We start from the raw sequence: 115343 nt of genomic DNA, 5'->3' as shown, positions 1-115343 counted from the left end.
ACCAAAGGCAAAAGTAATGTTGCGACTATCGATCTGAACGGCAAATAATAATTTTAACGATAAAAAAATAATAATACTATGATCAAGAAATTTATCCTGATAGGATTCGTGTGCCTTTTTTCTGCCACAGCATATGCACAGAAAAAGCCTACGTTTAATCTTCCTTCAAAAGAAGAATCCGATGTGAGTCCTATGGTCAAGGAAAAAGTAGAAGAATATGCTACAGAGATTAATACAATTATTCAGGAGGAGAAAAAACTTATGGAAGCTGAGCTTTTAGATCTTCAGAGCAAAGGACTCGAAAAGAATGAGTTTAATAAGCAGAAAGCAGACATTGCAGATCGCTTTTCAGAAAAAATTGACCAAAGGATACGGGATTTGGGTTTTGACCTCGATATGGTGATTCAGAAACAGGTGAGGTATTCACTTCTCAATACTGATGTTACTTCCAAGGAAGAACTAAGGGCGAAGCTTTTGAAGAAGTTCAGGCCGACAAGAAGTTTGGATGGTTATTTCTCTTATGGAGTAATGACGCTTACAAATAATTTGTCCGATAATGACCTCGATAAGCATATGGGATATTCCAATAATCTGGAATTCGGCTTTAAATTTAACTATCAATTTAGCAGAACCAGTCCATGGGGTCTTATTTCCGGTGTTGGATTTTCCTGGAGAACACTGCGTTTGGATGATAATATGATTTTTGCAAAGGATGCCAATTCGAATGTCCATTTGCAGAAATATCAGGGAAGTATAGATAAAAGTAAGTTGAGAACGGGCTATATCATGATTCCTCTGGGTTTGCAGTATAATTTTTCAAAACTTAAAAGCGCAGGAATGGATATTCAGTACAGAGACTATAATAAGGGATTCAAGGTTGGAGCTAATGTGTATGGAGGGATAAAAATGTCGAGTAATAATATCTTCAAAGGAGACGGATTCGACTCAAGAGACCGTGCGAATTACCAGGTCAATCCTTTTGTATATGGTGGTCAGGTTACACTTTCCTATAACGATTTCAGTATTTTTGTAAAGAAGGATTTCAGCAATTTCTTTAAAGATGATACTTTTAAAAACGATAAAGCACTGATTTTTGGAGTAGCCCTTTGGTGGTAAGAAAACACATATATTCATATAAATCTATTGAACAAAGGCCGGAAAATCATTTTCCGGCCTTGTTTATGAAATTACATTGGCGGTTCTTCCGAACACATATCTGCCTCTACAAAGCACATTCCAGAAGTACATGGATTTCCTGAGGGTGCGGATAAGCAGCAGCCATGATATCCGTTGTAAATGATGTGACGGGTTCCACTCGGACAAGTATGTCCACCAACTATTTTCTTTAAATTTTCTCTGTTAAGCTTTGCAAGATTTTTCATAGTAATTAGTTTAAATATTTATTTATCACTAATTTATGAAAAAATGATCAAAAGATCAGTGCTTAAAATGATTAAAACAAAAGCCTTAGATTTCTCCAAGGCTTTTCTGTTTGTTACTTTAAGCTTCCGACCATGTCTTCCGGTTTTACCCACTCATCAAATTGTTCAGCGGTTAAAAGTCCTAGATTAACGGCTTCTTCTTTTAATGTTGTTCCGTTTTTATGGGCTGTTTTTGCAATTTTAGCTGCATTTTCATAACCAATATGGGTATTTAAAGCAGTTACCAACATTAAAGATTTATCAACAAGCTCTTTAATTCTCTCATAATTAGGTTCAATTCCAACGGCGCAGTGGTCGTTAAATGAAATGCATGCATCAGCAATTAACTGAGCTGACTGAAGAAAATTATACGCCATAACAGGCTTGAAAACATTCAGTTCGTAATTTCCCTGGGTCCCGGCGAAAGAGATGGTAGTGTCATTTCCTAAAACCTGCGCACAAACCATAGTTAAAGCTTCATTTTGGGTAGGGTTTACCTTTCCGGGCATGATAGATGATCCTGGTTCGTTTTCAGGAATATGAATTTCCCCAATCCCGGAACGCGGTCCCGAAGCTAATAATCTTACATCCTGGGCGATCTTAAATAAGGATACGGCCAATTGTTTTAGGGCTCCATGGGATTCCACGATGGCATCATGGGCAGCAAGTGCCTCGAATTTGTTTTCCGCAGTTATAAAAGGATGATTGGTAAACTTTGCAATATATCCCGCCACAGCTACATCATAACCTTTTGGTGTGTTAAGGCCTGTTCCTACTGCAGTTCCTCCTAAAGCTAATTCAGAAAGATGCGGAAGTGTATTTCGTAATGCTCTGAGACCGAATTCCAGTTGAGCGACATAGCCTGAGAATTCCTGTCCAAGAGTAAGAGGAGTAGCGTCCATTAAATGGGTTCTTCCGATTTTTACGACATCTTTAAAAGCTTTAGCTTTTTCGGCTAACGTATTTTTTAGTTTTTCAACCGCAGGAATGGTTACTTCAACTACTTTTTTATAGGCAGCAATATGCATTGCGGTAGGATAGGTATCATTGGAAGATTGAGACTTATTCACATCGTCATTCGGATGAATTTCAGATTTATCACCAAGTGTTCCGCCATTATTAACATGAGCCCTATTTGATACTACTTCATTGATATTCATATTCGATTGTGTTCCGGAGCCTGTTTGCCAGATAACCAATGGAAACTGATCATTGAGCTTTCCTTCCAGAATCTCATCACAAACCTTTGCGATCATATCTCTCTTTTCAGCAGGAAGAACTCCCAGATCGGTGTTGGCATAAGCGGCTGCCTTTTTCAGATAAGCAAAAGCTTCAATAATTTCATGAGGCATTGAACCTTCTGGTCCGATCTTGAAATTGTTTCTGGATCGCTCGGTTTGTGCTCCCCAGAATTTATCAGCAGGTACCTGCACTTCACCCATGGTGTCTTTTTCTATTCTGTAATTCATTGTGGTTGAAATTTTTATAAAGTTAAAGATAAACTATAAAATTCACAATTTATAATGGTTATAAATATGGAAGGTTATTGGTGATTTTACTCATGTTTTTTTAAGTATGTTTTATTTTTGCATAAAGAAAAAATTGAATGGAATTTAGATATCAGGATCCGTATCCGATTCAGAAAGATGATACGGTTTACAAGAAGCTTACATCAGACTATGTGAAAGTAGAACAACTTGGGGAAAGAGAGATTTTAACAGTGGATCCTAAAGGATTGGAGTTATTGGCTGAAGAGGCAATGGCTGATGTTTCTTTTATGCTTCGTTCTTCTCATCTTGAAAGCCTTAGAAGAATTATTGATGATCCTGAAGCTACTGATAACGATCGTTTTGTGGCCTACAACTTATTACAAAATGCTGCCGTTGCCGTAGAAGGAGCCCTTCCTTCCTGCCAGGATACCGGAACTGCTATTGTAATGGGGAAAAAAGGAGAAAATGTGTATACAGGAGTAGATGACGGGGAGTATTTAAGTAAAGGAATATATAATACATATCAGAAGAGAAATCTGAGATATTCACAAATCATTCCTTTGAATATGTTTGACGAGAAGAATTCGGGGTCAAATTTACCTGCTCAAATCGATTTATATACCAAAAAGGGAAACTCTTATGAGTTTTTATTTTTAACAAAAGGGGGTGGTTCAGCAAATAAGACCTTCTTATATCAAAAGACCAAATCCTTACTTAATGAAAAATCTCTTGAAGAGTTTATTAAGGAGAGAATTTCAGATCTTGGAACCGCTGCATGTCCACCATACCACCTTGCTTTGGTCATTGGAGGAACATCTGCGGAAGCTAACCTGGCAGCAGTGAAAAAAGCTTCAGCTAAATATTACGATAATCTTCCTACTTCCGGAAATGAAGGCGGACAGGCATTCAGAGATCTTGAATGGGAAGCTAAAGTTCAGAAGATTTGTCAGGAAAGTGCAATTGGGGCTCAGTTTGGAGGAAAATACCTAACACATGATGTAAGGGTGATCAGACTTCCTCGTCACGCAGCTTCTTGTCCTGTAGGAATGGGAGTTTCATGTTCAGCAGACAGAAACATTAAAGGTAAAATTACCAAAGAGGGTATCTTCCTTGAACAACTGGAAGAAAATCCTAAAAGATTTTTGCCTGAAACAGCGCCCCACCTGGAAGAGGCCGTTGAAATCGATCTGAATAAGCCAATGCCGGAAATTCTGGCTGAGCTTTCCAAATACCCGATCAAAACCAGATTAAAGCTAAACGGAACTTTAATTGTGGCAAGAGATATTGCCCATGCGAAAATTAAAGAATTGATCGACAGTGGAAAACCGATGCCTGAATATTTTAAAAATCATCCTATATATTATGCAGGACCGGCAAAGACCCCAGAAGGGATGCCTTCCGGAAGTTTTGGCCCAACAACAGCCGGAAGAATGGATGTATATGTAGATGAATTCCAAAAAAACGGAGGAAGCATGATTATGCTGGCCAAAGGAAACCGCAGCAAGGATGTAACAGATGCTTGTAAAAAGTACGGAGGTTTCTATCTCGGTTCTATCGGAGGTCCTGCGGCTATCCTTGCCAAAGACAATATTCTTTCGGTAGATGTAGTTGATTTCCCGGAATTAGGAATGGAAGCAGTAAGAAAAATAGAGATCAAAGACTTCCCGGCGTTTATCATTACAGATGATAAAGGGAATGATTTCTTTGCAGATCTTGCGCATTAATTAGTTTAAAATCAAAATAAATAATAAAAATAGAGCCTGTATCTTTTGTGTAAAAAGGAAAAAAGTTCTATTTTTGCCTAAAATCTATAAGAAAAATGATGTTATCAGCATTTTGGCCGTTTTATCAGTTCCTTTGGACCATCTATTTTGTAACAATGTTCCTGGTAGGATTCTGGTGTATCTTTATGTTTTTTGGATTAGTAATCCCAATGTGGTTAAGCGAAGGTTTGATGGAATACTTCGGTAAAGTAAAGCCTTTCGATCCGGAAGATATCAGAAGAAAAAAAGTATATGAGCAGGAAGGAGTAGAGGTAATCTTCAGCGAGCCTAAAGGTAACGGTCCTTTCTTACACGATAGTCACGGACATCATTAATTGATTGTCATTGCTTTTCCGCCTTAATTCCGGGAAAGTGATATCAAAGCAAAACAACATATACAAAACCACTTAATCTGATTAGGTGGTTTTTTTATTTACTGGTTTCTCAATTTCTCCGGAGAAAGTCCGAATTTCTTTTTGAAGGCCCTTGTAAAGTTTTGTACATATTCATATCCACATTCTATAGATATTTCCTTGATCATGATCTCCTTGTTGATGATCATTTTTTTTGCCTTAAGCATTCTGAGGCCTGAGATATAATCTGTTATGGTCATATTATACTGGGACTTGAAGGCTTTTCGAATGCTATTCTGATTAATTCCTATAATCTTGCCGATTTCTTCTACCCTGATATTTTTATGGAAGTTTTCATCCACAAATCTTTTAATGGCTGATGCGGTTTTAGGAGAGATTTCATTTGTTTTTTTTTTCAACAAACTGTTCAATCATTAAAATCAGGAGTTTGATTATTTTAGCTTCGATCAGTAATTTTTGCGTAATTCCTTTTTTGGGATTGCTTAATATTTCCTTGACGATCATATGCATTTCCACTGTCATAAGTGGTGGAGTTTCCTTATGAAGAAATATATAATTATTATTCACCATTTTTTTTAAGATATCTGCGCTTTCGTGGTCAGATTCAGGTTGAATCAGTTTTTCCATATACTGATAAGTAACCTGAATTTGGAGATATTTTAGTTTTTCGGGATTTTCTGTCCAGAGTAATGAGGTATTTTCCTGGGAGGAATAATGTAATATATATTGATTTTTTTTGAATAAAAACCTTGTTCTACAATCCTGGGCCTCCAGATAGATGCCTTGACTAAGTAAAAAGAGAAGATTGAAGGTATTTTGACCCTCAGTCATAATTGATTTCGAGGATTGTTCGGGGCAAACTTCTTCCTGTATTATTTTAAAGTCTGCGGATCTGAATAATAATCCTTTTTTAGATTGTTCCTTCATGTGGCAATCTCCTTACGATATGGTACGATTGATATTTAGTTAAACACCCGATAACAAAAAGTTTGAAAATGATAACTTCAGATTACCTGAGTAGAGTACTTTTGCGCAAAGTTAAATTTAAATTTAGAATAATTAAAAATAATATTCATTATGTTGAAAATTTTATATTTTACAATGCGAAAATTGGTGCTGGGACTGGGGTTGTTCATTGGTGGAAGTATCCTATATGCTCAGCAGTGGGAAAATGTAGGTTTGAGCACAATTGTTTCTACGGGAGGGAGTAGTAATAATAATCTGGCTATAGATCATTCAGGGAACTATTATTTATCATATTATGATGTGTCTGTTGGGAAAGGCTCGGTTCAGAAATTTGACGGAACCGGTTGGTCTTACGTAGGCGGAAGTGCAGGGATAACAAACGGATCAGCCCTTTACAATTCACTGACACTTGACAGTTCAGGAAATCCCTATTATACCAATCAGATCGGTTACCCGGGTTCCGGTCTGGAAGTACGTCAGTATACTGGTCTTGCATGGGCACAATTACCCAATGTTACATCGAATTCAGTAAATTATCATGCTTCGGCAGTATCATCCTCCAATGTTTTATTTACATATAGTAACGATGAATCCGGAACTGTTAAACGTTATGTAAACGGATCCTGGGAACAGGTTGGAAATAGTGGTTTTTCTAATGGAGCAGCATTTGCTGAAATGGTAATAGGATCAGATAATAAGGTATATACTTGTAGTGTAGCGAACGGAGTTAATGTATATCAAAATTCAACGGGGGCAACAGCTTCCGATAATTGGACATTGGTTGGTGGAAGTGTTGTTGATGCTTCTTCATCAGGAGAACAGTATTATTCAGATATTGCAATTGATAGCAATAATAATTTGTATGTTGCTTATGTTTCCAATGCTGCGAATGGAAGGAAAGTAAATGTTAAGAAGTTTAACGGAACTTCCTGGGTTCAGGTTGGAAATGCTTATTTTTCATCAGGAGCTGTTCAGTATACCGCAATTGCAGTAACACCTTCCGGTGAACCTTATGTAGCGGTTAGTCGATGGGAAAATGATAATCATTTAAGAAATACGGTTTACAAATTGGACAATGTAACTCAGTTATGGGGTGCTTTTGGAGGGGATTTTATTTCCGATGGAGGAGCTACATTTAATGATCTCGCGATCGATACATTGAACAAATATCTGGTTTTGGCTTATTCTCAGGATGGAACACGCGTAAAAAGAATTTCAATTGCCGGTTCATCTCAAACCTGTACCAATGCAGATCCGGGAAATAATCCCGGAGATACAGGATGTGTTTCTTTTACCTATAACGGAAGTCAGGTTTCTTATTCTACTGTTAGAGGTAAGGATGGGAAAATATGGCTTCAGCAGAATCTGGGAAGCATTCAGGTAGCTACCTCAATGACAGATGAAGATTCTTACGGAGACTTATTTCAGTGGGGGAGATGGGATGATGGACATCAGAAAAGAAATTCTCAAACAGTAGGCATTCCTACGCCGAATTCTCCAGATGGGTTAACCGGAATTACTTCTTTTGTAACCGGATCCTGGTGGAATGCCAATTCATTAACAGATCACTGGTCAGCAAACAATATGAATGCGGTAAACTCAGGAAACGGATATGATCCTTGTAAAGCAATAAGCCTGGATTGGAAAATGCCGAGCCAGGCAGATTGGGCTGCATTGCAAAGTGCTGAAGTAATCAATAATCCTGCAACCGCATACAGCAGTACTTTAAAATTGTCTGCGGGAGGATACAAAGGAGCTTCAACAGCTGACTTTACTTTTGTTGGGCAAAGAGGCTATTACTGGAGTTCCACCCCATCAGCCTTCGGAGCCAAATACTTTTATATCGGGAATACTATTGGAAATCCAAATGCAGGCGGACCAAGAGGCCAAGGACAATCGGTAAGATGTGTCAAGGATGTATCTGCGCTAAGTACTTCCGAAATCAGACTTAATACAATAAGTGTATATCCAAATCCAACGAATGGAATTGTTAACATTGATGTGGATTCAGCAATAGAAAATGTGCAGGTAATGAATGCAGTAGGGCAAATTGTCAAAATTCCGTTTTTCAATAACAAGATTAATATGCAAGGAATTGCTAAAGGAGTTTATATGGTTCAGGTAAAGTTAAAGAGCGGGCAAACTTTTTCAAAAAAAATCATTAAAAACTAATACTTTACTATTGATTATTTAGAAGGTAATCGGTAAAGACCTTTGTTTTCAAAACTTATTCATATTCAATATATGACATTTTAAAAGATAGTTCATTTTTTAGTTAAATAAACCCGCAGTGTATACTATATTGTACATTGCGGGTTTTGTTTTAGGTTAAATTTTTGATTGATTTAATTTGCCATAGAATCTGCTTCAATAATAGCTTCAGCAAAAGCTTTCGGAGCTTCCTGCGGAACATTATGGCCTATTCCATTGAGGATTTTATGTACATATTTACCGGTAAATTGTTTGGCATAAGCTTTTCCATCTGCAGCGGGACCATCAAAATCACTTGCTATAGTAATGGTGGATACATTAATAACGGGGCGTTTGTCCAAACGTTTTTCAAGATTGTCATATTTGGGCTCTCCTTTGGCCAGGGATAACCTCCAACGATAGTTATGAATAACAATTGCCGTATGATCGGGATTTTTAAAGGATTCGGCTGTCTGATCAAAGGTTGCCGTGTCAAAATTCCATTTTGGTGAAGCAGATTTCCAGATCAGTTTATTGAATTCATATGCATTTTTAGCATATCCTTTTTCACCTCTGTCGGTAGAAAAATAATATTGGTACCACCAGCCATATTCAGCTTCCGGAGTTAATGGATTTTTATTAGCTTCTAAATTTGTGACTAAATATCCGCTTACAGAAACAAGAGCTTTTACTCGTTCCGGCCATAACGCAGCCATAATGTCTGCTGTCCGGGCTCCCCAGTCGAACCCTCCAACTACTGCTTTGTTTATTTTAAGGGCATCCATCAAGGCAATGATATCCAGGGCAACAGCAGATTGCTGGGCATTTCTCATTGTATTTGGAGAGATAAAACGGGTCGTTCCAAATCCTCTCAGATAAGGAGTAATTACTCTGTATCCTTTTTGTGACAAAATCGGAACTACTTCATTGTAACTATGGATATCATAAGGCCATCCGTGAAGAAGAATAACAGGAGTTCCATTGACTGGTCCGGCTTCAGTATACCCGATATTGAGTACACCTGCATCAATCTGCTTTAAAACTCCGAGCGAACTTTCCTGATCCTGAGGATGAGCGGATGTTTGCTGTGCGTGGAGCGAGCCCGTTGTAATAAGAATGAGAAAAACGGCATTTAGAATCAGCTTTTCCATTACATTTTGAATTTTGAATCTTTGTAACATAGCTTTAGATTTTTGATTTTTTGGAGTGATTTTTATTTCTGATTCAAAAGTAGGACGATTCGTAAAGCCTTACCATTGTTACTTATTTCAACCGGGCATTATTAATCGTGAAGCGGTCATTTTAAATTGTGAATGATTAATTAGTAATTTTTGTGTATTATTTTGTTTAAAATAAATTGCTTTTAAGAAATTAAACTATTTTAGTATATAAATAGAAAAAAGACCCTTATGAAGAAATTTTACTTTTTTATATTGCTGTTGATCAATTTTTTTGTGTTCGGACAAATCAACTATACCATTACTCCCGGACAGTTTAACGAAACAGATCAGATCACACTGACAGTTCCTGGTGATCAGATTGATGAATCGGCCTGGAACGTTAGTAACCACGTGATTTATATTTGGTCATGGTCACTGGATACCAACTATATGAATAGTCAGAATTGTCCTACAAATGGGAGCTGGGACAATTCTGATGATCAGAATAAACTGAATTATAATGCAACAACAGATACGTATTCACTGACTTTTACACCAACAACTTTTTTTGGAAGAACAGGAATCGGAAGATTTGGTTTTCTATTAAAAGACAAGGCGGGAACCCATCAAACTTCTCCGGATATTTTTGTAAATGTAGGTGTATTAAATCTCACCCTGACAAATCCGCTGCCAAATAGCTTGACATCTGTACCTTCAGGAGGTTCTGTTTCTATATCAGCAACAACAAACGTCGCCGCTAATTTTCAATTAAAAGCTAATGGAGTTGTTGTAAATTCAACATCTACTCCTTCTGTTTCGTACTCTTACAACTATATGGTATCTGCAGATGCTGATATGGAACTCATTGCTACAGATAATTCCGGGACAAAAAATGCGAAATTCATAATACAGATTCCAAGAAATGTAATATCTCAGGCTATTCCTTCATGGATACGTCAAGGTATTAATTATCATCCTACCGACAATACAAAGGTTGGTTTAGCATTGTATGCTCCCCATAAAAACTTTGTGCATGTCATCGGAAGTTTTAATAGTTGGACAGTAAATGATAATTACCTGATGAAAAGGGATACTACAAACCCTGATTTATATTGGATTGAGTTAGATGGGATTACCCCGCAGCAGCTGTATACTTTTCAATACAGAACGAATGACCTGAAAAAAGTAGCAGATCCTTTTTCTCCGCAGATTTTGTCTTCTTACGACGACCAATGGATTCCGTCATCCACATATCCCAATTTGCCACCCTTTCCTGCGGGACAGAATTTTGAAGTTTCTATGTTTAAAACAGGGCAGCCAAATTATAATTGGCAGGTTACCAATTTCCAGAGACCAGATAAAGAAGATCTGATTGTATACGAGTTGCTATTAAGAGATTTTACACAGGAAAAAAACTGGCAATCTCTTATCAATAAGATTACCTATTTGAAGAATTTAAAAATTAATGCAATTGAGCTTCTTCCTATTATGGAATTTGAAGGAAATCTTTCATGGGGATATAATACCTCTTTTCATTATGCATTAGATAAAGCCTATGGGACACCGGAGAAATTTAAAGAATTTATAGATCTGTGCCATCAAAACGGGATTGCTGTGATTTTAGATGTGGCATTTAACCATGCTACGGGAAGGTCTCCACTCGTAAGATTATGGAATATTGATCCTGACGGGGATGGATATGGGGATGTAGCAGCTAATAATCCCTATTTTAATCAGGTTCCCAAACATTCTTACAATGTTTTCAATGACTTCAATCACACAAGTTCAGCTACGAGATATTATGTTGAACGGACCTTGCAGCAATGGTTGACAGAATATAAAATTGATGGTTTCCGTTGGGATCTCACCAAAGGATTTACCCAAAATTGTTCCGAAAATGATGAGACATGCACGAATGCTTATCAACAGGACAGGGTAGATATTTTAAAGTACTATGCGGATAAACAGTGGGCAATTGACCCTAATTCATATATGATTTTTGAACATTTAGGAACAGATGCAGAAGAACAGCAATGGGCCAACTACAGAGTTGCTGAAGGAAAAGGAGTGCTGCTTTGGAATAAGCAAACAGAGCCTTATAACCAGAATACAATGGGATATAAGGAAAACAGCAATTTTGACCGGATGAATCATCAGCTTCACGGATTCACCAAAATGAATGCTGTAGGATATGGAGAAAGCCATGATGAAGAAAGACTTATGTTTAAAAATTTAGAATATGGCGCGATAAACGGTGCTTATAGTGTAAAAAATCTTGATACGGCTCTTGAAAGGATGAAAGCTTTTGGAGCGACCTTCTTTACCATACCGGGACCGAAAATGATCTGGCAATTTGGAGAACTTGGTTATGAATTCAGTATTAACCGATGTGCCGACGGAACCATTAATAATGGTTGCAGAACCGACGAAAAGCCAATTGCCTTTACATTAGGTTACGATAACAACCCAAACAGAAAAGCGGTCTATGATACATGGGCGCAAATTATTACCATTCGAAATACATATCCCGTGTTTAAATCAAAAACCTATACAGTAGAATCCAATAACCTTTCTAATGATCCGGATGGATTGATAACCAGGATATTTGTTTATGACAATCTTCTTAATAACGGGATGAAAAATGTAGTAGTTCTGGCGAATTACAATACAACAACGAAGAATGTTATTCCTTATTTTCCATATACAGGTCAATGGCAGAACTTAATGGATCAAACTATTTCAAATATTACCTCGACTACCGCTCCTATTGTATTACAACCCGGAGAATTCAGGATTTTTGGGAATTATACAGGCAATTTATCTACTGTGGATGAAAATGCACCTAATAGACTATCTCTTCAGGTAATGGAGAATCCGGTGCATAATAAAGTAGTAAAACTAAAATATTACAAGGCTAAGAATGGAGTAATTGCATTGTATGATATGACAGGTAAAAAGCTGGAATCATTCGCGCTCAAAAATGAGAGTGGAACTTATGAGTTTAAAATGGATTATGCTGCAGGAACTTATCTTGTTCATCTGAATTCTGAGTCGGGAATTGCGATACAAAAGATCATCATTAAATAGTTTGAATGTTAAATGATTCTTTTGTACAATTGTATACTATTTAGTTTTTTTACTTTGTTGATCGTGCAAATTAGTACTTTAAAGAAGTTAATATGTATAAGGGGGCCAAAGACGGTATAAATCAGAAACTAAAGGAGTTTCAAATTGAATTAATAATTCATATCTTTGCAGCCACAAAATTTCTATAATGTCCAAGTCATTAATTCCAAAACTGGAAGCTATAAAACAACGATATAATGAGGTTGCCGACCTTATTATCCAGCCTGATGTTATTTCTGATCAGAAAAGATATTCTTCTCTGAACAAAGAATATAGCGATCTGGGAAAAATCGTTAAAGTGTACGACCAATATAAAGCGGCATTAGATACAATTGAAGAATCTGATGAAATTATTGCTGATGGTTCAGACAGAGACCTGGTAGATCTTGCTAAAGAAGAAAAATTAGAAGCTCAGGCAAAACTTCCTGCTTTTGAAGAGGAATTGAAAGTATTGCTGATTCCTAAGGATCCTGCAGATGATAAAAATATCATTGTGGAATTGCGTGCAGGAACAGGGGGTGATGAAGCAGCTATTTTTGTGGAAGATATTTACAGAATGTATACCATGTATTTCAAAACTAAAGGTTGGAGACATGAAGTAACAGACTCTAATGAAGCTGCAAAAGGCTATAAGGAATTGATCATGAAAGTGGAAGGTGAAGGAGTGTACGGAATCATGAAGTTTGAATCCGGAGTTCACCGTGTACAACGTGTACCTGAAACTGAATCCCAGGGAAGAGTACATACTTCGGCCATTACTATTGCCGTATTACCTGAAGCTGAAGAAGTAGATGTGGAGATCAATCCTGCAGATATTGAAATGCAGACTTCGCGTTCCGGAGGAGCTGGGGGTCAGAACGTAAACAAGGTTGAAACAAAAGTTCAGTTGACTCACAAACCTTCAGGTCTTGTGGTGGTATGTCAACAGGCACGTTCTCAGCTGGCTAACCGTGAATTAGCAATGGAAATGCTTCGTGCAAAATTATACGACATCAAACTGCAGGAAGTTCAGGGAGATATCGCTGCACAAAGAAAAACGATGGTATCTACAGGAGACCGTTCAGCAAAAATTAAAACCTATAATTATCCTCAGGGTAGGGTAACAGATCATAGAATCAATAAATCGATGTATAATCTGGATGCCTATATGAATGGGGATATCTCTGAAATGATTGATGCTGTAATCATGGCTGAGAATGCAGAAAAAATGAAGGGAGAAGAAGATAATTATTAAATTTTTTAAATTAAATAAATAAAATAGCCTCTGTTTTCAGAGGCTATTTTATTTTAAATGTCTCATTCGTAACACCAATCTATATTATGAAAGCTTACAGAGCTATTATTTTTATAAAACGGTATTTTCCAAACGATTAGATTGTATGGTTTGAAACAAATGGGAGATGTCTTAATTGACAAACAGCCCGGATCGGATTGTCCCTAACCTTACCGATTTTATTTTGAAAGTTTTAATGTAAAATATTAATCATATTGAGCCTGTATAACAGGTTTTTTTTTATTTGATGATATTATGTATTTTTGATAAAATCCTTTGAAATGAATTTTAAACCGATCTTATTAACAGCTGGAGTTTTATTTTCAGCATCTTTTTATTCACAAAAAATGACTTATCCTAAGGCCCTAAAAGGTAATCAGACTGATACCTATTTCGGAACTGCTGTGGCGGATCCTTTCAGAGATTTGGAAAATGACTCCCAGCCCACTAAAAAATGGGTGGATGAGGAAGTTGCTTTCAGCCAGAATTACCTTTCAAAAATACCCTTTAGAGAAAAAGTAAAAAATCAATTGAGGGATATCTGGAATTATGAAAAGATTTCTGCACCTTCAAATGAAGGAGATTTTACTTATTATAATAAAAATGACGGGCTGCAGGCACAATCCGTGATATACAGAACAAATAATAAAACGAAGACTACAGAAGTATTCCTTGACCCCAATAAGTTTTCTGAAAAAGGAACCACTTCTCTTTCTCAGCTTTCATTTAATAAAAAAGGGAATTTAGCGGCTTATTCTATTTCTGAAGGTGGAAGTGACTGGAATAAAATTATCATTATTGATGCTATCACAAAGAAGCAAATCGATGATACATTGACGGATGTTAAATTCAGTGGTATTTCCTGGCAAGGAGATGAAGGATTTTATTATTCCAGCTACGATAAACCTAAAGAGGGAACCGTTCTTTCAGGGATGACCGATAAGCATAAAGTATACTTTCACAAATTAGGAACAAAACAATCTTCTGATCAATTGATTTTCGGAGGGGATAAAACACCAAGGAGATATATCGGAGCAAATGTTTCTGAAGATCAGAGATATCTTATCATATCAGCTGCTAATACTACAAGCGGGAACGAATTATATATCAAGGATCTTAAAAATGGAGGTGATTTCATACAAATTAATAAAGGATTTGACATTAGTGCGGGTATTGTAGATACGGAGGGAGATAACCTGTTTATTTTCACGGATAAAGACGCTCCAAATATGCGTCTTGTAAAAACCAGCATTAAAAACCCTTCTCCTGAAAACTGGATCGATGTCATTCCTCAGACAGAAAATGTATTGGGAATTTCTACCGGTGGAGGATATTTCTTTGCAACATATATGGTAGATGCCATTGATCAGGTAAAGCAATATGATAAAACGGGTAAACTTGTAAGAGATATAGTTCTTCCGGGAAAAGGAAATATTTCAGGTTTCGGAGGAAAGGAAGATGAAAAAGAACTTTACTTTTCTTTTACCAACTATATTACACCGGGAACAACTTATAAGTTTAACGCTGATACTGGTAAATCAGAGGTTTACCAGAAACCAAAGGTAAAATTCAATCCTGAGGATTACATATCTGAGCAGGTATTTTATACATCAAAAGATGGAACGAAAATTCCTATGATGATCAACTACAAGAAAGGGGTAAAGCTGGACGGTAAAAATCCTACTATTCTTTATTCTTACGGAGGTTTTAATATCAGCTTACAGCCATCATTCTCTGTTGTCAATGCGATCTGGATGGAGAATGGAGGAATTTATGCAGTTCCGAATATCCGTGGAGGTGGGGAGTATGGTAAGAAATGGCATGATGCGGGAACAAAAATGCAAAAGAAAAATGTATTTGAGGATTTCATTGCTGCCGGAGAATACCTGCAAAATAAAAAATATACTTCGAAAGAGTATATGGCGCTTTCTGGAAGGTCAAACGGAGGATTGCTGGTTGGAGCTACGATGACCATGCGACCTGATCTCGCTAGAGTAGCATTTCCAGGAGTAGGTGTTCTGGACATGTTGAGGTATAATAAGTTTACGGCAGGTGCCGGATGGTCTTATGACTATGGAACAGCAGAAGATAACAAAGAGATGTTTGATTATCTAAAATCTTATTCACCGGTACATAATGTAAAGGCCGGAACTTGTTATCCGTCGACTATGATTATTACAAGTGATCATGATGACAGGGTTGTTCCAGCGCATTCATTCAAATTCGGTGCTGAACTTCAGGAGAAACAAGCCTGTAAAAATCCAATCCTGTTAAGAATTGAAAAAAATGCAGGACATGGAGCCGGAAGATCGACCGAACAGGTTATTGGTGAAAATGCGGATTTAATTTCTTTTGCTTTGTTTGAAATGGGAATTAAATTGTAATTGATTAATTTTTTTTAATAAAATATACAAATTGTTAAACCGAAAGATCAATCTTTCGGTTTTTTTTGCGCGAAAAAATGTGTAATTATTTAATTTTTTTTGCATTTATGGTTTATTTTTTTAATATCAAATGTATAAGGAGGGGTTAAATTGATGCTTTAGTTGATTATTAACTTTTTTGATGTGTTATTAGTATTTTTTGTTTTTATTTTTGTTGAAATGCTTAACGTTTTTATTAAAATAAATGTAATTTATGAAAAAGAAAGTTCTACTTATTTGTGCACTAGCTGCTGGACTTACCAGTAGTTATGCTCAAAGATGGGAATCCGTATCTCAAAAGACTTCCCAGTTACGAAAAGAAGTAGAGGTTAAATATGCTTATAAAGTAGATTTAACTTCGCTTAGAAATTTATTAAAAGATGCTGTTGAAACAGGAAACAATGCCAAACCTGTTGTTATTAATTTGCCTACCGTAGAGGGAAAAATTGAAAAGTTTGCTGTGTACAGTAATCCTGTTATGGAGAAATCTCTGGCAGATAGATATCAGTTAGGTTCATATGTTGGGGTAGGTATTGATGATCCTTCCAAATATGTAAGATTCAGTACCTCGCCGACTGAAATGCAATCTATGATTATTAAGGATGGCGTATTTCAATTTATAGAACCTATTTCTACAGATAAGCAGACATATGGAGTCTTTTACAAAACCAAGAGGACTGAAGGAGATCATGGGTTTGAATGTACAAGTGAGGAAAAGAGCTTTAAAGATATAAAGACGCTGGAGGGTAACGGAAAAAAAAAAGCTTTCTAGTGTAGGAATTACAAGTAGACCTTCCAGTACAAAGTATAGAACATATAAGCTTGCACTGTCTGTTACAAGTGAATATACCCAGCATTTTGGCGGAGTACCTGGTGCTGTTGCACAGATGAATACGACGATGACTCGTGTAAACGGAGTATTTGAAAAAGATTTTGGAGTTAAATTAATTGTTCAGGATTTGCCAACAATTGTTTATAGTAACCCTGCTACAGATCCATATTCTGATGCTGCTGCTGGATCGGCAGGAGCTTGGAACTTAGAATTACAAAATACTTTAACAGCCAATGTAGGAAATGCTAATTATGATATTGGACACTTATTCGGAGCTGATGGAGGAGGGGGAAATGCAGGATGTGTTGGGTGTATTTGTGTAGATCCGTCGACTGCAGAGCCAGAAGGTAAAGGTTCCGGATTTACTTCTCCTTCAAATGGAAATCCAAGTGGTGATACTTTTGATATCGACTATGTTGCCCATGAAATGGGGCATCAGTTAGGGGGAAACCATACTTTCTCAAAAAGCACTGAAGGTTCAGGAGTGAATGTAGAACCTGGGGGTGGAACAACGATTATGAGTTATGCAGGAATTACACAGGACAATGTACAAATGAATTCCGATGCTTATTTCCACTATGCTTCAATCAATCAAATACTAACAAATCTTGAAGGTAAGCCGGCTGCTTGTGGTATATCTCAAGATATTACAACGAATACTCCACCTGTAATTTCTCCTCTTACATCTTATAGCATTCCAAAAGGAACAGCATATTATTTAGATGCAGTAGCAACAGATGCTCAAAATGACCCATTGAAATATACATGGGAACAATATGACAGTGTTGATGACTTCGCTTCAATTTCAGGAGATAGTGGATGGGGATACAATACTCAGGGATCCTTAGCAAGATCTTTCTTTGGAACAGCAAGTGGAAGAAGATATTTTCCAAGTCTGCCTTTAGTAATGAATGGTACTCTTACCAATAAAGCAACATGGGAAACAGTTCCTTATGTGCCTAGAACTTTACACTATGCAGTGACAGTAAGAGATGAGAATACTGTAAGACCAATGTTATCTTCTTCTGAGACTAGTGTAACAGTTGGTAATGATGGACCATTTAAATTTAACGGATTAACTGCTTCCTCGGTATTATATAATAATGCTTCAAACACGATCCAATGGGAGGTGGCTAATACCAATGCAGCTCCTTATAATGTTACCAATGTGAAAATAGATTATACAACCGATAACGGAAATACATGGACTGATCTGGTAGCTACTACTCCCAATACAGGCAATTATTCCGCACAAATGCCAAGTAATTTAACAGGTGCTGTTAAGTTTAGAATATCAGCAATTGGAAATATATTTTATGCGGTGTCTCCTCAGGTTACTATTGGAACAGCACCTACATCAACGACTAATGCACCTACAGGAGTTTTCGTACTGCCTTCTGAAATTTTAAAGACCACGGCAAGAGTTTCTTGGAACAGTGTTCCCGGAGCTAATACTTATTCTATTAACTATAGAAAAGTTGGTGAAGTAAATTGGGCTAATGCGGTAAGTAATACTAATTCTGTTTCTTTAACAGGTCTTGAAGACGAAACCAGTTATGAAACCCAAGTTGCAGCTGTAGTAAACAATGTACCTGGAACATTCTCTACGAATTATACTTTCAAAACGAAAGGTTTAAGAACAGGAGTTGACTACTGTTTGATGACTACAGGAGGGAATAATCTTCTTGCACCCTACTACAGCGGGCTTATTCAATTAAATCTGGCTAATGTTAATTATTTCTCAGGTAACTTGAATACTGCAGCTAGAACCTATTTGGATTTTAGTGAAGATGCCAGTAAATTAATCAACTTAACAAAAGGTACTCAATATACTATTTCATTTAGAAATTTAGGTCATGGTCTTGGAACTTATAATGACTGGTTAGAAATATGGATTGATTATAATAGAAATGGTACTTTTGAAGCCTCAGAAAAGATAGGATCTAGTGGTGCCGTTCCTGTTTATAATGCTGCAAATGATCTTAATTTCCATGATGGGACGATTGTATTTACGGTACCTGCAACTGCCTACTCAGGTGACAAAACATTAAGAATGAGAGTGGCAAGTACTTTCTTTAATCCTGCCACTGGGCCATGTGGTACTTCCTCTATTCCGGTAGGTGGCGGTGGAGTAATTTCAACGGGTTCTTTTAGAGACTTTTCTGTAAAAATTACAGGAGCACTTGCTGTGGATGAAGTAAAAGGAACAAAATCTGAAATTGAGATTTATCCAAATCCTGCCGATACCTTTGTTGAAGTTAAAAATCTTAAAGGAAAAGCAGATTATAAGATCTACAGCGCTGAAGGAAGACTAGTACAAAGCGGTAAACTGGAAGGTCAAAGAATTAATGTAGCTTCACTTATTAAAGGAATGTATGTTATTACCATTACCGGTGAAACTAAAACATACAGTACAAAGCTGATTAAGAAATAATAAAGTTAAAAATTAGATCGGAGCCGGACAATTGTCCGGCTTTTTATTTAGCTATTGGTTTTAATAACAGGTGTTTAACTGTAGTTTCATGTTTCATTCAAAAAAATTAACTTTACGGGGATAAAATTATTGAAATGCGAAAGACAATTTCTGTAAGAAAACTGAATCTGGATATTTTGCCTAAAGAAGGTGAGATTTATAATTTCGAAAAGGATGGGTTAGAATTAAAATCATCCTACACCCATGAAGATGTTAAAGATAAAGCTCTTACAGAGACATCTCCCGGAATTTCACCTTATTTAAGAGGACCGTATTCAACGATGTATGTTCAAAAACCTTGGACAATACGTCAGTATGCCGGATTTTCTACCGCTGAAGAGTCTAACGCATTCTATAGAAGAAACCTGGCAGCAGGGCAAAAAGGATTGTCTGTAGCATTTGATCTTGCCACCCACAGAGGATATGATTCCAATCATGCAAGAGTTGTGGGAGATGTTGGGAAAGCCGGGGTTGCCATTGATTCCGTTGAGGATATGAAGATTTTATTCAATGAAATCCCTCTGGATCAGATTTCGGTTTCCATGACGATGAACGGTGCGGTCTTACCAATCTTATCGTTCTATATTGTTGCCGCAGAAGAACAAGGTGTTCAACAGGATCAGCTCTCAGGAACCATTCAGAATGATATTCTGAAAGAGTTCATGGTAAGAAATACGTATATTTATCCGCCTACCCCTTCCATGAAGATCATTGCGGATATCTTTGAATATACATCTAAATACATTCCCAAATTCAATTCTATTTCGATTTCTGGTTATCATATGCAGGAAGCGGGAGCAACCCCTGTTCTTGAAATGGCATATACATTGGCAGATGGTTTGGAATATGTAAGGACAGGAATTAAAGCGGGAATGAATGTGGATGATTTTGCCCCAAGACTTTCTTTTTTCTGGGCAATAGGCATGAACCATTTTATGGAAATAGCTAAAATGCGTGCTGCAAGATACATCTGGGCTAATCTTTTGAAACAGTTCAACCCTCAGAATCCAAAATCTTTAGCGCTGAGAACCCATTCTCAAACATCAGGATGGTCACTTACAGAGCAGGAACCTTTTAATAATATTACCCGGACTGCTATTGAAGCATTATCTTCAGCATTAGGAGGAACACAATCCTTACATACCAACGCATTGGATGAAGCGATTGCTTTACCTACAGATTATTCAGCAAAAATTGCCAGAAATACCCAAATTATTTTACAGCAGGAAAGTGGAATTTGTGATGTGGTGGATCCGATGGGGGGGAAGCAATCTGGTGGAAAGTCTTACCCAGCAGATGATTGAGGAGGCAATGAGGTATATCGATGAGGTGGAACAGGAAGGAGGAATGACGAAAGCAATTGAAGCAGGAATTCCTAAAATGAGAATTGAGGAAGCGGCAGCCAGAAAGCAGGCAAAAATAGATAGCGGTGAGGAATTTATCATTGGTGTCAATTCATTTAAATCGGCTCTGAAACAAGAGCCTATTGAGATCCTTGATATCGATAATACGGAAGTTCGCAGAAAACAGATAGAAAGACTGGATTCCATTAAGCAAACAAGAAATGGAGAAGCTGTTGAAGAGATCTTAAATGAGATCAGAGAGAGTGCAAAAACAGGTAAAGGAAACCTTTTAGCTTTATGTATTGAAGCGGCAAGAAGAAGAGTGACACTTGGTGAAATGAGTGATGCGATGGAAGAGAGCTTTGGAAGATACAAAGCCAATATCAGAACAATTTCAGGAGTATATGCAATGAATGCGAGTAAAAATGAATATTTCGAAAAAGCCCTTCATCTCACTCAAAAATTTGAGGAAGAAGAAGGACGTCGCCCAAGATTAATGGTTGCCAAAATGGGACAGGATGGACACGATCGTGGTGCTAAGGTAGTGGCAACAGCATTTGCCGATATGGGATTTGATGTGGATGTAGCTCCTTTATTTCAGACTCCGGAAGAAGTAGCAAAACAAGCTGTAGAGAATGATATTCATATTTTAGGAGTGTCTTCTCTCGCAGCGGGTCATAAAACTCTCGTTCCACAGGTCGTGGAAGAATTAAAAAAATTAGGGGCAGATGATGTAACGATTGTAGTAGGTGGGGTTATTCCTCAGCAGGATTATGAATTTCTTTACGCAAACGGTGCAGACTTTATTTTCGGCCCCGGAACCAATCTTCCTAAATGCGCTGTAGAGATCCTGGATAAGTTTCTAAACAAAAGTTAAATATTTTAATATTGGCCATTGTTGTATGGTTTTTGCACTTTTAAGTGAAAAATTTAGATATGGCTTATACAGTAATTTCAATATTCCCTGCTAATGCAGATGTAGAAGGAATAAAAAAAAGAACTACAGAATCAAGGATTTAAAGAAGCGGATATCATTGTTTCAAAATCAAAATTAGAAAACGGAACATCGGCAGATGATTACGAAGAAGATGAGAAGACAAAAAGTTTTTGGGACCATATTTTTGTAAATGAAATAGAGCTGCTTACAGCTTATAGAGAAGGAAGTATAGGTAAAATTAATATAATCGTCTATACGGAAAATATAGAGGATGCCAGAAAAGCAAAGGTCATTTTAAATGAAAGTGGTGCTATAGAAGTTAAAAAAGAAGCACAGAATACGAATCAATCAACAGATAAAGATACTGCAGGTTTACCGGAAGACGTTTATAAAGGGATCATTGCTAAAGCAAAACACAACGTTTATTTTCTGGACCCGGAAAGAGTATACCGTCCTAACAGTAGAGGCATGGATGCAAGAATGGATACTTTCGGCTCTAAAGATTAAAGTAATACATGCAGATAAAAAGCTTCAACAGGAAACCTGTTGAAGCTTTTTATTTTTCAAAAATTTATAATTAAATGATTACTTTTCAGAAAATTGTATATATTTGCACCTGAAAATAAAGTTTAACCATTTAAAAACAACGAAGCAAATGTTCAAATTTCAAAAGAATTCTACAGTTGGATTGCCCCTTATGGTGGTAAGGCTTCGTGGTTTGGTACACTCATAGAACAATAGTATATTGAAATATCAGAACCCGAAGTCGTATAGATTTCGGGTTTTTTATTGCGCAATATTTGAAACCTAAGTTTCCCCGAAATCTTTTAATCATTTTTTTGTCTTCCAAATAATTCAGGAGAAATGAAATTTCATTAATACATAGAAATTTTTATTCAATCCGTTTTACTGGAAAGGCTACAATAGGATCATTCAGACGGAAGAAAAATCTCTGTCTGGTTATGATGTTATTACAAATCAACTAAAATAATAGTTGAATGGTGTCTGTATGCTTAGAAGTCTATGACTCAGTATCTGGCATCTCATAACTAAATTTAAAACAATGGGAAATTTAAAACTTAAAGGAAAAGATATATTAAAATTAGGCTATCCAAATAATCAAAGTGTCAATATAGCTTTGGAAGTCATGAAAAGAAATTTTGCAACAAAGAATATCCATTATGTTAAAGCACTTTTAAAAGAAATTATGCTTCATCCGGAGAACTTTGAGAAAGATTTGACCTTCGGACAAATTGCAGAGGCCTTACTTTCTTCAAAAAAGACAGAAAAGAGAATGCTGAATACACAAAGAGCATCATTTCAGATATTTGGTAACCATATTTCTGAAGAAGCAAAGAATCAGTTATATACTGCTTTAAAATTACCAATAGCAACTCAGGGAGCCCTGATGCCTGATGCACATAGTGGTTACGGACTTCCCATAGGAGGAGTGCTTGCCGTTGAAAACGCAGTGATTCCTTATGGAGTGGGAATGGATATTGGCTGTAGAATGAGCCTTAGTATTTTGGATACACCTATTTCATATCTGGACGGCGCTAAAGATAAATATGAAAAAGCGTTGGCTGAACATACCAAATTCGGGATGTATGAAACCCATAAATCACATATTGAACATGAGATCTTTGATCGTGATACATTTGATTTAATTCCTATTTTAAGGAGATTAAAAGGAAAAGCAATCAAGCAAATGGGATCTTCTGGCGGGGGAAATCATTTTGTAGAATTTGGGGAGGTTGAAATTACAGAGGAAGAAGTACAGATAGGTCTGCCAAAAGGAAGATATCTGGGTATTCTTTCACACAGCGGTTCGCGTGGATTGGGAGCGGAGATAGCACAGTATTATTCAAGGGTTGCGATAGAGCAATGTCCTTTACCTAAAGAAGCTCAAAATTTTGCATGGCTGGATCTGAATACCCATATGGGACTTGAATACTGGACAGCAATGAACCTTGCAGGGGATTATGCTTCAGCATGCCATGATGATATTCATAGAAGGCTTGTAAAAGCCGTAGGAGGAAGAGTGAAAGCAAGAATTGAGAACCACCATAATTTTGCATGGAAGGAAATTCATAATGGAAAAGAGGTAATTGTCCACAGAAAAGGGGCTACTCCTGCCAATGAAAATGAGCTGGGGATGATTCCCGGATCTATGACAGCAAAGGGATTTATTGTTCGTGGAAAAGGAAACCCTGATGCGCTCAATTCTGCTTCTCATGGTGCAGGAAGAGCGTATTCCAGAGGAGAGTGCAGGAATATGTTCACCCAGAATGATATTAAAAAAGAGCTCAAGCTAAAGAATGTTGTGCTTATGGGTGGAAATGCAGAAGAAGCTCCTATGGCATATAAAGACATCAATGAGGTCATGAACGCACAAAGTGGATTGGTGGATATTCTGGGAACATTTCAACCACGGATCGTGAGAATGGATAAATAATCAAATGATAGTTTTTAGTTGTCAGTTAAGAAATTTAGCTGGCAACTATTAACCATCAATTTTTAATTAAAAAAAGAGAAATGGGAGCACCACATAATATAAAAAGATACGGCGAAGTCTGGCCGGAATTTAGAATTCAATACGGACTTGAAATTTTAGAAAAATTAAAAAATAAAATCATTTTATCGGGAGGCTGGGCCTGGCACTTTATGTCTGAAAAAGGACATACAGAGTATAAACACGCCCATGATCATAAGGATATTGATGTTTTTGTAAAGAAAGAAGATGTTGCGGATGTGGTAATGCTGCTTGTGAAAGAAGGCTTTCAGAAGGTATGGACGCGATATGACCATCTGCCAAGTGAGGAAAATTTTAGGAGATATGAAAAAACAATAGAATTGGAAAGCGGGAAGTTCCATAGAATTACCATCGATTTTTTTGAAAGGGATGACCTGGAAACCATATTAGCCAATGGATTTACGGTTGTAAAGCCTGAAGTGTTGCTTACTTTTTACAGAAATATTCATTCCAGTGACAAATGCTGGGCAGTGATAACCGCCAGGGATTTGTTGGAAAAAGGAATTGATCCAGTGGGGCACCCAAGATTAAGTGAAATACCAAAATAAAATGGACAAACTTATACAAATCACTTCGGGAAGAGGACCTTTAGAATGCCAATGGGTAGTTGCTAAAGTTTTGAAAGTATTCCTTGAAGAAATAAAACAGGAAAAAATACAATACGAAATCATCCACAGAGAAAACGGGGATGAAAATCTGACCCTAAAATCGGTTACCCTTCTTTTAAAAGGAAAGGATACATCCGGATTTTTAAAAAACTGGTTGGGAAGTATCTGTTGGAGCGGAAGAAGTACCTTTAGAAAACTGCATAAACGGAGCAACTGGTTTATTGGAATCTTTGAAATTGAAAACACTCACGAGGTGGGTTTTAGCGAAAAGGATATTCAGTTCCAAACGACAAGAAGCCAGGGAAGCGGAGGGCAAAATGTCAATAAGGTAAATACTGCGGTAAGGGCTACCCATATTCCGACAGGAATAAGTGTTTTTGCACAGGATTCAAGGTCGCAGTTGGAGAATAAAAAACTTTCTGTTATGAGATTAAAGGAAAAAGTAATGGAATTAAATATTCAACAAATGGCCAATAGGATGCAGGAAACCTGGACCCATTATCTGCAGGTACAAAGGGGAAATCCTATCCGTACTTTTTCAGGGACGGATTTTAAACATAATTATAAAGATAAATCCTTTAAAAAAAACAAGGAGCAGTCTTAAGAATGAACTTAAAAATTTAAAAAATGACCTTAACTAAAAATAAATATTATTTTGAAGCATTGGATAACTATCCATACAGTCTTCCTTCTTGTCTGGAAGCTCTAAACTATGCTTTATCCTACGATCCGGAAGACGCCGACAGCCTTTGCCTGATGGGGAGAATATACAGTGAAATGTTAACAGATTATGAAAAAGCAAAATTATATTTTGCAGAGGCAATGTTTCATAATGTTTCAAATCTTAATACTCCCCAATATTATATTAAATGTCTTTTAGATAATGAAGATCTTGATGAGGCAGAAAAATTGATTGAGTACGCTTTAAAGATCAAAGGGATTGATAAGTCCAGAATATTAATTCATAAATCTTTATTGTTTGAGATCAGATTGGAATATAGGAAAGCTTTGAAACCATTAAAAGAAGCCAGAAAATACAGCTATAATAAGGAAATGATTGATATTCTTGAAGAACGGGTTAAATTTATTAAATCAAAAATGCCGAAAAAATAAAGAATTTGAACATAAGAGTATTTTTTTGATTAAAAGCAGTAGTTTTCATTAAGGATATTCTGTAAAAATTGTATATTTATTGCTTAAAAATTATATTTATGAGTAAAAAATTATTTTTATTGCCTGTGTCTGTGGTGATGCTTTTTTGTTTTGATAAAATGAACGCTCAGAATTCTGAAAATATCATTCATGATTTTTACAAAAGAAATGGACAGCTAAATTTAAAGAGCGGTAATAATAGCCAGGTTGGGATTGAGATTTTAAATAATGATTCTTCCAAAAGTTTGAACGCTAATATTTTGGATGTTCAACAAACTTACAATGGACTTAGGGTTTATAATGCTTTAGGCAAAGTCATTATAAAAAATGATAAGATCATTTCCGAAAAAAATACCTTTAGTAGAAATATTGTTATTGCTAATCAGCCAAAAGTTTTGAAAAGCCTTTCAAAGGAGTTTCTCAAGCAGCAATTGGGATTACGCGAAATCGCAAACATAGATTATTTGACAGATGTATATTTTGAGAAAAATGGATTATATATTTTATCTAAAGAGTTATTTGTTTCAGATAAAAATACGTCAGATGTTTGGCATGTAATTGCCAATGCGAGTAGTGGAGAAATACTTAGTAAGGATAACCTGACACTTGATTGTAGTTTTGAACGGAATATCCATCCGCACGAAGCCTCTAACGGATTGGAGGCAACTGAAAAGATGAATAATGTACAAATGCTTCAAGGAGTGGCTAATAAAATCCCAAATACAAAGTTGGTTAATAGCTTGTTTCCTCCTTCCAATGCTTCCTATAATATTTTTCCTTTACCTCTGGAAGCTCCCACATTTGGTTCTCGTTCAACTATTAATAATCCATGGGATGTACAAGCATCTCCCGAGGGATGGCATTCGGATGGGACAAATAATTACACAAACACGAGAGGAAACAATGTTTATGCCTATTCAGATCAAAATAATGCCAATGTTCCAGGATATTCACCAGATGGAGGAAGCACGCTTAATTTCGATTTTCCTTTTGCAGATGGAAGGTATGATGATCCTTTTGCCTACAAAGACGCTGCTATCACCAATTTGTTTTATATGAACAATAAAATGCATGATATATTTTATAAATTCGGATTCACAGAAACGGCGAGAAACTTTCAGACGAATAACTTTAATAATGGTGGAATAGGGAATGATGCCGTGAGAGCAGAGGCTTTTGATGGAAGTGGACTTAACAATGCTAATTTTAGTTCAGGTTATGAAAGGGTTGTTGGAGGGCAGCCCCAGGTTTTAGCGCCAAGAATGCAGATGTATCTTTATGATAGAACACAGACTCCTGATGATCCTATCATAAGGTATCAATACAACACTCCTGCATCAATTACTAGCAGACCAAAAGTATTAACAGGTGGAGCAGGATTTGGACCGGTTTTTGGCCCGCCAGTGACAGGAGACCTCATTGTTTCATCACCTACAGATGCATGTACAGCGCCAGCGCCGGGTAGTCTTACAAACAAAATTGCAATTGTAACAAGTACAAGTTGTGAGTATGGTCTCAAAGTATTGAATGCTCAGAATGCAGGTGCTGTTGGTGTAATAGTCTATAGACCTTCTAATGATACTCCCACAAGCATGGGTGCTGGATCCTATGGATCTCAAGTCAATATTCCTTCTATAAACATTGGGAAAACAGAGGGGCTTTTTCTGGTTGGAGAGCTTAACAATGGCAATGCTATTAATGCCACATTGGACTTTGATTATGATGGATTTAAACATTCGAGTTTTGATAACGGAATTATTGCTCATGAATACGGTCATGGTATTTCAAATAGATTAACCGGTCAGGGATACAGTTGTCTATCGACAACTAATACCATTGAACAAATGGGGGAAGGATGGTCAGACTACTTTGCCTTGATGCTGACTACAAGACCAGGTGACACATCATCCTTAGCAAGAGGTGTAGGAACTTATCCGAAAGGGCAGCCAGTTACAGGAGTTGGGATCAGACCGGCTAAGTATTCTCCGGATTTTTCTGTAAACGGGTATACATATAATAGTACCAATACTGCTGTAGTTCCTCATGGTGTAGGATTTATTTGGGCTACCATGCTCTGGGATCTTACCTGGAAGTATGTTGAAAAGTATGGATATAATAGTGATGTATTGGCAAACCCAACATCCGGTAATGCAAAAGCATTACAGATTGTGGTTGATGGGCTTAAGCTGCAACCATGTAGTCCAACCTTTATTGATGGTAGAGATGCTATTCTTCAAGCTGATGCTATAGGAAATGGAGGAGAAGATAAATGTATGATTTGGAAAGCATTTGCCAAAAGAGGATTAGGAGTAAATGCTTCTGCGGGAAGTAAAACGGTGGGAACTGATCAAGTAGAAGATTTTACTATTCCATCGGACTGTGATAGTGTGCTTGCAACTAAGGAAAGTAACCTTGCCAATAATCAATTTATTATATTCCCTAATCCTACTTATGATGAGTTCTTTGTTGGAAATATAAGTAAATCAAAAGATGAAGTAGAAATAAGAGTATTTGATATGTCGGGAAAAGTGGTGATTACTGATTCAAGAATGCCAGAATCTAAAAAAGCCATTTCTACAAAAAGTTTTCCTAAAGGAGTATATATGGTTCATATTAAACAAGGACTTAAAAGTCAAATTGAAAAGTTAATTGTAAAGTAAAAAACAATTGTTAAGATTAGAATAAGGTTGTTTCAAGAACACTTTTACTTTCGAAATTCTGTCTGATGGCTTTGTCATTCTGGAGATTGGAGAGTATTGTTGATCTTTTGAGACAGCTTTTTTTGTAGCTTTAATGTATGGAACTGCGTTTTGAAATCAAATCCCTTCGATTAAAAGAAACTTTCTCAATAGCTTATGGTAATTATAACACCAGAGAAAGTTTGCTTATCGAATTATCTCACCATAATTGTAAAGGATATGGAGAGTGTGTTGCCATTGATTATTATAAGATTAATCTGACCATGTTGGTTTCAAAATTAAATGAAATCCGTTCCGGAATTGAAGCACGAAAAATTGAACACCCAAAAGAATTTTATCAATTTCTTTCTTTTTCAGATTTACACCCCTTTTTAAAATCTGCCTTAGATTGCGCCTATTGGGACCTTTTCGGAAAACTTGAAAATAAGAGTTTTATGGAGCTCAATGATCTTTCTTCAAAAAAATTAGTGGATAGTTCCATTACTATATCTGTAGGAACTATAGGTGAGCAAATCGAAAAAATCGAAAAAAGCATCTGGAATAAGTTTAAGGTGAAATGCAGTGGTTTACAAAAGGATGGTGTAACCAGACTTTTACAATTGGACAGGAATATCGCTCTGGATTCGAATGCCAGCTTTACGGATGATGATTGTTTATGGCTTCAGGGAAATTCCGATGTGCAAAAATTCACATACCTTGAGCAGCCGAGACCAGTCGGCCATTATCAGGTTTTAGAAAAAAAATGCTTATGCTAACTGGATGGCAGACGAGGACTGTCAGGAGATGGATTCTTTAGAAGCTTTAATACCTTATTATAGAAGTGTCAATATCAAATTAATGAAATGCGGAGGTTTGACCCCTGCTTTAGAAATGATAAGAAAAGCCAGAAGTTCATGTTACAAAGTAATGATAGGATGCATGACAGAATCTACAGTTGGGATTTCTGCAGGGTGTGTTTTAACCGGACTTGTCGATTACGTTGATCTCGACGGGGCAAATCTGATCTCCAATGATTATGCTACTGGGAACTTTGTAGAAAAGGGTATCATAATTTTATCGGAGAAACCTGGATTGGGAATAGAGTTAAAAAAATAAGCTTTCATTTGAAAGCTTATTTTTTATTTACAGAAATCAGATAATCATACACCATTTGATGCTGATCATCAGTCAGTTTAGCTTTTGGAGCCATTCTGCTTAACGTTTTGATCCATCCCTGGTCGTCGTGTTTTGCAGGATCCGGTAATTGATGGCATTTGTTGCAGGAATTTTCAAAAATGGTTTTTCCCTGAGTCAGTTGTTCAGAAGCTGTATATTTCGGTCCTGTTACTGCTACACTTTTCGGTCCGCACGAAACCATAAATGCAGATCCTAAAACAATACTTAAAACTAACTTTTTCATTGTAATATTTTTAGATATGATTATTTTTTTTACAGAAACAATATAATCATATACCCATTGATGCTGCTCGTCAGTGAGTTTTGCTTTTGGAGCCATAGAGTTCATAATTCCTACCCATTGAACCGGATTATGTGATGTGGGATCCGGTAGTTTATGACATCTCGTACAAGAGCTTTCAAAAATGGTCTTTCCCTGAGCGATTTGTTCAGCAGTAGATACTGCAGGGCCTATAGCTGAAGTTGCCGTTGATGATTTTGAGGTGCATGATGATACCAGAACAGCAGTAAAAAATGCTATAGCGATTATTTTTTTCATTGTTTCTTATATTTGATTGATAACAAATGTAGCAAATTCCTTATGCTATTGATAAAATCAGGTGTAGTTTTAATTTAGAAGAAATAAAATTAAAAGAGCTTTATGAGGTAGTTTGATGCTTATTTTTATATTTTTGACCTAATGAAATTTTCAACAGAAGACTTGGTGGAAGGAATACGATCAGGAAATAAACGTCTGATCGCAAAAGCTATTACTTTAGTTGAAAGCAAAAAAGCCGAACATCGCCTCCAGGCAGACGAATTACTAAAGGCAATTATGCCATTTACGGGAAATTCCATACGGATCGGAATTACTGGAGTTCCGGGGGCAGGAAAATCTACTTTCATTGAAAATTTTGGACGACTGGCTATTGCTCATGATAAAAAAGTGGCAGTTCTTGCAATTGACCCGAGTTCGGCAATCAACAAAGGAAGCATTCTTGGAGATAAAACAAGGATGGAAGAGCTGGCAAAAGAAGAAAACGCTTTTATCAGGCCTTCCCCGAGTTCCGGGTTTTTAGGAGGTGTTGCCAATACAACCTTTGAAACCATGATGATCTGTGAAGCTGCAGGATATGATTATATCCTTATTGAAACTGTAGGGGTAGGACAATCTGAAGTTCTGGTTGCCGATATTACAGACGTATTCCTGTTTCTTAAGATTATTGGTGGAGGAGATGAGCTTCAGGGAATTAAAAGAGGGATCATGGAGATGGTAGATATTATTTTTATTAACAAAGTTGAAGAAAGTAATTTACAAAAAGCCAAAACCACCAAACTTGAATTAAAAAGGGCGCTCGATTTTATTCCCCCAAAAGAAAAAGGCTGGAAAGTTCCTATTTTATTAGGTTCTGCACTTCATAATGAAGGACTGGGTGAAATCTACGATACATTAGCTGAATTTATTGATCTTAAAAAGAAGGCCGGAACATTTGATGAAATCAGAGTTCAACAGGCTGAAAAACGTTTTGAATATTGGGTTCAGGAATATATTTTAGCCATGATGAAGAAGAGTGATTCCGTAGAAGAAGCTTATTTGCATCATAAAAAAAAATGCTTCAGCAATGGTTTCCAACCCAAGTACTGAAGCTAAATTGTTTGTAGAAAGATTTTTATCTAACGGGACCCGTGAAGATTAAGGAGCGGGTTCAGGCTCGTTCTTAGAAACAAATCCATCATATGATATAGGCTGTCTGTCATTACTTCGTACAGAAGTAAATGCTTTTCCGTTTTTATAAACCTCAATAATGATCTCGTCTACATTGTTTACATCATTAGGCTTAACTCTTACAATCCAGTTTCCTTTTTTATTCTGGGATTTATTCACCGTATAATCTTTCGAAGTGAACCTGTAGCTGTTGCTGCTGGTATTACCATAAGTGGGGTTAAATAGTCTTCCGAAATAAGGAAGGGTAACTTCTAACTTGTTTTTTCTCAGCTCTACCGTGTAGTTGCCGTTAAGCTGAAGAATTCTTGTCGATGTTGAGTTGGGCATGGAATTCATAATGTTGATAACATCATAGTTGGTAGGGTTTGCCCGTTCTGCGTGGAACGTAAATTCCTGCGAATTAATCAGCGAATCTGTAGTTTTAGAATCGCCGGTATTTTGAGAAGCACAACTTTGAAAAAAGAAGATAAATCCCAAAATATATATAAGTGAAATATATTTTTTCATGACCTTAATAATTATTAAATTTAAATAGCAAAATGTATGCAAATATATGGGTTGTAAAACTTTTTGGAATAATAATTGTTAAAGTTGAATTATTAACACTTAAACTATGAAATTAACTTATCTATTAGGAATAGGAGCAATTGCTTTATCAGTTGTAGCTTGTACCACGAACCCTATTACGGGTAGATCTTCGTTGCAGTTGGCAAATAATTCTGAAATATTAACGATGTCATCTCAGGAGTATAGAACAACATTGTCCAAATCAAAGATTATATCAGGGACGGCAGATGCTAAAAGAGTGGTAAACGTAGGAACAAGAATAAAAGGAGCTGCTGAAAGATACTATCAGAGTATCGGAAGATCTGCAGATCTGGCAAACTATAGCTGGGAGTTTAACCTTCTTCAGAGTAATGAATTAAACGCCTGGTGTATGCCTGGTGGAAAGGTAGCTGTATATACAGGAATATTACCGGTAACTAAAAATGATAACGGACTGGCAGTAGTTTTAGGCCATGAGGTTTCTCATGCTTTGGCAGGACATGGAAATGAAAGAATTTCCCAGGCAATGGTAGCGCAATACGGCGGGACTATATTAGGCGGAACTATTTCTAATTCCCAATGGGCTAATATTTTCCAGAAAGTATATCCGATTGGTTCGCAGGTTGCTTTGTTAAAATATGGAAGAAATCAGGAGTCGGAAGCTGATCAGATGGGATTGTATCTGATGTCTATGGCCGGATATGATCCAAGGGAGGCAATTCCTTTCTGGAACAGAATGGAAGCTGCATCTTCTGGAAGCAGACAGCCGGAGTTTCTTTCTACTCACCCAAGTCCGGGAACGAGAATATCAGATATTCAAAAAGATTTACCAAAAGCATTGGAATATTACAAAAATGCAGGTGGGAAAATTTAATCAAATTCAGCTTTGCTAAAATTTCACTACATTAGTAAAGACTAAATCACCAAAAACACAACATTATGAAAAGTATATCAATTACAGGCCTTATACTTTTAGCAGTATCAGCTTTACTTTTTTATTTAACAACAGACTTTGCTGTTGAACAGATCAAGCTTTCTCATATTATGGGAATTATGGGGGGGAATTGGGATCGGGCTTATCATAGGTGGAATGGTAGGCTATCTGAGTAAAGGATCTGCTATTAAAGAAGAGCAAAGAAGAAGGGAATTTAAGCAGCTACAGAAAGAGAAAGAAGAGTTGGAAAAACAAGCTGTGGAAATTGCAAAACGACAAACAGAATTAGAAAACCAAAATAAAAATCCTCAGGTATAATACCTGAGGATTTTTTAATAGTTGTTATTTTCTTTCGGTTAAAATTTATAACCCAAACCTACCATAAAGAGATTAGGGCGATTATCATATCTGATTTCTTCACCAGATACTCTGTTTACAAAATTTCTTTGATCTTTACTAAATGCACCTTCATATCTTGCGTTGATAAGAAGTTTTTTAATTTCAAGCTGAGCTCCGAACTGGTATCCTACAGTAAAATTATCTCTTGCATTTTCTTTAAAATCATTAAATGTATCCTCCTTAGCCAGGTTATAGCTGGCAACAGGTCCAATGAATACACCCAGCATATCCCCTAATACTTTATGACCTACAAGTACCGGTAAATCGATACGGTTGTTTTTAACATCGAATGTAGTATTGGAAACAGGATCCGTGAATTCATTTTTAAAGGTGGTGTAATACAATTCCGGCATCAGGAAAAATGCCATCGGAAGGTTAGCTTTTAATGAAAGTCCAATATTAAATCCTACATTATTCTTTCCCTTATTGTCTATTGCCGCACTTGCCGTATTGGAGATATTTTTCCACGATGGAGATCCTGTTGGAAAAATTAAGTTTGCCTTACCTGCAAGAGAAATCTGTGCAGAAGCAAACATCGAAAGGCTTAATAGCGCTATACTAAATATTTGTTTCATTTTCGTCTAGTTTTGTGATCGTATTATCAATAGTTTTATTATTTTCAAGTAAATACACTCTCAATTCTTTAAATAGCTCTGAAGAATAAACGAAGTCAATAAGATTTTTATTGCCTGCTGTAATCAGAATGTCTTTATTTCCTTCCCACTCTTTGATTCCTAATCTCAGATAGACAATCTTTTCACCTATCGTCATTACGGAGTTCATATCGTGTGTATTAATGATCGTTGTTGTGTTATATTCTTTTGTTATTTCGAGAAGTAGATCATCTATTACATTGGATGTATAGGGATCCAGTCCTGAATTTGGCTCATCACAAAACAAGTATTTAGGATTGTTCACAATGGCTCTTGCAATGGCCACCCGTTTTTGCATTCCTCCGGAAATTTCGGATGGAAATTTTTTGTTGGCTTTATCGAGATGTACTCTTCCAATAACTTCAAAAACTCTTTTTTTCTTTTCCCTGAAACTTAAATTGGTAAACATATCAAGAGGAAACATAATGTTTTCCTCCACTGTCAGAGAGTCAAACAAAGCGCTTCCCTGGAATACCGTTCCGATTTCCGATCGCAGGTGCTGCTTTTCTTCACGGGTCATTGTATTGATGTCTTTACCATCAAAAAGAATTTCACCTGAGGAAGGCTGATATACATTTAGTAAACTCTTAAGAAATACTGTTTTTCCCGATCCACTTTGCCCGATAATCAGATTTACTTTCCCTTTATCAAAAGAAGTTGAAATTCCTTTAAGTACTTCAACATCATCAAAACTTTTTTTTAAGATTTTTTACCTCAATCATTAGCTTAATATTAATTGGGTTAATATTAATTCGGAAATGATAATAAATACCATTGTCCAAACCACGGCTTGTGTACTCGCTCTACCTACTTCCAGTGAACCACCTTTTACAAAGTAACCGAAGTATGAAGGAACTGTTGCAATAACAAAAGCGAAAACGATCGTTTTTATAAATGCATAGTAAACGAATAAATTAGGCATATACATCTGTATCCCCGTAATATAGTCGGATTCCGTCCAGTTTCCTGTTAAAATTCCGGCAATATAACCACCGCCTATACCAAATACAATACTGATTGCAATGAGAAGCGGGTTAAAAATGATACACGCAATTATTTTAGGGAGTATCAGAAAATTGGGTGAGTTAACTCCCATGATATCCAATGCATCAATTTGTTCTGAAACCCTCATTGTACCTATACTGGATGCAATATATGAGCCTACTTTTCCCGCCAGAATCAAACTGATAATGGTGGGTGAAAATTCCAGTACAAGCACTGCTTTTGTAGCGTATCCCACGAACGAAGTAGGAATGGGAAATGAAGAAGCATCAAAGTTATTGAACATTTGGATGGCAACTACAGCTCCCACAAATATGGATGTAAAGATAACCAACCCGAATGAGTTGACCCCTAAATCATTGATTTCTCTCATGAACAGCTTCCAGAAAACCCTCATTTTCTGAGGTTTTTGCATAGATTTACCAAGAAGAATAATATATTCCCCTACGGCTGTGAAAAACTTTTTTAACATTCTGCTAAATTAGACTTTTTTTATTAAGCATTCTTTATTTTGCGTTTTTATCTCCACCTAAAACCAGTAAAATAGTTTTCAAAATGATAATAAGATCCAGGATGAAGCTCCAGTTTCTTACATAGAAGGCATCAGCCAGTATCCGCTTTTTCATTTCAACCTCCACATCCCCGGAATCGCCCCTGAGCCCGTTTACCTGTGCAAGACCTGTAATCCCTGGATTTACAGTACTTCTAAGACTATATCTTCCTATTTTGGGTTTATAATAATTATCTACTGCCAGCATATGAGGACGTGGTCCTACAATTGACATCTCTCCCCTTAATACATTAATAAACTGTGGCATCTCATCCAGGCTTGTTTTTCTGAGAAGCTTACCAATCCCTGTGATCCTTGCGTCATTTTCCGATGTTGTTCTCGTTGTTGACTCATCATTCACCACCATTGTTCTGAATTTTATACAGCTAAATACTTCTTCATGAAAACCATATCTTTTCTGTATGAAAAAAACAGGCCCTTTTGACGTCAGCTTGATAAAAATTGCAATTATCGGAAATAACCACAAGCAGATACCTATCATAACCACAAGTGAAAAAACGATATCAAACAATCTTTTTAAAAGGTAATTGGAATAATAATCCAAAGGATACTTTGCCTGATTGAGAACCGGCTGAGTCTCTACATATCCCAGGTCGTAAGTAAAAAGATCAGTCTGAGATATATTAGGGATCAGCGAAATATGCACCTTGCTTGCTTCAGCTAATCTGAAAATCTCATCCTCCATCTGAGAGGTAAATGTATTTTCCAGTGGTAGAAATAATGTATGTATTCCGTTGCTCTTCCAGAAGGACTGAAGTTCTTGGGTCTGAATTATTTCAGTAGGGTATTCAAAAATTCTGTATCCGAAGTCTTTCCTTTCATTCAATATGTTTTTCAAAACATTCGTAGAGCTGTTCTCACTTAGAAACATCACATTCCTGTTGTTAATTCCTATAGATCTCAGATATTTTATTCCAAAATAAATAATGGATTTTGTAATCAATATAAAAGAAAACAGGTACAGCGACAACCAAGAAAGCTCTGAACTGAAAAATTTATTATTACTTACCTTTCTTATTAATACAAGACCAATTACAAACAATATAAAATGAGTAACAATACGTTCTATAAAAGTAGTGTAGGTAAGGTTTCTTCTTATATTGTAAATTTTGGTTCTTCCACTCAGCAGAATCCAAAAAGAGATCAACAAAAGCAATGGGAACGAATTTTCGTACCAAATATCCTTGTCGTGTATAAGATCCCGGTTTCTGCTTAAAAAAAAAGAAAATAAAAACAGATGCAATAACCAAAAGGTCAAGCAAAAGGATAATCGATTTTAAATATCTAGAGTATCGAATTCTCTGCATCTATCGCTATATAAGGGATGTCAGGAGCTAAGATATGTAATTTTTACGGGATATTAAGATATTTATGCGTCTGAACTGAGGCCTGCCATTCCGGATTTGCTAAAATGAAATCAGTAATTTTCGGATACATTTCATCACGTTTACTCCATTCACTTTGAAGATACAGCTTACAATCTTTTGAAACCTTAGCAGCTTGCTCCTGTGCAAATGCAAAATCGTGATTATTGAAAATAATTACCTTCAGTTCACTGGCTTTCTCATATACATCTTCTTTTGGAAGACCTGTTTTCTTTGGAGAAAGGGTGATCCAGTCCAGTTGTCCGCTTACAGGATAAGCCCCCGAAGTTTCAATGTGTATGGTACATCCCAAGCCCTTTAGCTTGGAGGTTAAAATATCCAGATTCCACATCAAAGGTTCACCACCGGTTAAAACTATGGTTTTACAATGTTTTGCTGCTGTTTCTGCAATTTCTTCCGCATTCATCAATGGGTGAAGATCAGGATTCCAGCTTTCCTTTACATCACACCAATGGCAACCTACATCGCAGCCACCCAATCGTATAAAATAAGCGGCTTTTCCTGTGTGTGCTCCTTCACCTTGTAAAGTGTAAAAATGCTCCATCACAGGGAGCATTTTACCTTCATTTAATAAAATATCTTCTTCTTTATTCATTTTTAAATTAGTCGTTATAGACTGAAGTTTTATAAGCAATGATGGTGTTTTTCATCAACATAGCTCTTGTCATGGGACCAACTCCTCCGGGAACAGGTGTAATCCAGCTCGCTTTTGCAGCACAGCTATCAAAATCTACATCACCTGCCAGATAATATCCTTTTGGAGAGTCATCATCCACTCTGGTAATTCCTACATCTACAATTACAGCACCGTCTTTAATCATTTCTCCCTTTAAGAAATGAGGATCTCCCAAAGCCGTAATGACAATGTCCGCTTTTTTAGTATATTCTTCAATGTCCTTAGTATAAGAGTGTGTAAGGGTAACAGTAGAATTTCCAGGGAAGTCTTTTCTTCCCATCAAAATACTCATGGGTCTCCCTACGATTTTACTTCTTCCGATAATTACACAGTCTTTACCTTTAGTTTCAATATTATATCTTTCTAATAATGTTAAAATTCCAAAAGGGGTAGCAGGTAAGAAGGTATCCATTTCCAATGCCATTTTCCCGAAATTTTCAGGATGGAATCCATCAACATCTTTTCTTGGATCAATAGCATTAATGATTTTCTCCTGATCAATCTGATCCGGTAAAGGTAACTGAACGATGAATCCATCCACAGCTTTAGATTTATTCAGCTCATCGATTTTTTCCAGTAATTCAGATTCGGAAACCGTACTCGGGAATTTAATAAGGCTGGATTGAAAACCTACTTCCTCGCAATCCTTTACTTTAGCATTTACATAAGCCTTGCTTGCTCCGTTGTTTCCAACAAGGATGGCCACCAAATGAGGTGCTCTTCTTTTGCTTTCAAGAATCTTTTCAACTTCTGTCTTGATTTCTGCTTTTATTTCTTTGGATACTTTTAGTCCGTCAAGAATTTCTGCCATTTTACTTTTTTATTAGATATTACTTTCTTTATTTATTGTCCTTATAATAATTGATCAGCCCGTTAGTCGAACTATCGTGTGACCCAATAGTTGCATCATTCTCCAGTTCAGGTAGAATTTTGTTGGCTAATACCTTTCCAAGCTCTACTCCGAATTGATCAAAACTGAAGATATTCCAGATCACTCCCTGAACAAAGATTTTATGCTCATACATTGCTATTAACTGGCCTAATGAAAAAGGAGTTAATTCTTTGAATAATATGGAGTTAGTTGGTGTGTTTCCGTGGAAGACCTTGAAGTTTAACAGCCTTTCTATTTCCTCATCCGATTTTCCTGAATTTCTTAATTCTTCCTCTACTTCTTCTTCATTTTTTCCAAAAGCAAGCGCTTCCGTCTGAGCGAAAAAGTTAGCCAGTAGTTTGTCCTGGTGATCAGAAACCTTATTACTACTTTTTGCATAGGCTATAAAATCAGCAGGAATTAATTCCGTACCCTGGTGGATCAGCTGATAGAATGCATGCTGTCCATTTGTTCCTGGCTCTCCCCAGATAATAGGACCTGTTTCATATTCCACAAATTCACCATTTCTGTCTACGCATTTTCCGTTGCTTTCCATATCTCCCTGTTGTAAGTACGCAGCAAATCTGTCAAGATACTGGGAATAAGGCAAAATAGCATAAGTAGTTGCAGCATAAAAATTACGGTACCAGATGCCAATGAGACCCATTAAAACCGGAATGTTTTCTGAAAAGTCTGTGTTCTGGAAATGTTGATCAGTATCAAAAGCTCCTTTTAACAATTCTTCGAAGTTTTCATAACCTACTGCTAGAACAATACTTAGTCCGATAGCACTCCAAAGAGAATATCTTCCGCCAACCCAGTCCCAGAATTCAAAGATATTATCTTCTGCGATTCCGAAGCTTTTAACTGCTTCAATATTAGTGGATAAAGCTACGAAATGTTTGGCAACGTCATCCTGCTTTCCAGCTTGTAAAAACCAATCTTTTGCAGAGTTGGCATTAGTCATTGTTTCCTGGGTTGTAAAAGTTTTGGAAGCAACGATAAACAGAGTTGTTTCAGGATTTAAATTTTTAACGACTTCTGCAATATGGTTTCCGTCCACATTAGATACGAAATGAACGTCCAGCCTTGTTTTGAAGTGTTTTAGCGCAGAGCATACCATCACAGGACCAAGGTCAGAGCCTCCGATTCCGATATTAACTACATCCGTGATTTCTTTTCCGCTAAATCCTTTATGCTCTCCGGAAATTATTTTCTCGGAAAAAGATTTCATATGGTCAAGGACTCTTCTGATGTGAGGCTTTACATTTTCTCCATCTACCAAAATTTCCTTATCCGAAAAATCCCTTAAAGCTGTATGAAGAACTGCTCTCCCTTCTGTTTCATTGATTTTGTCACCACTAAACATTTTAGAAATGGCGTCTTTTAGCTGGCATTCTTCAGCTAAATTCAACAACAATTCTTTAGTCCTTGAATCCATCAGGTTTTTAGAGTAATCAAAAAGAAAATTTTCTTTTTTTTATTGAGAACTCTTCAAAACGATTTTCATTGTATGCGAAAAGGGTTCTTAAGTCGAAATCATTTCCTGCAAAGTGTTCATCAAGGGCTTTCCAGCTGTTGGTGTGTATGGGATTTATTTTTGATAGCATATGTTCAAAGTTAAAATTCTAGGTTGAGAATCAATAATTTTAATGGAATCTTGAGATTAAAATGCAAATTTAAGGAAAAATAAAACCTCCGGGAAAAATTGGCCATGGTAAAATGTAAAATTATGGTGATCATCCTGATGTTGTATCCTTTTCATGATTGTTGAGCCAGGAAGTGAGATTAATATTTGTTAATTTTCAATATATTATAAATTGATAATTAGTTTTTTACGGGAACCTTTGTATATTTATACGCCGTTACGTAATTCTGAATAATGCATCTCTCGCATTACCACAAAGCCTTTTAAAAGAGGTGAAACCGTGAATACATATCACTTAAATATATCGTTAAATGAAAAAAATTATTAAAATCACAGTATTATTACTGGTGTATAACCTGGGATTCGGCCAGACCAATTATTATGTAGATAAAACAAACGGAAACGATAACAATAACGGAAGCAGCACCGCTCCATGGAAAACAATACAAAAAGCAGCCACTAAGGCTACCCCAAACAGTATTGTGAATATTAAGGCAGGTACTTATTACGAAAATGTTGTTATCAACGTAAGTGGAACCAGTGGAAACTATATTACTTTTAAAAATTATGCCAATGATAATGTAATCATTGACGGAACAAATACCCCGGGAAGTACTCTGTTGACGGTGACGAATAAAAGTTTTTTGAAATTTGAAAACCTGACCATCCAAAACAAAACAGTAAATGATGCGCAGGGAGTGCTTGTTCAAACAACGGGAATCGGTTCATCTACAGACCTCACGTTCAAAAACATAACGGTTACAAAAATTAATTGGAATGCAAATAAAGATGTACCGGTTAATTCTAATAATAATGCGCAGGGCTTTATTGTGTATGGTCGTAATGGCGGAATTACCAATCTTACGATAGACGAATGCAAGGTGTTTAATAATATTTTGGGTTATAGTGAAGCATTGGCTGTAAATGGAAATATAGATGGATTTATAGTCAAAAATTGCAAGGTATATGATAATACAAATATAGGAATTGATATCCTAGGACATGAGGGTACAGCATCAAATACATCATTAGATGAAGCCAGAAATGGAGTAGTGATTAATAATGAGTGTTATAATAATGTTGCAAAGTATGCAACTTCCGCTGGGATTTATGTTGATGGCGCGAGGAATATTACTATAGAAAGAAATAAAATTTATCAAAATGGATATGGAATTGAGGTCGGAGCTGAAAGAGATGGGATTGTTCAGCAAATTACTGTAAAAAACAATTTAATATATAAAAATAAAGAAGCAGGGCTTTCGATAGGAGGGTTTGATGATAATACCACAGGTCAGGTTATTAATAGTGTTATCCGAAACAATACATTTTTACAAAACGACACTGCGAATAAAGGATCTGGAGAAATTTCGATGAGCAAAGCTTCTAATTGTACTTTTGAGAACAATATTTTTTACACTGGCCCGGAAAATTTATTGATGTTTATAGATAACAAGAGTCCACAATCGAACAATACTTTTAATTATAATTGTTGGTATACTCCAAATAATGATCAAAATGATATCGCAGTAGATTGGAGAGGAACAACCTATGATACATTTGCAGCGTATAGATCTGCAACTGGCCAGGACGCCAATTCTCTTTATGCTAATCCAAGTTTGGTATCCATTTCAAGTACAACACCTATTGTAAAATTAAATGCAGCAAGTGTTTGTATAAATAAGGGAAAACCAACTACTGCTATTACTTCAGGTGAATTGGATTTTTATGGAGCTGGGAGAATTTCAAATACAATTATCGATATAGGGGCAAGTGAGTACAGTGCTACATTAGGTACTACAACCAATGAAATTTTAAATTTTGGAACGATTTCCCCTAACCCATCAAGTGGTATTTTTAATTTTGAATTAGATGCAGATAAAAAGCCGTATTTTATAACTGTATATAATATGGGTGGACAAGAATTAAAAAAATATAACTTTTTAACGAACCGGTTTTCCATAGACTTATCGGGGCTTACGGAGGGGACTTACTTTGTTAAAATGCAAAATAAGTTTGGAGTGTCTTCTAAAAAAATTATAATAAAAAAATAACAAGATCATATAAATAGAAGAAAACCTCCGAATAAAATCGGAGGTTTTTAAAATCTAAAATTATGGTGATAACCCAAAGGTTAGGATAGCATTGTGTTATTATGAAATGGGTGGGTTCGTCTTTTGAATAGGTTTTCGTCTTCTGATACAATAGATGATCACTGCTGCGATTAATAAAACCGGCCAAATGGTGATCAGTCCTACTACAATTTTTTGAATAAGATAAAACCCTTCTACAAAGGCATTCTTAGCATCATAGATAAAATTGAATTTGTATTTATTATCAATATTTTTAGTATTCGTTATGGCAATTTCCGCAATCCGGTACTTAGGTTCTTTAATGTAAATGTCAATTGTACTATATTTCAGATTGTCAGTAACGTCAAGATTAGCGAGTTGCTGAAGATTGCCTTCCGACATATTGTCGTCATCCAGTTTTACCTTTTCCTTGTTGTTCTTCAGCTGAGTGATATTTTCACCCGTTTTTTTGATCCTTCTTCCTTCTAGTTCTGCGTATTTTATGCTGGATGTTACATCTTCAGCATTGATTGATCGAAAGTTTAGGAAGAGCTTTTTGTTATTAATCAAGGTTAAGAATTCTCCTAATTTTGGTGTAGGCACACGTACCTGCATAGCATTTTCAGTCTGGTATTTTTTTACAAGTATGGCGTCTTCATTGGAAGTATTATAAGTGTCCTCTGAAATTATATTGCTTCGTAAGTTACTATGTGTAACAAATCCTCCCAGATCCTGCACTGATTTTTCAATTGAAACGGTTGCATCATAAACATCTTTTACCTCCATATTGACATCTGCAGTTTTAATAAACTGTTTGTCTTTTATCTTCATTGTTGCAGCAGAAGATACACTATCGGATACCCTGAACGAAGCAGAATCTGTAGCATTTGCCGTTTCGTAATCTGCTGCTACCGCTTCTCCTTTTTTACACGAGTAAATACCTAATAAAAGAACAGCAGCCAGAGATAATTTAATGTAAGTAGTTTTCATAATATTTATTTTTGTTGATACCAAAGTTCAGATGGAATGGTTTGTAAAGTTTGAAAATCACAAGTAAAAACTTTGTAAATAGAAAATGATATTTAATTCATTGTAAGTCATGTATTTGTAAAATGAAGATGGTTGTAAGATTTAAATTTCGGAGTGATTTTTGTATATCTTTTACAAATTAAATCACAACTGTAACTATGTCGAATACTTTTTCCAAAATCAGAAATGCTATAGAATTATTCAGATCAATAGATTTTGATCAGTTAAGCGCAATATCCAGAAAAGTAGATCTTCCGAAGCTGATGCATAATTTCTCAAAATTAGATGACAAACAATTAGGAGGTTTAATGAAAATGCTGGATTCCGATAAAAAGAAGAAAGAGCTACCTCCCATTGACGGTGACTTTTACGATATTTATCATACGCTTACGCCTGAACAAAGAGAAATACAGCTAAAGGTCAGGGCATTTATGGAAAAGGAAGTTAAGCCTTTGGTTAATCATTATTGGTTAAGAGATGAATTTCCTTTTGAACTGATACCTAAATTCCAGAAACTGAATATTTGCGGGGTCACCTATGAAGGATATGGTTGCCCCGGAATGCCTTTCCTAATGGAGGGGGTTATTGCAATGGAGATGGCGAGAATTGATGCTTCAATAGCTACTTTTTTTGGGGTGCAGTCAGGATTGGCAATGGGATCCATTTATATATGTGGTTCTGAAGAGCAAAAGCAAAAATGGCTTCCTCAGATGCAAAAGTTTGAAAAAATAGGAGCTTTCGGATTAACGGAACCTGAAGTAGGATCCGGCGCAGCAGGAGGATTAACTGCTACATGCAAGAAAACGCCTGAAGGATGGATTCTTAACGGAGAGAAAAAATGGATTGGAAATGCTACGTTCGCTGACTTGGTGATTATCTGGGCAAGAGATGTCGATAGCGGAGAGGTGAAAGGATTTATTGTAGAAAAAGATAATCCGGGGTTCTCTGTTGAAAAAATTAAGGGAAAAATGGCTCTTCGTATCGTACAAAACGGATTAATCACTTTAAAAGATTGTCTTGTAACTGAAGAAAACAGACTTCAAAATGCTAATTCTTTTAAAGATACAGGTAAAGTATTGAGAATGACAAGGGCCGGAGTGGCCTGGATGGCGACAGGTTGCGCAAGAGGTGCTTATGAAAGTGCATTAGACTATACCAGGAAAAGAGAACAGTTTGGAAGACCCATTGCTTCTTTTCAGATGATTCAGGGGCATTTGGTAGAGATGTTGTCAAACCTTACTGCTATGCAGACGTTGGTTTTCAGGCTTTCTGAAATGCAGGACGAAGGGATTTTAAAGGATGAACATGCTTCACTGGCAAAGGTTTTTTGTACTTTACGTACAAGGGATATTGTATCCAGAGCCCGTGAGGTAATGGGTGGGAATGGAATCCTGTTAGAATATGATGTTGCAAGATTTGTGGCAGATGCCGAGGCGATATATTCTTATGAAGGAACTAAAGAAATCAATTCACTAATTGTCGGTAGGTCTATAACAGGCTTTAGTGCATTTGTATAAAAAAAGACTGCAATTGCAGTCTTTTTTAGCTTACTAAAGCTTTGTATTTTTTGCTGTTATCTGCGATTATCCAGATGTTAATTAGGAAAAGGACCAGGGAAATCGCAATCCCTGTTGAAGATGGGTCTCTGTATGTATTATGCAATACAATACCCACCATGACGGGTAAAATTACAATTGCTCCTAAAGCTCTTGTTTTTGGGAAGATAAAAAGTAATCCCCCAATAATTTCTACTACACCCACTAAAGGCAGCAGCCAGCCGATTTCACCAAATGCAGTATATAACTTTATTTGTGCTTCGGTAAGTTTGGGTGCTGGATTGTAGTGCAGAAATTTGTCGAGCCCTGCATTCAGAAACATAAGTCCGAACAGTAGGCAAAGAATGAATTTTATGACTTTCATGATTGATGGATTTTCATCAAATTTACATAAAAATACAAGAAATTGATTAAAAATATCTTTAAATCTAATGAAAGTAATTTGATTGTAGATTAAATATTGATTATTCTTTAATAGTGAATTGGTGTTCAGTCCATTTCTTTTAAAGTAATATTCTTCGAAATTTTATAACTCTTTTTCTTTTTATTAGGCTTTTCATCTTCACCCAGTAATTTTCCCCATGGCTGTAATCCATCCACTCTCTCAAAGATGATTTTAATAATAGCAATTGCAGGAATACAAAGGAACATTCCTGATATTCCCCACAGATGCTCCCCAACAATAATGCCTATAAAAGAAAATAATGCGTTGATCTTTACTTTCGAACCTACCACAAAAGGAAGTACAATATTCCCATCCACCACATGTACTCCTATGTAACCGATAATCACATATATACAGGTAGAAGGAGTAGTCGTTGCAAAAGCGATAAAACAAGAAATGACTAAGGAAATACAAATTCCCAGATAAGGAATAACGTTGAGCAATCCTGTTAACACACCTAATAAAATAGCATATTTAACGCCTAAAATTGCCAGGATAATTGACGTAAGGCTGGATACAATAATAATCTGTATGCAAAGGCCAATAATGTATTTTTTCGTCATGACGCGAACCTCAGATACTACTTCCTGTACACTTGCTTTATGTTTTTCACTAAAGACATTAACAATAAAGTTGTTAAGGATTCTTCTGTAATTTAAAATGAAGATGAAAAACAATATAAAAAATACAAGGAAGCCTAGGCCTGTAGAAAAGATTCCAAAAGTAAATCCCAGAATAACTCCTGAGGATGATAACAGTTTATTTAAAGCCTGATCAATGTAGTCGAGTTGTTCATGAATCTTAACATTGAATGTATGATATACCCATTTTTGAAGACCGTTGAAAACGGTGTCGAATTGCATTCTTAGGTGTGGGAGGTCCTTGGTGAAACTTGAAAGTTGAGATCCAAAGAAAAATATTAATCCTGCTAAGATCACTAACATACAAAGAACAGATATCATTGTGGAAACAGAGCGTGGAAATCTTAATTTTCTTTCTAAGAATGTAGAAAAAGGCAAAAATAACATTGCCATTAAAAAAGCAAGAAAGAAAGGAGCCAGGATGCTTTGTCCTAACTCTATAAGGTATCCGATACCTATAATTGAAATAATAACAAGGGTTAATTTTAGAAGGAAGGGAAGCTTAAAAAAATTCATAACTCATAATCTGTTTTATAAAATTAGTAAAACCCATTGAATTGAAAGGCTTTTTATTCAATTAACTTGAATTCTTTTCAGAATATAAATTAATTTGATTAAAGATGTGGTATCTAACTTCTGAATCCTGAGTAATTCTTTTAGGAAGACTTATAACTGCATACCATACTTTTAAACAAAAAACACATCTCAAAACTGAGACGTGTTTTTTTGTTTATTGACTATATGATAATATTACTTTTCTATGGCAATATCAATAACATCTTCCATTTTGTTAACGTAATGAACGTTAAGGTCTTTCAGATAATCTTTTTTGATTTCTTCTACATCTTTTCTGTTAGCTTCGCAAAGAATAACATCTTTAATACCTGCCCTTGTAGCTGCGAGAAGTTTTTCTTTGATACCTCCTACAGGAAGCACTTTTCCTCTGAGGGTAATTTCTCCCGTCATGGCCAGGTGAGGTTTAACTTTCTTGTTTTTAAAAGAAGAAACCATTGAGGTTAGCATGGCAATTCCCGCGGAAGGCCCGTCTTTTGGAGTGGCGCCTTCAGGAACGTGAACGTGAATGTTTTTCTTTTCGATATCTTCCTGATCAATTCCTAATTCTTTATGTTTTGCTTTGATGTACTCCAATGCTATTGTCGCAGACTCTTTCATTACCGTTCCCAGGTTCCCTGTCATTGTCAGTGTGCCCTTTCCATTGCTGAGAATACTTTCGATAAATAAAATATCTCCTCCCACACTTGTCCAGGCTAATCCTGTAACTACTCCTGGAACTCCTGTGATCTCTGATAAGCTTTTAGGTCTTGGAACACCAAGGATCTCATCTATTTTTTCAACAGTTATTTTAGGATCATAATCTTTAAGCAATGCGGTTTGTAATGCCACCCACCTTGCAATAGAAGCTATCCTTTTTTCTAATGTCCTTACTCCACTTTCTGAAGTGTGAGCCTCTATAATATGTTTAAGTTCAGGATTTCCAAGCTTAAAAGATTTTGAGGTCAAGCCGTTTTCTTCCTGTTGTTTTTTGATAAGATGCCTTTTTGCAATTTCTGTTTTTTCCTCCATGGTATACCCTGCAATCTGGATGATCTCCATTCTGTCAAGAAGCGGGGTTTGTATGGTAGAGAGAGAATTTGCAGTAGCAATGAACATTACTTTAGACAAATCATAACCCATTTCCAGGAAATTATCATAGAATGCATTGTTTTGTTCAGGATCCAGAACCTCTAAAAGTGCGGAACTTGGGTCTCCATGGATTCCCTGTCCTACTTTATCAATTTCATCCAATACAATAACCGGATTAGACGTTCCTGATTTTTTTATGGACTGAAGAATTCTTCCTGCCATTGCTCCTATGTAGGTTTTTCTGTGTCCGCGAATCTCACTTTCATCATGAAGACCACCTAAAGATAACCGTACATATTTTCTTCCCAGGGCATCGGCAACAGATTTTCCTAAAGAAGTTTTACCTACTCCGGGAGGACCTACAAGAAGTAAAATCGGAGATTTCATGTTGTTTTTTAATTTTAAAACAGCCATGTGCTCAAGGATTCTTTTCTTTATGTCTTCCAGCCCGAAATGCGCTTTTTCAAGAACTTTTTCAGCTTTTACAATGTCGAAAACATCTTTTGTATAAGTTTCCCATGGAAGGTCCGTGAAGAAATCTAGATAATTTCTCTGAACATTATAGTCCGGAGAATTAGGGTTTTGTCTTTGTAATCTGTTGATTTCTTTTTGAAAATGTTCTTCAACTTCCTTACTCCATTTTTTAGTCTTTGCCTTGTTGATAAGATCTTCTACATCTCCTTCTGCTCCACCTCCAAGTTCTTCCTGGATCGTTCTGATCTGTTGGTTAAGGAAGTATTCTCTCTGCTGCTTGTCAAGATCTTTTGATGTTTTCTGATGGATCTGGTTTCTTAATTCCAGTTTTCGGTAGTCCTCGTGCATCTTTTCATAACAGCTGTTGGCTCTTGCCATCAAGCTTTTTTCTTCAAGAAGCTTTTGCTTTTCTACAGAAGGGAAACTGGCATTGGTGCAAATAAAATTCAATAAATCATCGTTATTGTTGATGTTTTTTATTGCAAAATTAGCTGCGTTTGGAATATTTGGATCAAGCTCAATTATTTTTAAAGCTAAATCCTTAATATTTTCCAGTAAAGCATCATATTCATCCTGGTTTTTGGCTTTGGTATCTTTTAATTTAGAAATTTCAGCCTTAAAATAAGGTTGTGTTTCAATAAATTTTTTGACCTTAAAGCGGTGAAAACCTTTAGTAATAGCAGTAATATTTCCTTCAGGAAGTTTGATGATCTTTATGATCTTCGCCAGAGTTCCTGTTTGATATAAGTCTTTTTCAGTAGGCTGTTCTAGTTCTGAGTTTTTCTGACTTACAATCCCAATGAAATCTCCATTTTTCTGAGCTTCTTCAAGAAGCTGTATAGATGCTTTTCTTCCCGCGGTAATAGGTATTACTACATTTGGAAACATAACCATGTTCCTCACAGGAAGAATAGGAAATATTTTTTGTTCGGAATTTTTATCAGTTTCCGAAAAGTCGGAAAGATTTATCTCTTCCGCCACAATATCAAATCCATCGCTAATCATTTCCTCCAAACTAATATCTTCAAATTCTGTCATAGTAAATCAAATGACAAATTGTCATTCTCGTTTTAAATCGTTAAAGTGATTAAGCATAATATGCTAAGAAAATACCTAGTATATTATGTTAATGTAAGATGCACAATACCTATGCCATTTGTTTTTCATTAAAAAATATGGTCAAAATTTCCTTTTTTATGAAATTTGAATTTTAAAAATTAAAAAAAGCACTTGGATTTCTGTAATTTCTTAAAAATGTGTATTTTCGCAACCTGATAAAAAACTATAATTTATAAAATGGCAATTTTAGGACAGATTAGGAATAGACCTTGGCTTTTGATGGGAGTAATTGCACTGGCGCTTTTAGCGTTTTTAGTTAATCCTGATAGCATTGATAAGGTTTTTGGAAAAAATCCTGATGTTTTAGGAAAAGTAAATGGTGAAAAGATTACCCGTGAAGAGTTTAACGATCAACTTTTCGTATTGCAACAGCAGGCAGAGCAACAAGGTCAGCCCAAAAATGGTCTTGAAGAACAAGCTTGGCAGTTGTTGGTTCAGTCAAAGCTTATCAAGCAGCAGTTTGATAAGATGGGGTTTGAAATGACAGATGATTACTTCTGGAGTCAGATTCAGTATGATCAGATGTTTGCTCAAAACAAACAATTCTTTGATGAGAAAGGTAATTTTAAGACTCAAGAGCTTAAGAAACAAGTTGAGGAATTAAAAACAACAAGTGCTGAAGGATACAATCAGTGGTTGAAAACCAGAAAATCTGTTGAATACAGAATTATGGCAAGACAGGTTTTTGCTAATATTTCTACAGGGATCACTACAGGTAAGAAAGAAGCTGAAGAGTTGATGAGACAAAGAGATCAGATGGCTGATATCGACTTTGTGAAAGTGGATTACACATCTTACCTTCAGAAAAATAATATTAAGGTTAAGACAGAGGACCTTGCTGATTATATTAAGCAACATCCGGTGATGTTTAAGACTGAAGCAAGCAGAAATATTGGTATTGCTTTCTTTCCTTCTCAACCGAGTGCAGCTGATGATGCAGCAGCTTTAAAAGAAATCAATAAAATATTCTCAGGAGGAACTGATGCAAGCGGTGGGAAAGAAAATTTCCAAAATACAACCAATGACTCTATGTTTGTAATGGCCAACTCTGATATGCCTTTCAATAGCCAATATTTGAAGCCTAATCAATTGCCACAGACAATACAGTCACAGATTACAACTGCAGCTGTCGGACAGACTTTTGGTCCTTATAAAGAGCAAAATTTCTATGTGGTTTCTAAGCTTTTAGGTAAAAAGACTTCAGATTCTACACTATCAAGACATATCCTTATAGCATTCAAAGGAAGTCCTGCAGGAGAAGGTGTTACAAGATCCAAAGAAGAAGCTAAAAAATTAGCGGACTCTATCGGAGCTATCGTAAAAGCAAATCCTGCTAAATTTACAGAATTCTTAAAGCTTTCCAGCGATCCTAATTCTGCCGCTCAAGGAGGAAGTTTAGGATGGACTACTCCGGAAACTCCTTTCGTTCCTGAATTCCTTACTTATTTGGCTAATAATCCAAAAGGAGCAACAGGTGTTGTAGAAACGCAGTTTGGATATCATATCATCAACATTGAAGATAAAAAGCCTGGTGCATTAGGATATAAAGTAGCGAATGTTGTAAAAGCAATCAAAGCTTCTGATGCTACGGAAGCAGATGTTGATAAAAAAGCAAGAAGATTCATTCAGCAGGTTCAGGGTAAATCTTTCAACGATTTCGTGAATATTGCCAAGAAAGGAAATTATCAATTCTCAAATCCTAAGGCTGCCAAAAGATTCGATGGTCAGTTACAAGGCTTAGGAACTGAAAAAGACGGTGATATTCTTGCGTGGGCTTTTGATAAGAAGAGATCTAAAGGAGATACAGAATTCTTTACAGTAGACGGAACGGGTGATAAAATTGTAGTATACCTTAATGGGAAACAGGAGAAAGGATTGGCAGATCCTGAGTCTGTAAGAGATCAGATCGAGGTGGTTGTGAAAAATAAGCTGGCTGCAAAACAGATAGCTGATAAGATTACGGCAGCTAAAGCTTCAAATCTTGATCAGATTGCAAAAATGTTTGCCACTACAAAACAAAGTGCTCAGGTGAATCTATTAAATCCTTCAGTAGCCGGATCTATGGAGCCTAAAGTTGCCGGTGCTGCTTTTGGAGTTAAGAAATCTCAACTTTCTAAACCTGTAGAAGGAGGAACGGGAGTTTATGTTCTGATCAAAAAGAATGAAACTGTAAATAAACAACCTGGAGATCTGAAGCAATTTACAGAGTCTGTTACTCAAAGAAGTGCAGGAATGTTCGGACAGGCTTGGTTAAAAAGCTTGCAGGACAATGCTGATATCGATGATTACAGAATTGAAATCTGGAATAAGCTGGGAAATCAGCATTAATAAAAAAGTAATTTTATAGATACAAAAAGCGGCATAAAAAATGCCGCTTTTTTTGTATTTAACGCAGAGGAATAAACAGAAAGATTAATTTAAAATGTGCTATATTTGCTCATTAGAAAAAAATTAGCAAGTGAAGTTCAGTAAAGAATTAAAAGCTGGTGTAATTGCACTTTTAGCTATCGTAGGCTTTGTGTTATTATTTCAATTTATGAAAGGCCGTAGCCTTTTTACTACCGATAATATATTTTACGCGAAATATGATAATGTTGAAGGGTTGGCACAATCCTCAGCAGTATCCATCAATGGCTTGAAAGTAGGGCAGGTTGATAAGATCATTCCTCAGACAAGCAAAGATGGGAAAATCAATTTTGTTGTTAAAATTACGGTAGATAATAAATTTGAGTTTTCAAAGAACTCTACTCTTGAAATTTTTGAGCCGGGATTAATGTCTGGTAAAGAAATGCGTGTTAACCTTGTATATGGAGGGGCAACGGCAAAAGATGGGGACACTTTAAAAGGAGCTTTCAAATTGGGTACATTGGGAAGCCTTTCTTCACAGGTAGGACCGGTTAAGGATCAATTGCAATCTGTTTTACATCGTGTTGATTCTTTGATGGCCAATGCCAATATGATTGTCGATGGGCAAAACAGGGCAGAGATCAAAGCTTTGCTATCCAATCTTAATAAAACTGTAGGCGCATTACAAACAACAGCAGGAAGCGTTAACAATTTAGTTGGACACAATGATCCTAAACTTCAGAAAGTTTTAGATGATGCGAGCTTAACCATGCAAAGTGGGAAAGTGACTTTAGATAAATATGGCAACCTGGCAGAGAGCATTGATACTAAAAGGTTGAATGCTACCATTGCTAATCTGGATGCTACCGTTGGTAAACTTAACCAGGTAATCGGAGGAATAGACAACGGACAAGGGAGTTTAGGGAAGTTGATGAAAGATGAACAGCTGTATAATAATTTGAACTCTGCATCTACGAATCTTAATTCGTTAATTGAAGATATGAAAGCCAATCCTAAGAGATATATCAATTTCTCCGTTTTTGGTAAGAATAATAAAGACTAATATTTACACCTTATGCAGTACATCGATAACGTTATTTTTCTGATTTTATTAATTGCTGGGTTTGGGTTGTTTGCTAAAAGCCTGATGAAAATTTACAGAAATATTCAGTTAGGCAAAGAAATCAACCGAAGTGATAAAAAGTCCGAGCGCTGGGAAACCATGGCACGGGTTGCAATGGGGCAGAGTAAAATGGTAAAGAGACCTGTAGCAGGTATTTTGCACCTTTTTGTTTATGTTGGTTTTATTATTATCAACATAGAACTTATCGAGATTATTGTCGATGGGATATTCGGTACTCACAGGTTCCTTGCTTCGGTTTTTGGCCATAGCTTCTATAGCTTCTTTACGGCAACCCTGGAAGTATTGGCATTATTGGTCATCATAGGAGTTGTTGTCTTTTTTATCCGTAGAAATTTTTATGGAGTAAAGAGATTAACAATGAAAGAATTGTTTGGATGGCCAAAACACGATGCCAACTGGATTCTTATTATTGAGTTTGCACTTATGATTGCTTTTCTTAAGATGAATACAGCAGATTGGGTACTTCAGCAAAGAGGGCTTCTTCCCGAGCATGGAAGTTTTCCAGTTAGTTCAACATTATTGGGACCTATCTTCAGCAATTTCAGTGATGGCTTTTTGTTTTTCACGGAAAAAGCAGCCTGGTGGTTTCATTTTGTGGGAATTTTATTCTTCATGAATTACCTTTATTATTCTAAGCACCTTCATATTATCCTGGCATTCCCAAGTACATGGTATGCTAATTTGGAGAAAAAAGGGAAATTCAACAATTTGGAATCTGTAACGAAGGAGATTAAACTGATGATGGATCCTAATGCTGATCCATACGCTGCGCCGGCAGAAGGAGCCGAAGCAGATGTCCCTTCCAAGTTCGGTGCTGAAGATATATTTGATCTGAATCAGGTTCAATTACTGAATGCCTATTCATGTACGGAATGCGGACGATGTACTTCTGTATGTCCTGCAAATATTACCGGTAAAAAGCTTTCTCCAAGGTTAATTCTAATGAAGACCAGAGACCGTATGGAAGAGGTTGGAAGAAATATTGACAAGAACGGAAAGTTTGTAGATGATGGCAAAAAGTTACTGAATGATTATATAACGAAAGAAGAGCTTTGGGCATGTACTACTTGTAATGCTTGTACAGAAGCTTGTCCTATATTACTGGATCCGCTTTCCATTATTTTTGAAATGAGAAGATTCCTGGTAATGGAGCAATCGGCGGCACCACAGGAACTGAATTTGATGATGACTAATGTGGAAAATAATGCTGCTCCTTGGCAGTATAATCAGGCAGACCGTTTAAACTGGGCAAACGAGAACTAGATAATTAATCAATTTGAAAATTTGAAAAATTGATTTTACTCAACCTATTTTCAAATTTCCAAATCCTCATATTTTTCAAATCGTAAGAAAAGATGGATTTCAATATAAAAACAATGGCAGAATATGCTGCCGAAGGAAAAGCACCGGAAGTTTTATTCTGGGTGGGTTGCGCTGGTAGCTTTGACGACCGTGCAAAGAAAATTACGAAAGCTTTTTGTAAAATATTAAATAAAATAGGTGTTGAATTTGGGGTTTTAGGCCAGGAAGAAAGCTGTACAGGAGATCCTGCAAAACGTGCAGGAAACGAGTTTGTTTTCCAAATGATGGCATTAACGAATATTGAAGTCCTCAATGCCTATGAAGTGAAGAAAATTGTAACGGCATGTCCTCATTGCTTCAATACGCTTAAAAATGAATATCCAAGCTTAGGTGGACATTTTGAGGTAGTACATCATACTCAATTTCTTAAAAGTTTAATGGAGGAAGGCAGATTGAAAATTGAAGGTGGTGCCTTCAAAGGAAAGAAAATTACCTTCCATGATCCATGTTATTTAGGAAGAGCAAATAATGAATACGAAGCGCCAAGAATACTTTTGGAAAAACTTGATGCTGAGTTGGTAGAAATGAAACGTTGCAAAACCAACGGACTATGTTGTGGTGCAGGAGGAGCACAAATGTTTAAAGAACCTGAAAAAGGAAATAAGGATATTAATATAGAAAGAACTGAAGAGGCATTGTCTTTTGAGCCTAAAGTAATAGCCACAGGTTGTCCTTTCTGTAATACGATGATGACGGATGGGGTGAAACATTTCAATAAAAATGATGAAGTAGCCGTAAAAGATATTGTAGAGCTTCTTGCCGAGGCAGAAGATTTATAATGTCGGATCTATTGCTGATGTATTGATTCTTAATGAAGACAAAATGGAAAGTTTCCTTCCTTTTAGTAATTCTCATTTTATCTTACCTTACGTTTTGGAATTATAAAAACAGAATATACGATTGGGATATGCCAGGATATCTGGGGTGTTTATATACCTCCCGGTTTCCGGATTCTCCTGAAAAAGTAAGGAATCTTACTTTCGGTTTTATTGAAAAAGAAGCACCCGCAGATCAGTATAACGACATCATCGGATTGAAACCTGTAGACAGGGCGAGACAGGTTTTTAAAAACGATACGCAATCTTTTACCGAACAAATTCCGTACTTCCAGATAAAGGCCGGATATAACCTGGCGATTTCCTTTTTTTTACGAAATAGGATTTTCTCCTCCTATGGCAGTTTTAGTAGCAAGCCTTATTTCTTATTTTATATCCGGACTACTGTTATTTTATATCTTTACAATTATATTTCCTCAGAAATATCTCATTGCAGCCGGGCTTACTATTGTAATAGCTCTATTACCTCCGATGACTTATATGTCCAGGGTTTCCACACCGGATATGTTTATATTTCAATTTTTACTTGTTTTTGCGATAGGTTGGATAAAACGCTGGAATAAATGGATCATGTTTTTGATTCTTTTAGGCATTACATTTACACGACCTGACTATATTCCTTTTACTTTGAGCTATCTGATGAGTGTTATTGTATTTGAATATTATAAGGATAAAAAGATTGATTTCTATATCCTGATCCAGGGAGCGGCACTTTTGTGTCTGTATATGTTTATTATCAAGTTTTATAATTATCCCGGGTGGAAAAATCTTTTTTATGACTCTTTTATCTACAGAAGACCAACAATATCAGCTCAACCTGCGGTGTTTACTATTGAGGAGTATCTTCATATCCTTTTAAATAAGATTATTTATTTTAAGAAAGTAAGTCTGATCTCTTTAAGTATGCTTGGTGCTGTTTTTTATCTTTCTAAGGATCAGTGGGTAAAATTATCTGCATGTCTTATTTTCGCCAATATTTATATTAAATTTATTTTTTTTTCCACATTCTTCGGGTCTTAGGTTCTTTTTTGGATTCATTATACTCCTTTTTATAATATTGTTGTATGCCTTAAGTAAAAAATACAATGGTTTTAAACTGAATAAAATTGTGTAATTTTATACTTTAAATTTACAGCAATGAAGATTGAAGAATCCAATATAGTAGAAACAAGCGATTACAGAGTTATCATATATCCTGCGACAAGGCCTTTCACCACAAAAGAAGCTAAAGTTATTACAGAGAAACTGTACGACTTTCTGGCAGGGTGGGCAGCCCACGGGAAACCTCTTTCATCATCTTTTAAAATTGAAAAGAATCAGTTTATCGTGATCTGTGTAGATGAAGAAAAAGAAATGGCTTCAGGATGCAGCATCGATGCTTTGGGAAAGGTAATGAGAGAAATCGATGCGGAGTATGAATTGGGGTTATTTGACAGAATGAAGGCGAGTTACGTTGAAGAAGGAGAAATCAAAACATTAAAATTGATCGATTTTAAGACAAAGCTTAGAAACGGAGAATTATCAAGGGATATTCAGGTATTTGATTTTTCTAAAAACACATACCTTGATTTTTTGAGTCATTTCCTGTTACCTCTTGATAAGAGCTGGGCTGCTGATATTAAATAAATTTATCGAAAGTCAAAAGAAAAGAAAAGCGGATTGTTCCGCTTTTTTTCTTTTTAAAGTATATTTGTATCCAACCGGATTTTTAACTCATTTTATTTATCCGGCTATCATTTTCCAAAACCATGCCTAAAATACTTTTTCTAACCACCGCACATAGATATGATGATGACAGGATTTTCTATCATCAGGCTAAAGAGCTTAAAGGGAGGGGGGTTGACGTGAAAATCTGTAGTTTGAGCTCCGGATACAAGGGAATTATTGACGGGATAGAAATTGAATCTTATCCGGTTTTAGACCAAAGCACGAGCAGTAAGATTAAGATTTTTAAAAGGGTTTGTGATAGTTTCCAGCCGGACAGTATCATAAGTTCAGAACCACTGGCTGTTATAGCTTCAAAAAAGATAAAGAAGGAACGGGGAATAAGTGTTATCTATGATATTACGGAATGGTATCCCTCCAAAAGAATGGTTGAAAACTTCTCATTTTTTCTAAAAGGGATTCATGCTTTTAAATTTTTGATGATTCAATTGTATGCAGGATGGATAAGTACTCATTTTATTTTTGGGGAGAACACTAAAAAATTTCCTCTGGCATATGTCTTTCCGTTTAAAAGGAATATTACTTTGCCTTATTTTCCCAATGATGTTTATATCCATCCGAATATTAAGAAATTAGATCCGAATAAAATAACATTGTGTTATACGGGGCAGATTTCCAAAGAGAAAGGGATTGAAAATTTTTTTAAAGCTATTGATACATTAAGAAAAAAAAAGACCGGAACTGGAGATTGCAATTCTGATTATAGGGTCATCAAGAAAGGAAAAGGATGAAAAATATTTTTCTTACTTACTTTCAAAGTACAAGTGGGAAAATATAACCATTAAAAAGCCTGCTTCTTTTGAGACTTTTACAGAAGCATATGCTGAAGCTGATTTATGTTTTGACCTTAGGGAAATGAGCTATGAAAACCATCATTGTTTACCAATTAAAATATTCTATTACGCTGCATCTGGAAAACCTGTTATTTATACCGATTTAAAAGCTACCCGGCAGCACGTAGATGTTTCTGAGTTTGGGGTTTTGGTTGATCCTGAAGATGACGATGCTATTTCAGATGCCATTATCAATTACATAGATCATCCTGAGGTATATAACAGACATGCACTGAATGCCAGACAAGAGTATGAGGAGAAATACAACTGGAATCTTATAAAAAAGCGTTTTACAGACTTCGTCAAACAATCACTTCATAATTGATATGATGAAGCAAAATACAATTGTGAAAACGTTTATTTCCCGCTTTTTAATATTGATATTAAATTTCGGGCTGGTCATTTATACAACCAATATGTGGGGCAGTGAAGGGAAAGGGACAATTTCCATTGTGATTGCCGACCTTACCATCGTAGGCTTTTTCTGTAACATTTTTGTGGGAAGCAGCGTCACATATTTTGCCTCAAAATATAAAACGGAACAAATTCTTTTGTATGCTTATCTATGGTCTGTTTTAATAGGGATAGCTGTTCCGCTTATTTTTAGTATTATTCGTCCGGTAGAATATTTATACTATCTCATTGGACTGTCTGTTTTGTCTTCACTTCTTGCCGCTAATATTAACTTGTTTGTCGGGCAGCAGAATATCAGAATGTTCAATCTATATACTATTTTGCAGCAGGTGGTTCATATTGTTTTTATTATAATTATTGTATACCTTATTAACATTACATCGGTTGTTTCTTACTTTATAGCCCAGCTAAGTTGCTTTGCCGTTTTATTCGTAACCAGTAGTTTTCAAATCTTAGGTTATTGTAAAATTGGCCGTATTTCATTTTCTAAAAAAATCCGTAATAAGCTGTTTGATTATGGTTGGAAGACACAATTAAGTGCTTTTCTTCAGTTTTTAAATAACAGGTTATCATTTTACTTTTTAGAATTTTTTAAGGGGATTACGAGTGTTGGTGTTTTTTCTATCGGAATTGCTTTTTCTGAGGCGATCTGGACTGTAAGTAAAAGTCTTTCTGTGGTTTTATATTCAGATGTGGTTAATACCAGCAATCATAACATCGCTATTGAAAAAACAAAGATATCTTTGAAGATCAGTTTTCTGGTTACCTTACTTTTTATTATAATCATTTTGCTTTTACCAGCCCAGTTCTATGTGATGATTTTTGGTAAAGATTTTAGCGAAACCAAACGGATTACCCTGTTTTTATCTCCCGGCATTCTGGCTATAGCCGTAAGTAATATAATAGGATATTATTTTGCCGGGGTGAATAAGCTGAGAATATTAAATATTAAATCTGTAATAGGGCTTATTTTTACGATCGTTTCATCCTTTTTTATCATTCCAAGGTGGGGAATTACAGGAGCCTGTATCATAACCTCTGTTTCCTATTGTATTTCATCCGGATTATTGTTCTGGAAATTTTATGAACTGACAGAGTTCCATATCCGTGATTTTATGATTTCAAAATCTGAAATTAATTTGTTGCTGAATAAAGTATTAAGAAAAAATAATTAAAATATGTTTTATCTTTGTTCGAAATGAGAAATGTTATATTCGGAATTCTGGTAGTTTTTTTTTGCGCTTCTGAGCTGTAGAAGCGACGAGGATAGTATACAAAGGATAGATCAGATTGTTAATCTGTATATGAAGAACAGTGCCGGACAGGATTTATTGAATGCCAAAAAGAGCGGCTCATTTACCGCAATTTCAATGAATGATATCAATGGGATCAGCGATAATGCTCCGGTAAGTTTTGCATTAAAGGCTACGGCAGATTCTACACTTTATATTGAGTATATTGCGGGAGCCAGAAGAGTAACTGTAGATTCAATAAGCCCTGCAGATCGAACTTACGAATCCCGCATTACATTAGCACTTACAAAAAAGCTTACAGAAACCACCAATGATGTGACAAATGATGTTCTCAGAATCCAATATCATTGGACACCTTCCGTATTCGAAGTCTCCAAAGTATTTTATAATGATGAGCTGAAGTTTACAAAACAACCAGGTGCTCCAAATGTTGTTACCATTATAAAATAATTTTAAATTTGCAAAACTGTTAGCCTGGATGATCTATGGTTTAACATTCTAATCAACTAACATCCAAATAAAATGTTACAAGTTAATTTTTTACGCGATAACAAAGAGCGCGTTTTAGAAGGTCTGAAAAAAAGACAATTCAAAAATCTTGAGTTGGTAGACGAAGCTATTGCTACCGATGACGAAAGAAAAAAAAATCCAGTTTGAATTAGATTCTCAACTTTCCGAAATCAATAAAATCTCCAAAGAAATTGGGCTTTTAATGAAAGAGGGTAAAAAAGATGAAGCAGAATCAGCAAAATCTAAAACAGCACAATTTAAAGAGTCGAGTAAAGAATTACAATCACAACTGGATGTAAAAGAAAAAGACTTATTAAATATCCTGTATCAACTTCCGAATATTCCAAATGAGCTTGTAAAGAACGGAGCATCAGCAGATGATAATGAAATCATTTATCAGTCTCATGAAGTTGAAGGTCTTGGAGAAGGAGCAATTCCACACTGGGAGCTGGCAAAAAAGTATAACCTTATTGATTTTGAATTAGGGGTGAAGATTGCGGGAGCAGGTTTTCCTGTTTATTTAGGAAAAGGGGCAAGAATGCAAAGAGCATTGGTGCAGTATTTTCTTGATAAAAATGTAGATGCCGGATATATGGAGGTAAATCCTCCTCACGTAGTTAATGAGGCATCTGGATATGGTACCGGGCAATTACCGGACAAAGAGGGGCAAATGTATCATATCGGTGCGGATGATCTCTATTTGATTCCTACAGCTGAAGTTCCGGTAACAAATTTATATCGTGATGTTTTACTGGAAGAAAAAGATCTTCCTATTAAAAATACGGCATTTTCACAATGTTACAGAAGGGAGGCCGGTAGTTATGGAGCTCATGTAAGAGGATTGAACCGTCTTCATCAATTTGAAAAAGTAGAAATTGTAAGAATTGAAAAGCCTGAAAATTCTTATGCCGTTTTGGAAGAAATGGTTGAACATATCAAAGAGATTCTTACGGATCTTGAACTTCCTTACAGGGTATTAAGACTATGTGGCGGGGATACAGGTTTTGCGTCTGCAATGACATATGATTTCGAAGTATGGAGTGCTGCTCAGGAAAAATGGTTGGAAGTAAGTTCTGTTTCTAATTTTGAAACATTCCAGGCGAATCGTTTAAAATGCCGTTATAAAACAGATGGCAAGTCTCAGCTGGTTCATACCCTAAATGGTTCTGCTATGGCCTTACCACGAATTATGGCTGCATTGCTCGAAAACAATCAGACAGAAGAAGGAATCAGACTTCCTAAAAAAGTAGCTGAATATGCAAAATTTGAATTGATTAATTAATACAGAAATATATAATATGAAAACCACCGGCATGCCGGTGGTTTTTTGTTTTTATTCTGTTGTAATAATGATCATTTTATCATCATGTTTGAACTTAAATTCTTTATCATAAAGTGCTTTAATATCGTATTCTATCCTAATCGAATGATCATCAACCTGCTGTACCCAGTCATGCTTTCCGCTAATGGATTTTATTTTGTTTTCAAATTTCAGAGTAGTTCCGATCTTCTTAAAAAGCATAGGTAACAAACCTTCAGCACTCTCGATTTCTTCTTGTGGTGTTTTTGATTTGAGGGTTTCCTCAATATTTTTAAGATTAAGATTTTCTGTATTGATCGTTAAGGTTTTACCATTCCAATCATTATATACATTTTGATCAACGGGAAGCTGATAGCCTACGGAAAGACGATGGAGTGCATCATAATCAGGTTTTGAAAAATGGTCTAGTTTTAAAGAAAATCCTGCATATTCATTATTTTCTTTATTTGATTTCATAAAAACCTTCTTTAATATTTTTATGGAATCCTGATCCTTGATTTTACCTTTGTTTTTTTCTTTATCCAACTCATACATACTTGTCCAGGTTGTGGGAAGTTTATCCATTTCGCCAAGCTCCTTTTTCTGTAAAGAATCCGTTGTCATGGCTTTCATTTCGGCCATAAACTCACGCACATCGATATCCATAACCGTAGAGGACGCAGCATCTTTATAATAAACTATTTCAGAATTGATGGTACAGGATTGCAATGCCAAAAGGCACATCGTGAATAACAGGAATGTTTTTTTCATGGGTATAGTAAGATATTTTAATGACAGTTTACATCATGATTATGGCCTTTCTGGATTGTCATGGCTTCAGCTTTGGGAGAAATGTAAGGAATTCCCAATTCAAGTCCTCTAACGATAAAGAGCCCGCCTAAAATAATCATGATAATAGGGATGGCTTTTAAAACCTTCATCCTGAAAGCCTGATTCATGAGATTTCCGACAAGAACTATCGCAAACATGAACGGAAGTGTTCCTAATCCAAATAAAGCCATATATAAAGCTCCCTGCCATATTCCTCCGCTTGCTAGACTTGCCGTAAGAGCCATATAAACCATTCCACAAGGTAAAAATCCATTTAAAATACCCGTTGTAAATCTTGAACGGTAGTCTGCTTTTTGAAGGAGCCTTCCTAAATTTGATTTTACTGAAAAAAGGAATTTGGAGAAAAAAGGAATTTTGGACGCAAAATCTTTTCCACCAAAAGAAAAAATGGCCATAATAATCAACAGGATTCCAACACCGATTGTTAAATACCGCTGAAATCCTGCCATTTCAAATCCTTGCCCAATGATCCCAAGAATACCACCCAAAAGAGAATACGTAAATATTCTTCCAAACTGATAGGTGAGATTCTGAAGATAAAAATTAGTAGCCTGTTTCTTTGTTAATCCCATCGATAATGCAATAGGTCCACACATTCCGATACAGTGAAAGCCGGAAGCAAAGCCTAATCCAATTGCCGATAAAATAAGTGCTATTTCCATATCACATCATAATCCATTCTGTAGTTGACCTTGTCTCTTGTCCACATTAATCGTAGGGTATAACCTCCGGTTTTTAATACCTTTGAGGGAATAACAAACGATTGATTTGTATCCAATTGTTCAGATCTTTTGATATCTAGATTTTGGTCATCTGTTCTGTTTAAAACAAACTTTACAGTAGTATTGGAATTATTATAATCTTTTGGGAATACTATTTTAATTCCATTTGTATCTTGAGTGTAAGCAGGTTTTTCCTTAAGTTCATCTGCTCTCCTTTTAGCATCTATCACATCCTGGTATTGTAATTCTTCTTCATAATAATTATCAGTTACCATTTCTGAATTTTTCTGCCCGTTCGGGAAAAGAAATAACATAGATAAAATAAAGATAATAAATGCAGCTAATGCCAGTACAACACCGTGTCCCCAACTAAAGTTTTTCATTGCTTCCGGATTTTTTTATTTGTCTTGTAGTATATCATTAAAAAACCTCTGTCATTTTCATTTGACTACATGAATGCGAAAATATGGAGGTTTCTGATAATTAAAAATCTAATTTAAATGGTCCTTCGAAATAAGTTTTATAAGAATCAACCAGTTTTCCTTTCATATCGTAAACACCAATTGTAATGTTTTGCTTAGATAACTTCATGGCATCTTCAGGAAAACTTATGTTGATTGTCCCTTTCGATATCTTATCTCTTTCTACAGTAATTTTACTCGATGCACTGTAGATAATTTCACCTTTAGCAGGTTCTATTACTTTGATGGTTACAATTTTCTTGTCGTTTGTCTTATTTAAAAAAGTGTAATTATATGTATTGGTAATCTTACCATCCCTTACAAAGAATGTACTTCCTGCAGGTTTAATGAATTTAGCCTCCATTTCTCCGCGGTTGTACAGAAGGTAGCCGAGGAATCCAACAAGCAGTACGAGAACAACGGCAAATCCTTTCATCCTTCCCGTAAATTTGAATGGTGTTTGATTTTCAATCTCATTTTCAGATGCGTAGCGGATCAATCCTTTCGGAAGACCTACTTTCTCCATCACTTCATCACAGGCATCAATACAAGCGGTACAGTTCACACATTCCAACTGTTGCCCATCTCTGATATCAATTCCTGTAGGACAAACTACGACACATTGATGGCAATCTATACAATCTCCTTTTCCCGCAGCTTTTCTATCCTCGCCCTTTCTCCATTTTGACCTGTTTTCTCCTCGTTTGAAATCGTAGAATACATTGATGGTATCTTTATCAATTAATACACCTTGTAGTCTTCCATATGGGCAAACTAGTGTACATACCTGCTCCCTGAACCAAGCAAACACAAAGTAAAATGCTGCTGTTAGAAGAATCATTACGATGAAATTGGTTGGATTGGCAAAAGGACCTTCAGAAACAATTCTGAAGACTTCTTTATATCCCACGATATACATAAACATAAAGTGGGTAATGATCAATGATATTACAATGTATACAAACCACTTTAAACTTCTTTTCCAGATCTTTTCGCTATCCCATGGCTGTCTGTCCAGCTTCATCTGCTTGTTTCTGTCACCTTCGATAAGGAATTCTATTTTACGAAATATCGATTCCATAAAAATTGTCTGAGGGCATATCCACCCGCAGAAAATTCTTCCGAATGCAATCGTAAAAATAATAATGAATATCAAAGATGCTATAGCACCCAAAGTAAGGATAAAAAAGTCCTGAGGATAGAAAGGCTGTCCGAAAATAAAGAACTCCCTATCGATAACATTGAATAAAAGGAAAGGGTTACCATTAATTTTTAAGAATGGAACAGCAAAGTATATAACCAATAAAGTATAACTTACAATGTTCCTATAGTTGGTGTATTTACCTTTAGGTTTTCTTGGGAACACCCATTTTCTTTTTCCGGATTGCTCCATAGTCCCTATAGAATCCCTGTAAGTCTCAGGGTCCAGAACCTGTCCCTGTCCGCCGCGTACTTCTATTTCTTCTATGTCTGACATTTTGTAGTGTATTTAAAAAAAAGAAAAGCATAATCGGTTACTATTTTTTTTTCTAATAACAAATTATGCTTTTCATATGTTTTAATTTTCTTTAAATTATTCTTTTTCCCAATGAGCTTCTGTTCCCTGAGGAGCTGCTCCACCTTGAGCCGGTGTAATTGGTGGTTGTTCCTGATTGATGTGATATACAAAAGCTGCAATTTTCTCAATTTCGGCACCTGAAACCTCACCATTTTTACCAAACGGTCTCATGGCAGGGTTCGTAGGAGAACCATTCCAGTCCATATGGAAAACATTTTTAAATAAAGTCTTCTCTGGTTGGTTGATCCAGTAATTATCCGTTAAGTTCGGACCAATACCTCCTCTTCCGTCTTCTCCGTGGCAAGATGCACAGTTTGTTTTGAAAAGCTCTTTACCATCTGCAATATTATCAGCCGAATATTTCGCTGTTTCAATGGTTACAGGAGGCTGAGATTTTTCGTACTCTGCAATACTTGCGATTTGCTCTTTATATTCTTTTTCATATTCGCTTAATGGATGAGCGAAGTCTGTAAAAGAGTATGCACATATATATACAATACAAAAAGCAGTCCCAAAATAAAATAAACCTACCCACCATTTTGGTAATTGATTATCGAGCTCCATAATTCCATCGAAGCCATGGTCGATAAGGATGTCTTTTTCCTCTGTAACAGATTGCTTTTTGAATGCACTGTCATACATTCTTCTTAAGAAAGGAATCTTTTTCTCAGCAAGGTAAGCCGCTTTTTCTTCAGGAGACAATTTTTTGAATCTATTATTTTCAATCAGGTCTCCAATGGCGCTATGAATATAAGCTAAGATAGCACTTATCACAACAGTTCCCCAGAAGTATGGTGAAGCTAGAAACGAGTAGCTTTGTACAAATAAATAATAAAAAACTATTAAAAGTCCAATTATTATTAAAATGTTTACAACAACCGGTGTTCTTTGTTTCATAATAAATTTTTAATTTTTTAAATTAAAGTCGTCTTCGTCATCCTGCAGAGGAGCCTCTTCTTCTTCCTTGTAATATTTTTTAGGTCTGCTAAAAACATATATTACCAAAGCTACGAAGAACAGCATAAAGAAAATCAGAGCCAGCGTCTGGTAAAAACCAGCGTTTTCTGTATTGGATAATATATCTTTAAAGTTCTGAGGAATCATTGAGCTTTAATATTTTTTAGTTATTACTTGCTGTTTTTATTTCTGTTGTTTTGATATCAGTACCTAATCTTTGAAGATAAGAGATAAGGGCTACAACCTCTTTTTTCTCTAGTTCACCTTTAGGTCTCTTCGCATAAGCCTCTTTCAGGTCATTTGCTTCAGAGAAAATATCTTTTACAATCTTCGCTGCTTGGTTATCTGCCCACTTGTTTGCAGAATCTATCTGAGGCTTTGTATATGGTACGTCAAAAGTATTTTTCATCAGTAACATTTTATCAACCATTTTAGATCTGTCTAAGTTCGTAGCGATTAACCAAGGGTAACGAGGCATGATAGAACCCGCTGATGTCGATCTTGGGTTATACATGTGCTTATAGTGCCAAGAACTAGGGTTTTTTCCTCCTTCTCTATGTAAATCCGGTCCTGTTCTTTTTGAACCCCATAGGAATGGTCTGTCATAAACAAACTCACCCGCTTTTGAATATTGTCCGTTTTTACCGTTAAATCTTACGATCTCATCTCGGAATGGTCTTACCATCTGAGAGTGACAAGCGTTACAACCTTCACGGATATAAATATCTCTACCTTCAAGTTCCAACGGAGAATAAGGCTTCACTGCTGAAATGGTAGGTACACTTTTCTTAAGTGATAGAGTAGGTATAATTTCAACTGAACTACCGATAGAAATAGTGATGAAAGATAAAATACCTAATAATACAGGAGTTCTTTCTAACCATAGGTGAGTTCCTTCTCCTTCTTTTCTGTTTTTGCTGATGTTTGCTAAAGCAGGAGCTTCTGCAGGAACTTCTTTCTGGAATGATCCTTTTCTTACCGTTGCAACAACGTTTACGATCATTAAAATAGCTCCTGAAATGTAGAAGAATCCTCCTAAGAATCTCATTTTAAAATAAGGGATAATAGCTGTTACAGTATCCAACCAGTTTTTCCACAATAGGGTTCCGTCTGGATTGAACTGTTTCCACATCAAACCTTGAGTAAATCCTGAAATATACATTGGTACTGCATAGAAAATAATTCCTAAAGTCCCCAGCCAGAAGTGCCAGTTAGCTAGTTTTACAGACCATAATTTTGTTCTCCACAAGATAGGTACAAGATAATAGATTACACCGAATGCCATGAAACCATTCCATCCCAGTGCACCTAAATGTACGTGTCCGATTACCCAGTCAGTAAAGTGACCGATCTTGTTGATATTTTTAGTTGCTAAAAGCGGTCCTTCAAAAGTTGCCATACCATAACATGTAACAGCCACCACGAAGAATTTAAGGATAGGATTTTCTCTTACTTTATCCCATGCTCCTCTTAAGGTAAGAAGACCATTAAGCATTCCTCCCCATGATGGAGCGATAAGCATAATAGAGAACCCTGTTCCTACTGCCTGTGCCCATGCAGGAAGTGCAGTATACTGAAGGTGGTGAGGACCAGCCCAGATATATACGAAAATTAATGACCAGAAGTGGATAATAGACAGTTTATATGAGAAAACCGGTCTGTCTGCCGCTTTTGGCAAGAAGTAATACATCAAACCTAAAACCGGAGTTGTTAATACGAATGCTACTGCATTGTGACCATACCACCATTGTACGATAGCATCTTTTACCCCTGCATATGCTGAATATGATTTCCATCCTGTGAAAGATAACGGAACTTCTAAGTTATTAAAGATGTGAAGCATTGCTACTGCGATCCAGGTACCAATGTAGAACCAGATAGCTACATAAAGGTGTCTTACCCTTCTCTTAGCAATAGTTAAGAACATGTTGATACCGAAAATGATCCATGAGAAAGCAATTAATATATCGATTGGCCATTCGTGCTCAGCATATTCTTTAGAGGTGTTGATCCCCATAAAGAATGTAATGAACGTAGCAACAATCATAAACTGCCAAGTCCAGAAATGTAACCAAGATAATGTATCGCTATACATTCTTGTTTTTAATAATCTCTGTAATGAGTAATAAATACCGGTATAAACGATATTACAAACGAATGCAAAGATTACCGTGTTGGTGTGCAACATTCTGATTCTACCAAAACCAAATGCACCATGAGTATTAATTAGCCCTTGGATATTACCACTCTTCAAACTCTGAATGGTAGTATCATCTGTACCAAATAAAAATTCAGGAAGTTCAGGGTAGAAAAGCATTAAGGCTGCTGTAAGCCCGAACAAAAACCCTATAAGCCCAAAAACTATGGTCGCATAAAGAAATGCCCGAACAATACTGTTGTCATAACTAAACTTTTGTGTCTCCATATCAACTATTCACTTTTTTCTTCAATTTTATTATTTTCTCCTTTTTCTTTCTCGTCTGTTTTGTTGCCATCTTTCTCTTTCTCCTTTATTTCACCGGAGTCAAAAAGAATTCGTACAGCAGGAGATTCATCATCCTCAAACTGTCCTTTTCGGGCGTTAACTATAAAAACGACCAAGAAAATTGCAGCTAAAGAAACACTGCATAGGATCATTAAATATAGAATATCCATCAGACAACAAAATTAACCTATTTTCGGGGTTCAAATTTAGTGAAAAATAATGACATTCATCACGAAATACCGATTCTTGCTAATTTAAAATCAGTCTAAATAAGGGCTTCTACGCCTCTTTGGTAAAGTATTTCCGTCCTAAGATCCAGGTTGAAATTGTAGTGAATGCAACTACAGTGATTGAGCTTATTGGCATGATTATCGCTGCGAATAGCGGATGCATATGGCCTGTAACAGCGTAACTTAAGCCTACTATATTGTATAAAAAGCTTATTATGAATGTCATTTTAACAATAGTAATTGAGCCTTTGCAAACGTTCAGGTACCTGTCAAGGGTAACCACTTTGTCACCATTCATGATGACATCAGATGAAGGAGTAAAGGTATTGGTGTCATCTGCAATGGCTATTCCTACATTGCTTTGTTTCAATGCTCCTGCATCATTTAATCCATCTCCCAACATGGCAACTTTGTAATTTTTATCCTGGAGTTGCTTGATGTAATTTAATTTATCCTCAGGGCTTTGATTAAATGCCATCGCCTGATAGTTGGGGATAATTTCCTTTAACTGATTTTCTTCAGAAGAATTATCTCCGCTTAAAATGAAGATTTTATAATGGTTGAGCGTTTTGAATAAGTTTTTAAGGCGACTTCTATATTCATTCTTGAATATGAATTTACCTAAAAATTCATTGTTTTTACTGATGTAGACTGCCGTTTCAAGATTTTTAGATTCCTGATTATTATATTTTGCAGATCCTATCTTATAATGAGCTCCTCTTACAGTAGCCTCATATCCTTTCCCGGAGGTCTCAACGAAATTATCAACAGGGAAGTAGTCATCATTAATATCAATAAATTCGTATAAAGATTTTGAAAGCGGGTGATTTGAATTTTTTAATAAGGTTTTGATATTCAGTGAGTCGAATTCTGAAATGGTGGAACCTTCATACTTGATATTTGTTTTTTTGCGGTGGGTAATGGTTCCGGTTTTATCAAATACAAGCGTGTCGATTTTTGCAATTTTCTCAATGGTCAGGGTATCCTTCACATAGAATTTATTTCGTCCTAAAATCCTCATAATGTGCCCGAAAGTAAAAGGAGCGGAAAGCGCCAGCGCGCAAGGACAGGCAATGATCAATATGGCAGATACCACCTGGAACATTTTTTCCAGATCAATGAATGACCAGTAAATTCCTGAAATCAAAGCTATGCCTAAGATGATAAATGTGAAATACTTGCTGATGTTATTGGTGAGAGTGTCAAGTCCTGTTTCGTATTTCTTAAATGCTTCCTTATTCCAAAGTTGAGTAAGATAACTTTGGTCCACATTTTTGATCACTTCAAGTTCAAGAGAAGAACCTATCTGTTTTCCACCGGCAAAAATTTTATCTCCCGGTTGTTTACTTATGCTTTCACTTTCACCAGTGATGAAACTGTTATCGATATTTCCTTCCCCGTTAATAAGAATAGCATCTACGGGGATGATTTCCTGGTTTCTAACCAGAATCCGGTCTCCTACTTTAACTTCTGAAAGTAAGATATTGTCCTGCTTTCCATCAAAATCGACTTTGGTAACTGCAATTGGATAAAAAGATTTGTAATCACGGTCATATGAAAGAGCACTATAAGTTCTTTTCTGGAAGGTTTTTCCTAACAGCATGAAGAATAATAGCCCGCAAAGTGTATCGAAATAGCCAGGTCCGTAGTCTGTTGCTACCTCATAAATACTTCTTCCGAACAGAACGAAAATACCCAAAACAATAGGAACGTCAATATTAACGATCTTGTTCTTTAAACCATACCAGGCCGATTTGTAATAATCTGAAGCTGAATAGAAAACTACAGGAATGGCAAGCAGAAACATTAATGTTCTAAAAAGTCCTTTGTAGTGCTGCATCCAATAATCTTCACCTCCAATATACTCAGGAAAAGCAAGGAACATTCCATTCCCAAACGCAAAACCGGCAATGGCAAGTTTAACAAGAAGGGACTTATCAAGATGATCCACGTTTTTCTCTGCCGTTTCCAGGCTAATGACCGGTTTGTATCCGAGGTTGGTTAAAAATTTAGCGAGTTCGCTTAGTTTTAGATCGTTATGGTTGAAAGAAACCTGTAGGGTCTTTCTGGTAAAATTGACCTGTGAATATTTAATGCCGTCGTTCAGGGTATGAAGGCTTTCCAAAAGCCAGATGCAAGATGAGCAGTGGATTACAGGGATTTTAAAAGTCACAAGGCTTGTATTGCCTTCTGAAAAATCGGTGACTTTTTCAAAAATTTCCGGGGTGTCCAAATAATCGAACTGAGAGGAATTTTCGTCCGGACGAATTCCTGCTCTTTTATTCAGTTCATAAAAATTACTTAGATTGTTGGTATTCAGAATTTCGTAAACTGACTTGCAACCGTTGCAACAAAAAATTTTTTCATCAAAAAGAATTCGTTCTTTTTCTATGCCTTGACCACAATGAAAACAGTTCTCGCTCACCTTCATAAATTATTGAGGTACAAAATTATAACAAATTTTTTTGTTTATCGAGTTAAAATGTTCTATTTTTGTGATAAATGTCATATTAAAATGTCGCAGGAACAACAGATTGCAATTGAAGAGAGGTTCGCCAGAGTTTTTAATGATAAATCTTTTAAGGAAAGACTTTCAAGCGCAGATTTTGAAAAATACATTAGCACAAAAAAGAAATTAAAATTTCAGAAACACGATACTATTTTCGAAGATGGAGAAACTCCAAAGGGAGTATATTTTTTAGAAAATGGTGCTGCTAAACTTTCTAAATCCGGAGCCTTTGGAAAAGATCAGATCTTAAGGTTTATCAAAGAAGGTGATATTATTGGCTACCGTTCTTTACTTTGCGGAGAAAATTTTCAGGCTAAAGCTGAAGCAATGACTGATATTGAGTGTACTTTTCTACCTGCAGATGTATTTATGTATCTTTTAGAGGTGGATTCTCAATTGTCTTTCGTAATGCTTCAGAAAATAGCTTATGAATTAGGAGAATCTTCAAACACGATTACTTTCCTTGCTCAAAAAACCGTAAGAGAGCGATTGGCTGAAATTTTATTGCTTCTGGAACAGAAATTAGGAGTAGATCCGGAAGGGTTTATCAAAATTTCTTTAACAAGAGAAGAAATTGCCAATATCATCGGGACAGCTACCGAGAGTGCTATCCGTCTGATCTCCGAATTCAAACAGGATGATCTGATAGAAGTGGACGGAAGAAACATCAAGATCCTCAACCACGACAAATTAATGAAACTAGGTCACGTAGTTTTATAAATCATAAAAAAAAATTTAAGTCGGCGGAAGCCGACTTTTTAACTTTTAAAATATAGATACATTATGTCTGTTCATTCTGAAATAAAAAAAAGTTACGACTGAAACCTTGCGTAAAATGAAGTTCGACAAGGAAAAAATAACAATGCTTACAGCCTATGATTTCACTACAGCAAAGATGGTAGATGCAGGAGGAGTAGATGCTGTTTTGATAGGAGATTCTGCAGCCAATGTAATGGCAGGTTTTGAAACTACGCTGCCTATTACTCTTGATCAGATGATCTATCATGCTCAAAGCGTTGTACGTGGAGTAGACAGAGCTCTCGTTATTGCTGACCTTCCTTTTGGAACTTATCAGAGTAATCCTGAAAAAGCATTAGAGTCTGCCGTGAGAATGATGAAAGAGGGCGGTGCCCATGCTGTGAAAATTGAAGGCGGTAAAGAGATTTTAAAATCAATCAAGAAAATTGTTAATGCAGGAATTCCTGTGATGGGGCATTTAGGATTAACCCCTCAGTCTATTTATAAATTCGGAACTTACAAAGTAAGAGCGAAGGACGAAGCAGAAGCTGAGAAACTGATCAGTGATGCGCAGCTTTTAGAAGAATTAGGGTGCTTTTCTGTTGTTTTAGAAAAAATTCCGGCAGATTTGGCTAAAAAAGTATCAGAAAGTATCTCGATTCCGACAATCGGAATCGGAGCAGGCCCTGACTGTGACGGACAGGTTTTGGTTTATCATGATATGGTAGGAATGAACCAGGGATTCAGTCCAAAATTTTTGAGAAGATATCTTGATCTTTACAGTGAAATCACAGGGGCGGTTGCACAATATGTAAAAGATGTAAAAGAGGTTACCTTTCCTAATGAAAAAGAAAGCTATTAATGAGAGATAATCAACAGACTATACAAGGAGTTATTTCCGTTATCGCATTGATCTGCCTTGCCGTAGGATGGTTCAATTTCTTTTCACCGGAAACTAATGATATCCTCTCGAAAAGGGTATTTTACATCGTCATAGGAATAAGTTTTGCCATTCAGGCTCCTTTTCTGTCTAACAGAAATTTTGTATATCCAATGTATGCTGCCGCAGGCCTTTGTATTGTTGGCGCTTTTCTTCCATTGGAATCAAGGCTGGCTGCAATGAAAACACTTGGGCTTCTTGCAGGGATTATTCTTTCTTTGTCGAACAGACGACAGACTAATTAAATGTAAAATGGAGGAGCAGATTGCTTATGAAGACAACCATCTCCTGGTTGTAAATAAAAAAGTCGGTCAGCTTGTACAGGGTGACAAGACCGGTGATGAATCGTTATTAGAATCAATAAAGAACTTTATAAAGAAAAGAGATGCTAAACCGGGAAATGTTTTTCTCGGTTTGGTTCATCGTATAGACCGTCCGACATCAGGTTTGGTTATTTATGCCAAAACCTCAAAAGCCCTTTCCCGTCTTACTCAGATGGTTAAAAACAGGGAAATTAAAAAAACATACTGGGCTGTTGTTGCTAAAGAAATGATTCCGCATCACCAGAGGCTGGTTCATTATTTAAAGAAAAACGAGAAAAATAATAAAGCCATTGTTTTTCCAAAGGCAACAGATGGAGCAAAAGAGGCAATTTTAACTTATAATGTTATTAAAACCCTGGACAATTATATGCTTCTTGAAATTGATCTGGAAACAGGAAGACATCATCAGATCCGGGCTCAACTTTCCAAGATTGGAGTTCCGATAAAAGGTGATTTGAAATATGGAGCACCTCGGTCCAATCCGGATGGAGGAATCAATCTTCATGCACGGATGCTTACATTCATCCATCCCGTGACCAAAGAAGAGATCAGAATTGTAGCTCCTGTTCCGCAAAATGATGCCATATGGAGAGCATGCGAAGAATAAGTCTGAATATAAAAGTTAATCTTAACATTATACTATTAAACATACAAAAGACCATCTAAAAGCAGATGGTCTTTTTGTTTTTAATGAAATCATTTTGCCTGTTTTGAAAAAATAACTAACTTCGTCCCATACTTTAGGGGTGTCTGTTGACAAACAGACTGAGACTTTACCCTTTGAACCTGATCTGGATCATACCAGCGTAGGGAAAAGTGAGATGACTTTTTGCTGTACATTTCTATTGTACAATTATAGCCATTCCTAAAGTGATTTATAACAAAAATCTTGGAATGGAACTTATAATCAATCACACACGGAAAACTTTCGATATTCCACCGGAAAACCTGGAGGCTTTGATGGCTCTGGAGGCACCCGGCCGCAAAAAAGGAATCGCTGTTGCCTTAAACAATCGTATTATTCCCATTTCCTCCTGGCAGAATACTGTACTTCAGGACCAGGATTCAATTTTAATTATTACCGCAACACAGGGCGGCTAATCTTCGTAAAACCCCAATAATTTTATGGCACATTCAATTACGCGTTCGCCATTTCCGAACTCAAAGAAAATTTATGTTGAAGGAAGCATTCATCCTATTAAGGTTGCTATGCGCGAAATCCTATTGAGCCCTACAAAGCTCAGCAATGGAACATTGGAGAATAATCCTCCTGTCACGGTTTATGATACGTCAGGACCTTATACGGATGAAAATTCGCAGATCGATATCCAGAAAGGACTTCCAAGAATAAGAGAGCAATGGATACTGGAAAGGGGAGATGTAAAAATTCTCGACGGAATATCGTCCGAATATGGGAAAGCCCGTTTGGCAGATCCGAAACTGGATGAATTACGTTTTTCTTATAACCATAAGCCAAAAGTCGCTCTGGAAGGAAAAGAAGTAACCCAGTTATACTATGCAAAACAGGGGATCATTACTCCTGAAATGGAGTACATTGCCATCCGTGAAAACCAAAGAATAGAACAGCTTGATTTTGTTTCCAAAGAAATGTCTTCCCAGCATGCCGGGAACAATTTCGGGGCAAGAACTCCTAAAAATAAGATTACTCCTGAATTTGTAAGAGAAGAGATTGCTGCCGGAAGGGCAATCATTCCTAATAACATCAACCATCCAGAAAGTGAACCGATGATTATCGGGCGGAATTTTTTAGTAAAGATAAATGCCAATATTGGTAACAGTGCTGTTTCTTCCAGTATCGATGAAGAGGTCGAAAAAGCAGTGTGGGCATGCAGATGGGGTGCGGATACTATTATGGATCTTTCCACAGGAAAAAATATTCACGAAACAAGGGAATGGATCATCAGAAATAGTCCTGTACCTATCGGAACTGTTCCTATTTATCAGGCACTTGAAAAAGTGAAAGGAATTCCTGAAGATCTTACCTGGGAAGTATTTAGAGATACTCTGATCGAGCAGGCTGAGCAAGGCGTTTCGTATTTTACCATTCATGCAGGAGTGCTGCTCAGATATATTCACCTTACCGTTAATAGAGTAACGGGAATTGTTTCGCGCGGAGGCTCTATTATGGCTAAATGGTGTCTTTATCATCACAAAGAAAACTTCTTGTACACGCATTTTGAAGAGATTTGTGAAATCATGAAAAAATATGATGTAGCTTTTTCTTTAGGTGACGGACTTCGTCCGGGATCTATTGCAGATGCTAATGACGCAGCACAATTTGCAGAGCTGGAGACTTTAGGAGAGCTTACGAAGATTGCTTGGAAACACAATGTACAGGTAATGATTGAAGGTCCCGGTCATGTTCCGATGCATATGATCAAAGAAAATATGGATAAGCAGCTGGAAGAGTGCCACGAAGCACCTTTTTATACATTAGGGCCGTTAACAACAGATATTGCACCGGGCTATGATCATATAACTTCAGGAATCGGAGCTGCCATGATCGGATGGTTTGGATGTGCAATGCTTTGTTACGTTACCCCTAAAGAACATCTAGGACTACCCAATAAAAAAGATGTGAAAGACGGGGTTATTACCTACAAGCTGGCAGCACATGCTGCGGATTTGGCAAAAGGACATCCAGGTGCTCAGTACAGAGATAATGCTCTGAGTAAAGCAAGGTTTGAATTCAGATGGGAAGATCAGTTTAATCTTTCCCTGGACCCTGAAACGGCAAAAGCATATCATGATGAAACATTACCGGCAGAGGGAGCAAAGATTGCGCATTTTTGTTCCATGTGTGGTCCTAAATTCTGTTCCATGAAAATTACTCAGGAAATACGGGAATCCGCTGAAATGGGGATGATGATAAAATCACAGGAGTTTATCGAGAACGGAAAGGAAATTTATTTATGATCATTGTCATAAGTCCTGAAAACATTTTAATCAATGAAGCAGAATGTGTCAATAAGATGTTTCAGGATGGGCTGGAATTATTTCATATCAGGAAACCTTTTATCACTGAGGAAGAAATGATCGTTTTCTTGGATCAGATCGATGCATCATTCCGTCATCGATTGGTAATGCACGGTTATTTTGACCTGGCAGCAGAATATGGCATTTCAAGAATACACTTCAGAGAAGAGGACCGTATTAATGGATTGCATTCATGGCGTGCAAAAGGTTCGGTAATCTCTACATCGGTACATGATATCATTTGTTTTAATGCTCTTGAGCCCAATTGGGAATATGCTTTTTTCAGTCCATTTTTCTCAAGCATTTCAAAACCGGGATATGGAGAACATTCCACGGTTTTAGAGAAGATAGGACTTCGGAATAATCATGATGTAAAACTTATTGCTTTAGGAGGAATCTATGAGGAAAACATGGAGATAGCACTGAGATCGGGAGCAGAAGGCTTTGCCTTGCTGGGAGGGATCTGGATGAATGAGCAACCTGTAAGGGCATTTAATCAGTGCAGGAATAGAATGTTGGAATATAATTATCAAAACAGGTAGAAATTGATCAAAGAAAAATTACAATATATTTCCCAGGGAAATACAAAAGAAGAACAGGAATTGAATATTCACAGGGCTCTGGACGCCGGTGTAAAGTGGGTGCAGGTTCGTTGGAAAAACGCGCCTGGGAAAGAGCTTTTTGAATTGTGTGAAAAATCAAAATTACAATGTACCGAATACGGAGCAATATGTATTATTAATGATCACATACATTTGGCAGAATTCGTAGATGCTGATGGTGTACATTTAGGATTAGATGATGATACAATCACTCAGGCAAGACAGATTCTGGGTCCTGAAAAAATAATCGGGGGAACAGCCAATACATTAGAGCATGTCCTGCAAAGAATTGATGAATCTTGTGATTATATCGGTTTGGGGCCATTGCGGTATACACCGACAAAGGAGAAATTAAGTCCGGTACTGGGCTTTGAAGGGTATCAGCAACTGATCTGGGATTTAGAAAAAAGATCGGTTAAAATTCCTGCAATCTATGCAATTGGAGGTGTACGTCTTGAAGATGTAGAATTATTACAGAAAATTGGAATCCATGGAGTTGCTGTCTCCGGACAAATTACAGGCAGGCCGTCTGTCGTTAATGAATTTATAAAATCTTTCAAATGAATCAAATACTAACAATAGCAGGAAGAAATTTCGAATCAAGGCTATTTCTGGGAACGGGTAAATTCGGAAATCTGGCAGAAATGACACAATCTATTATTGCATCAGAAAGCAATATGGTGACAATGGCACTGAAAAGAATTGATGCTCAATCTAAGGATGACGGTATTCTCACGGCACTGCAGCCCACCAATACCCATCTTCTGCCTAACACCTCCGGAGCCCGTACTGCCAAAGAAGCAGTACTGGCTGCGCAATTGGCCAGAGAAGCGTTAGAAACAAACTGGGTGAAACTGGAAATACATCCGGACCCTAAATATTTACTGCCGGATCCTATAGAAACATTATATGCAACGGAAGAACTTGCGAAGCTTGGGTTTATTGTAATGCCTTACATTCATGCTGATCCCGTTTTATGCAAACGGTTAGAAGACGCAGGGACAGCAGTGGTTATGCCATTGGGAGCCCCTATCGGAACGAACAAAGGTCTTCGGACGTTGGATTTCCTGGAAATTATCATTAGCCAGAGCAACGTTCCTGTGGTAGTTGATGCAGGAATAGGAGCCCCATCTGATGCGGCAAAGGCCATGGAAATTGGTGCTGATGCCGTGTTGGTGAATACTGCTATAGCCGTGGCAAAGGATCCGATCAGTATGGCAATTGCATTTAAGGAAGGGGTTATTGCAGGAAGAAGAGCTTACGAAGCCGGACTGGGCTCGATCAGTTCCCATGCTGAGGCATCAAGCCCCTTGACTTCATTTTTATTTGAATAAATCGTATTAGAATGAAAAATTTTGAGGAGGTTTTCACATCCTATGAGTGGAATGATATTAAACAAAAACTGGAAAATGTCACTTTATCCGATGTAGAATACAGCCTTCAGAAGAAGCAGAAAACATTGGATGATTTCCTTAATCTTATTTCAATGGCTGCGGCTCCGAAATTAGAAGTGATGGCTGGCATGGCGAGAGCGATTACCCAAAAACGTTTTGGCAAAGTAATCCAGCTTTATGCACCTTTATACCTTAGTAACGAATGTCAGAACATTTGTACCTATTGTGGTTTTAGCTTAGACAATAAACTGAAAAGAAAAACACTTTCCGATACTGAGATTATGATAGAAGCAACGGTTCTGAAGGCGATGGGAGTAAATCATATATTGCTGGTAAGCGGTGAAGCGAATAAGACCGTAGGGATTGCCTACTTTCTGAATGCTGTTCGGTTATTAAAATCCCATTTTGCCAACATTTCTATCGAAGTACAGCCATTGTCAGAAGATGAATACCGATTACTCCATCAGGAAGGAGTTCATTCAATCCTTGTGTATCAGGAGACTTATCATCAGGAAGTGTATAAGCAGTATCATCCGAAAGGTAAAAAATCAAATTTTAATTTTCGTCTGGAAACACCTGACCGAATAGGAAGAGCAGGGATCCATAAAATGGGGTTAGGTGTTTTATTAGGATTGGAAGATTGGAGAGTCGATAGCTTCTTCAATGCAGCCCACATTGATTACCTGCAAAAGCAATATTGGAAAAGTAAATTTTCCGTATCATTTCCGAGATTACGGCCCGCTGAGGGAATCATAGAACCCAACTTCATTATGGAAGATAAAGAGCTTTTGCAACTCATTTGTGCTTACCGGATATGGAATGAAGATCTTGAAATTTCCATTTCTACAAGGGAGAATGAAAATTTCAGAAATCATATTGTATCTCTTGGAGCCACTTCCATGAGTGCCGGATCTAAGACTAATCCGGGAGGTTATGCTGTAGATCCTCAATCGTTGGAACAATTTGAAACCAGTGATGAAAGAAGCATGCTGGATATAAAAAATGTGATCAGGAATGCGGGATATGATCCTGTTATGAAAGATTGGGATTCTGTGTACAGTGGTTTTTAATAGAATGATCATGAATAGCGAAGAAATGTTTTCCAGGTACAGCCGTCAAATTTTTATTGATGAGATTGGTACTTCAGGGCAACGAAAAATACTTAATGCAAAAGTGCTTGTTGTGGGGGCTGGTGGATTGGGGAGTCCTGTTATTCAATATTTGGCAGCGGCAGGAGTTGGCATTTTAGGGATCGCAGACTTTGATAAAGTAGAGCTTCATAATCTGAACAGGCAGATTATTCATAATGAAAAAAGTGTCGGGATATCCAAAGTGTCCAGCGCAGTACAATTTGTTGAAGCACTTAACCGGCATATTACTATTATTCCCATTGATGAAAAGATAGATCTTTCAAATATTGAAAGGATAATTTCTAGATATGACCTGATTGTAGACGGATCAGATAACTTTTCTACACGGTATTTAATTAATGATGCTTGTGTGAGACTAAAAAAACCGGTGGTTTATGGAAGTATTCTGGGCTTTTCCGGTCAGGTGGCAGTATTTAATTACAGAGAGAGTAAAAACCTGAGGGATCTTTTTCCTGAACCACCGGTGGATGAAGATACCCCGGATTGTGATAGTTTAGGTGTTCTGGGATCATTACCCGGAATAATAGGAAGTATGATGGCACATCTGAGCCTGAAAATAATTACAGATCTTCCTGTGAATACCAATCAGCTGACTTTGGTCGATACTATGGACTGGAGATTTCACATCATCGATTTTTAATTATATTGTTTTTAAATAAATCGGGCAATAAGAATATTCTTACTGCCCGATTTTATGATAATTGATATGTTGATGTAGTATTAAAAGACTATAACCTGATTATTTACTATCCTGCTGCATTACCCCTCCGTTATCCTCTTTCTTGCTGCTGTTTAAGATATTCGGATCCTCTTTAGCCAGTTTGTTTTTGGTTGGGATCTTATAATTAATGGAAAGTCCGAAATTTCTTGTGTCATATTTTGTTCTCAAAGTAACCGCTTCTCCGGATGGCGGATTAGAACGAACTTGCATTACCTGTCCGTTAAAAATATCATTAGCAAATACAGAAACAGTAAGACGATTATCCAAAAACTTTTTAGTCAGTGTAATATCCAGTGAATTGCTGAATGGTTTTTCTGCTGTGAAGTAGAAATAACCTGCTTTTGGCGTCAGGTAGCTGTAGTTTGCTGTTAGCTTAATCTGTTTAGGCAGAATAAGTTGGGTCATCACATTGAAAATCCAGAATCCTTTGTTGTTTAGATTATCAATATCATGTTTCTGATATCCTGCATACAGATACATAAAATTGATTTTGTCTGGATTAAAATCAAACTTCATGATTTCGCTCATAGGCTTACTAAAAATCATGAAAGGGACAGGAAGCCCTACATTGAAATTGTGGATCCTCATGCTGGAAATGTTTATCTGCTCATTAAACAGGTTTTTTCCATTTTTTCTGATGATCTGTGCAACCTGATTTTTAGCTGAACTTACACTATATCCGATGAATGCATAATCAAAGGCAGAAAGTTTTACTTCATAATTGTCAAAGATCGTAGGCTGCAGATTCGGATTTCCGGTAACCTGGGTATTCGGTCCCTGGAATGTAGTGTTATTGGGATTAAGTGCAGAAATACTTGGCAGACTGATTTTCTTGTTATAGTTTGCTGAAACAGAAACCTGATTCATAAAGCTGTACTGAACACTTGCATTTGGAAATAATTTAAACTTATTAAAAGGGATCAGATTTTTCTGAACTATTGCACCGGTACTGTCAATCACCCTTGTAATTCCAGAGATGTCATAATTTTCAGCCCTTGATCCTAATGTGAAATCGAATTTTTTCAATTTAGCCTGGAACTCAAGATAGGTGGAAGCGGTCTGTCGTTGATAGTCCAGATTGGTCAGACCTCTGCTTTGAGTATCGAAGTTTTGTTTTTCATATAATCCACCGAAACTTACCTTTCCTCCATCAAGGATCTTGATTGGCTGCGAATAATCCACTTTAAAATTAGCAATTCTCATGTCAGATTCATTGTTCAGTAAAAGACCATCCGAAAATCTTGGAAGATTTTCGTTAGGATTGATGTAACTGATATCTCTGAAAATATTATTCTGATCAAATTTACTCGTTGATTTGGTATATCCGAACTGGAAATCTAGTTTTTGAGATTTATCACTAAAGCGTTTCTGATAGGTTATTACCGCTTCCTGTCTCAAATTATTCGTGTAGGCAGCATCAAATGCATGAAAATATCCTTCCCTGATACTGTCTTTAACAGGAATGTACGGTAGGTCAGCAAAACCGTTACTATCTGTGTAATTGCTGTTTTTATTATGATAGATATCGTAATTTAATAATAATCTGTCCTGTCCCAGATCAAATGTTAAGCCTGATTTCGCGAAATAACCACGGCCGATTCTATCCGTATTGCTTAATAATAAATCATTTTGATTCGAATTCAGCATACTTTCCCGATAGTTCTGTCCGATGTTCAGCTGCCATCCGAAATATTTATTACGGGCGTTTAAATTTAAAGAGTTGCTGGTTCTGCTTCTCAACTTACCGTAGTTGGTAAATGAATAATTTCCTGAATAAGTTGCCGTAAGATACTTATTAGCATTTTTGTTCGTAATGATATTCATAATTGCGCCCCCGGAAGTTGCCGGGAATTCAGCGCCAGGTTGAGTGATCACTTCAATTCGGTCTACAGAATTGGCAGGCATCCCTTCCAAAAATGAATTAAGTTCATTGGAAGTAATGTTTAAAGGGCGTCCGTTAAGATAAACATCAAGGATCTTTCCCTGATACATCATACCCGCAATATCAGTAGACACCAGACCCGGAAGTTTTTTGATACCCTCTAAAACATTTCCGTTGTTCAGCTGGGGCTGTTCTGAAAAATCAAAAATAGTACGGTCTGCCTTTTGTTCAACGGCTTTTTTAGTTTTGGTAATTACAACGCCTTCGATCTGCTTTTCCTTGACCTGGTTGTTGGTTTTTTCCTGAGCCTTTGTGACAATAATGCTTAAGGAAAATAAAACGAGTACAATTTTTTTTCATAATGGTTTTTACTACTACTCAGTTAGACGTTTAAAATAAAAAAAATGTTACAAGGAAAGTTTTTAGAGGGTTGTTTTATTCCATTAAATACCTCACAATAGAATATAATTATATTGCATCATCATACGGCTTGGTTTTGCGATTAATTTAAAAATTTTACAAATTATTTTTTTATTTGTAAAATAGTTATATCTTTGCCTCACAATTATCAAGAATCTCATAGATGGGATAGCAACCTGCAAAACAAGCAAGGTGCTGAAATAGATAAGCCGGCAAGCTCCGGAAAAAATGTTTTTCTATTCATTCCCATCTTACAATTTTTGTTTAAAATTTAAAATCAATGTTTAAGAACAGGGAAAATTACAGCACAATGAATTTGACTTTTTGCCCGGCAGATATCGAAGCAAAGCTTCTGTATGCTGGTGATCACTCATGGCATTTCGTGATGTGTATGTGTTGTTGTTCTTAGCCTCTGGTTTCTATTAACTAATAAAACCGTTTATCATTTTTCTTTTAGCCTTGTGTTTTCAAGGTTACAGGATACTTTTTGCTTAAAATTTTAAGCAAACAAAAAAATTATAATAAAAATTTAAAAATAAAACACATGCGCCATTTTAAAAATAGAAGTATCATTGCCTCGGCCACTTTAATTTCGACGTTTTACTTCGCCCAGTCTGATACTCTAAAATCAAAAAAAAATCGATGAGGTTGTTCTTCTCGGTTCAAGAGGATCAGGTAGATCATTAACAGATACTCCGGTTCCGGTAGACGTTATTAACATTTCAAAAATATTGAAACAAAGCCCGGTTAATAATATAAGCCAGGCTCTAAACTATATTGTCCCTTCTTTTTCCTCCACATCGCATACTGTAAATGACGGGACGGATTTTGTGGATCCTGCACAGTTGAGGGGTTTAGGTCCCGATCAGGTTTTAGTTTTACTTAATGGGAAAAGAAGGCATCAGTCTTCACTCATCAATGTAACACTTACACCAGGTAGGGGTTCGGTGGGAACAGATCTTAATGCGATTCCCGCTTTTGCTTTGGATAAAATTGAAGTGCTTCGGGATGGTGCTTCTGCCCAATACGGATCTGATGCTATTGCAGGAGTTGTCAATTTAGGTCTTAAAAAAAGATTGGGGCTATCCGGTCAGTTATTTTTGGGAGGATATGCTTCACCGGTTACCAACAATTTTTCCGGTGGACTGGATGGAGAAACCATCTCTTTAGACCTGAATTATGGATTCAAACTTGGAAAACATGGTTTCTTCAATATTACCACATCAACCCAATACCGGGATCCTTATTCCCGAGCTGGTGTGAGGAATGGCGATATATACAATGCCTATAATGCTATTAACTACAGGGCTGCTCAAGATGGGATAGATATAGACGGGCTTTATAAGAATATAAATAATACTTCCAATAGCCAGCAAATTATCAATACGATTAAACAATATGCAACAAAAGTAAATTATTTTTCATCTGATTTACAGAATAAAATTGCAAACGCCAATAATATTTCAACTTTACAGGGTTTATTAGGAGGGGATGTTACCAATGATGAACTTGCATATAGAGGACTTCAACGAAAAGATTTCAGTATCAGGGCTGGACAATCGAAATTGCAGTCAGCACAGGTTTATTATAATTCAGAAATTCCGATTAATGATGACTGGAAGGTGTATTCTTTTGGAGGATATAGCTACAGGCTTGGGAATGCCGGAGGTTTTTTCCGTTTGCCTAATACCGAGAGAAATATCAATTTTATAACACCCAACGGATATCTGCCGCAAATTGAGTCTACCATTAATGATTATTCATATGCAGCTGGGATCAAAGGAAAATGGAATGACTGGAATATAGATCTCAGTAACACTTTTGGGAAGAATACTTTCAATTTTGGAGTTGTTAATACTTTTAATTCTTCATTGGTCAACAACTCTCCAAGAAGATTTGATGCAGGTGGACTTGAGTTTTTGCAAAACACCCTAAACCTTGACTTTTCCAAAAAGTATGATGTATTGCATGGGCTGAACATTGCATTTGGAGGGGAATACCGTTATGAAAATTATAAGGTGAATGCCGGTAACGAGAATTCTTATGCCTCTTATGATATTTATGGAAATGTAGTGACCGTAAATACTCCAAAAAATGAGCTTGTGACTGATTTTTTTGGCGTAACAAGACCTGCCGGTTCCCAGGTATTTCCGGGATTTAGTCCGGATAATGCTGTTTCCGGAAATAGAAATAGTGTGGCCGGATATGTAGATGTGGAACTGGAACCAACGGATTGGTGGCTGGTAGAAGGTGCTTTGCGCTATGAAAACTATTCAGACTTTGGATCTACCTTTAATTATAAACTAGCGACTAATGTGAAGTTGGCTGATAATTTTAATTGGAGAGGTGCTGTTTCTACAGGTTTTAGAGCCCCTTCATTAGCCCAGATCTATTATAGCTCAACATCAACCTTAATTCAACAGGGTAATACTACCCAGGTAGGAACATTTAGGAATAATTCCGAGGCTGCACAGGCGCTTGGGATTCCAAAACTGAAACAGGAAACCTCCCAGTCGTACAGTACAGGACTTACTTGGAAAGCTCCAAATTTGAATCTTGTGGTTACAGCAGATGTTTATTATATTAAAATTAAAGATAGAGTAGTGCTCACTGATTTGTTTTTCAGGCCTAAAGGTACTAGAGGTGTAGATTTTCCTGAAGGATCGGATCAGGCGATTCTGCAGGATGCTTTTGACCTTGCAAGAGCTAGTGCCGCCAATTTTTTTTGCGAATGCTGTAGATTCCCAGACCAAAGGGCTTGATCTTACCATTTCCCAGACATCCAATTTAGGTTCAGGAATTAATCTGGAAAATAACTTTGGGCTCAATCTGAATCAGACAAGAAGAATAGGAAATATTCATGCCTCCCCAAAATTAGTTAGCCAGATAGACAGTTACTTTTCTGAGCCTAACAGGATTTACTTTGAAGAAGCTGTACCCCGTGTAAAAGCAACTCTATCCAATAATCTTAGAGTTTCCGGATTTAATATTTTATTGAGGAATTCTTTCTTTGGAAAAGTAACCGACGCTGATGTATTGGATGCTAATTTTGATGGTGTAGTAGGAAAACAGGAACACTTTGTATTGAATAATCGTTTTGTAACAGATCTTTCAATAGGCTATGACTTCAGTAAAAATATATCTGCAACTATTGGAAGTAATAACATATTCAATGTAATGCCTTCCAGAAATCCACTAATCAATTCCCTGACAGCAGATAATCAGTTTGTCTACTCCAGACAGGTTTCCCAATATGGCATTGGAGGACGATTTCTGTTTGCAAGAATAGAATTTAAGTTTTAATACTATGCAAGCTTTGAAGGATAAAGCCATATAAACAAAGGCAGAGATTTAAGTTGATAAATCTCTGCCTATATATTTATAAAGAAGAAAATTCTGTGAATTCATATTCTGCAGAGCAGGTTAAAAGTTGTCTGAGGACTGCTGCATGTCCGTTTCCTACGATTACAAGAATCCTGTCGTCACTTTGATGCGAAATATTCTGTATATTACGGAATATTCTCAGATTCCTGCTATACCAGTTCATGGCAAGTATATCAGCTCCGTCATAATCCCTTAATTTAAAATCTCCACTCAGATAAGCGCCATATCCATATTCGTGATATTCTTTGCTGTTAAGGTATTGAAAGGTTTTCATAAGTGAGCTAAAATTTTTGGCTTCTGAATGATTATAGAAATCAGTAAAGTTTTGAGAAATGGGGTCATCACTTTTATAATCATACCCCTCTGTAAGTTTCTTAAAATACAGTGAGTCAGTCTTTCCAAACTTTTCCATAAGGTCTTCTAATACGGAAGAGGCGTCTACACTGAATAGTTCATTGATCTTCAGTTCACTGGCAATTCTCATGGCAAGCTGATACCGTTCGTCTCTTTTATCATGGTGTTTTCCTTCATTATACTCTTTGAGTTTTTGATTGGCGTTCCATTCGGGTGAAGCTTCAATAGCAATCTTTGTTGGCCTGAACTTCTTAATATAATTTACCAGATCGGTAACCTCTTTGGATGTTTTAGGAGATAGTACATCGATCTGGTCCTGTTTTTTGATTTTGTGGGCATCCAGATTAGGATAATCAAAATGGAATGAACCAACTACTAATACTTTTGTTTTTGGGGAAGGGAAGAAATCTGATGGTTTTTTTTTGGGCCTGAACAAAGCAGGAAAATAATAGAAGAGTGTAAAGAAGTGTTTTCATGATATTTTATTACTATTATTAAAACAACTTATTATATAGATTTATTACATATTCCTATAAAAATTGAAGGTTATCATATAAAGTATACATATAAATAAAAAAACATCCCGACCGGGATGTTTTTTTTTATTATCGGGGCATAAATAGATTTATGCCTCTTGCTGTTTAATAAGATTCAATGCTGAACCAGCTTTGAACCAGTCGATTTGTTGATCATTATAGGTGTGGTTAGCCATAATAATATCCTTGGTTCCGTCAGCATGTACAAATTCCAGTGTTAATTGTTTTCCGGGAGCAAACTGATCTAAATCTAAGAAGTTAACAGTGTCGTCTTCCTGGATTTTATCATAATCTGCCTCATTAGCGAAAGTTAATCCCAGCATCCCTTGTTTTTTAAGGTTGGTTTCGTGGATTCTTGCAAATGATTTTACCAATACTGCTTTTACACCAAGATGTCTCGGCTCCATTGCTGCGTGTTCTCTTGATGATCCTTCACCATAGTTCTGGTCTCCCACAACGATGGTGGGAATACCTGCCGCTTTATAAGCTCTTTGAACAGCCGGAACTTCACCGTATTCACCCGTTAATTCGTTTTTAACATGGTTTGTTTCCATATTATAAGCATTTACTGCTCCGATTAACATGTTATTGGAAATATTATCAAGGTGTCCTCTATATTTTAACCATGGTCCAGCCATAGAAATGTGGTCGGTTGTACATTTTCCAAAAGCCTTGATTAAAACTTTAGCTCCTGTAATATTTTTACCATCCCATGCAGGGAATTCTTCTAATAACTGAAGTCTGTCTGATGTAGGGCTTACTTTTACTACAACCGAAGAACCATCTTCAGATGGAGCCTGATACCCATTGTCATCTACAGCAAACCCTTTTGCCGGTAGCTCAGATCCTTTCGGTTCGTCTAGTTTAACCTGATCTCCATTCTCTGCAGTAAGCGTATCGGTAATAGGATTAAAGTCCAGTCTTCCTGAAATTGCTACAGCAGCTACCATTTCCGGTGAAGCTACGAAAGCATGCGTATTCGGGTTACCGTCCGCTCTTTTTGCAAAGTTCCTGTTGAAAGAGTGAATAATAGAGTTTTTCTCTCCTTTATCAGCTCCCTCTCTGTCCCATTGCCCTATACAAGGTCCACAGGCATTTGTAAAGATTCTTGCGTTTTCAAATTTTCTGAATGAATTTAAGAAACCGTCTCTTTCTGCAGTGAATTTCACCTGCTCGGATCCTGGATTGATACCCAAAATAGCTTTAGGTTTTACTCCTTTTGCCACAGCATCTTCAACAATAGAAGCAGCTCTTGATAAATCCTCATAAGACGAGTTGGTACAAGAACCGATCAGTGCCCATTCAACCTCTAAAGGCCATCCGTTAGCTTCTGCTTTTGCTCTGAACTCAGAAACAGGAGTTGCTAAATCCGGAGTAAATGGTCCGTTTAAATGCGGAGCCAGCTCGGAAAGATTGATTTCAATTACCTGATCAAAATATTGTTCAGGATTTGCATATACTTCGGCGTCACCAGTAAGGTGTTCAGCAATTTTATCAGCAGCATCCACAACATCCTGTCTTCCTGTAGCAGCCAGATATCTTCTCATGGAGTCATCATACCCGAAAGTAGAAGTGGTAGCTCCAATTTCAGCTCCCATATTACAGATGGTTCCTTTACCTGTTGCAGAAAGAGATTCTGCTCCTTCTCCGAAATATTCCACGATGCATCCGGTTCCTCCTTTTACAGTAAGGATTCCTGCTACTTTTAAGATCACATCTTTTGCAGAAGTCCAGCCACTCATTTTACCGGTTAATTTTACACCGATTAACTTAGGCATTTTAAGCTCCCATGCCATTCCTGCCATTACGTCTACAGCATCAGCACCACCTACTCCGATGGCTACCATCCCAAGTCCTCCTGCGTTTACCGTATGCGAATCAGTACCGATCATCATACCGCCAGGAAAGGCGTAATTTTCCAGTACTACCTGGTGGATAATACCGGCTCCAGGTTTCCAGAAACCGATTCCATATTTATCACAAACAGAACTCAAAAAGTTGAAAACTTCAGAGTTTTTATTAATACCTTCCTGTAAATCTGCTTCTGCACCTACTCTGGCCTGGATTAGGTGATCCGCATGGGCAGTAGAGGGAACGGCAACTTTGGCTTTGCCGGCTTGCATGAACTGCAAAAGTGCCATTTGTGCTGTTGCATCCTGCATAGCTACTCTATCCGGAGCAAAATCTACGTAAGAGCTTCCTCTTTCATGTGCTGTAGTTGCATTTCCTTCCCAAAGGTGGGTGTATAAGATTTTTTCTGAAAGTGTAAGAGGTTTTCCAACGATTTGTCTTGCCGCAGCAATTCTTTCAGGGTAACGCTCGTACACCTTTTTGATCATATCAATGTCGAAAGTCATATCTATTTTAATTTTTCTTTTTCAATTTTTTTCCGGATTTAATTTAAAAATAAGAAGCGGAAATTCTTCGAGTGCAAATCATCAAATACTATTCCTACCTTCCAAAAATGGCATAAATAAGATGAATCATTACTATTTTTAATACCTATCAAGTTAAGGAAAAAATAAATTTTGAGTTGTTGACCTAGGTTAAAATAATTCTATTCACTCTTAAATGGAAAGATTCTAAATAAAAAAAGAAAGGTTTCAATCCAATAGATTAAAACCTTTCTTAAATTATCATATAAAAGAGTCCTTCGACTTATTATTTCAAGCTCTTAATGACCAACCTGAACAAGTTCTTTAATAGGTGGAGCAAATTTAGTAAGGTCAATACCTTCAACTGCAGCTTTATATTCATCTATATTAGGAATTCTTCCAATGATAGAAGATAGAACGACAACAGGTGTTGATGCAAGCAGGGATTCTCCTTTTTTACGTTCTGAATCTTCAACTACTCTTCCCTGGAAAAGACGGGTAGAAGTTGCCAGTACAGTATCTCCTTTAGCTGCTTTTTCCTGATTACCCATGCAAAGGTTACATCCCGGACGTTCAAGATACATTACGTTTTTATATTCTACACGGGCTTCTCCCTTAGGAGCATTATCATCAAATTCGAAGGCAGAATATTTTTCCAGTAGTTCCCAATCCCCTTCAGCTTTAAGTTCATCAATGATGTTATAAGTGGGAGCAGCTACTACAAGAGGAGCATTAAATTCTACTTTACCTTGCTGTTTTTCAAGGTTTCTTAGCATTTGGGAAACAATTTTTAAATCTCCTTTATGAACCATACATGATCCTACAAATCCAAGATCTACCTTTTTCTCTCCTCCGTAATAAGAAAGAGCTCTGATGGTATCATGTGTATATCTTTTGGAAACGTCTTCATTGTTTACGTCAGGGTCAGCGATCATCGGCTCTACAATAACATCAAGATCTACAACAACTTCAGCGTAATATTTAGCATTCGCATCAGGAGTTAAAGCTGGTTTTTCCCCGGATCTGATCTCTGCAATTCTTTTGTTTGCTTTATTGATCAATCCCTGAAGAACCTGATTTTTATTATCCATTCCTTTATCGATCATAATCTGGATTCTGCTTTTTGCGATTTCCAATGATTCGATCAGAGTATTGTCTTCAGAAATGTTGATGGATGCTTTTGCTTTCATTTCAGCAGTCCAGTCTGTAAAGGTAAATGCTTGATCAGCAGGAAGAGTTCCGATGTGGACTTCAATAATTCTACCCTGGAACACATTTTCTCCACCGAATTGTTTCAACATCTGAGCTTGTGTTGCATGGACCACATCACGGAAATCCATGTGTTCTTTCATGTTTCCTTTAAAGGTAACTTTTACAGATTCAGGAATCGGCATAGATGCTTCACCTGTGGCTAAGGCAAGGGCTACTGTTCCGGAGTCAGCTCCGAAAGCAACACCTTTAGACATCCTCGTGTGGGAATCACCACCGATGATAATTGCCCATTCGTCTACCGTGATATCATTAAGAACTTTATGAATTACATCCGTCATTGCATGATATTCACCTTTAGGATCACGGGCTGTAATCAATCCGAACTCGTTCATGAACTTCATAAGTTTAGGGATGTTTGCCTGAGCTTTTTTATCCCATACTGAAGCGGTATGACATCCTGATTGGTATGCACCATCTACTACCGGAGAGATCACTGTAGCCGCCATCGACTCAAGTTCCTGAGAGGTCATAAGACCTGTTGTATCTTGTGATCCAACGATATTTACCTGTACACGAACATCAGAACCTGCGTGTAATACTTTACCTGGTGTTGTTCCAACAGCATTTCTGTTGAATATTTTTTCTACTGCCGTAAGGCCTTGCCCTTCATGGGAAATTTCTTTTGAAGGAGCAAAAACAAGAGGAGTTTCTATTCCTAAAAGTTGTGCAGCGAATGTTTGAAGTTTTTTACCAAAAACAATGGCATATGAGCCTCCGGCTTTAATAAACTCCATTTTCTGAGGTGTGAGAGCTTTCGAAATATCAATAAGCTCCTGATCACCTTTATATAACTTTTTCTCTTTAATGTTGATTGTAAGTACAGTTCCTGTAGCTACAGAATAGGCTTCCTCAAGAATCGGCTCTCCATTTTCATTACGAAGAGGATTGCCATTTTCATCCAGTTTTTTCACCCAGTTTTTAAGGTCGATACCTATACCTCCTGTAACATCTACGGTTGTAAGGAATATGGGAGAAATACCATTTGTACCTCCAACAATCGGGGCAATATTTACAAACGGTACATATGGACTTGCCTGCTTACCTGTCCATAAAGCCACATTATTTACTCCGGACATTCTTGAAGAACCTACACCCATAGTACCTTTTTCTGCAATAAGCATTACGCTTTTGTCAGGATGCTGTGCCTGCAGAGCTTTGATTTCTTCTTGTGCCTGAGGAGTGATCATACACTTACCATGAAGCTCACGGTCAGATCTGGAGTGAGCCTGGTTACCCGGAGAAAGTAAGTCTGTTGAGATGTCACCTTCACCGGCAATATAAGTAACAATCTTGATTTCGTCAGCAATTTCTGGTAATTTTGTGAAAAACTCAGCTTTTGCATAGCTTTCAACAATTTCCTGTGCGATTTCATTACCATTATTGAATGCTTCTTTCAGACGGTTGGTATCTGCGTCATATAGGAAAACCTGTGTTTTAAGAACGTTTGCTGCTTCTTTTGCGATAGAAATATCATTTCCTAAAGCAAGATCAAGGAGTACTTCAATCGAAGGACCACCTTTCATGTGAGATAGAAGCTCAAAAGCAAATGCAGGTGATATCTCCTCTACCACAGATTCGCCCAGAATGATTTCTTTTAAAAATTTTGCTTTAACACCTGCTGCACTGGTCGTTCCCGGAAGGGTATTGTAGATGAAAAACTTAAGAGAATCTGCTCGGTCTGCATTAGCCGGGTCTTTAATTTGTGCGATGATTTCGCTTAGCAATTCTGCACCATCAATCGGCTTTGGATGAAGCCCCTGGTTTTTTCTTTCCTCAATCTCTTTGATGTAATCCTTATAATTATTCATATAGAAGTCTTTTCGATATTAATTAAAGGTAGATTGATAACGCCACTTTTCCTTACCAGTCAGAATTAAACCATAATATGCCGTTTTTGAGCTTTGCATTTTGATATGTAACACGGACCAGTTAAAATAAGTACAATCTACATTGCTTTTATAAAATGAAAGATAATGTTTCATGCCAAAGCTAAGTATAAAGGACCTTATCGAAAAGTGTAAATGGCTTACCTGTAGTCTGTCTTGCCGCAAAAACTCTCTTTGTAACGTTGGAAAACTTTCTGATCATGTCAATATCAAATCTTGTATTCCAAAGACGTTTTAAAATTATCAAACATTTAAAAATGCTCCCAAAAGTACGAATTTTTAATATTTTATAAGGATGAAATTATTTAGATTCTTTATAAATATGATTTTTATATTTTCTATTTTGGCTGTACTTTTGCAAAAAATAAATGATGAAAGTGAAAAATGTAATGGGTCTGCTATCCCTTTTTATTTCGATTTTTGTTTTTTCACAGGCTAAATCTGTGAAAAAATATCCGGTTAAAAAAGTTTCCAAAGCGGTTGTTAAAAAAGCATCCGAACCAAAAATCAATCCGGATCTGGTTGTTATTAATGACGAGATTCCTGTTCTGATTCCACAAAAGAAGGATGGCAAATTCGGTTATGTCAACCAAAAAGGAAAATTCATTATTCAGCCTGAATACCATATAGCTGTTTTTTTTGCTGAAGACTGTAATTTACTGTATTCCCCTAATGAAAAGGTCAGAAAATTCGGAACAAAAGAATATGCTACAGTTGAAAAAGATCTGATTTCTTATAGAATAGATCAGACCGGAAAAAGAGTATATCAGTACAAAAATTCCGATCTGGGACAATGTAAGATGGAATTTAAACAGCAACAATATCAGGCCTATATTTTAAATGGCTTTTACGGAATTATTGAACCTTCAAAATTTATGAATGCTGCTGATTACAGAGAATATCAGATCTATCCTCAATATGAATATCTGCATATCATGGAAGGAGATGATGTTTCTGATCCTATGATCGTCGCTTCTCATAATGACCGCTTTGGAGTAATTGATGTTCATAATAAAATTGTGATCCCTTTTGAGTATTCCAATATTAAAAGAAATTTCAGTTGGAAATTGGGAAAGATGTTTGAAGTAACAAAAGATGGAACAAACTATTATTATATAGATTCGAAGAATAAAGCGTACTAAGAAATGTGAGCCCCAGGTATCCACATGCCTCCCAATCTCATATATTTTTTGTAATTTCGCGGCTGAAATAAAGGGGTGCTTTTACAGGCTGAGATTATACCCACTGAACCTGGAACAGGTAATGCTGTTTAGGGACGCTCTGGCTTTTGCCGGAATTGTATAATATCTTATTGATCCCCTTTTATTCATTAAATTTTAAAATTTATAGAATGAAAGGATTATTTTTTTTAGGGCTTACTGCCAGTTCAATGGCTTTTTCCCAAACCCAAAATACAGATTCCTTAAAAATCAAGGAAATTGAAGCGGTTAATTTTACCAGGAGACTTCCCGTTGCAAAGGAGATCATTAATGTACAAAGAGACCTGGACAGCAGGAACCTCGGACAGGATCTTCCCATACTTTTAAAAAATCAGACTTCTGTAATTTCCACTTCAGATGCCGGAAACGGGGTGGGATATACTGGTTTTAGAATTCGTGGAGTTGCAGGAAGGGGAATAAATGTTATGATGAATGGAGTTCCGTTTAACGATTCGGAGAGCCAGGGTACTTTTTTTTGTGAATGTCCCGGATTTGACAAGCTCGGCATCACAGATTGTGATTCAAAGAGGAGTAGGAACTTCCAATAATGGGGTTTCGGCTTTCGGTGCGAGTATCAATGTTATATCCAAAGATCCGGAAGATAAGTTTTATGTAAAAACAGATGACAGTTACGGGTCTTTTAATACCTATAAATATTCTGCTGAGGTAGGTTCCGGAAAGTTTTGGAATAATCGTCTGTCATTAATGGGTAGGTATACCCACATCAGTTCTGACGGATATATTGACAGGGCTTCATCAAGATTAGATTCTTATAATTTCACTGCCTTATTTGAAGAAGGAAAAACAAGGGTTCGTCTGATGGCTTTTGGAGGGAAGGAGAAAACATATCAGGCCTGGAACGGGATAGACAGGAAAACATGGGAGACAGATCCGAAGTTTAATTATTCAGGTGCAATTTATGGCGCTGATGGGAATATCACAGGTTTTTACAATAATGAAACTGATAACTACAGGCAAAATCATTATCAGTTATTATGGGAACAGGGGTTTAGTGATCATTGGAATTTAGAGACAACTTTGCATTATACCAAAGGAAAAGGGTATTATGAAAATTATAAGCAGGGAGATCCGTTTTCAAGGTATAATTTACCCAATATCATAGAAGGAGGGCAGACCATAGAAACATCAGATTTTATCAGAAAGAAATGGCTGAACAATGATTTTTACGGAATTGTTTCAACCCTTTACGGAAAATACGAAAACCTGGATCTTAATTTCGGTGCCGTGGCAAATCAGTACTATGGAAGACATTATGGGAATGTGACGGGTGTGTTCTTTCCTATTGATGAGCATGAGTATTACAGAGGGCGTTCGGTAAAAAATGAGGTGGCAGGATTTGCAAAAGCTTTGTTTAGGGTCAATGATTTTGAGTTCTTTGGAGATTTGCAGCTTAGAAATATTGACTACGATACAAAGATTTTATTGGAAGGTGATGATGAAGGTGCTAATATCAAGAAAAACTGGTTGTTCTTCAATCCGAAAGCAGGGATAAACTACAGAATAGGAAATGGTAAAATATTTTTATCCTATGCACATGCTCAACGGGAACCGAACCGGGACGATCTTATTGCCAATAATGAAGTAAAAGCTGAAAAGCTTCATGATTTCGAAGCAGGGTTTGAAAAACAGCTTGGTATTATTTCATTGACGGCTAATTTGTATTATATGTATTATGTAAATCAGCTGGTGCTTAACGGAGAACTGAATAATGTTGGAGCTTTTATCCGTACAAATTCGGGTGAAAGCTATAGGAGAGGTATCGAGATAGGGGCAGTCGCAAAAGTTTCAAAGCAATGGGAGATTTCAGGGAATGTTAGTTTAAGTCAAAACAGGAACCAGGACTTTAAAATAGAAGATAAAGCGGTTGTTAAAGAATTGGGAAATACACAGATCTCGTTCTCTCCAGATGTTGTTGCTAATCTGGGATTAAAATTTAATCCTGATAAAAATTTCCAGTTTTCATTGATGAATCAATATGTCGGAAAACAATATCTTGATAACACTGAAGATCCGAATTTACAGCTTAAGGATTACTTTCTTACCGATTTTAATGCACAATATCAGCTCAGGATTGCCAACAATGATATTGCTTTAAAGCTTTTGGTTAATAATATTTTCAATAAAAAATATGTCAATAACGGTGCTGTGTATGGCGGTGAGCCGTATTATTTTTCACAAGCGGGAATTAATTTTATGTTTGGAATAAGTTGGAAAATACAATAAGAATAATGTAAAAATAGTTGCTGTTTTTTTTGAAATATGCAAAAAAGACATCTAAACTTGGAAATTATACATGATAAGGCTGCTCAGGCAGTCTTTTTTTATCCAAATAAATGTCATAAAAAGTCCTGAAAAAGTTATAAATTTGCTGCCAGATGAATATTTCAGCTTACATTCTAGAATATCTGAAACAATTTGGTTCTGTTACAGTTCCAGCGTTTGGCGTGTTTTCTCTGGAGAACTCAAAAGCGATTATTAATTCTGAAAACGGAAGTATACTTCCTCCCTCCAGTCAGATAGCCTTTGCATCAGATTATGAGGTGGAATCAGAAGAACTGGTATCCTTTATAAGTAGTCAAAAACAAATTTCAATTGAGTCTGCACAGAATGAATTGCAAATTCAGACTGATTTCTGGAAGAAAAAACTCCAGGCGGATCAGATTTTGGAAATTCAGAATCTGGGAACAATTTTTATTGAAGATGGTGAGGCCCATTTCAAAGGAAAAAGACTGGAGTCCAACCATCCTGAATATTATGGCCTGGAAGAGATCAGGCTTTCGGATATTAATAGTGCACAGAAGCCTTTGGTTTCAGAAAATAAAGAGAGCGATTATAAATTTAATAAATCCATTCTTTGGATCTTTCTGTTCATTATTCCTGTTTTAGGAATTTTGTATGTAGCATTCTCACAGCAAGAACTATTGTTTGGGAAAAAATCATTCGATAGTGTTTCTGTACAGACAAAAACAAGAAGAATAGTAAAAGACACGGTAAAGATTAAAAAAGATTCTGTTCAGATGAAAACTTTAGATTCCCTGAAAAAAGATTCTTTACCAAAGCAGATTGAAAAAGGAGCAAACCTTAAAAACACTCAAAACAACACTAAGGCAACATGGCAAAAAAAATAAAAAAGGCGTCGGAATCCCTGACGATTATGACTAATATTGTTCTTCCCAATGAAACAAATTCTTTAAGAAACCTTTTTGGTGGAGAGCTTTTGGCAAAAATGGATCGTTGTGCCTCAATTTCGGCTGCAAGACATTGTGAAAGAAGAGTAGTGACAGCATCCGTAAACCATGTTTCTTTCAATCATCCTATTCCTGAAGGTGGAGTCGTTGTTCTGGAATCAAAAGTTTCAAGGGCATTTTCTACTTCCATGGAGGTGTATGTTGATGTTTGGTTGGATGATCCCATCAATCAAAAGAAAATGCATACCAATGCAGGTATTTATACGTTTGTTGCAGTGGATGAATTTAATCGTCCGATTCCTATTCCTGAAATGGTTCCTGAAACAGAAGAAGAAAAAGAAAGGTTTGCTGCTGCTTTTCGTAGAAAAGAACTTTCATTGATTCTTTCCGGTAGAATGAAACCTCTGGAATCAGTGGAGCTTAAAAAGCTTTTCCAGGAACCGAAATAAATACGAGTAAACAAGTGGTTGGTACAAACTTCACCAATGATTTTTGCCAACATATGATCAAAAATTATGAAAGCAGGTATTTCTGAGAATGAAATATCCGGAATTGCATACACAGTGATTCTAATTGGTGTTATTGGTTAATAAAATTTGTGTCATCAGTGTTTAAATATTATGAAAATCCTTCTTTTAGATAAAAATCATCCCCTTATCACGGAGCAGCTTCTCGCAAAAAATTTTATCCTGGAAGAAGACTTTACGTCTTCTTATGATGAGGTTTGTAAAAAAATTCATCATTATGACGGTGTGATTATAAGAAGCAGGATTCCTTTGGATAAGCACTTCCTTGAAAAAGGGAAAAAGCTGAAGTTCATTGCAAGAGTAGGAGCAGGAATGGAGAATATTGATATTCCCGCCGCTGAAAAGTTGGGAATTCAGCTGATTAACTCTCCGGAAGGAAACAGGGATTCCGTGGCAGAGCATGTTGTAGGAATGTTACTGATTCTTATGAATCGCCTGTTTATAGCTTCCCAGGAAGTGAAAAACGGAATTTGGCTGCGCGAAGAAAACAGAGGTGATGAATTGCTAGGGAAAACTGTTGGGCTGATTGGTTATGGAAATATGGGGAAGGCGACTGCTAAAAGACTTTCCGGTTTTGGCTGTACTGTGATTTTCCATGATATTTTACCCGGTCTTTCTGATGAATACGCTACACAGGTTTCTTTAAAAGACCTGAAGGAAAGGGCTGAAGTTTTAAGCTTACATATTCCCTTGACCGACGAATCTTATTATCTGATCGATGGGCCGTTCATTTCCGATATGAAAAATGATTTCTATTTTATAAATACGGCAAGAGGGAAAAATATAGAAACGAAAAGTTTAGTTGAGGCTTTAAAAGCTGGGAAAGTAAAAGGGGCATGTCTTGACGTATTAGAGTATGAGAAATCTTCTTTTGAAAACTTAGAGGCAGGGGAAAATGAAGACCTGCAATATCTGCTGGAATCAGAAAAAGTAATTGTAACACCGCATATAGCGGGATGGACGCATCAAAGCAAAGAAAAATTGGCCCAGGTTATTGTGGATAAGATTGTCGCTAGGTTCGCTGGTTAAGAGTAAAACAATAATAAAAAAGTGCTATCAATTGATAGCACTTTTTTATTATCAATATACTGTAAAAAGAATAAAACTGACAAATATCATAGGCTGTCATATGTCCATGGCTACACGATTTTTACAGATTTTTCACAATGGCTTTTCAAATAGCTGTATAATTAGTGACCTCCTTGAAAAAAATAACTACATTAGTGAATATTAATTTAAGTTTCTGATAATCAGCTAGTTGAATATAAATAATTTATTTTTATTATGCTATTCTAACTTAAATTATTAATTGAATTGAGTCATTTTGTTTAATAATTACAGCGAATTAACCAAAATACAGATTATGAAAAAGTTATTTTTACCGATGGTATTAGTCTTATTTTCTTTCAATTTTTGCACTGTTGAGAGTAATGATACCATATCAAATCAAGAAACAAGTGCGATACAATCGAATTATCAGGGAAAGTGGATTGTTAAAGAGTATTCGATACCAAGGCTGGGAGAACAATTTTTACCAGCTGATGGTAAGGGCTGGTATATTCAGTTTAATGAAGATCAGACATTTTCAACTTCTGCACCTAATGGAACATTTTCCGGAACTTACGAATTTAGAGATGGCACCTTTCACTGTACGACAAGTGAAGGAGTTGTGTCTAAATTAGTTATTAAAGGGACAGATGGAAATAAAGTGATCATAGATAATCTTTCTGGTACAGGAGTTAAATTCTGTACTTTTAAGGTGCTGAAAGAATAATAAGATTGTTATGGGCTACTCATTTTTCAGTGATATTGCCCGTGATAAAAATATCAAAGAACACAAACTATTTACTTTAAAAATGGCTCAATTAAGAATAAACTGTGTAATGCAGTTTATTTTTTTTTAACGATACTGTTAAATAATTCATAATTCGTATTGAGGAGTCAATATTTATTTTGAGTTTTATTAAATTGCCGCTCATTTTTGATACTCATGAAGAAGCATAATTTTGTCCTTTTTTTAGCTGCTTTTGCATTTTTGTTTTCCTGTAAGAATAAATCCGAAACTAAAGAAGCTGTAGCAGAAAATACTACTAACCTACCCAACTACGGAAATGTGGACCTGAGCAAGGTTTTTACAAAAGCAGATGATCAATTGCCTAATAAAGCTTCTCTGGTACAATATATTGATCAGTATTATAAAAAAGTATGGGATGCCGGTGACTTAAGTGGTGGAATACTTGTTGCTAAAGGAGATGACATTCTATATGAAAATTACAGAGGTTTTGGAAGAGAAGGGAATCAAATGCCTATTGATAAAAATACACCTCTTCATGTTGCTTCTGTTTCAAAGACGATGACGGCGATGGCGATGATGAAGTTAATTGAGGCAGGAAAAATAAAATTGTCTGATCATTTAACACAATATTTCCCTGGATTTCCTTATCCGAATGTAACCGTTCAGAACTTGTTATCGCAGAGAAGCGGCCTGCCCAAATACGAATATTTTATTACTAAAATTCAACCGGCTCCCGTTGAGCTTTCCAAAACATTCATGACCAATCAGGATGTATTGAATATGATCATCAAATATAAACCTGAACTGGCAAGAGACACAGATACTGGTTTTATGTATTGCAATACAAATTTTGCTTTATTGGCATTGTTGATTGAGAAGATTACAAAAACCCCGTTTCCTCAGGCAATGAAGGAAATGGTATTTGATCCTCTTAAAATGAAGAATACCTATATTTTTCAGGAAAAAGATATACCTACCGCTGCACAGTCCTTTTATTATGGACGAGGTAAGTTATATCCTTTGGACAGACTTGACCTTATTTATGGAGACAAGAATGTATATACTACTCCAAGGGATCTTTTTAATTTTTCAAAAGCAATGTTTTCCAAGGATTTCTTAAAGCCGGAACTTATGCAGATGGTTTTTACACCTTACAGTAATGAAAAAGCCGGAATGAATAATTACGGATTAGGTTTCCGGATGAAGATTTTTGATAACGGAGAGAAGCTTACCTATCACAACGGATGGTGGCATGGAACGAATTCTGTTTTTGCTCATTTGTTAAATTCAAAGGTGACCATTGTTGCTATTGGAAACAAATATTCCAACAGGGTGTATACAGCATTGGCATTATCCGGATTATTTGAAGATTTTCCTGTGCAAAAAGACAAGCTGCATAGTGTCATGAACGATAATCAGGATTCTTTAAAAAATGGACATGAAGTTTTTGGAGAATAATGTTTACTTTTGCTTAAACATATTCATGAAAAGACTTTTTTTTACTATTCATTATTGGTTTTCTTGTACAGTCCTGTGCAAGAGTAGGTTCTCCGGTAGGAGGTCCTAAAGATACGCTGGCTCCAAAGTTTTTAAGCTCAAATATAGATACAACCAGAGTCAATGTTCGAAGAGATATTAAAGAACTTCGTATCGATTTTGATGAATATGTAACGCTGAAAGATATCAACAAAAATTTAATCATCTCTCCGCCTATTAAAAAAATCAAGCGGATCTTACCTTCGAATATTGCCAATAAATATCTTTTGATCCAGTGGGAAGATACCTTACAAGCCAATACCACTTATAATTTTAATTTTGGAAATTCTATAGTAGATAATAATGAGTCTAACACACTTCGTTATTTCAACTTTGCTTTTTCTACGGGTGAGAAACTGGATGATCTTTATATCAGTGGTGATGTAAGAGATGCAATATCCTTTAAAAAGGAAACAAGCACAGAAAATAAAATGGTTGTAGGTTTATACAAGGTTCAGGATACCATGAATTATAAACAAAAACCTTACTATATCACAAAGGTAGATGACGATGGCTATTATGAGCTTAATTATTTGTCGCCGGGGAAATACAAGATCATTGCCTTTGAAGATGAAAATGGTAATTCCATGTATGATCCCGGAAAAGAAAAAGTAGGATTTCAGAAAGAGCCTATCGACTTTGAAAAATCCATTTCGGGATTGAACTTAAAAGTATATCCATCGAGAAAACCATTGAAGTATGTAGAGATGAAGGAAACACCGGGAGGTATCACAATGACGTTTGAAGGAAAGCCGGATAATGTAAAGGTTCTTTCTATTAACGATAAGCTTCAGGATATAAAAGTAACACACAGACCTAAATCGGATTCTGTAAAGATATGGTTTGATGCGGTGAAAAGCAATGTAGGACAGACGACTACTGAAAATTTGAAGTTTAGTTATGATGCTGATAATAAAAAAGATACGGTTTCTGTCTTTTATAAATACAATGCGAAAAACGGAATGACCCTTGACAACAATGACGGATCTCTTTTACCTCCTAAAACAGATTTCAGGATTACTTCCAATTACATCATTGATAAAATAAATACGGATAAATGGGTATTGAAAAGTGATAGTTTAACGACTCAGAACTTCACGGCAAAAATTTCCGAAACCAATCCGTATCAGATCCTGATTCAATCCGATTTTGTTCCGGGAAAAAAATATCAGCTGGTTGTTCCTAAAACAACTGTTCTGTCATTCTATGATAAAAACCCAACATCAAAACGGTTTGACTTTGAGGCAGATAAGGTAGAGAACTACGGCAGCCTTGCATTCAAGCTCCAAAATGCCCCCGCTTCGAATTATTGGCTTCAGCTATTGGATACATCTGAAAAAGTGGTTTACCAGAAATATACAAAGGGGGACGCTGTTAAATTCGATATTCTGAAACCCGGAGATTATGTTGTAAGGGTTCTGGTTGACAACAATGATAATAAATATTGGGATGAAGCAGACTTTCAGAACGACGTGTTTGCGGAAGACTCTTATATTTTCTATAAAGCTGTTGTTGTAAGACCTTTATGGGACAGCAATGAAGAATGGGATTTAAAGGATACAAGAGTGCTGGATACAAAAGGATTAAATATTCCTAAACCGGTTGTTGAAAAGCCTGTTGAAAAGGATAATCCTGCACTTAAGTCCGGTAATTCCGTATTGCAACCTGTGAGATAGAGAACGTATGAAAACGATAAAGAAGATTGTATTCTGGAGCCTGGTTGTTTTTGCACTCATTCAGTTTATCCCTATAGACAGGACCAATATGCCCGTTGATCATAAGGTAAATTTTGTAGATGCAAAACAAACACCCGAAAAGATCACTAAACTTATAAAAGGAGCTTGCTATGACTGTCATTCCAACGAAACGGTATATCCTAAGTATTCTTATATAGCGCCTATATCATGGTCTATAAAAAGCCATGTTAATGATGGAAGAGAGCATCTGAACTTTTCGATCTGGCAAACTTACAATTCAGATTTGAAGATAAGTATGCTTAACAGTATTATTCCAACACTTCAAAGCAGGACAATGCCGATGCCCGGATATATTGTGTATCATAAGGAGGCTAATTTATCTGAAGCAGAGCGAAAACTGCTGATCAATTATTTCGAGGAAATGCTGAAATCAAAAACTTACTGATACGCTGGTTTGTAGCGTCGTAAAATAATAATAGCAGAGCTTTGGCCCTGCTATCAATATTTTAAATTGTGTAATTATAGATTGTTTAAGTATTGCTTAAAAAATATTTTCTGAGAATCAAAAGCAATATCCTCCAGTTTAATATCTTTTAGTGGAATCCACTGTGCTTCCGATATTTCGGATAATTCAATGTTTACTTCGAATTTTTTATCCACGCGGTATTCATAAAACAAATCGATCGTATTGTAGTCGATCTCTTTATATTGATAGATATTAGGTAGGCTGGTAAGGTATTTTAAATTTGAAATATCGATATTCAGCTGTAGCTCTTCAAAAAGTTCTCTTTTACAGGTTTCTTCTGCACTTTCTTTCGGGTCAACAAAACCACCTGCTAGGTCCAGCTTTCCTTTTTTAGGATCCCGGTTTCTTCTTGTCAGGTAAATTTCATCACCATATCTTATAACAACAGCCACAGCTCCTGCTACATTGTTATATAAAGTGAAATTGCATAGTGGGCAGCTCCATTTTTTTTTCGCCATCCCAGTGTAGAGATTCTTTGCCACAGTTTGGACAATATTTCAATAATTTCATTAAGCAATATTAATATTTCGGGGATGGTAATTTAAAATGACATCCCGTAGTTCTTCGGTTTTTAAATGAGTATAAATTTCAGTTGTCGTAATGCTTGAATGACCAAGCATTTCCTGAATATATCTTAAGTCAGCTCCGTTTTGTAGTAAATGTGTAGCAAATGAATGTCTGAAGGTATGTGGGGATATTTTTTTTACTTACACCGGCTTTATCCGTGAGTTCTTTAATAATAAGAAATACAATCACTCTGGACATGGAAGTTCCTCTGCTGTTCAGGAATAATGAATCTTCATACTTCTTGTTGATCTTGTTTTTAGAACGCACCTCTTTGATGTAACTGTTCAATAATTCAGCAGTGTAATCAGCCAAAGGAACGAAACGGGTTTTATTTCCCTTCCCGTTCACCTTAATGTAATTTTCTTTAAAATTAATGTTTGAAATTTTCAGATCAATAAGTTCTGATACCCGAAGTCCACAACCATAAAGTACTTCTACAATACACTGATTTCTTCTTCCCAGATCCGAGTTCACTTCAATGGCTCCGATAATCTTGTTGATATCCATAAGGCTTAGTGTATCGGGAAGGTATAATCCCAATTTAGGGCCTTCAAGCAATGCTGCCGGATTATCCTCACGGGCTTCATCCTCCAGAAGGAACTTGAAAAAAGCCTTGATAGAAGATATCCATCTGGCCTGCGACCGCTCACTGAATTTTTGTTTGGAAAGATTGAAGATATACTCCTGTAAATTATCGTATCCGATCACATCCGGTCCGATGTTGTCGAGGTCTTCCTCAGCGTACTCCTTTAATTTTTTAATGTCTCTAACATAAGCGTCTAGAGTGTTTTCTGAAAAATTTCTTTCGAAACGAAGAAAGATTTCAAAATCTTTAATTTTTTCATCCCAAGTCATTTGTGTTATTTTTTTAGTTCACAATCAGAAATTTGTTCTATTTCAATATTATGGTTTTTAAGGAATGATATCCCATCGTCATCCGAATACTCATTGATATATACCAGTCTTGTAATCCCAGCCTGTAAAATTAGCTTGCTGCACTCTTTACATGGAGAAAGCGTTAAATACAGCGTTGCTCCTTTTGCAGATTGGGTAGAAGCAGCTAATTTTAATATAGCATTTGCTTCTGCATGCAATACATACCAATGTGTTTTTCCCTCTGCATCTTCACAACAATTCTCGAATCCCGAAGGAGTTCCGTTATAACCATCTGAAATAATCATCCTATCTTTTACGATAAGAGCTCCTACTTGTTTTCTTTTACAGTAGGAAAGTTTTGCCCATTCCTGAGCCATTTTTAGATAAGCTTTATCAAACTTATTCATACCGCAGCATTGTTTTTTTCGAAATAATTTGTAAAAATAATCTTAGAAGTTAGGCTTTCTTTTTTCCAGAAAAGCACTTACTCCCTCTTGTTTATCAGCTAGTTCAAAAAGCTCGCCAAAATACTTAATCTCAGTATCAAAGCCTTTATCCGTATCCGATAAATTCACTGCATGAATAGCCTTGGAAATTGCCATGGGTGAATTGAAGGCAATAACGTTTGCTAGTTCCTTTGTTTTGGTTAATAAGTCTTCAATAGGATATACTTCGTTCACCAATCCGATTTCTTTGGCTCTTTGAGCGGGAATCATTTTAGCTGAGAAGATCATTTCGTTGGCAATACCTTTTCCGACAAGCTTTGGAAGTCTTTGCGTTCCTCCATAACCAGGAATCAGTCCTAAGGTTACTTCCGGAAGTCCTAATTTAGCATTTTCCGAAGCATATCTGATATGGCATGCCATAGCAAGCTCTAAACCTCCACCTAAAGCAAAGCCATTGACTGCTGCAATGACTGGTTTAGAGAGATTTTCTATTTTATTAAAAAGAGAATTTTGACCGTTTTTTGCCAATTCTTCAGCCTTTTCCTGTCCGAAATCACTGAATTCTTTGATGTCTGCTCCTGCAACGAAAGATTTCTCACCACTTCCTGTAAGAATAATCACCCTGCAAGACTTGTCCAAATCCAGGTCGTCTAAAGCTGAACTTATTTCCTGGATGGTTTTAGCGTTTAGTGCATTGAGACTTTCAGGTCTGTTTATTGTAATAATAGCTAATTTATCTTCTTTTTTTAATAATATATTTTCGTAACTCATTTTTCCACTTTAAATACTAACCCTTGCAAATTATCATTTTTTTACAAAAAAAAGGAAAAAAAGTTGATATTTTTTCCTTTTTTGTTGAAATATTATTTTGTTTGCTTATTTGATGTGATTCATCATATTGCTATCGATATTGATATTTAGCTGTGATGCTACTTTCATGCCAAGTTCAATATTCGCTCTGAAAAAATGACACAGCTGACGATTTATGATTTCATCTCTCTTTGGTCCGTCAATCCCCTTCATGCTTCCCACAATATTATGGACAAGGCGTTCCCGGTCTTCAGTATTCATTGCTTTTGTATAAAGCAGCCCGGGTTGTGTATAATGATCATCATCATTTTCATTTCTGTTGTAGAAAGCTACATGAGCGCTATCAAGTTCATAATCATAACCTTTATAAGAAGGATCCGGCTTGATGTCATCAAAGCTGTTAGGATGGTAGTTAGGCTTATCAGCATATTCACTGGAGTCAGCCATAAAACCATCTCTCTGGTAATTGTTGGTAGCAAAAGGGCAACGGTTCACTTCCAGCTGATGAGCATTTACTCCTACTCTGTATCTGTGAGCATCGGGATATGAGAATAATCTTCCCTGAAGCATTTTATCCGGAGAAAAACTAATTCCATTGATCAGATTGCTAGGGGAAAATGTGGATTGTTCTACATGTGCAAAATAATTAACAGGTACTTCATTCAGTTCCATTTCTCCAACCTCAATTAGAGGGAAGTCATTCTGGAACCAAACCTTGGTTACATCAAAAGGATTCCATCTGAAATCTTTTGCCTGCTCTTCAGTCATTACCTGGATGTATAAGGTCCATTTCGGGAAATCACCATTTTCTATAGCATTACAAAGATCTTCCTGCGCAAAGTCTGGATTTTCACCAGCCATCTTTACGGCTTCCTCATTGTTGAAGTTTTTAATTCCCTGTTTTGTTTTGAAATGGAATTTTACCCAAACTCTTTCATTGTTTGCATTAATCATAGAGAAGGTATGGGATCCGAATCCGTGCATATGCCTGTAACCATGAGGCGTACCTCTGTCGGACATTAAGATCAGAACCTGGTGAAGGGATTCAGGATTCAGGCTCCAAAAATCCCACATCATTGTGGCACTCTTTAAATTTGTTTTCGGCACTCTTTTTTGAGTATGAATAAAATCAGGGAATTTTTTGGCATCTTTAATAAAAAACACAGGAGTATTATTACCTACAAGATCCCAGTTTCCATCTTCAGTGTAAAATTTTAATGCAAAACCTCTCGGGTCTCTTGCGGTATCCGCGCTTCCTTTCTCACCACCTACGGTAGAAAACCTTGCAAACATTCTGCAGGAGTTTCCCACCTTCGAAAATAATTTTGCTTTGGTATATTTACTAATATCGTGTGTTACGGTGAATGTTCCATAAGCGCCGCTTCCTTTTGCATGAACAATTCTTTCGGGAATTCTTTCTCTTACGAAATGGGCAAGGTTTTCCTGAAGAATAAAGTCCTGCAATAGGACAGGACCTCTGGGACCTACCGTCTGAGAATCCTGATGCTCAAAGTACGGAGCACCGCTGCTTAATGTTAATTTTTTAGAATCCATATAGTTAAGATTTGATTTATTTGTTGTGTTTTTGGATGTAAGAATTATCAAATTTACTTGAATTTTTAATTGCTTATAGCAAAAACATCATATCTTTGTAATAGATAATATTAATCAGATGAACATTCAGCAATTGGAGTATCTTATCGCTGTAGATAAGTACAAACATTTTGGGAAAGCAGCTCAAGCATGCTTCATTACGCAGCCTACACTAAGTGCGATGATACAGAAATTTGAGGATGAACTGGATGTAAAGGTGTTCGACAGGACTACGCACCCGATCCGTACCACAGATGTAGGGCTTCAGATCATTGATCAGGCGAAGGTGATTATAGAATCTGTCAATGAGCTGAGAAATAAAGCAAACCTGCTTAATAACATTTTAGGAGGAACAATTAACCTGGGAATTATTCCTACAGTATCTTCCTTCATTTTACCTACAGAAATTTTCAAATTCCTTGATGAGAATCCGAAAATTCAGATGAACGTGAAGGAAATGACAACAGACAGTATTATCAAAGCTTTAAAGGCTGGGGAACTGGATGCTGGAATTATTTCGACTCCGTATGATACGGCGGATGAATTCTATCAGGATTTTCTGTTCAATGAAGAGCTGATGATCTACAGCTCCGATACACAAGCTAATAAAAAGAATTCCTATATTATTCCTGAGGAGCTTAATGTTGAAAAAGTATGGCTTCTGGAAGAAGGTAACTGTTTGAGAAATCAGTTTGAAAACATTTGTCATCTGAAAGAAAATACACTCAAGCCAAAAAATCTTGACTTCCTTGCTTCCAACATCCAGACGCTGGTTCATATGGTTGATAAGGTAGGAGGAATAAGTATTCTGCCGGAATTGGCTTTAAGCCAGCTTTCTGAAGAGCAGAAAGGTAAAGTTTTCAGATTTAAGAAGCCTTTCCCTTACAGGGAAATAAGCATCATTTATTACAAACCGACTTTCAAACAAAAGATTATTGACGAATTGTCTTCTTCAATCCAGTCTTCTTTAAAAGAAAGACTTAATTATAATGAAAGTCCAAAAGATTTCGTAAGCATAAAACCACAATAGTTTTTTATACTCAATCGGGATAAATCGCTTGTTTCAAGAAATTTATAATTATTTCTTAAAAGTTTTGGCTATTGAAAAATAGTCCTTAACTTTGCCCTGTTTACAAACGAGGAAAAATTTGACCTGATTGCAACCTCTATAAAAAAAAGCTAAAACAGTATTCTTTTTGAGCTTTCCATGCAATTATTCACGTTATTCCTCATATTTTTAATTTAATAAAACAAAGAATAATATGTCTTATTTATTTACATCTGAATCCGTTTCAGAAGGGCATCCTGATAAAATTGCGGATCAGATTTCTGACGCTTTGATTGATCATTTTCTAGCATACGATAAATCCTCAAAAGTAGCGTGTGAAACACTTGTTACTACCGGACAGGTAGTATTGGCAGGAGAGGTTAAGTCGGATGCTTATCTTGATGTTCAGACCATTGCCAGAGAAGTAATCAATGGAATAGGTTATACAAAAGGAGAGTATATGTTCAATGGAGACTCTTGCGGGGTAATCTCTGCGATCCATGAGCAATCACCGGATATCAATCAGGGGGTTGATAGAAAAGTAGCAGATGAGACTTTTGAAAGCAAGGCTAATGCACAAGGTGCAGGAGACCAGGGAATGATGTTTGGCTATGCTACTAATGAGACCGCTAATTATATGCCTTTGGCACTTGACCTTGCGCATACTATTCTAAAAGAACTTTCTGCAGTAAGAAGAGAAAATAAAGAAATTACTTATTTACGTCCTGATGCTAAAAGCCAGGTTACTATTGAATATTCTGACGATCATAAACCGGTAAGAATTGACTCAATCGTGGTATCTACTCAACATGATGACTTCGGATCCGAAGAAGAAATGTTGAACAAGATTCGTGAGGATATCAAAAATATCCTGATCCCAAGAGTAGTGGCTCAACAGCCGGAGGAAATCAAAGCTTTATTCAACAATCAGATCAAATATCACATCAATCCTACCGGGAAATTTGTAATCGGTGGTCCTCATGGTGATACTGGTCTTACAGGTAGAAAGATCATTGTGGATACATACGGTGGAAAAGGAGCTCACGGAGGTGGGGCATTTTCCGGAAAAGACCCTTCAAAAGTAGACAGAAGTGCTGCTTACGCAACAAGGCATATTGCTAAAAACCTTGTAGCTGCAGGTGTTGCAGATGAAGTATTGGTGCAGGTTTCTTATGCAATTGGTGTTGCTGAGCCTTGTGGTCTTTATATCAATACATATGGGACTTCAAAAGTAGATCTTCATGATGGGGAAATTGCGAAGAAAGTTTCTGCAATCTTCGATCTGAGACCTTACGCAATTGAAGAAAATCTGAAATTAAGAAACCCTATTTATCAGGAAACAGCTTCTTACGGACATATGGGTAAAGAACATTACATTGCTGATAAAACGTTTAATAAAGGTCATAAAAATGAGCTTACGCTTAAAGACCTGGAATTCTTCACCTGGGAGAAATTAGACAAAGTAGAAGAGATTAAAACAGCATTTGGTATTTAATTTTTTCTTTAAGATATTTATACTGCTTTATCTTTAACAAGATAAGGCAGTTTTTTTTTAATTTTACACCTTAAATAAATAAAAAGATGATGAATTTCCGATGGGTAATAACGGTTGTATCCGTATTTTTTTTATCCACCTACGCAAGTGCACAATATACCATGCACAAAATGATTAGTGTTGGATATACATATCAAAACCAAAGCTTCGGAGAATTGGGTGGAAAATTACTTTTCCTTAAGAATGACGATGTTATTTACAGATTAGGAGCTTCCGCATTAATGGGTTCCACTAATTCTAAATTTGCCATCATGCCCAAAATTCAGGCAGATGTCTTGCTTAATTTTGAAAAAAATGTAGATTTTTATCACTCTTATTATTTTTTAGCAGGAGTTGAAGGGACCAATAAATATATTGCACCCAAAGTAGGGGTTACTTTATTCGGGCTGCTGGATTTAACTGCAGGGTATGCTTTTCCCTTTGGAGACGCTGAATTGAACGGAAAACAGCTAAAAGGAGTGAATGTAAATTTTACATTAAATATCCCAACTGTCTTCATTCATGATATGTTTAAGTGATTTTTTTTAAAAATTTTTTCTAAATATTAATAATAGGTTAACAGTTATTAAAATTTTATTATATTTACATCCATAAATAAACGAACTGCTTATTGATTGGACTTTACTCTGAAAAACTGTTTTGTATTTACAGCTAAAACCAGATAAAATATCTGGAAGAAAAACTGTCGGCAAATATATATTATATTGAGAAGAAAGTCATGAAATCAAAATCGGATTGCGTATTAATTTCCCTTTACCAAAAAGGAGACGAAGGAGCTTTATCAACTCTTATTCATCGTCATCAGAGAGAATTGTTTACATTCATTTTTTACAAAATTAATGATGAAGACCTAGCTAATGATGTTTTCCAGGATACATTCATGAAAATCATCGTGATGTTGAAAGAAGGACGTTATAACGAAGAAGGAAAATTTATTCTTTGGGCTAAAAGAATTGCCTATAATCTTATTATTGACCATTTCAGATTGAAATCGAAAAATATCAAGGTTTCGGAAACAACTTTTGAAACTGACGAATATTCTATTTTCGATTTAATCAGAGAGCCTTCAGAAAATATTGAAGATCAATTAGTGACTAATCAGATTCAGGAAGATTTATTGCGAATGCTGCAATACCTGCCTCAGAATCAGCAAGAGGTTATTAAGTTAAGATTTTTTGATGGGTTGAGCTTTAAAGAGATTGCAGATCACACGGATATGAGCATTAACACTACATTGGGACGTGTAAGGTATGCGCTGATCAACCTGAGAAAAATCATGGAAGAGAATAATATTATCCTTACCAGATAATAATTATAAAAAATTCCCGTTTTAAGGATAAACATGTTTCGCCTATGAAAAAAAAATGATTCCTTAAAAGTGAAAACTTTGAAACCAAAAAAACAAACTGTTGATTTTCTACTCAACTTTTCAAAAAATCTTGGAATAGTAAAAATCAAAGATAAAAATTATTCGATCTCTAAAAATTAAAGTATTAATTTTGTGCTGTATGAAAATTCAGCACATTTTTTTTTGACCTGGACAATACGCTTTGGGATCATCGCAAGAACGCTTACCTTACCATCAGGGATCTTTTCGAAAAGCAGGAAATAACACTCAAATACAATATAGATTTCGAGGAATTTCATGAAGTGTATCATGAAATCAATGAGAGCTTATGGGAAAAAATCAGAGACGGCATAATAGGTAAAGAATATTTAAGAAAACACCGTTTTCTTAATACTTTTAAACATTTTGGAGTTGAAGATGAGCAGTTGTCAGATTATTTTGAAGAACACTTTCTGGATAAAATTCTTAATCACAATGAACTGGTAGAGGGAGCTTTGTATGTTCTTGATTATCTAAAATCAAAAGAATATACAATGCACATTATTTCCAATGGCTTTAAGGAAGTCACGGAAAGAAAATGTATACTTTCAGGGATTGATCATTATTTTAATACGATCACCAGTGCTGATGCAGTAGGGGTGAGGAAACCTAATCCTGAAATTTTTGAGTATTCTTTAGGTCGTGCACATGCGAATAAGGAAGAAAGTATCTTGATAGGGGATGATTGGATTGCAGATGCGGTAGGAGCCATGAATTTTGGAATGGATATTATTTTCTTTGATGTCCTGAACGAAAACCGGACAGAAGAAAATGTAAAGACCATTAAGCATCTTCTTCAAATCAAAGAATATCTTTAAAATTTGCTGCTTACATTTTTTTCCTAATTCTTTCCTAAATTAATATAGAATTTTGCTTCATAATAAATGAATAAAATTTTATATTATGAAAAGTTTAAAGAAAATCACCAGCTTACTAACCTTTATCTTAGTTTTATCAGCAGGTTTCATATTTGCACAGGATAGAGCAATCAGCCCCAATCAATTACCTATAGCAGCAAAGAAGTTTCTGGCAGGAAATTTTAAAGGTATTGCAGTAGGTTCTGTTATAGAGGACCGTGAAATATATGGAGTAGACGAATACAAAGTATACCTTTCCAACGGTGTGAAAATAGAGTTTGACAGCCAGGGAAACTGGAAGGAAGTGGATGGTAAGCATCAGAAGCTCCCGTATGGCTTTATTCCTGCAGGTATAAGAAATTATGTTGTTAAAAGTTTTCCAAACACTTCGATTATAAAAATTGAAAAAGAAAGATGGTCTTATAAAGCTGAACTATCCAATGGCGTTGACCTGAAATTCGACAAAAATGGGAATTTTAGTAAGATTGATGACTAATACTATTTTAAATTTTTATGTTATGGTAAATTGGAATATAATCAACAAAGAAAGCCGAAGAAATATACTTACTTTTCTTACTATATACCATCCATGTATGATCATTGAATCGGTAAAAGATATAAAGAATAAATACAAAATCCATCTGCTGAATGGGCAAACGCTTAGTTTTCATGTAGATGGTAGTTCTATCACAAATAATTTTTAATCTTGATAAATTATGGCCTCCCGGGAACAGGAGGTTATAATTTTATATATTTGATCAGAAAGTCAGAATAATACTTACTATGAAAATTTTACTTGTTGAAGATGAGGCGGAATTAAGAAATACTGTGCAAAGCTTTCTTGAAGCACAGCACTTTATAGTAGAGTCCGCTTGTGACTACAGTTCAGGTTTGGATAAAATCATTTCATATGAATATGACTGTATTCTCCTGGATATTATGCTGCCAGACGGAAGTGGCATGGATCTTCTTAAAGAAATTAAAAGTATGCACAAAAAAGATCCTGTAATCATCCTTTCTGCAAAAGATTCTGTCGACGATAAAGTAAGCGGATTGGAAATAGGGGCAGATGATTACCTTGCCAAGCCTTTTCACCTGGCAGAATTGATGGCCCGGATTAAATCGGTCATCAGAAGGAAAAATCAGGATGGAGAGAATATAATCACTTATAAAAACATATTTGTGGATCCTGACAACAGAAAAGTAAAGATAGGTAATGAAGAATTGATCCTTAACCGTAAGGAGTATGATCTTTTGTATTATTTCGTGATACATCCTGAAAAAACATTACAAAAAACAATGCTTGCAGAAGCAATATGGGGCGATTATATTGATCAGGCGGATAGCCTGGATTTTATTTATTCACAGATAAAAAACCTTCGTAAAAAGCTCAAAGCGTTAGGCGCTGAAGCTGATTTTCAGTCGGTTTACGGAATAGGGTATAAATTTGTATGATGAAAGTTTCTCTGAAATATTATACCATAAAATACCTGATAACCATTCTGCTATTGATCATTGCAGTGTGGGCGGCATTATTTTACGCCTATATTCTGGACGAAGTGTATGATAATGTTGATGATGGATTGAAAAACAGAAAAATACAGATTATTAAGGCAGTATATCTGGATGAGCACTTGTTAAAGAATAATGAGTTTGGTTTTAATGAATTTAAGATCAATCCTATTTCTGCAGCAGAGCATCAGGAAAAGAACAGGCTTTTTAATAAGATGTATTACATGGAATACGATGATGAAGAGCAGCCTTACAGAGTTCTTGAGACAGATTTTATAGACCAGTTTGGAAAGTATCAGAAATTGACCATCCGAACGTCCACGGTAGAAGAAGATGAGCTGGTATATGATCTTACAACAGCTCTGATTGTTTTGTATCTGTTATTGGTAGTAAGTATTATCGGGATCAACGGATTTTTGCTTCACAAAGCGATGAAGCCTTTTTACCGTATTCTGGATAAGCTAAAAAAATATCAGTTTGGGATTTCTTCTGATAAAGAGTCTCCAAACTATTCCATCAAAGAGTTTGAAGAGCTGGATAGAGAGATCAACGAAATGATTGATCGTAACGAACTCGCCTTTAATCAACAAAAACAGTTTATTGAAAACGCATCTCACGAATTGCAAACACCTTTGGCAATTGCAATCAATAAAATAGATCTGGCAATACAGAATGATCAGTTTGATGAAAAGGATATGAATTTCTTTACTGACATCAAGAATGATCTGGGAAGGATGGTAAGCCTGAATAAATCACTGCTTATGCTGTCTAAAATTGAGAACAATCAGTTCAGTACGTTGTCCCATGTAAATTTTACTGCGATGATCAAAGATCTGGTCAGTAGCTATGAAGATTTTATAGAATACAAAGAGATTAAAGTAAACCTGTTGGACAAAGAAATATTTGAAACTATCTTCAGCCCTGACTTAGCCAATATTTTACTTTCCAACTTACTTAAAAATGCAGTCAGGTATAACCATCAAAATGGGATTTTAAATATTATTACCGAAAAGGACAGGATGATTTTTCAGAATACCGGATCAATGATTCCTCTGGATGGAAAGAAAATCTTCAACAGGTTTTATAAGCAAAGCACGGACAGCAGTTCCACCGGATTGGGACTTTCTATCATTAAAACCATAATAAAACAATATCCCGGATGGGATATTGTTTATGATTTTGAAGACGGAATGCATAGCTTCATTCTGTCAAAGAATAAAAGTTAGCATATCTATATATTAAAGTCCTAGACTTTCCCTTACACGTTTAATGGTTTCCACTGCAATCACTCTTGTTTTTGCAGCACCTTCCTGAAGTTTTGCTTCCAATTCATCGAGGTGGGTCATATAGTAGGTAAATGTTTCTCTTTCCTTCTGGAAACGAGTGGTAATCAGGTTTAAAAGTTCTGTTTTTGCATGTCCGTATCCGAAGTTTCCTGCAAGATATTTTGCTCTTAGCTCCTCTGTCTGTTTAGGAGTTGCAATCAATTGATAAATTGCAAATACTTTGTCGGTTTCAGGATCTTTCGGCTCCTCCAATGATTTGGAATCTGTTTCAATGCTCATTACCTGTTTTTTCAGTTCTTTATCCGGTAAGAAAATATTAATAATATTTCCCATGGATTTAGACATTTTACGACCATCTGTTCCAGGGACATATTTTGTATTTTCCTGAAGTTCGGCCTGAGGAAGTACCAGTACTTCTCCCATCTGATTATTAAACCTTGAGGCTACATCCCGGGCAATTTCCAAATGCTGAAGCTGATCCTTTCCTACTGGAACTATTTCTGCATCGTACAATAAAATATCTGCAGCCATTAAAATAGGATAAGTAAAAAGACCGGCATTCACATCCTGAAGCCTGTCTGCTTTATCCTTAAATGAATGCGCCAGGGTTAATCTCTGATAAGGAAAAAAACATGATAAATGCCAAGATAGTTCACAGGTTTCAGGGATATCACTCTGTCTGTAAAAAAATGTTTTTTCAGTATCCAGCCCACAAGCAAGCCAAGCCGCAGCAATCTCGTAGGTGTTTTGTTTCAGCTCTTTTGCATCCTTTATCTGAGTTAATGAATGCAGATTAGCGATGAATAAAAATGATTCATTTCCTTCCTGTTTCGATAGTTCAACAGCAGGAATAATAGCACCCAATAAGTTTCCAAGGTGCGGTGTTCCGGTGGCTTGAATGCCGGTAAGAATTCTTGACATTTTGTTTTATTATTTATAAAAATTAACGAACCACAAATTTACGAGGTTTGGCGGGAATAATAATTAAAAGATTAAAAGATTAAAAGATTAAAAGATTAAAAGATTAAAAGATTAAAAGATTAAAAGATTAAAAGATTAAAAGATTAAAAGATTAAAAGATTAAAAGATTAAAAGATTAAAAGATTAAAAGATTAAAA

Annotated in this window: 93 protein-coding genes, 9 pseudogenes and 2 riboswitches (1 of these 104 running past the window's edge); of the genes and pseudogenes, 64 read left to right on the top strand and 38 right to left on the bottom strand. The window is 36.3% G+C overall.

From position 1 onward, the window contains the following. Both ACJ5H0_RS11330 and ACJ5H0_RS11325 read left to right on the top strand, forming a co-directional pair. Nucleotides 1–48: the final stretch of a hypothetical protein gene (locus ACJ5H0_RS11330; RefSeq protein WP_273650098.1), read on the top strand. Its footprint begins 567 nt before the window's first position; 48 of the gene's 615 nt are visible here — the last part of the coding sequence; its start codon lies beyond the left edge, outside the window; its stop codon occupies nt 46–48. A 30-nt stretch (nt 49–78) separates the two neighbouring features. Then, nucleotides 79–1116, top strand: coding sequence for an outer membrane beta-barrel protein (locus ACJ5H0_RS11325; RefSeq protein ID WP_172281352.1), 1038 nt, complete (start codon nt 79–81; stop codon nt 1114–1116). Between the two features lie 71 nt (nt 1117–1187). Here the strand turns inward: ACJ5H0_RS11325 and ACJ5H0_RS11320 are convergent, their stop codons facing one another. Further along, the gene (locus ACJ5H0_RS11320; protein ID WP_172281350.1) at nt 1188–1382 is read right to left on the bottom strand and encodes a hypothetical protein; all 195 of its coding nucleotides are present in this window, start codon (nt 1380–1382) and stop codon (nt 1188–1190) included. Between the two features lie 113 nt (nt 1383–1495). Further along, entirely contained in the window at nt 1496–2890 is a 1395-nt protein-coding gene (fumC, locus tag ACJ5H0_RS11315; protein ID WP_411249643.1) for a class II fumarate hydratase, read from the bottom strand. Nucleotides 2891–3027: 137 nt separating this feature from the next. On the opposite strand from fumC, the gene ACJ5H0_RS11310 reads away from it, so the two are divergent. Both ACJ5H0_RS11310 and ACJ5H0_RS11305 read left to right on the top strand, forming a co-directional pair. Further along, a complete protein-coding gene (locus ACJ5H0_RS11310) occupies nt 3028–4635 on the top strand; it encodes a fumarate hydratase (protein ID WP_172281346.1) in 1608 nt (535 codons plus the stop codon). Nucleotides 4636–4730: 95 nt separating this feature from the next. Further along, nucleotides 4731–5009, top strand: coding sequence for a hypothetical protein (locus ACJ5H0_RS11305; RefSeq protein ID WP_172281344.1), 279 nt, complete (start codon nt 4731–4733; stop codon nt 5007–5009). A gap of 98 nt (nt 5010–5107) precedes the next feature. Here ACJ5H0_RS11305 and ACJ5H0_RS11300 read toward each other — a convergent pair whose 3' ends face one another. Continuing rightward, nucleotides 5108–5446 carry a helix-turn-helix domain-containing protein gene (locus tag ACJ5H0_RS11300; RefSeq protein ID WP_411249642.1) on the bottom strand — a complete coding sequence of 113 codons (339 nt, stop codon included), beginning with the start codon at nt 5444–5446 and terminating at the stop codon, nt 5108–5110. Beyond that, nucleotides 5427–5975: a hypothetical protein gene (locus ACJ5H0_RS11295; RefSeq protein WP_411249641.1), complete on the bottom strand. Its 549-nt coding sequence runs from the start codon at nt 5973–5975 to the stop codon at nt 5427–5429. The genes ACJ5H0_RS11300 and ACJ5H0_RS11295 overlap by 20 nt, the downstream gene beginning before the upstream one ends. A gap of 150 nt (nt 5976–6125) precedes the next feature. On the opposite strand from ACJ5H0_RS11295, the gene ACJ5H0_RS11290 reads away from it, so the two are divergent. Then, entirely contained in the window at nt 6126–8186 is a 2061-nt protein-coding gene (locus ACJ5H0_RS11290; protein WP_411249639.1) for a T9SS type A sorting domain-containing protein, read from the top strand. A 173-nt stretch (nt 8187–8359) separates the two neighbouring features. On the opposite strand, the gene ACJ5H0_RS11285 is transcribed toward ACJ5H0_RS11290, so the two are convergent. Next, entirely contained in the window at nt 8360–9385 is a 1026-nt protein-coding gene (locus ACJ5H0_RS11285) for an alpha/beta fold hydrolase (protein ID WP_411249636.1), read from the bottom strand. 228 nt (nt 9386–9613) lie between these two features. Between ACJ5H0_RS11285 and ACJ5H0_RS11280 the strand changes: the two genes are divergently transcribed. From ACJ5H0_RS11280 to ACJ5H0_RS11220, 13 genes and pseudogenes are all read left to right on the top strand, one after another. Then, a complete protein-coding gene (locus ACJ5H0_RS11280) occupies nt 9614–12451 on the top strand; it encodes an alpha-amylase family glycosyl hydrolase (protein ID WP_411249634.1) in 2838 nt (945 codons plus the stop codon). 187 nt (nt 12452–12638) lie between these two features. Beyond that, nucleotides 12639–13724, top strand: a complete 1086-nt coding sequence (gene prfA, locus ACJ5H0_RS11275) for a peptide chain release factor 1 (RefSeq protein WP_172281336.1) — start codon at nt 12639–12641, stop codon at nt 13722–13724. Between the two features lie 320 nt (nt 13725–14044). Next, nucleotides 14045–16147 carry a prolyl oligopeptidase family serine peptidase gene (locus ACJ5H0_RS11270; RefSeq protein ID WP_411249631.1) on the top strand — a complete coding sequence of 701 codons (2103 nt, stop codon included), beginning with the start codon at nt 14045–14047 and terminating at the stop codon, nt 16145–16147. Nucleotides 16148–16400: 253 nt separating this feature from the next. Next, the gene (locus ACJ5H0_RS11265; protein ID WP_411249629.1) at nt 16401–16958 is read left to right on the top strand and encodes a hypothetical protein; all 558 of its coding nucleotides are present in this window, start codon (nt 16401–16403) and stop codon (nt 16956–16958) included. Nucleotides 16959–16965: 7 nt separating this feature from the next. Then, nucleotides 16966–19452, top strand: a complete 2487-nt coding sequence (locus ACJ5H0_RS11260) for a reprolysin-like metallopeptidase (RefSeq protein WP_411250337.1) — start codon at nt 16966–16968, stop codon at nt 19450–19452. Nucleotides 19453–19586: 134 nt separating this feature from the next. Further along, nucleotides 19587–21711: pseudogene (scpA, locus tag ACJ5H0_RS11255) on the top strand (methylmalonyl-CoA mutase). Between the two features lie 1123 nt (nt 21712–22834). Then, a complete protein-coding gene (locus ACJ5H0_RS11250) occupies nt 22835–24226 on the top strand; it encodes an RtcB family protein (protein WP_411249627.1) in 1392 nt (463 codons plus the stop codon). A gap of 80 nt (nt 24227–24306) precedes the next feature. Then, nucleotides 24307–24852: a nucleotidyltransferase family protein gene (locus ACJ5H0_RS11245; protein WP_411249625.1), complete on the top strand. Its 546-nt coding sequence runs from the start codon at nt 24307–24309 to the stop codon at nt 24850–24852. A gap of 1 nt (nt 24853) precedes the next feature. After that, on the top strand, nt 24854–25516 hold the full coding sequence (gene prfH / locus ACJ5H0_RS11240) for a peptide chain release factor H (protein ID WP_411249623.1): 663 nt from the start codon (nt 24854–24856) through the stop codon (nt 25514–25516). Nucleotides 25517–25539: 23 nt separating this feature from the next. Then, nucleotides 25540–26025: a tetratricopeptide repeat protein gene (locus ACJ5H0_RS11235; protein WP_411249621.1), complete on the top strand. Its 486-nt coding sequence runs from the start codon at nt 25540–25542 to the stop codon at nt 26023–26025. Nucleotides 26026–26123: 98 nt separating this feature from the next. Continuing rightward, a complete protein-coding gene (locus tag ACJ5H0_RS11230) occupies nt 26124–28724 on the top strand; it encodes a T9SS-dependent M36 family metallopeptidase (RefSeq protein ID WP_411249619.1) in 2601 nt (866 codons plus the stop codon). A 137-nt stretch (nt 28725–28861) separates the two neighbouring features. After that, nucleotides 28862–29518 carry an enolase-like domain-containing protein gene (locus ACJ5H0_RS11225; RefSeq protein ID WP_411249617.1) on the top strand — a complete coding sequence of 219 codons (657 nt, stop codon included), beginning with the start codon at nt 28862–28864 and terminating at the stop codon, nt 29516–29518. 4 nt (nt 29519–29522) lie between these two features. Continuing rightward, nucleotides 29523–29858, top strand: coding sequence for an enolase C-terminal domain-like protein (locus ACJ5H0_RS11220; RefSeq protein WP_411249615.1), 336 nt, complete (start codon nt 29523–29525; stop codon nt 29856–29858). Between the two features lie 16 nt (nt 29859–29874). On the opposite strand, the gene ACJ5H0_RS11215 is transcribed toward ACJ5H0_RS11220, so the two are convergent. Then, a complete protein-coding gene (locus ACJ5H0_RS11215) occupies nt 29875–30477 on the bottom strand; it encodes a c-type cytochrome (RefSeq protein ID WP_411249613.1) in 603 nt (200 codons plus the stop codon). Nucleotides 30478–30618: 141 nt separating this feature from the next. Here ACJ5H0_RS11215 and meaB point away from each other — a divergent pair, with 141 nt between their 5' ends. Beyond that, complete coding sequence (meaB, locus tag ACJ5H0_RS11210) at nt 30619–31563, top strand: methylmalonyl Co-A mutase-associated GTPase MeaB (RefSeq protein WP_411249612.1); 945 nt, start codon at nt 30619–30621, stop codon at nt 31561–31563. Nucleotides 31564–31611: 48 nt separating this feature from the next. Here meaB and ACJ5H0_RS11205 read toward each other — a convergent pair whose 3' ends face one another. Continuing rightward, entirely contained in the window at nt 31612–32151 is a 540-nt protein-coding gene (locus ACJ5H0_RS11205; protein WP_411249611.1) for a DUF4251 domain-containing protein, read from the bottom strand. Nucleotides 32152–32257: 106 nt separating this feature from the next. Between ACJ5H0_RS11205 and ACJ5H0_RS11200 the strand changes: the two genes are divergently transcribed. Then, nucleotides 32258–33064, top strand: a complete 807-nt coding sequence (locus ACJ5H0_RS11200; protein ID WP_172281311.1) for a M48 family metallopeptidase — start codon at nt 32258–32260, stop codon at nt 33062–33064. A 65-nt stretch (nt 33065–33129) separates the two neighbouring features. Continuing rightward, a pseudogene (locus tag ACJ5H0_RS11195) lies at nt 33130–33442 on the top strand (hypothetical protein). 38 nt (nt 33443–33480) lie between these two features. Here the strand turns inward: ACJ5H0_RS11195 and ACJ5H0_RS11190 are convergent. The 7 genes and pseudogenes from ACJ5H0_RS11190 to pgi all read right to left on the bottom strand — a co-directional run bounded on the left by ACJ5H0_RS11190 (nt 33481) and on the right by pgi (nt 40291). Continuing rightward, a complete protein-coding gene (locus tag ACJ5H0_RS11190; RefSeq protein WP_172281307.1) occupies nt 33481–34098 on the bottom strand; it encodes an outer membrane beta-barrel protein in 618 nt (205 codons plus the stop codon). Beyond that, nucleotides 34082–34898, bottom strand: a pseudogene (locus ACJ5H0_RS11185) (ABC transporter ATP-binding protein). The gene ACJ5H0_RS11190 and the pseudogene ACJ5H0_RS11185 overlap by 17 nt, the downstream one beginning before the upstream one ends. Further along, entirely contained in the window at nt 34898–35650 is a 753-nt protein-coding gene (locus tag ACJ5H0_RS11180; protein WP_172281304.1) for an MlaE family ABC transporter permease, read from the bottom strand. The pseudogene ACJ5H0_RS11185 and the gene ACJ5H0_RS11180 overlap by 1 nt, the downstream one beginning before the upstream one ends. 34 nt (nt 35651–35684) lie before the next feature. Then, nucleotides 35685–36992 carry an exopolysaccharide biosynthesis polyprenyl glycosylphosphotransferase gene (locus ACJ5H0_RS11175; RefSeq protein WP_411249608.1) on the bottom strand — a complete coding sequence of 436 codons (1308 nt, stop codon included), beginning with the start codon at nt 36990–36992 and terminating at the stop codon, nt 35685–35687. A 107-nt stretch (nt 36993–37099) separates the two neighbouring features. Next, complete coding sequence (locus ACJ5H0_RS11170) at nt 37100–37729, bottom strand: 7-carboxy-7-deazaguanine synthase QueE (protein ID WP_172281292.1); 630 nt, start codon at nt 37727–37729, stop codon at nt 37100–37102. A gap of 7 nt (nt 37730–37736) precedes the next feature. Then, entirely contained in the window at nt 37737–38621 is an 885-nt protein-coding gene (locus tag ACJ5H0_RS11165) for a bifunctional 5,10-methylenetetrahydrofolate dehydrogenase/5,10-methenyltetrahydrofolate cyclohydrolase (protein WP_172281290.1), read from the bottom strand. Between the two features lie 28 nt (nt 38622–38649). Continuing rightward, nucleotides 38650–40291, bottom strand: a pseudogene (gene pgi / locus ACJ5H0_RS11160) (glucose-6-phosphate isomerase). Between the two features lie 349 nt (nt 40292–40640). On the opposite strand from pgi, the gene ACJ5H0_RS11155 reads away from it, so the two are divergent. After that, a complete protein-coding gene (locus ACJ5H0_RS11155; protein ID WP_411249605.1) occupies nt 40641–42380 on the top strand; it encodes a T9SS type A sorting domain-containing protein in 1740 nt (579 codons plus the stop codon). A gap of 99 nt (nt 42381–42479) precedes the next feature. Here the strand turns inward: ACJ5H0_RS11155 and ACJ5H0_RS11150 are convergent, their stop codons facing one another. Beyond that, nucleotides 42480–43388: a DUF4349 domain-containing protein gene (locus ACJ5H0_RS11150; RefSeq protein ID WP_411249603.1), complete on the bottom strand. Its 909-nt coding sequence runs from the start codon at nt 43386–43388 to the stop codon at nt 42480–42482. Nucleotides 43389–43585: 197 nt separating this feature from the next. Between ACJ5H0_RS11150 and ACJ5H0_RS11145 the strand changes: the two genes are divergently transcribed. Continuing rightward, nucleotides 43586–44944: an acyl-CoA dehydrogenase family protein gene (locus tag ACJ5H0_RS11145; RefSeq protein WP_411249601.1), complete on the top strand. Its 1359-nt coding sequence runs from the start codon at nt 43586–43588 to the stop codon at nt 44942–44944. Between the two features lie 25 nt (nt 44945–44969). On the opposite strand, the gene ACJ5H0_RS11140 is transcribed toward ACJ5H0_RS11145, so the two are convergent. From ACJ5H0_RS11140 to lon, 3 genes are all read right to left on the bottom strand, one after another. Then, nucleotides 44970–45347, bottom strand: coding sequence for a DoxX family protein (locus ACJ5H0_RS11140; protein WP_172281280.1), 378 nt, complete (start codon nt 45345–45347; stop codon nt 44970–44972). 125 nt (nt 45348–45472) lie between these two features. Next, nucleotides 45473–46585, bottom strand: coding sequence for an AI-2E family transporter (locus ACJ5H0_RS11135; RefSeq protein WP_172281278.1), 1113 nt, complete (start codon nt 46583–46585; stop codon nt 45473–45475). A gap of 234 nt (nt 46586–46819) precedes the next feature. Next, complete coding sequence (gene lon / locus ACJ5H0_RS11130) at nt 46820–49225, bottom strand: endopeptidase La (RefSeq protein ID WP_172281276.1); 2406 nt, start codon at nt 49223–49225, stop codon at nt 46820–46822. Between the two features lie 258 nt (nt 49226–49483). Here lon and ACJ5H0_RS11125 point away from each other — a divergent pair, with 258 nt between their 5' ends. From ACJ5H0_RS11125 to serS, 11 genes and pseudogenes are all read left to right on the top strand, one after another. After that, nucleotides 49484–51634: a SurA N-terminal domain-containing protein gene (locus ACJ5H0_RS11125; RefSeq protein ID WP_306613015.1), complete on the top strand. Its 2151-nt coding sequence runs from the start codon at nt 49484–49486 to the stop codon at nt 51632–51634. Nucleotides 51635–51764: 130 nt separating this feature from the next. Next, nucleotides 51765–52715: an MlaD family protein gene (locus ACJ5H0_RS11120; protein ID WP_172281272.1), complete on the top strand. Its 951-nt coding sequence runs from the start codon at nt 51765–51767 to the stop codon at nt 52713–52715. Between the two features lie 12 nt (nt 52716–52727). Continuing rightward, complete coding sequence (locus tag ACJ5H0_RS11115) at nt 52728–54059, top strand: (Fe-S)-binding protein (RefSeq protein WP_172281270.1); 1332 nt, start codon at nt 52728–52730, stop codon at nt 54057–54059. A 92-nt stretch (nt 54060–54151) separates the two neighbouring features. Continuing rightward, nucleotides 54152–54937, top strand: coding sequence for a (Fe-S)-binding protein (locus ACJ5H0_RS11110; RefSeq protein WP_172281268.1), 786 nt, complete (start codon nt 54152–54154; stop codon nt 54935–54937). Nucleotides 54938–55330: 393 nt separating this feature from the next. Then, on the top strand, nt 55331–56014 hold the full coding sequence (locus ACJ5H0_RS11105) for a hypothetical protein (RefSeq protein WP_411249597.1): 684 nt from the start codon (nt 55331–55333) through the stop codon (nt 56012–56014). A 117-nt stretch (nt 56015–56131) separates the two neighbouring features. Further along, nucleotides 56132–56620 carry a hypothetical protein gene (locus tag ACJ5H0_RS11100; protein WP_172281264.1) on the top strand — a complete coding sequence of 163 codons (489 nt, stop codon included), beginning with the start codon at nt 56132–56134 and terminating at the stop codon, nt 56618–56620. Nucleotides 56621–56742: 122 nt separating this feature from the next. Further along, nucleotides 56743–57450 (top strand): glycosyltransferase family protein, encoded by a 708-nt coding sequence (locus ACJ5H0_RS11095; protein ID WP_411249595.1) that lies wholly within the window; start codon nt 56743–56745, stop codon nt 57448–57450. Next, nucleotides 57401–57877: a glycosyltransferase gene (locus ACJ5H0_RS11090; protein ID WP_411250335.1), complete on the top strand. Its 477-nt coding sequence runs from the start codon at nt 57401–57403 to the stop codon at nt 57875–57877. Before ACJ5H0_RS11095 ends, ACJ5H0_RS11090 begins: the two co-directional genes overlap by 50 nt. A 22-nt stretch (nt 57878–57899) precedes the next feature. Beyond that, on the top strand, nt 57900–59141 hold the full coding sequence (locus tag ACJ5H0_RS11085) for an MATE family efflux transporter (RefSeq protein ID WP_411249593.1): 1242 nt from the start codon (nt 57900–57902) through the stop codon (nt 59139–59141). A 129-nt stretch (nt 59142–59270) separates the two neighbouring features. Beyond that, complete coding sequence (locus tag ACJ5H0_RS11080; RefSeq protein ID WP_411249591.1) at nt 59271–59669, top strand: hypothetical protein; 399 nt, start codon at nt 59271–59273, stop codon at nt 59667–59669. Nucleotides 59670–59741: 72 nt separating this feature from the next. Then, nucleotides 59742–61011, top strand: a pseudogene (gene serS / locus ACJ5H0_RS11075) (serine--tRNA ligase). A gap of 51 nt (nt 61012–61062) precedes the next feature. Here serS and ACJ5H0_RS11070 read toward each other — a convergent pair. The 9 genes from ACJ5H0_RS11070 to ACJ5H0_RS11030 all read right to left on the bottom strand — a co-directional run bounded on the left by ACJ5H0_RS11070 (nt 61063) and on the right by ACJ5H0_RS11030 (nt 70719). Then, a complete protein-coding gene (locus ACJ5H0_RS11070; RefSeq protein ID WP_411249589.1) occupies nt 61063–61800 on the bottom strand; it encodes a hypothetical protein in 738 nt (245 codons plus the stop codon). Between the two features lie 17 nt (nt 61801–61817). Beyond that, nucleotides 61818–62543, bottom strand: a complete 726-nt coding sequence (locus tag ACJ5H0_RS11065; protein ID WP_172281252.1) for a sulfite exporter TauE/SafE family protein — start codon at nt 62541–62543, stop codon at nt 61818–61820. Beyond that, nucleotides 62534–62986, bottom strand: a complete 453-nt coding sequence (locus ACJ5H0_RS11060; RefSeq protein WP_345991463.1) for a FixH family protein — start codon at nt 62984–62986, stop codon at nt 62534–62536. Before ACJ5H0_RS11060 ends, ACJ5H0_RS11065 begins: the two co-directional genes overlap by 10 nt. A 100-nt stretch (nt 62987–63086) precedes the next feature. Beyond that, nucleotides 63087–64541 carry a cytochrome c oxidase accessory protein CcoG gene (ccoG, locus tag ACJ5H0_RS11055; RefSeq protein ID WP_172281248.1) on the bottom strand — a complete coding sequence of 485 codons (1455 nt, stop codon included), beginning with the start codon at nt 64539–64541 and terminating at the stop codon, nt 63087–63089. Between the two features lie 96 nt (nt 64542–64637). Continuing rightward, nucleotides 64638–65519, bottom strand: coding sequence for a cbb3-type cytochrome c oxidase N-terminal domain-containing protein (locus ACJ5H0_RS11050; RefSeq protein WP_172281246.1), 882 nt, complete (start codon nt 65517–65519; stop codon nt 64638–64640). 9 nt (nt 65520–65528) lie between these two features. Continuing rightward, nucleotides 65529–65726: a cbb3-type cytochrome oxidase subunit 3 gene (locus tag ACJ5H0_RS11045; protein WP_089028120.1), complete on the bottom strand. Its 198-nt coding sequence runs from the start codon at nt 65724–65726 to the stop codon at nt 65529–65531. A gap of 16 nt (nt 65727–65742) precedes the next feature. After that, nucleotides 65743–68004, bottom strand: coding sequence for a cytochrome-c oxidase, cbb3-type subunit I (ccoN, locus tag ACJ5H0_RS11040; RefSeq protein ID WP_172281244.1), 2262 nt, complete (start codon nt 68002–68004; stop codon nt 65743–65745). Between the two features lie 5 nt (nt 68005–68009). After that, complete coding sequence (gene ccoS, locus ACJ5H0_RS11035) at nt 68010–68234, bottom strand: cbb3-type cytochrome oxidase assembly protein CcoS (RefSeq protein WP_172281242.1); 225 nt, start codon at nt 68232–68234, stop codon at nt 68010–68012. 109 nt (nt 68235–68343) lie between these two features. Further along, on the bottom strand, nt 68344–70719 hold the full coding sequence (locus ACJ5H0_RS11030) for a heavy metal translocating P-type ATPase (protein ID WP_273650011.1): 2376 nt from the start codon (nt 70717–70719) through the stop codon (nt 68344–68346). A 90-nt stretch (nt 70720–70809) separates the two neighbouring features. Between ACJ5H0_RS11030 and ACJ5H0_RS11025 the strand changes: the two genes are divergently transcribed. From ACJ5H0_RS11025 to ACJ5H0_RS10975, 11 genes and pseudogenes are all read left to right on the top strand, one after another. Next, on the top strand, nt 70810–71523 hold the full coding sequence (locus ACJ5H0_RS11025) for a Crp/Fnr family transcriptional regulator (RefSeq protein WP_172281238.1): 714 nt from the start codon (nt 70810–70812) through the stop codon (nt 71521–71523). Nucleotides 71524–71586: 63 nt separating this feature from the next. Further along, a pseudogene (panB, locus tag ACJ5H0_RS11020) lies at nt 71587–72403 on the top strand (3-methyl-2-oxobutanoate hydroxymethyltransferase). Continuing rightward, complete coding sequence (locus tag ACJ5H0_RS11015; protein WP_172281234.1) at nt 72403–72726, top strand: hypothetical protein; 324 nt, start codon at nt 72403–72405, stop codon at nt 72724–72726. The pseudogene panB and the gene ACJ5H0_RS11015 overlap by 1 nt, the downstream one beginning before the upstream one ends. A gap of 7 nt (nt 72727–72733) precedes the next feature. Then, the gene (locus ACJ5H0_RS11010; RefSeq protein ID WP_273650005.1) at nt 72734–73411 is read left to right on the top strand and encodes an RluA family pseudouridine synthase; all 678 of its coding nucleotides are present in this window, start codon (nt 72734–72736) and stop codon (nt 73409–73411) included. A gap of 125 nt (nt 73412–73536) precedes the next feature. Continuing rightward, a riboswitch (TPP riboswitch) is annotated at nt 73537–73634 on the top strand. A gap of 64 nt (nt 73635–73698) precedes the next feature. Further along, entirely contained in the window at nt 73699–73905 is a 207-nt protein-coding gene (gene thiS, locus ACJ5H0_RS11005; protein WP_172281231.1) for a sulfur carrier protein ThiS, read from the top strand. Nucleotides 73906–73929: 24 nt separating this feature from the next. Next, nucleotides 73930–75741, top strand: a complete 1812-nt coding sequence (thiC, locus tag ACJ5H0_RS11000) for a phosphomethylpyrimidine synthase ThiC (RefSeq protein ID WP_411249584.1) — start codon at nt 73930–73932, stop codon at nt 75739–75741. Then, entirely contained in the window at nt 75738–76343 is a 606-nt protein-coding gene (locus ACJ5H0_RS10995) for a thiamine phosphate synthase (protein WP_411249582.1), read from the top strand. Before thiC ends, ACJ5H0_RS10995 begins: the two co-directional genes overlap by 4 nt. 3 nt (nt 76344–76346) lie before the next feature. After that, nucleotides 76347–76967 carry a thiamine phosphate synthase gene (locus ACJ5H0_RS10990; protein WP_411249580.1) on the top strand — a complete coding sequence of 207 codons (621 nt, stop codon included), beginning with the start codon at nt 76347–76349 and terminating at the stop codon, nt 76965–76967. Continuing rightward, nucleotides 76964–77737, top strand: a complete 774-nt coding sequence (locus ACJ5H0_RS10985; protein WP_194304252.1) for a thiazole synthase — start codon at nt 76964–76966, stop codon at nt 77735–77737. The genes ACJ5H0_RS10990 and ACJ5H0_RS10985 overlap by 4 nt, the downstream gene beginning before the upstream one ends. Before the next feature lie 11 nt (nt 77738–77748). Beyond that, nucleotides 77749–78867, top strand: coding sequence for a 2-iminoacetate synthase ThiH (thiH, locus tag ACJ5H0_RS10980; protein WP_411249578.1), 1119 nt, complete (start codon nt 77749–77751; stop codon nt 78865–78867). A gap of 10 nt (nt 78868–78877) precedes the next feature. Beyond that, complete coding sequence (locus ACJ5H0_RS10975) at nt 78878–79588, top strand: HesA/MoeB/ThiF family protein (protein ID WP_411249576.1); 711 nt, start codon at nt 78878–78880, stop codon at nt 79586–79588. Between the two features lie 99 nt (nt 79589–79687). Here the strand turns inward: ACJ5H0_RS10975 and ACJ5H0_RS10970 are convergent, their stop codons facing one another. Further along, on the bottom strand, nt 79688–81685 hold the full coding sequence (locus ACJ5H0_RS10970; RefSeq protein WP_411249574.1) for a TonB-dependent receptor domain-containing protein: 1998 nt from the start codon (nt 81683–81685) through the stop codon (nt 79688–79690). A 426-nt stretch (nt 81686–82111) separates the two neighbouring features. After that, nucleotides 82112–82210, top strand: a riboswitch (SAM-I-IV-variant riboswitch). A 492-nt stretch (nt 82211–82702) separates the two neighbouring features. On the opposite strand from ACJ5H0_RS10970, the gene ACJ5H0_RS10965 reads away from it, so the two are divergent. After that, a complete protein-coding gene (locus ACJ5H0_RS10965; RefSeq protein ID WP_411249572.1) occupies nt 82703–84733 on the top strand; it encodes a TonB-dependent receptor plug domain-containing protein in 2031 nt (676 codons plus the stop codon). Continuing rightward, nucleotides 84681–85274, top strand: a complete 594-nt coding sequence (locus ACJ5H0_RS10960) for a hypothetical protein (protein ID WP_411249570.1) — start codon at nt 84681–84683, stop codon at nt 85272–85274. The genes ACJ5H0_RS10965 and ACJ5H0_RS10960 overlap by 53 nt, the downstream gene beginning before the upstream one ends. Before the next feature lie 76 nt (nt 85275–85350). Here ACJ5H0_RS10960 and ACJ5H0_RS10955 read toward each other — a convergent pair whose 3' ends face one another. The 4 genes from ACJ5H0_RS10955 to ACJ5H0_RS10940 form a co-directional block, all read right to left on the bottom strand. Then, on the bottom strand, nt 85351–86145 hold the full coding sequence (locus ACJ5H0_RS10955) for a DUF5694 domain-containing protein (RefSeq protein ID WP_411249568.1): 795 nt from the start codon (nt 86143–86145) through the stop codon (nt 85351–85353). Between the two features lie 189 nt (nt 86146–86334). Beyond that, entirely contained in the window at nt 86335–88602 is a 2268-nt protein-coding gene (locus tag ACJ5H0_RS10950) for an aconitate hydratase (RefSeq protein WP_273649986.1), read from the bottom strand. 317 nt (nt 88603–88919) lie between these two features. Next, a complete protein-coding gene (locus tag ACJ5H0_RS10945) occupies nt 88920–91700 on the bottom strand; it encodes a bifunctional aconitate hydratase 2/2-methylisocitrate dehydratase (protein WP_172281214.1) in 2781 nt (926 codons plus the stop codon). Between the two features lie 181 nt (nt 91701–91881). After that, on the bottom strand, nt 91882–92025 hold the full coding sequence (locus tag ACJ5H0_RS10940) for a hypothetical protein (protein ID WP_172281212.1): 144 nt from the start codon (nt 92023–92025) through the stop codon (nt 91882–91884). A 121-nt stretch (nt 92026–92146) separates the two neighbouring features. On the opposite strand from ACJ5H0_RS10940, the gene ACJ5H0_RS10935 reads away from it, so the two are divergent. From ACJ5H0_RS10935 to ACJ5H0_RS10895, 9 genes and pseudogenes are all read left to right on the top strand, one after another. Beyond that, complete coding sequence (locus ACJ5H0_RS10935; RefSeq protein WP_172281210.1) at nt 92147–92920, top strand: WG repeat-containing protein; 774 nt, start codon at nt 92147–92149, stop codon at nt 92918–92920. A 209-nt stretch (nt 92921–93129) separates the two neighbouring features. Then, nucleotides 93130–95242: pseudogene (locus ACJ5H0_RS10930) on the top strand (TonB-dependent receptor). 152 nt (nt 95243–95394) lie between these two features. After that, nucleotides 95395–96147, top strand: a complete 753-nt coding sequence (locus tag ACJ5H0_RS10925; protein WP_411249565.1) for an HU domain-containing protein — start codon at nt 95395–95397, stop codon at nt 96145–96147. Continuing rightward, on the top strand, nt 96132–96656 hold the full coding sequence (locus tag ACJ5H0_RS10920; protein ID WP_172281205.1) for an acyl-CoA thioesterase: 525 nt from the start codon (nt 96132–96134) through the stop codon (nt 96654–96656). Before ACJ5H0_RS10925 ends, ACJ5H0_RS10920 begins: the two co-directional genes overlap by 16 nt. A 171-nt stretch (nt 96657–96827) precedes the next feature. Next, nucleotides 96828–97763, top strand: a complete 936-nt coding sequence (locus ACJ5H0_RS10915; RefSeq protein WP_411249563.1) for a 2-hydroxyacid dehydrogenase — start codon at nt 96828–96830, stop codon at nt 97761–97763. A gap of 334 nt (nt 97764–98097) precedes the next feature. After that, nucleotides 98098–98508 (top strand): hypothetical protein, encoded by a 411-nt coding sequence (locus ACJ5H0_RS10910; RefSeq protein ID WP_411249561.1) that lies wholly within the window; start codon nt 98098–98100, stop codon nt 98506–98508. 216 nt (nt 98509–98724) lie between these two features. Then, a complete protein-coding gene (locus ACJ5H0_RS10905; RefSeq protein ID WP_411249559.1) occupies nt 98725–99987 on the top strand; it encodes a serine hydrolase domain-containing protein in 1263 nt (420 codons plus the stop codon). 50 nt (nt 99988–100037) lie between these two features. After that, nucleotides 100038–101741, top strand: coding sequence for an Ig-like domain-containing domain (locus ACJ5H0_RS10900; protein WP_411250333.1), 1704 nt, complete (start codon nt 100038–100040; stop codon nt 101739–101741). Nucleotides 101742–101748: 7 nt separating this feature from the next. Then, on the top strand, nt 101749–102207 hold the full coding sequence (locus ACJ5H0_RS10895) for a heme-binding domain-containing protein (protein ID WP_172281198.1): 459 nt from the start codon (nt 101749–101751) through the stop codon (nt 102205–102207). A 74-nt stretch (nt 102208–102281) separates the two neighbouring features. On the opposite strand, the gene ACJ5H0_RS10890 is transcribed toward ACJ5H0_RS10895, so the two are convergent. The 5 genes and pseudogenes from ACJ5H0_RS10890 to ACJ5H0_RS10870 form a co-directional block, all read right to left on the bottom strand. Beyond that, nucleotides 102282–102746 (bottom strand): NUDIX hydrolase, encoded by a 465-nt coding sequence (locus ACJ5H0_RS10890; RefSeq protein ID WP_411249555.1) that lies wholly within the window; start codon nt 102744–102746, stop codon nt 102282–102284. Between the two features lie 51 nt (nt 102747–102797). Beyond that, nucleotides 102798–103710: pseudogene (gene xerD, locus ACJ5H0_RS10885) on the bottom strand (site-specific tyrosine recombinase XerD). 5 nt (nt 103711–103715) lie between these two features. Then, a complete protein-coding gene (locus ACJ5H0_RS10880) occupies nt 103716–104138 on the bottom strand; it encodes a deoxycytidylate deaminase (RefSeq protein WP_172281192.1) in 423 nt (140 codons plus the stop codon). A 42-nt stretch (nt 104139–104180) separates the two neighbouring features. Then, nucleotides 104181–104948, bottom strand: a complete 768-nt coding sequence (locus ACJ5H0_RS10875; RefSeq protein ID WP_411249549.1) for an enoyl-CoA hydratase-related protein — start codon at nt 104946–104948, stop codon at nt 104181–104183. A 105-nt stretch (nt 104949–105053) separates the two neighbouring features. Beyond that, the gene (locus ACJ5H0_RS10870) at nt 105054–106541 is read right to left on the bottom strand and encodes a catalase (RefSeq protein ID WP_172281188.1); all 1488 of its coding nucleotides are present in this window, start codon (nt 106539–106541) and stop codon (nt 105054–105056) included. A 118-nt stretch (nt 106542–106659) separates the two neighbouring features. On the opposite strand from ACJ5H0_RS10870, the gene ACJ5H0_RS10865 reads away from it, so the two are divergent. From ACJ5H0_RS10865 to ACJ5H0_RS10830, 8 genes and pseudogenes are all read left to right on the top strand, one after another. Further along, a complete protein-coding gene (locus tag ACJ5H0_RS10865) occupies nt 106660–107610 on the top strand; it encodes a LysR substrate-binding domain-containing protein (RefSeq protein ID WP_172281186.1) in 951 nt (316 codons plus the stop codon). Between the two features lie 232 nt (nt 107611–107842). Continuing rightward, nucleotides 107843–109123: a methionine adenosyltransferase gene (gene metK / locus ACJ5H0_RS10860; RefSeq protein ID WP_411249542.1), complete on the top strand. Its 1281-nt coding sequence runs from the start codon at nt 107843–107845 to the stop codon at nt 109121–109123. 86 nt (nt 109124–109209) lie between these two features. After that, complete coding sequence (locus ACJ5H0_RS10855; RefSeq protein WP_411249540.1) at nt 109210–109701, top strand: hypothetical protein; 492 nt, start codon at nt 109210–109212, stop codon at nt 109699–109701. 200 nt (nt 109702–109901) lie between these two features. Then, nucleotides 109902–110492, top strand: a complete 591-nt coding sequence (locus tag ACJ5H0_RS10850) for an RNA polymerase sigma factor (protein WP_089028087.1) — start codon at nt 109902–109904, stop codon at nt 110490–110492. A 199-nt stretch (nt 110493–110691) separates the two neighbouring features. Next, nucleotides 110692–111388, top strand: a pseudogene (locus ACJ5H0_RS10845) (YjjG family noncanonical pyrimidine nucleotidase). A gap of 85 nt (nt 111389–111473) precedes the next feature. Beyond that, on the top strand, nt 111474–111923 hold the full coding sequence (locus ACJ5H0_RS10840) for a PepSY-like domain-containing protein (protein WP_411249537.1): 450 nt from the start codon (nt 111474–111476) through the stop codon (nt 111921–111923). Nucleotides 111924–112210: 287 nt separating this feature from the next. Further along, complete coding sequence (locus ACJ5H0_RS10835; protein WP_411249535.1) at nt 112211–112882, top strand: response regulator transcription factor; 672 nt, start codon at nt 112211–112213, stop codon at nt 112880–112882. Next, a complete protein-coding gene (locus ACJ5H0_RS10830; protein WP_411249533.1) occupies nt 112879–114165 on the top strand; it encodes a sensor histidine kinase in 1287 nt (428 codons plus the stop codon). Before ACJ5H0_RS10835 ends, ACJ5H0_RS10830 begins: the two co-directional genes overlap by 4 nt. Before the next feature lie 12 nt (nt 114166–114177). Here the strand turns inward: ACJ5H0_RS10830 and trpS are convergent, their stop codons facing one another. Next, nucleotides 114178–115146, bottom strand: a complete 969-nt coding sequence (gene trpS / locus ACJ5H0_RS10825; protein ID WP_411249531.1) for a tryptophan--tRNA ligase — start codon at nt 115144–115146, stop codon at nt 114178–114180. Nucleotides 115147–115343: the final 197 nt, after the last annotated feature.

It is taken from the genome of Chryseobacterium proteolyticum, from assembly GCF_046591535.1.
GTDB lineage: Bacteria > Bacteroidota > Bacteroidia > Flavobacteriales > Weeksellaceae > Chryseobacterium > Chryseobacterium proteolyticum.
The sequence above is the reverse complement of the archived record's forward strand: the minus strand, read 5'-3'. Positions and strand labels throughout refer to the sequence as shown.

What these genes read in the sequence shown, in the direction of transcription:
- ACJ5H0_RS10935 (WP_172281210.1), top strand. Translation starts at nt 92,147, where the DNA reads ATGATGAAAGTGAAAAATGTAATGGGTCTGCTATCCCTTTTTATTTCG.
- ACJ5H0_RS11145 (WP_411249601.1), top strand. Translation starts at nt 43,586, where the DNA reads ATGTCGAATACTTTTTCCAAAATCAGAAATGCTATAGAATTATTCAGA.
- ACJ5H0_RS11050 (WP_172281246.1), bottom strand. Translation starts at nt 65,519, where the DNA reads ATGAAACAAAGAACACCGGTTGTTGTAAACATTTTAATAATAATTGGA.
- ACJ5H0_RS11320 (WP_172281350.1), bottom strand. Translation starts at nt 1,382, where the DNA reads ATGAAAAATCTTGCAAAGCTTAACAGAGAAAATTTAAAGAAAATAGTT.
- ACJ5H0_RS11295 (WP_411249641.1), bottom strand. Translation starts at nt 5,975, where the DNA reads ATGAAGGAACAATCTAAAAAAGGATTATTATTCAGATCCGCAGACTTT.
- ACJ5H0_RS11235 (WP_411249621.1), top strand. Translation starts at nt 25,540, where the DNA reads ATGACCTTAACTAAAAATAAATATTATTTTGAAGCATTGGATAACTAT.
- ACJ5H0_RS11225 (WP_411249617.1), top strand. Translation starts at nt 28,862, where the DNA reads ATGGAACTGCGTTTTGAAATCAAATCCCTTCGATTAAAAGAAACTTTC.
- ACJ5H0_RS11190 (WP_172281307.1), bottom strand. Translation starts at nt 34,098, where the DNA reads ATGAAACAAATATTTAGTATAGCGCTATTAAGCCTTTCGATGTTTGCT.
- ACJ5H0_RS11150 (WP_411249603.1), bottom strand. Translation starts at nt 43,388, where the DNA reads ATGAAAACTACTTACATTAAATTATCTCTGGCTGCTGTTCTTTTATTA.
- ACJ5H0_RS11325 (WP_172281352.1), top strand. Translation starts at nt 79, where the DNA reads ATGATCAAGAAATTTATCCTGATAGGATTCGTGTGCCTTTTTTCTGCC.
- ACJ5H0_RS10945 (WP_172281214.1), bottom strand. Translation starts at nt 91,700, where the DNA reads ATGAATAATTATAAGGATTACATCAAAGAGATTGAGGAAAGAAAAAAC.
- ACJ5H0_RS11285 (WP_411249636.1), bottom strand. Translation starts at nt 9,385, where the DNA reads ATGTTACAAAGATTCAAAATTCAAAATGTAATGGAAAAGCTGATTCTA.
- ACJ5H0_RS11200 (WP_172281311.1), top strand. Translation starts at nt 32,258, where the DNA reads ATGAAATTAACTTATCTATTAGGAATAGGAGCAATTGCTTTATCAGTT.
- ACJ5H0_RS10915 (WP_411249563.1), top strand. Translation starts at nt 96,828, where the DNA reads ATGAAAATCCTTCTTTTAGATAAAAATCATCCCCTTATCACGGAGCAG.
- ccoS (WP_172281242.1), bottom strand. Translation starts at nt 68,234, where the DNA reads ATGGATATTCTATATTTAATGATCCTATGCAGTGTTTCTTTAGCTGCA.
- ACJ5H0_RS11250 (WP_411249627.1), top strand. Translation starts at nt 22,835, where the DNA reads ATGGGAAATTTAAAACTTAAAGGAAAAGATATATTAAAATTAGGCTAT.
- prfA (WP_172281336.1), top strand. Translation starts at nt 12,639, where the DNA reads ATGTCCAAGTCATTAATTCCAAAACTGGAAGCTATAAAACAACGATAT.
- ACJ5H0_RS11110 (WP_172281268.1), top strand. Translation starts at nt 54,152, where the DNA reads ATGGATTTCAATATAAAAACAATGGCAGAATATGCTGCCGAAGGAAAA.
- ACJ5H0_RS11230 (WP_411249619.1), top strand. Translation starts at nt 26,124, where the DNA reads ATGAGTAAAAAATTATTTTTATTGCCTGTGTCTGTGGTGATGCTTTTT.
- ACJ5H0_RS11095 (WP_411249595.1), top strand. Translation starts at nt 56,743, where the DNA reads ATGCCTAAAATACTTTTTCTAACCACCGCACATAGATATGATGATGAC.
- ACJ5H0_RS11010 (WP_273650005.1), top strand. Translation starts at nt 72,734, where the DNA reads ATGGAGGAGCAGATTGCTTATGAAGACAACCATCTCCTGGTTGTAAAT.
- ACJ5H0_RS11170 (WP_172281292.1), bottom strand. Translation starts at nt 37,729, where the DNA reads ATGAATAAAGAAGAAGATATTTTATTAAATGAAGGTAAAATGCTCCCT.
- ACJ5H0_RS11290 (WP_411249639.1), top strand. Translation starts at nt 6,126, where the DNA reads ATGTTGAAAATTTTATATTTTACAATGCGAAAATTGGTGCTGGGACTG.
- ACJ5H0_RS11070 (WP_411249589.1), bottom strand. Translation starts at nt 61,800, where the DNA reads ATGAAAAAAACATTCCTGTTATTCACGATGTGCCTTTTGGCATTGCAA.
- ACJ5H0_RS10840 (WP_411249537.1), top strand. Translation starts at nt 111,474, where the DNA reads ATGAAAAGTTTAAAGAAAATCACCAGCTTACTAACCTTTATCTTAGTT.
- ACJ5H0_RS11140 (WP_172281280.1), bottom strand. Translation starts at nt 45,347, where the DNA reads ATGAAAGTCATAAAATTCATTCTTTGCCTACTGTTCGGACTTATGTTT.
- ACJ5H0_RS11165 (WP_172281290.1), bottom strand. Translation starts at nt 38,621, where the DNA reads ATGGCAGAAATTCTTGACGGACTAAAAGTATCCAAAGAAATAAAAGCA.
- ACJ5H0_RS11265 (WP_411249629.1), top strand. Translation starts at nt 16,401, where the DNA reads ATGAAAAAGAAAGTTCTACTTATTTGTGCACTAGCTGCTGGACTTACC.
- ACJ5H0_RS11310 (WP_172281346.1), top strand. Translation starts at nt 3,028, where the DNA reads ATGGAATTTAGATATCAGGATCCGTATCCGATTCAGAAAGATGATACG.
- ACJ5H0_RS10880 (WP_172281192.1), bottom strand. Translation starts at nt 104,138, where the DNA reads ATGAATAAGTTTGATAAAGCTTATCTAAAAATGGCTCAGGAATGGGCA.
- ACJ5H0_RS10855 (WP_411249540.1), top strand. Translation starts at nt 109,210, where the DNA reads ATGATGAATTTCCGATGGGTAATAACGGTTGTATCCGTATTTTTTTTA.
- ACJ5H0_RS10925 (WP_411249565.1), top strand. Translation starts at nt 95,395, where the DNA reads ATGAATATTTCAGCTTACATTCTAGAATATCTGAAACAATTTGGTTCT.
- ACJ5H0_RS11280 (WP_411249634.1), top strand. Translation starts at nt 9,614, where the DNA reads ATGAAGAAATTTTACTTTTTTATATTGCTGTTGATCAATTTTTTTGTG.
- ACJ5H0_RS11270 (WP_411249631.1), top strand. Translation starts at nt 14,045, where the DNA reads ATGAATTTTAAACCGATCTTATTAACAGCTGGAGTTTTATTTTCAGCA.
- ACJ5H0_RS10870 (WP_172281188.1), bottom strand. Translation starts at nt 106,541, where the DNA reads ATGGATTCTAAAAAATTAACATTAAGCAGCGGTGCTCCGTACTTTGAG.
- ACJ5H0_RS10865 (WP_172281186.1), top strand. Translation starts at nt 106,660, where the DNA reads ATGAACATTCAGCAATTGGAGTATCTTATCGCTGTAGATAAGTACAAA.
- ACJ5H0_RS10890 (WP_411249555.1), bottom strand. Translation starts at nt 102,746, where the DNA reads ATGGCGAAAAAAAAATGGAGCTGCCCACTATGCAATTTCACTTTATAT.
- ccoN (WP_172281244.1), bottom strand. Translation starts at nt 68,004, where the DNA reads ATGGAGACACAAAAGTTTAGTTATGACAACAGTATTGTTCGGGCATTT.
- ACJ5H0_RS11245 (WP_411249625.1), top strand. Translation starts at nt 24,307, where the DNA reads ATGGGAGCACCACATAATATAAAAAGATACGGCGAAGTCTGGCCGGAA.
- ACJ5H0_RS10920 (WP_172281205.1), top strand. Translation starts at nt 96,132, where the DNA reads ATGGCAAAAAAAATAAAAAAGGCGTCGGAATCCCTGACGATTATGACT.
- ccoG (WP_172281248.1), bottom strand. Translation starts at nt 64,541, where the DNA reads ATGTCAGACATAGAAGAAATAGAAGTACGCGGCGGACAGGGACAGGTT.
- ACJ5H0_RS11100 (WP_172281264.1), top strand. Translation starts at nt 56,132, where the DNA reads ATGAAGATTGAAGAATCCAATATAGTAGAAACAAGCGATTACAGAGTT.
- ACJ5H0_RS10975 (WP_411249576.1), top strand. Translation starts at nt 78,878, where the DNA reads ATGAATAGCGAAGAAATGTTTTCCAGGTACAGCCGTCAAATTTTTATT.
- ACJ5H0_RS11125 (WP_306613015.1), top strand. Translation starts at nt 49,484, where the DNA reads ATGGCAATTTTAGGACAGATTAGGAATAGACCTTGGCTTTTGATGGGA.
- prfH (WP_411249623.1), top strand. Translation starts at nt 24,854, where the DNA reads ATGGACAAACTTATACAAATCACTTCGGGAAGAGGACCTTTAGAATGC.
- ACJ5H0_RS10995 (WP_411249582.1), top strand. Translation starts at nt 75,738, where the DNA reads ATGATCATTGTCATAAGTCCTGAAAACATTTTAATCAATGAAGCAGAA.
- ACJ5H0_RS11155 (WP_411249605.1), top strand. Translation starts at nt 40,641, where the DNA reads ATGAAAAAAATTATTAAAATCACAGTATTATTACTGGTGTATAACCTG.
- meaB (WP_411249612.1), top strand. Translation starts at nt 30,619, where the DNA reads ATGAAATTTTCAACAGAAGACTTGGTGGAAGGAATACGATCAGGAAAT.
- ACJ5H0_RS10875 (WP_411249549.1), bottom strand. Translation starts at nt 104,948, where the DNA reads ATGAGTTACGAAAATATATTATTAAAAAAAGAAGATAAATTAGCTATT.
- thiS (WP_172281231.1), top strand. Translation starts at nt 73,699, where the DNA reads ATGGAACTTATAATCAATCACACACGGAAAACTTTCGATATTCCACCG.
- ACJ5H0_RS11065 (WP_172281252.1), bottom strand. Translation starts at nt 62,543, where the DNA reads ATGGAAATAGCACTTATTTTATCGGCAATTGGATTAGGCTTTGCTTCC.
- ACJ5H0_RS10985 (WP_194304252.1), top strand. Translation starts at nt 76,964, where the DNA reads ATGAATCAAATACTAACAATAGCAGGAAGAAATTTCGAATCAAGGCTA.
- ACJ5H0_RS10905 (WP_411249559.1), top strand. Translation starts at nt 98,725, where the DNA reads ATGAAGAAGCATAATTTTGTCCTTTTTTTAGCTGCTTTTGCATTTTTG.
- ACJ5H0_RS11115 (WP_172281270.1), top strand. Translation starts at nt 52,728, where the DNA reads ATGCAGTACATCGATAACGTTATTTTTCTGATTTTATTAATTGCTGGG.
- metK (WP_411249542.1), top strand. Translation starts at nt 107,843, where the DNA reads ATGTCTTATTTATTTACATCTGAATCCGTTTCAGAAGGGCATCCTGAT.
- ACJ5H0_RS10850 (WP_089028087.1), top strand. Translation starts at nt 109,902, where the DNA reads ATGAAATCAAAATCGGATTGCGTATTAATTTCCCTTTACCAAAAAGGA.
- ACJ5H0_RS11180 (WP_172281304.1), bottom strand. Translation starts at nt 35,650, where the DNA reads ATGTTAAAAAAGTTTTTCACAGCCGTAGGGGAATATATTATTCTTCTT.
- lon (WP_172281276.1), bottom strand. Translation starts at nt 49,225, where the DNA reads ATGACAGAATTTGAAGATATTAGTTTGGAGGAAATGATTAGCGATGGA.
- thiH (WP_411249578.1), top strand. Translation starts at nt 77,749, where the DNA reads ATGAAAAATTTTGAGGAGGTTTTCACATCCTATGAGTGGAATGATATT.
- ACJ5H0_RS11135 (WP_172281278.1), bottom strand. Translation starts at nt 46,585, where the DNA reads ATGAATTTTTTTAAGCTTCCCTTCCTTCTAAAATTAACCCTTGTTATT.
- ACJ5H0_RS10950 (WP_273649986.1), bottom strand. Translation starts at nt 88,602, where the DNA reads ATGACTTTCGACATTGATATGATCAAAAAGGTGTACGAGCGTTACCCT.
- ACJ5H0_RS10895 (WP_172281198.1), top strand. Translation starts at nt 101,749, where the DNA reads ATGAAAACGATAAAGAAGATTGTATTCTGGAGCCTGGTTGTTTTTGCA.
- thiC (WP_411249584.1), top strand. Translation starts at nt 73,930, where the DNA reads ATGGCACATTCAATTACGCGTTCGCCATTTCCGAACTCAAAGAAAATT.
- ACJ5H0_RS11025 (WP_172281238.1), top strand. Translation starts at nt 70,810, where the DNA reads ATGTCGCAGGAACAACAGATTGCAATTGAAGAGAGGTTCGCCAGAGTT.
- fumC (WP_411249643.1), bottom strand. Translation starts at nt 2,890, where the DNA reads ATGAATTACAGAATAGAAAAAGACACCATGGGTGAAGTGCAGGTACCT.
- ACJ5H0_RS10835 (WP_411249535.1), top strand. Translation starts at nt 112,211, where the DNA reads ATGAAAATTTTACTTGTTGAAGATGAGGCGGAATTAAGAAATACTGTG.
- ACJ5H0_RS10830 (WP_411249533.1), top strand. Translation starts at nt 112,879, where the DNA reads ATGATGAAAGTTTCTCTGAAATATTATACCATAAAATACCTGATAACC.
- ACJ5H0_RS11060 (WP_345991463.1), bottom strand. Translation starts at nt 62,986, where the DNA reads ATGAAAAACTTTAGTTGGGGACACGGTGTTGTACTGGCATTAGCTGCA.
- ACJ5H0_RS11080 (WP_411249591.1), top strand. Translation starts at nt 59,271, where the DNA reads ATGAAGAACAGTGCCGGACAGGATTTATTGAATGCCAAAAAGAGCGGC.
- ACJ5H0_RS11205 (WP_411249611.1), bottom strand. Translation starts at nt 32,151, where the DNA reads ATGAAAAAATATATTTCACTTATATATATTTTGGGATTTATCTTCTTT.
- ACJ5H0_RS10910 (WP_411249561.1), top strand. Translation starts at nt 98,098, where the DNA reads ATGAAAAAGTTATTTTTACCGATGGTATTAGTCTTATTTTCTTTCAAT.
- ACJ5H0_RS11045 (WP_089028120.1), bottom strand. Translation starts at nt 65,726, where the DNA reads ATGATTCCTCAGAACTTTAAAGATATATTATCCAATACAGAAAACGCT.
- ACJ5H0_RS11015 (WP_172281234.1), top strand. Translation starts at nt 72,403, where the DNA reads ATGAGAGATAATCAACAGACTATACAAGGAGTTATTTCCGTTATCGCA.
- ACJ5H0_RS11220 (WP_411249615.1), top strand. Translation starts at nt 29,523, where the DNA reads ATGGCAGACGAGGACTGTCAGGAGATGGATTCTTTAGAAGCTTTAATA.
- ACJ5H0_RS11215 (WP_411249613.1), bottom strand. Translation starts at nt 30,477, where the DNA reads ATGAAAAAAATAATCGCTATAGCATTTTTTACTGCTGTTCTGGTATCA.
- ACJ5H0_RS11105 (WP_411249597.1), top strand. Translation starts at nt 55,331, where the DNA reads ATGGCAGTTTTAGTAGCAAGCCTTATTTCTTATTTTATATCCGGACTA.
- ACJ5H0_RS11305 (WP_172281344.1), top strand. Translation starts at nt 4,731, where the DNA reads ATGATGTTATCAGCATTTTGGCCGTTTTATCAGTTCCTTTGGACCATC.
- trpS (WP_411249531.1), bottom strand. Translation starts at nt 115,146, where the DNA reads ATGTCAAGAATTCTTACCGGCATTCAAGCCACCGGAACACCGCACCTT.